This is a genomic window from Flavobacterium sp. WC2409 (assembly GCF_041200085.1).
GTDB lineage: Bacteria > Bacteroidota > Bacteroidia > Flavobacteriales > Flavobacteriaceae > Flavobacterium.
This window is the reverse complement of record NZ_CP165625.1, coordinates 173015-288357: the sequence shown is the minus strand read 5'-3', so window position 1 is coordinate 288357 and position 115343 is coordinate 173015. Positions and strand designations below refer to the sequence as shown.

At 32.3% G+C, this 115343-nt stretch carries 104 protein-coding genes (1 of these 104 cut by a window edge); 16 read left to right on the top strand and 88 right to left on the bottom strand.

What is annotated here, in order from left to right:
* Window positions 1-183 carry the 3' portion of a hypothetical protein gene (locus tag AB3G34_RS01260; RefSeq protein ID WP_367773764.1) on the top strand. 60 nt of this gene lie to the left of the window's left edge, so 183 of the gene's 243 nt are visible here — the last part of the coding sequence; its start codon lies off the left edge, out of view; it ends in the stop codon at window positions 181-183.
* A gap of 68 nt (window positions 184-251) precedes the next feature.
* Here the strand turns inward: AB3G34_RS01260 and AB3G34_RS01255 are convergent, their stop codons facing one another.
* Window positions 252-2447, bottom strand: a complete 2196-nt coding sequence (locus tag AB3G34_RS01255) for a RecQ family ATP-dependent DNA helicase (protein WP_369753213.1) — start codon at window positions 2445-2447, stop codon at window positions 252-254.
* A gap of 95 nt (window positions 2448-2542) precedes the next feature.
* Between AB3G34_RS01255 and AB3G34_RS01250 the strand changes: the two genes are divergently transcribed.
* From AB3G34_RS01250 to AB3G34_RS01230, 5 genes are all read left to right on the top strand, one after another.
* Window positions 2543-3508: an SIS domain-containing protein gene (locus tag AB3G34_RS01250; protein ID WP_367773759.1), complete on the top strand. Its 966-nt coding sequence runs from the start codon at window positions 2543-2545 to the stop codon at window positions 3506-3508.
* Complete coding sequence (tatC, locus tag AB3G34_RS01245) at window positions 3508-4314, top strand: twin-arginine translocase subunit TatC (RefSeq protein WP_367773757.1); 807 nt, start codon at window positions 3508-3510, stop codon at window positions 4312-4314. Before AB3G34_RS01250 ends, tatC begins: the two co-directional genes overlap by 1 nt.
* A gap of 1 nt (window position 4315) precedes the next feature.
* Window positions 4316-4666, top strand: a complete 351-nt coding sequence (locus AB3G34_RS01240; protein ID WP_367773754.1) for a carboxymuconolactone decarboxylase family protein — start codon at window positions 4316-4318, stop codon at window positions 4664-4666.
* 86 nt (window positions 4667-4752) lie between these two features.
* Window positions 4753-5493 (top strand): LPS export ABC transporter ATP-binding protein, encoded by a 741-nt coding sequence (gene lptB, locus AB3G34_RS01235; protein WP_367773752.1) that lies wholly within the window; start codon window positions 4753-4755, stop codon window positions 5491-5493.
* A 12-nt stretch (window positions 5494-5505) separates the two neighbouring features.
* Complete coding sequence (locus tag AB3G34_RS01230) at window positions 5506-5736, top strand: DUF5808 domain-containing protein (protein WP_369753212.1); 231 nt, start codon at window positions 5506-5508, stop codon at window positions 5734-5736.
* Between the two features lie 16 nt (window positions 5737-5752).
* Here AB3G34_RS01230 and AB3G34_RS01225 read toward each other — a convergent pair whose 3' ends face one another.
* Both AB3G34_RS01225 and AB3G34_RS01220 read right to left on the bottom strand, forming a co-directional pair.
* Complete coding sequence (locus AB3G34_RS01225; protein WP_369753211.1) at window positions 5753-6619, bottom strand: glycoside hydrolase family 25 protein; 867 nt, start codon at window positions 6617-6619, stop codon at window positions 5753-5755.
* A complete protein-coding gene (locus AB3G34_RS01220) occupies window positions 6600-7325 on the bottom strand; it encodes a phosphatidylcholine/phosphatidylserine synthase (protein ID WP_369753210.1) in 726 nt (241 codons plus the stop codon). The genes AB3G34_RS01225 and AB3G34_RS01220 overlap by 20 nt, the downstream gene beginning before the upstream one ends.
* Window positions 7326-7601: 276 nt before the next feature.
* On the opposite strand from AB3G34_RS01220, the gene AB3G34_RS01215 reads away from it, so the two are divergent.
* Entirely contained in the window at window positions 7602-8588 is a 987-nt protein-coding gene (locus AB3G34_RS01215) for a PorV/PorQ family protein (RefSeq protein ID WP_369754069.1), read from the top strand.
* Between the two features lie 26 nt (window positions 8589-8614).
* Window positions 8615-9757, top strand: coding sequence for a DUF4105 domain-containing protein (locus AB3G34_RS01210; protein ID WP_369753209.1), 1143 nt, complete (start codon window positions 8615-8617; stop codon window positions 9755-9757).
* A 171-nt stretch (window positions 9758-9928) separates the two neighbouring features.
* Here AB3G34_RS01210 and AB3G34_RS01205 read toward each other — a convergent pair whose 3' ends face one another.
* From AB3G34_RS01205 to AB3G34_RS01030, 36 genes are all read right to left on the bottom strand, one after another.
* Window positions 9929-11323, bottom strand: a complete 1395-nt coding sequence (locus AB3G34_RS01205) for a sugar transferase (RefSeq protein ID WP_369753208.1) — start codon at window positions 11321-11323, stop codon at window positions 9929-9931.
* 268 nt (window positions 11324-11591) lie between these two features.
* The gene (locus AB3G34_RS01200) at window positions 11592-12935 is read right to left on the bottom strand and encodes an O-antigen ligase family protein (protein WP_369753207.1); all 1344 of its coding nucleotides are present in this window, start codon (window positions 12933-12935) and stop codon (window positions 11592-11594) included.
* Window positions 12932-14014, bottom strand: a complete 1083-nt coding sequence (locus tag AB3G34_RS01195) for a glycosyltransferase (RefSeq protein WP_369753206.1) — start codon at window positions 14012-14014, stop codon at window positions 12932-12934. The genes AB3G34_RS01200 and AB3G34_RS01195 overlap by 4 nt, the downstream gene beginning before the upstream one ends.
* A gap of 145 nt (window positions 14015-14159) precedes the next feature.
* Entirely contained in the window at window positions 14160-15290 is a 1131-nt protein-coding gene (locus AB3G34_RS01190) for a glycosyltransferase family 4 protein (protein WP_369753205.1), read from the bottom strand.
* A gap of 41 nt (window positions 15291-15331) precedes the next feature.
* Window positions 15332-16285, bottom strand: a complete 954-nt coding sequence (locus AB3G34_RS01185; RefSeq protein WP_369753204.1) for a hypothetical protein — start codon at window positions 16283-16285, stop codon at window positions 15332-15334.
* Window positions 16286-16341: 56 nt separating this feature from the next.
* Entirely contained in the window at window positions 16342-17334 is a 993-nt protein-coding gene (locus AB3G34_RS01180; RefSeq protein WP_369753203.1) for a glycosyltransferase family 2 protein, read from the bottom strand.
* The gene (locus tag AB3G34_RS01175; protein ID WP_369753202.1) at window positions 17331-18872 is read right to left on the bottom strand and encodes a glycosyltransferase family 2 protein; all 1542 of its coding nucleotides are present in this window, start codon (window positions 18870-18872) and stop codon (window positions 17331-17333) included. Before AB3G34_RS01175 ends, AB3G34_RS01180 begins: the two co-directional genes overlap by 4 nt.
* A gap of 2 nt (window positions 18873-18874) precedes the next feature.
* The gene (locus tag AB3G34_RS01170) at window positions 18875-20014 is read right to left on the bottom strand and encodes a glycosyltransferase family 4 protein (RefSeq protein ID WP_369753201.1); all 1140 of its coding nucleotides are present in this window, start codon (window positions 20012-20014) and stop codon (window positions 18875-18877) included.
* Window positions 20015-20017: 3 nt separating this feature from the next.
* Window positions 20018-21370: an alpha-1,2-fucosyltransferase gene (locus AB3G34_RS01165; protein WP_369753200.1), complete on the bottom strand. Its 1353-nt coding sequence runs from the start codon at window positions 21368-21370 to the stop codon at window positions 20018-20020.
* A 162-nt stretch (window positions 21371-21532) separates the two neighbouring features.
* The gene (locus AB3G34_RS01160) at window positions 21533-22408 is read right to left on the bottom strand and encodes a hypothetical protein (protein ID WP_369753199.1); all 876 of its coding nucleotides are present in this window, start codon (window positions 22406-22408) and stop codon (window positions 21533-21535) included.
* 126 nt (window positions 22409-22534) lie between these two features.
* Entirely contained in the window at window positions 22535-23416 is an 882-nt protein-coding gene (locus tag AB3G34_RS01155) for a hypothetical protein (protein ID WP_369753198.1), read from the bottom strand.
* A gap of 327 nt (window positions 23417-23743) precedes the next feature.
* Window positions 23744-24076: a GIY-YIG nuclease family protein gene (locus tag AB3G34_RS01150; RefSeq protein ID WP_369753197.1), complete on the bottom strand. Its 333-nt coding sequence runs from the start codon at window positions 24074-24076 to the stop codon at window positions 23744-23746.
* Between the two features lie 355 nt (window positions 24077-24431).
* Complete coding sequence (locus AB3G34_RS01145) at window positions 24432-25865, bottom strand: MBOAT family protein (RefSeq protein ID WP_369753196.1); 1434 nt, start codon at window positions 25863-25865, stop codon at window positions 24432-24434.
* 17 nt (window positions 25866-25882) lie between these two features.
* Window positions 25883-27277, bottom strand: coding sequence for a UDP-glycosyltransferase (locus AB3G34_RS01140; RefSeq protein ID WP_369753195.1), 1395 nt, complete (start codon window positions 27275-27277; stop codon window positions 25883-25885).
* Between the two features lie 75 nt (window positions 27278-27352).
* A complete protein-coding gene (gene asnB / locus AB3G34_RS01135; RefSeq protein ID WP_369753194.1) occupies window positions 27353-29113 on the bottom strand; it encodes an asparagine synthase (glutamine-hydrolyzing) in 1761 nt (586 codons plus the stop codon).
* Window positions 29071-29769, bottom strand: coding sequence for a cytidylyltransferase domain-containing protein (locus tag AB3G34_RS01130; RefSeq protein WP_369753193.1), 699 nt, complete (start codon window positions 29767-29769; stop codon window positions 29071-29073). Before AB3G34_RS01130 ends, asnB begins: the two co-directional genes overlap by 43 nt.
* A gap of 1 nt (window position 29770) precedes the next feature.
* Window positions 29771-30928 carry a UDP-N-acetylglucosamine 2-epimerase gene (gene neuC / locus AB3G34_RS01125; protein WP_369753192.1) on the bottom strand — a complete coding sequence of 386 codons (1158 nt, stop codon included), beginning with the start codon at window positions 30926-30928 and terminating at the stop codon, window positions 29771-29773.
* A 316-nt stretch (window positions 30929-31244) separates the two neighbouring features.
* Window positions 31245-32264, bottom strand: a complete 1020-nt coding sequence (locus AB3G34_RS01120; RefSeq protein WP_369753191.1) for an N-acetylneuraminate synthase family protein — start codon at window positions 32262-32264, stop codon at window positions 31245-31247.
* A gap of 138 nt (window positions 32265-32402) precedes the next feature.
* A complete protein-coding gene (locus tag AB3G34_RS01115) occupies window positions 32403-33287 on the bottom strand; it encodes a glycosyltransferase family 2 protein (protein WP_369753190.1) in 885 nt (294 codons plus the stop codon).
* Window positions 33288-33293: 6 nt separating this feature from the next.
* Complete coding sequence (locus tag AB3G34_RS01110; RefSeq protein WP_369753189.1) at window positions 33294-34304, bottom strand: glycosyltransferase family 2 protein; 1011 nt, start codon at window positions 34302-34304, stop codon at window positions 33294-33296.
* A 37-nt stretch (window positions 34305-34341) separates the two neighbouring features.
* Window positions 34342-35583, bottom strand: a complete 1242-nt coding sequence (locus AB3G34_RS01105) for a UDP-glycosyltransferase (RefSeq protein WP_369753188.1) — start codon at window positions 35581-35583, stop codon at window positions 34342-34344.
* Complete coding sequence (locus tag AB3G34_RS01100; protein WP_369753187.1) at window positions 35580-36194, bottom strand: hypothetical protein; 615 nt, start codon at window positions 36192-36194, stop codon at window positions 35580-35582. Before AB3G34_RS01100 ends, AB3G34_RS01105 begins: the two co-directional genes overlap by 4 nt.
* The gene (gene wecB, locus AB3G34_RS01095) at window positions 36191-37300 is read right to left on the bottom strand and encodes a non-hydrolyzing UDP-N-acetylglucosamine 2-epimerase (RefSeq protein ID WP_369753186.1); all 1110 of its coding nucleotides are present in this window, start codon (window positions 37298-37300) and stop codon (window positions 36191-36193) included. The genes AB3G34_RS01100 and wecB overlap by 4 nt, the downstream gene beginning before the upstream one ends.
* Window positions 37301-37303: 3 nt before the next feature.
* Window positions 37304-38242, bottom strand: a complete 939-nt coding sequence (locus AB3G34_RS01090; protein ID WP_369753185.1) for a glycosyltransferase family 2 protein — start codon at window positions 38240-38242, stop codon at window positions 37304-37306.
* A complete protein-coding gene (locus AB3G34_RS01085; RefSeq protein WP_369753184.1) occupies window positions 38239-39078 on the bottom strand; it encodes a glycosyltransferase in 840 nt (279 codons plus the stop codon). Before AB3G34_RS01085 ends, AB3G34_RS01090 begins: the two co-directional genes overlap by 4 nt.
* 56 nt (window positions 39079-39134) lie before the next feature.
* Window positions 39135-40301 carry a glycosyltransferase gene (locus AB3G34_RS01080; protein WP_369753183.1) on the bottom strand — a complete coding sequence of 389 codons (1167 nt, stop codon included), beginning with the start codon at window positions 40299-40301 and terminating at the stop codon, window positions 39135-39137.
* A 312-nt stretch (window positions 40302-40613) separates the two neighbouring features.
* Window positions 40614-41558: a glycosyltransferase family 2 protein gene (locus AB3G34_RS01075; protein WP_369753182.1), complete on the bottom strand. Its 945-nt coding sequence runs from the start codon at window positions 41556-41558 to the stop codon at window positions 40614-40616.
* Complete coding sequence (locus AB3G34_RS01070) at window positions 41543-42442, bottom strand: alpha-1,2-fucosyltransferase (protein WP_369753181.1); 900 nt, start codon at window positions 42440-42442, stop codon at window positions 41543-41545. The genes AB3G34_RS01075 and AB3G34_RS01070 overlap by 16 nt, the downstream gene beginning before the upstream one ends.
* Window positions 42424-43143: an FkbM family methyltransferase gene (locus AB3G34_RS01065; protein ID WP_369753180.1), complete on the bottom strand. Its 720-nt coding sequence runs from the start codon at window positions 43141-43143 to the stop codon at window positions 42424-42426. Before AB3G34_RS01065 ends, AB3G34_RS01070 begins: the two co-directional genes overlap by 19 nt.
* 27 nt (window positions 43144-43170) lie before the next feature.
* Entirely contained in the window at window positions 43171-44451 is a 1281-nt protein-coding gene (locus AB3G34_RS01060; protein ID WP_369753179.1) for an ABC transporter ATP-binding protein, read from the bottom strand.
* A 41-nt stretch (window positions 44452-44492) separates the two neighbouring features.
* On the bottom strand, window positions 44493-45536 hold the full coding sequence (locus AB3G34_RS01055; protein WP_369753178.1) for a glycosyltransferase family 2 protein: 1044 nt from the start codon (window positions 45534-45536) through the stop codon (window positions 44493-44495).
* Window positions 45537-45920: 384 nt separating this feature from the next.
* The gene (locus tag AB3G34_RS01050; protein ID WP_369753177.1) at window positions 45921-46064 is read right to left on the bottom strand and encodes a hypothetical protein; all 144 of its coding nucleotides are present in this window, start codon (window positions 46062-46064) and stop codon (window positions 45921-45923) included.
* 194 nt (window positions 46065-46258) lie between these two features.
* Complete coding sequence (locus tag AB3G34_RS01045; protein ID WP_369753176.1) at window positions 46259-47224, bottom strand: glycosyltransferase family 2 protein; 966 nt, start codon at window positions 47222-47224, stop codon at window positions 46259-46261.
* Window positions 47217-47948: a class I SAM-dependent methyltransferase gene (locus tag AB3G34_RS01040; RefSeq protein ID WP_369753175.1), complete on the bottom strand. Its 732-nt coding sequence runs from the start codon at window positions 47946-47948 to the stop codon at window positions 47217-47219. Before AB3G34_RS01040 ends, AB3G34_RS01045 begins: the two co-directional genes overlap by 8 nt.
* Window positions 47945-48583: a CmcI family methyltransferase gene (locus tag AB3G34_RS01035; RefSeq protein ID WP_369753174.1), complete on the bottom strand. Its 639-nt coding sequence runs from the start codon at window positions 48581-48583 to the stop codon at window positions 47945-47947. Before AB3G34_RS01035 ends, AB3G34_RS01040 begins: the two co-directional genes overlap by 4 nt.
* 93 nt (window positions 48584-48676) lie before the next feature.
* Window positions 48677-49546, bottom strand: coding sequence for an ABC transporter permease (locus tag AB3G34_RS01030; protein WP_369753173.1), 870 nt, complete (start codon window positions 49544-49546; stop codon window positions 48677-48679).
* A 1208-nt stretch (window positions 49547-50754) separates the two neighbouring features.
* Here AB3G34_RS01030 and AB3G34_RS01025 point away from each other — a divergent pair.
* Window positions 50755-51917, top strand: a protein-coding gene (locus AB3G34_RS01025; RefSeq protein ID WP_369753172.1) for an IS3 family transposase whose coding sequence is annotated in 2 segments (ribosomal slippage) — window positions 50755-50995 and window positions 50995-51917 — 1164 coding nt in all. Because the reading frame shifts where the segments join, the coding sequence is not laid out codon by codon here.
* Between the two features lie 466 nt (window positions 51918-52383).
* Here the strand turns inward: AB3G34_RS01025 and AB3G34_RS01020 are convergent.
* The 3 genes from AB3G34_RS01020 to AB3G34_RS01010 form a co-directional block, all read right to left on the bottom strand.
* A complete protein-coding gene (locus AB3G34_RS01020) occupies window positions 52384-52887 on the bottom strand; it encodes a DUF6169 family protein (protein ID WP_369753171.1) in 504 nt (167 codons plus the stop codon).
* On the bottom strand, window positions 52871-53020 hold the full coding sequence (locus tag AB3G34_RS01015; protein ID WP_369753170.1) for a hypothetical protein: 150 nt from the start codon (window positions 53018-53020) through the stop codon (window positions 52871-52873). Before AB3G34_RS01015 ends, AB3G34_RS01020 begins: the two co-directional genes overlap by 17 nt.
* A gap of 393 nt (window positions 53021-53413) precedes the next feature.
* Entirely contained in the window at window positions 53414-53635 is a 222-nt protein-coding gene (locus AB3G34_RS01010) for a helix-turn-helix domain-containing protein (RefSeq protein ID WP_369753169.1), read from the bottom strand.
* A 700-nt stretch (window positions 53636-54335) separates the two neighbouring features.
* Here AB3G34_RS01010 and AB3G34_RS01005 point away from each other — a divergent pair.
* Genes AB3G34_RS01005 through AB3G34_RS00995 form a run of 3 tightly spaced genes read left to right on the top strand, consistent with a single transcriptional unit; the run spans window position 54336 to window position 61409 of the window.
* Entirely contained in the window at window positions 54336-57371 is a 3036-nt protein-coding gene (locus AB3G34_RS01005; protein ID WP_369753168.1) for a SusC/RagA family TonB-linked outer membrane protein, read from the top strand.
* A 20-nt stretch (window positions 57372-57391) separates the two neighbouring features.
* Window positions 57392-58783 (top strand): RagB/SusD family nutrient uptake outer membrane protein, encoded by a 1392-nt coding sequence (locus tag AB3G34_RS01000; RefSeq protein ID WP_369753167.1) that lies wholly within the window; start codon window positions 57392-57394, stop codon window positions 58781-58783.
* Between the two features lies 1 nt (window position 58784).
* On the top strand, window positions 58785-61409 hold the full coding sequence (locus AB3G34_RS00995) for a prolyl oligopeptidase family serine peptidase (RefSeq protein ID WP_369753166.1): 2625 nt from the start codon (window positions 58785-58787) through the stop codon (window positions 61407-61409).
* 295 nt (window positions 61410-61704) lie between these two features.
* Here AB3G34_RS00995 and AB3G34_RS00990 read toward each other — a convergent pair whose 3' ends face one another.
* Both AB3G34_RS00990 and AB3G34_RS00985 read right to left on the bottom strand, forming a co-directional pair.
* Window positions 61705-62625 (bottom strand): helix-turn-helix domain-containing protein, encoded by a 921-nt coding sequence (locus AB3G34_RS00990; protein WP_369753165.1) that lies wholly within the window; start codon window positions 62623-62625, stop codon window positions 61705-61707.
* Between the two features lie 53 nt (window positions 62626-62678).
* A complete protein-coding gene (locus tag AB3G34_RS00985) occupies window positions 62679-63062 on the bottom strand; it encodes a hypothetical protein (RefSeq protein WP_369753164.1) in 384 nt (127 codons plus the stop codon).
* A 151-nt stretch (window positions 63063-63213) separates the two neighbouring features.
* Between AB3G34_RS00985 and AB3G34_RS00980 the strand changes: the two genes are divergently transcribed.
* Together AB3G34_RS00980 and AB3G34_RS00975 are read left to right on the top strand one after the other, a co-directional pair.
* On the top strand, window positions 63214-63384 hold the full coding sequence (locus AB3G34_RS00980) for a hypothetical protein (RefSeq protein ID WP_369753163.1): 171 nt from the start codon (window positions 63214-63216) through the stop codon (window positions 63382-63384).
* A gap of 134 nt (window positions 63385-63518) precedes the next feature.
* Entirely contained in the window at window positions 63519-63914 is a 396-nt protein-coding gene (locus tag AB3G34_RS00975; protein ID WP_369753162.1) for a hypothetical protein, read from the top strand.
* Window positions 63915-64641: 727 nt separating this feature from the next.
* On the opposite strand, the gene AB3G34_RS00970 is transcribed toward AB3G34_RS00975, so the two are convergent.
* Genes AB3G34_RS00970 through AB3G34_RS00960 form a run of 3 tightly spaced genes read right to left on the bottom strand, consistent with a single transcriptional unit; the run spans window position 64642 to window position 66043 of the window.
* Window positions 64642-64881: a hypothetical protein gene (locus AB3G34_RS00970; RefSeq protein ID WP_369753161.1), complete on the bottom strand. Its 240-nt coding sequence runs from the start codon at window positions 64879-64881 to the stop codon at window positions 64642-64644.
* Between the two features lie 9 nt (window positions 64882-64890).
* Window positions 64891-65286: a DUF5675 family protein gene (locus AB3G34_RS00965; protein ID WP_369753160.1), complete on the bottom strand. Its 396-nt coding sequence runs from the start codon at window positions 65284-65286 to the stop codon at window positions 64891-64893.
* Between the two features lies 1 nt (window position 65287).
* Window positions 65288-66043, bottom strand: coding sequence for a hypothetical protein (locus tag AB3G34_RS00960; protein ID WP_369753159.1), 756 nt, complete (start codon window positions 66041-66043; stop codon window positions 65288-65290).
* Between the two features lie 711 nt (window positions 66044-66754).
* Here AB3G34_RS00960 and AB3G34_RS00955 point away from each other — a divergent pair.
* Entirely contained in the window at window positions 66755-67519 is a 765-nt protein-coding gene (locus tag AB3G34_RS00955; protein WP_369753158.1) for a hypothetical protein, read from the top strand.
* Between the two features lie 259 nt (window positions 67520-67778).
* Entirely contained in the window at window positions 67779-68519 is a 741-nt protein-coding gene (locus AB3G34_RS00950; RefSeq protein WP_369753157.1) for a tyrosine-protein phosphatase, read from the top strand.
* A 17-nt stretch (window positions 68520-68536) separates the two neighbouring features.
* On the opposite strand, the gene AB3G34_RS00945 is transcribed toward AB3G34_RS00950, so the two are convergent.
* From AB3G34_RS00945 to AB3G34_RS00745, 41 genes are all read right to left on the bottom strand, one after another.
* Window positions 68537-70471 carry an SDR family NAD(P)-dependent oxidoreductase gene (locus tag AB3G34_RS00945; protein WP_369754068.1) on the bottom strand — a complete coding sequence of 645 codons (1935 nt, stop codon included), beginning with the start codon at window positions 70469-70471 and terminating at the stop codon, window positions 68537-68539.
* A 192-nt stretch (window positions 70472-70663) separates the two neighbouring features.
* Complete coding sequence (locus AB3G34_RS00940; protein ID WP_369753156.1) at window positions 70664-71803, bottom strand: DegT/DnrJ/EryC1/StrS family aminotransferase; 1140 nt, start codon at window positions 71801-71803, stop codon at window positions 70664-70666.
* Between the two features lie 43 nt (window positions 71804-71846).
* Window positions 71847-72413: a sugar transferase gene (locus AB3G34_RS00935; RefSeq protein ID WP_367773655.1), complete on the bottom strand. Its 567-nt coding sequence runs from the start codon at window positions 72411-72413 to the stop codon at window positions 71847-71849.
* A 13-nt stretch (window positions 72414-72426) separates the two neighbouring features.
* Window positions 72427-73380, bottom strand: a complete 954-nt coding sequence (locus AB3G34_RS00930; RefSeq protein WP_369753155.1) for a glycosyltransferase family 4 protein — start codon at window positions 73378-73380, stop codon at window positions 72427-72429.
* 40 nt (window positions 73381-73420) lie between these two features.
* Complete coding sequence (rfbA, locus tag AB3G34_RS00925; protein WP_369753154.1) at window positions 73421-74290, bottom strand: glucose-1-phosphate thymidylyltransferase RfbA; 870 nt, start codon at window positions 74288-74290, stop codon at window positions 73421-73423.
* A gap of 49 nt (window positions 74291-74339) precedes the next feature.
* A complete protein-coding gene (locus AB3G34_RS00920; RefSeq protein WP_369753153.1) occupies window positions 74340-74690 on the bottom strand; it encodes a four helix bundle protein in 351 nt (116 codons plus the stop codon).
* Window positions 74691-74743: 53 nt separating this feature from the next.
* Complete coding sequence (rfbB, locus tag AB3G34_RS00915; RefSeq protein ID WP_369753152.1) at window positions 74744-75790, bottom strand: dTDP-glucose 4,6-dehydratase; 1047 nt, start codon at window positions 75788-75790, stop codon at window positions 74744-74746.
* Window positions 75791-75836: 46 nt separating this feature from the next.
* Window positions 75837-76691, bottom strand: coding sequence for a dTDP-4-dehydrorhamnose reductase (gene rfbD, locus AB3G34_RS00910; RefSeq protein WP_367773647.1), 855 nt, complete (start codon window positions 76689-76691; stop codon window positions 75837-75839).
* Between the two features lies 1 nt (window position 76692).
* The gene (gene rfbC, locus AB3G34_RS00905) at window positions 76693-77244 is read right to left on the bottom strand and encodes a dTDP-4-dehydrorhamnose 3,5-epimerase (protein ID WP_367773644.1); all 552 of its coding nucleotides are present in this window, start codon (window positions 77242-77244) and stop codon (window positions 76693-76695) included.
* 7 nt (window positions 77245-77251) lie between these two features.
* Window positions 77252-78145, bottom strand: a complete 894-nt coding sequence (locus AB3G34_RS00900; protein ID WP_367773642.1) for an NAD-dependent epimerase/dehydratase family protein — start codon at window positions 78143-78145, stop codon at window positions 77252-77254.
* Window positions 78146-78964 carry a glycosyltransferase gene (locus tag AB3G34_RS00895; RefSeq protein WP_369753151.1) on the bottom strand — a complete coding sequence of 273 codons (819 nt, stop codon included), beginning with the start codon at window positions 78962-78964 and terminating at the stop codon, window positions 78146-78148. It abuts the gene before it with no gap.
* Window positions 78965-79008: 44 nt separating this feature from the next.
* Complete coding sequence (locus AB3G34_RS00890) at window positions 79009-80082, bottom strand: acyltransferase family protein (RefSeq protein ID WP_369753150.1); 1074 nt, start codon at window positions 80080-80082, stop codon at window positions 79009-79011.
* A 7-nt stretch (window positions 80083-80089) separates the two neighbouring features.
* Window positions 80090-81199, bottom strand: a complete 1110-nt coding sequence (locus AB3G34_RS00885; RefSeq protein ID WP_369753149.1) for a glycosyltransferase — start codon at window positions 81197-81199, stop codon at window positions 80090-80092.
* Window positions 81200-81264: 65 nt separating this feature from the next.
* Window positions 81265-82344, bottom strand: a complete 1080-nt coding sequence (locus AB3G34_RS00880) for an EpsG family protein (protein WP_367773636.1) — start codon at window positions 82342-82344, stop codon at window positions 81265-81267.
* Between the two features lie 2 nt (window positions 82345-82346).
* Window positions 82347-83543, bottom strand: coding sequence for a hypothetical protein (locus AB3G34_RS00875; RefSeq protein WP_367773635.1), 1197 nt, complete (start codon window positions 83541-83543; stop codon window positions 82347-82349).
* A gap of 63 nt (window positions 83544-83606) precedes the next feature.
* Complete coding sequence (locus tag AB3G34_RS00870; RefSeq protein ID WP_369753148.1) at window positions 83607-84497, bottom strand: hypothetical protein; 891 nt, start codon at window positions 84495-84497, stop codon at window positions 83607-83609.
* Entirely contained in the window at window positions 84490-85725 is a 1236-nt protein-coding gene (locus tag AB3G34_RS00865) for a hypothetical protein (protein WP_367773632.1), read from the bottom strand. Before AB3G34_RS00865 ends, AB3G34_RS00870 begins: the two co-directional genes overlap by 8 nt.
* A gap of 1 nt (window position 85726) precedes the next feature.
* The gene (locus AB3G34_RS00860) at window positions 85727-86605 is read right to left on the bottom strand and encodes an alpha-1,2-fucosyltransferase (protein WP_367773630.1); all 879 of its coding nucleotides are present in this window, start codon (window positions 86603-86605) and stop codon (window positions 85727-85729) included.
* Between the two features lie 3 nt (window positions 86606-86608).
* Complete coding sequence (locus AB3G34_RS00855; protein WP_367773628.1) at window positions 86609-87223, bottom strand: DapH/DapD/GlmU-related protein; 615 nt, start codon at window positions 87221-87223, stop codon at window positions 86609-86611.
* Between the two features lie 133 nt (window positions 87224-87356).
* Window positions 87357-88727 carry a lipopolysaccharide biosynthesis protein gene (locus AB3G34_RS00850; protein ID WP_367773627.1) on the bottom strand — a complete coding sequence of 457 codons (1371 nt, stop codon included), beginning with the start codon at window positions 88725-88727 and terminating at the stop codon, window positions 87357-87359.
* Between the two features lie 45 nt (window positions 88728-88772).
* On the bottom strand, window positions 88773-89846 hold the full coding sequence (locus AB3G34_RS00845; protein ID WP_367773625.1) for a Wzz/FepE/Etk N-terminal domain-containing protein: 1074 nt from the start codon (window positions 89844-89846) through the stop codon (window positions 88773-88775).
* Between the two features lie 15 nt (window positions 89847-89861).
* Window positions 89862-92291 (bottom strand): SLBB domain-containing protein, encoded by a 2430-nt coding sequence (locus AB3G34_RS00840; protein ID WP_369753147.1) that lies wholly within the window; start codon window positions 92289-92291, stop codon window positions 89862-89864.
* 383 nt (window positions 92292-92674) lie between these two features.
* On the bottom strand, window positions 92675-95047 hold the full coding sequence (locus AB3G34_RS00835) for a GumC family protein (RefSeq protein ID WP_369753146.1): 2373 nt from the start codon (window positions 95045-95047) through the stop codon (window positions 92675-92677).
* Window positions 95048-95058: 11 nt separating this feature from the next.
* Entirely contained in the window at window positions 95059-95847 is a 789-nt protein-coding gene (locus tag AB3G34_RS00830) for a polysaccharide biosynthesis/export family protein (RefSeq protein ID WP_369753145.1), read from the bottom strand.
* Window positions 95848-96204: 357 nt separating this feature from the next.
* Window positions 96205-97623, bottom strand: a complete 1419-nt coding sequence (locus AB3G34_RS00825; RefSeq protein WP_369753144.1) for an undecaprenyl-phosphate glucose phosphotransferase — start codon at window positions 97621-97623, stop codon at window positions 96205-96207.
* 69 nt (window positions 97624-97692) lie between these two features.
* Complete coding sequence (locus tag AB3G34_RS00820; RefSeq protein ID WP_369753143.1) at window positions 97693-98439, bottom strand: glycosyltransferase family 2 protein; 747 nt, start codon at window positions 98437-98439, stop codon at window positions 97693-97695.
* 11 nt (window positions 98440-98450) lie between these two features.
* On the bottom strand, window positions 98451-98996 hold the full coding sequence (locus AB3G34_RS00815) for a WcaF family extracellular polysaccharide biosynthesis acetyltransferase (protein WP_369753142.1): 546 nt from the start codon (window positions 98994-98996) through the stop codon (window positions 98451-98453).
* A gap of 6 nt (window positions 98997-99002) precedes the next feature.
* Complete coding sequence (locus AB3G34_RS00810; protein ID WP_369753141.1) at window positions 99003-100937, bottom strand: right-handed parallel beta-helix repeat-containing protein; 1935 nt, start codon at window positions 100935-100937, stop codon at window positions 99003-99005.
* 43 nt (window positions 100938-100980) lie between these two features.
* Window positions 100981-101553, bottom strand: a complete 573-nt coding sequence (locus AB3G34_RS00805; protein ID WP_369753140.1) for a DapH/DapD/GlmU-related protein — start codon at window positions 101551-101553, stop codon at window positions 100981-100983.
* Between the two features lie 5 nt (window positions 101554-101558).
* On the bottom strand, window positions 101559-102719 hold the full coding sequence (locus AB3G34_RS00800; RefSeq protein WP_369753139.1) for a glycosyltransferase: 1161 nt from the start codon (window positions 102717-102719) through the stop codon (window positions 101559-101561).
* 5 nt (window positions 102720-102724) lie between these two features.
* The gene (locus AB3G34_RS00795; RefSeq protein WP_369753138.1) at window positions 102725-103762 is read right to left on the bottom strand and encodes an EpsG family protein; all 1038 of its coding nucleotides are present in this window, start codon (window positions 103760-103762) and stop codon (window positions 102725-102727) included.
* Window positions 103763-103802: 40 nt separating this feature from the next.
* Window positions 103803-104882, bottom strand: a complete 1080-nt coding sequence (locus tag AB3G34_RS00790) for a polysaccharide pyruvyl transferase family protein (RefSeq protein ID WP_369753137.1) — start codon at window positions 104880-104882, stop codon at window positions 103803-103805.
* A 19-nt stretch (window positions 104883-104901) separates the two neighbouring features.
* Window positions 104902-106110, bottom strand: coding sequence for a glycosyltransferase (locus tag AB3G34_RS00785; RefSeq protein ID WP_369753136.1), 1209 nt, complete (start codon window positions 106108-106110; stop codon window positions 104902-104904).
* A 22-nt stretch (window positions 106111-106132) separates the two neighbouring features.
* Window positions 106133-107104, bottom strand: coding sequence for a polysaccharide pyruvyl transferase family protein (locus AB3G34_RS00780; protein WP_369753135.1), 972 nt, complete (start codon window positions 107102-107104; stop codon window positions 106133-106135).
* 1 nt (window position 107105) lies between these two features.
* Window positions 107106-108518 (bottom strand): lipopolysaccharide biosynthesis protein, encoded by a 1413-nt coding sequence (locus tag AB3G34_RS00775; RefSeq protein WP_369753134.1) that lies wholly within the window; start codon window positions 108516-108518, stop codon window positions 107106-107108.
* Between the two features lie 121 nt (window positions 108519-108639).
* Entirely contained in the window at window positions 108640-109728 is a 1089-nt protein-coding gene (gene gmd / locus AB3G34_RS00770; protein ID WP_369753133.1) for a GDP-mannose 4,6-dehydratase, read from the bottom strand.
* A gap of 281 nt (window positions 109729-110009) precedes the next feature.
* Window positions 110010-110402, bottom strand: a complete 393-nt coding sequence (locus AB3G34_RS00765) for a four helix bundle protein (protein ID WP_367757258.1) — start codon at window positions 110400-110402, stop codon at window positions 110010-110012.
* A 276-nt stretch (window positions 110403-110678) separates the two neighbouring features.
* Window positions 110679-111629, bottom strand: coding sequence for a GDP-L-fucose synthase family protein (locus tag AB3G34_RS00760; RefSeq protein ID WP_369753132.1), 951 nt, complete (start codon window positions 111627-111629; stop codon window positions 110679-110681).
* 6 nt (window positions 111630-111635) lie between these two features.
* A complete protein-coding gene (locus AB3G34_RS00755) occupies window positions 111636-112643 on the bottom strand; it encodes a mannose-1-phosphate guanylyltransferase (RefSeq protein ID WP_367773596.1) in 1008 nt (335 codons plus the stop codon).
* A 384-nt stretch (window positions 112644-113027) separates the two neighbouring features.
* Window positions 113028-113375, bottom strand: coding sequence for a four helix bundle protein (locus tag AB3G34_RS00750; protein ID WP_369753131.1), 348 nt, complete (start codon window positions 113373-113375; stop codon window positions 113028-113030).
* Window positions 113376-113948: 573 nt separating this feature from the next.
* Window positions 113949-115232, bottom strand: coding sequence for a nucleotide sugar dehydrogenase (locus tag AB3G34_RS00745; protein WP_369753130.1), 1284 nt, complete (start codon window positions 115230-115232; stop codon window positions 113949-113951).
* Between the last annotated feature and the right edge of the window lie 111 nt (window positions 115233-115343).

Genomic DNA, 115343 nt, shown 5'->3' with positions numbered 1-115343 from the left:
GAACATCATGAAATACATCTTAAAGAATATATTGCAATTGAAAAATTACCTTTGAATATAACTGGCTTCGAAATCCGTAATGAAATGCACGCCATTGCTTTTATGGTAGTAACGGATGAACATATGACACAAGTTCGTGATGGTTTAAAACCGCATCGCGCTGAGATTTACGTCGAAAGTTAAAGTATTAGGTCTTAGGTCCTAAAGATAAAATTCAAACTTTAAGACCTTATAACTTTGAAACATTACTACTAATTAGCTACTTCGCTAATAAATTTGATGCGCATCAAGCGCAATTCATCAATATCATAGTCCCCTTCAAATTCTTTCAAGGCACCTTCTATATTGTCAGATTCTGATTCCATAAAATAATCATGAATTTCTTCTTGCTGCTCTTCATCAAGCATATCATCAACCCAATATTTAATATTTAGCTTCGTTCCTGAATAGACAATTTGTTCCATCTCCTTTATAAGCAGGTCCATTGTTAATCCTTTAGCCTTAGCAATATCATCTAGCGATAATTTTCTATCAATATTTTGAATGATATACAATTTATTAGCTGAATTTACTCCTGTAGATTTAACAACTAAATCATCAGGGCGAATAATTTCATTATCAGCCACATATCGATTGATTAGTTCGACAAAATCAGCACCGTATTTCTTAGCTTTACCTTCACCAACTCCATGAATATTAATCAATTCATTTAGAGAAATTGGATATTTCAAAGCCATATCTTCTAGCGAGGGATCTTGAAAAACTACAAATGGAGGAACCCCAATTTTCTTAGCTACTTTTTTTCTTAAGTCTTTCAACATTCCCATTAAAACTTCATCAACAGCACCAGTTGATTTTGAAGCTGTCACAATGGCTTCATCAGAGGTTTCATTATATTCATGATCTTCAGACATCATAAAAGAGCTTGGTTTTTTTATAAAACCCAAACCTTTGTCGGTTATTTTTACAATACCATACGTCTCAATATCTTTAGTCAAATATCCGGCAACAAGAACTTGCCTCAATAAAGCCATCCAATATTTTTCATCAAAAGCAATTCCAGTTCCAAAAAAAGGTTGAACATCAGTTCTATGGGCCTTAATCACAGCATTCACTCTTCCTATTAATGTAAAAACAATCTCTTTGGACTTGTATAAATGTTTGGTATCTCTTACTATTTCCAGTAGTTTCACTACTTGATTCTGGGCTTCAATTTTCACCTTCGGATTTCTGACATTGTCATCCATATCGGCTCCTTCTCCTGTTTCACTATCGAACTCTTCACCAAAATAATGAAGTAAAAATTTCCTTCTTGACATGGAAGTTTCAGCATAAGCCACTACTTCTTGCAATAAAGCGAATCCAATTTCTTGTTCAGCAACCGGCTTACCCGACATAAATTTTTCGAGTTTTTCTACATCCTTATAAGAATAGTAAGCTAGACAATGACCTTCACCTCCATCACGACCAGCACGTCCCGTTTCTTGATAATAACTCTCCAGTGACTTAGGAATATCGTGATGAATGACAAATCGAACATCGGGTTTATCAATTCCCATTCCAAAAGCGATTGTTGCAACCACTACATCAACATCTTCCATAAGGAACATATCTTGGTGTTTCGCACGGGTTTTCGCATCCAATCCAGCATGATAAGGAACAGCACTTATACCGTTTACTTGCAAAACTTCGGCAATAGCTTCTACTTTTTTACGGCTTAAGCAATAAATAATTCCCGATTTTCCTTTATGTTGTTTTATAAACCGAATAATATCAGATTCAATATTTTTTGTTTTTGTGCGTACTTCGTAGTATAAATTAGGTCTGTTGAAAGAAGCTTTAAAAGTTTTAGCATCGCACATGTCCAAGTTTTTAAGAATGTCTTCTTGGACTTTTGGAGTAGCAGTAGCGGTAAGTCCTATCACAGGAATATCACCCAACTGCTTTATAATATTTTTTAGATTTCTATATTCTGGTCTAAAGTCATGTCCCCACTCTGAGATACAATGGGCTTCATCAATAGCAACGAATGAAACAGTTACACTTTTAAGAAAATTTACATTTTCTTCTTTGGTCAAGGATTCTGGAGCTACATATAATAATTTAGTCAGTCCAGATGTAATATCTTTTTTAACTTGTGCTATCTCTGTTTTCGTAAGGGAAGAATTTAAAACATGGGCAATACCAACTTCCGAAGACAAACTTCTAATGGCATCCACTTGGTTTTTCATTAAAGCGATCAAAGGCGAAACAACAATTGCTGTTCCTTCTTGTGTTAAAGCGGGCAGTTGATAACAGAGTGATTTTCCGCCACCTGTTGGCATTATAACAAATGTATTTTGTTTGCTAAGCAAACTTTTTATCACCTGTTCTTGTAGTCCCTTAAATTGGCTGAAGCCAAAATATTTCTTTAATTCTTTATGGATGTCAATTTCGTTTGAATTCATTCTTTATTGTATGGTATTATGTGGTATTTTGTATAAATTTGCATTACATAAAGATACTAATTTCTTTTACACTTACAAATTTTAAACATTCTGTTTTGATATCTAAAGAAAATATATTGGCTACCGCCAAAAAAACCATATTAGCTGAGAGTAAAGCAATTACAAAATTAACTGATTATTTAGATGAAAATTTTTCAGACGCTACACAAGCAATCTACAATTCTAAAGGGCGATTGATCGTAACTGGAATAGGAAAAAGTGCTATCATAGCTCAAAAAATGGTAGCTACTTTCAATTCAACTGGTACCCCATCTATGTTCCTTCATGCTGCAGAAGCAATTCATGGAGACTTAGGAATGGTACAAAATGATGATATCATTATTTGTATCTCCAAAAGTGGAAATAGTCCCGAAATAAAAGTACTTGTTCCTTTATTAAAACGTTTTGGCAATACCTTAATCGCTATTACTGGTAATACAACCTCATTTCTTGCCAAAGGATCTGACTTTATTCTAAATACAACAGTAGAATCTGAAGCTTGTCCTATCAACTTGGCTCCTACTAGTAGTACAACTGCACAATTAGTGATGGGAGATGCTATGGCAGTATGCCTCATGGAAATACGTGACTTTAAAGCAGAAGATTTTGCTAAATACCATCCTGGTGGTGCATTAGGTAAAAAATTATTACTTAAAGTAAAAGACATGCTGGAACATACACTAAAACCGATGGTTAGTCCTGATACTCCAATAAAAAAAGTTATTTTTGAAATTTCAGAGAAGCGACTTGGAGTAACTGCCGTAGTAGAGAATGACAAAGTAATTGGAATAATCACTGACGGTGACATACGCAGAATGTTGAATGAAAGAGATACATTTGCTGATTTGACTGCAAAAGATATTATGACAAAAAACCCAAAATTAATACAATCCAATGATATGGTGGTAGACGCATTCAATATTTTAGAAGACTTCTCAATAACACAATTGGTTGTTGTTGATCAACAAGAATACAAGGGCGTTTTACATTTACACGACATTTTAAAAGAAGGAATAATATAATGGCAAAGAAAAACCAAAACGAAATGTCGTTTTTAGATCATCTTGAAGATTTAAGATGGTTATTAGTAAGAAGTACAGTCGCAATTATCATCATGGCATTTTTCACCTATTTCATAAGTGATTATTTGTTTGATGTAGTAATATTTGGACCAACAAGACCTTCTTTTTTTACCTATACTTTTTTCTGTGAATTATCGCATTCTATAGGTTTTGCAGATAGTATTTGCATCACCGAAATGCCATTTATCATTCAGAACACAGAAATGGAAGGGCAAGTTAATGTGTTCATATGGATTTGTATACTTGCGGGATTTATTTTAAGTTTCCCCTATATACTATGGGAAATATGGAAATTTATCAGTCCAGCACTTTATACAAATGAAAAGAAAAATGCTAAAATATTCATCTTCTTCTCTTCTTTACTTTTCTTTTTAGGAGTGCTATTTGGATATTTTGTTGTGATCCCTATGTCCGTGAATTTCGTTGCAACCTTTACCGTAAGTGATGTAGTAAAAAATCAATTTACACTAGATTCTTATATTGGAATGGTTAAAACATCCGTTTTAGCAAGTGGATTGTTTTTTGAATTACCTATAATCATCTATTTCTTGACTAAATTAGGACTTGTAACTCCTACTTTTTTAAGAACATATAGAAAATATGCAATTGTATTGGTACTAATCATTGCGGCCATTGTTACTCCTCCTGATGTGGTGAGTCAAACTATTGTTGCTATCCCGATGTTATTAATCTACGAAGCAAGTATCTGGATTTCAGTATTTGTTGTTAAAAATAAAAAAGACTAAAATGGCTGCTATAATAGAAGAATTCAATGAATACCGTTCTAAAATGAACGAAAAATTACTGGCTGACAATAATAAAATTGTAAAGCGAATATTCAACTTAGATACAAATGCTTATGCTGCTGGTGCGCTTGATGTAAAAACCAAAGAACTTTTAGGTCTTGTTGCTTCGGCTGTTTTACGTTGTGACGATTGCGTAAAATACCATTTAGAAACCAGTTATAAAGAAGGTGTGACCAAAGAAGAAATGATGGAAGCAATGGGAATTGCCACTTTAGTTGGTGGAACCATTGTTGTTCCACATTTGCGAAGAGCCTATGAATTTTGGGAAGCATTGGAAGAAGAGTCTAAATAACTGTTAACAGATTTATATATTGATTCGTTTATTCGTTTATTTGTACGATTAAACAAATCACCGATTAAACAAATAAACAAATCAATATGATTTTAAGAGCCGAAAATTTAATAAAAACGTACAAAGGAAGAAGTGTTGTAAAAGGCATTTCGGTTGAAGTAAATCAAGGAGAAATCGTAGGTTTACTAGGTCCCAATGGAGCTGGAAAAACGACCTCTTTTTACATGATTGTTGGCTTGGTTAAACCCAATTCAGGTAATATTTATTTGGATGACTTGAACATCACGGATTATCCCATGTACAAGAGAGCACAACAAGGAATTGGCTATTTGGCTCAAGAAGCATCTGTTTTTAGAAAACTAAGTATCGAAGACAATATCTTAAGTGTTTTACAACTGACTACGCTTTCAAAAGAAGAACAGGAAGCCAAAATGGAAAGCTTAATTTCTGAATTTAGCTTAGAGCACATTCGCACCAATCGGGGAGATTTACTGTCGGGAGGAGAACGTCGCCGTACTGAAATTGCGCGTTGTTTAGCAACCGACCCAAAATTCATTTTACTCGATGAACCTTTTGCTGGAGTTGACCCCGTTGCCGTAGAAGATATTCAGAGAATTGTAGCCCAGTTAAAAAATAAAAATATCGGAATTTTAATTACCGATCACAATGTTCAAGAAACATTAGCTATTACTGATAAAACCTATTTGATGTTCGAAGGAGGCATCTTAAAAGCGGGTATTCCAGAAGAATTAGTGGAAGACGAAATGGTACGTAGAGTATATCTAGGGCAGAATTTTGAATTACGTAAAAAGAAAATTGAGTTTTAATTCTTAAATAATATGAATCCAGAAGATAAACCAACTAAAGAAACGCTTAATAAATGGCACAAAGATCCTAAAAACTGGAAGTTAGGTGTGTTTTATTATAATAAGGAAGACAAAAGAATTTTACCACCAAAAAGAATGGCTTGGGTAGGATGGACAGTTAATTTTGCTAATAGCATTTCTGTAGCTCTTTTTGTAATTACCATTATTATTATAATCAGTCTGGCTTTATTTTCATCAAAATAACAACTTTAATTCAAAATTACTCAACAGTAATAAACCGAAGCTGCTGTAAATCACCATTATATATATTGACATCAATATTTCCTTTTATGCCAGTTATTGAAGCTTTCTCTGTAAATTGCCAAAATAACCAATCGGAATCAATTTCCTCTCTGTAAAAATTATAATTGGCTATCCAAAATAGATAATCACCAAACTCTTCTTTTAAAAAATCTTCATAATATTTCTCTCCAGTATAAATAATTGGTTTCACTTTATAATGTTGCTCAACTCTTTTCAACCAACGTTTCAAACCTATTTTAAGTCGGCTCAGTGATTGATTTTTAGGCAATTTTTCAATATCCAAAACTGGAGGTAAGTCTCCTTTTTTTAAAGAAACCGTTTTTATAAAAAGATCGGCTTGTTCAAGTGAATTTTCGTTTGGACGATAATAATGGTAAGCACCACGGATGAACTTATTTTTTTTGGCGCCAAGCCAATTCTCTTCAAAACCTTTATCCAATCTATCGCTACCAACAGTTGCTCGAATAAAAACAAAATGAATTGGATATTTATTTTCTAAAGAATCCATCTTTTCCCAATTGATATCACCCTGATATTCAGAAACATCCAACCCTACAACCTTACCCTCACTTTTCTCTAAAACTTGAAAATTTCGAACATCTGAAATTCGCTTTTCCTCTGCTTCTAATTGTGACGCATGATTCGATTTAAAGCTAAAATAATAGGCCAAACCATCTCGATAATGATAGGCAATTGTAAAAACAAAAAGAATAACAAATAGCCCTATAGAAAATCGTAAAAGGCGTCCAGAAAAAACGGAGGAACGCTTCTTGGACTTACGAATTACAGTTGTTTTTCTTTGTCTAACGATTTTTTTTCTCATCTAATTTAAAGATGTTACTCACTACAGATAATAGAACATACCCTATGATAATCAAAGGAATTCCTGAAAATTGAAAGAAGATCAACAACAAAAAAGAAAGAAACAAAAAGACAATTTGAAGTGCATTATCTTTAAGATTGAATTTTTTAATTTTTAAAGAAAATAAAGGAATCTCAGCATTCAAAATAGAAGCACTAAAAAGTGTAATGGCCAATAAAACCCATTGATTAGTCAAAAACTCAAGTACAAGTAGAGAATCTGAATATTTTAATACTAGAGGCAAACTCAAAATAAATAAGGCATTTGCAGGAGTTGGTAGACCAATAAAAGAATTCGTCTGACGGGTATCTAAATTAAATACCGCCAATCGATAACAGGATCCCAAGGTGATAATAAATCCCAAGAAAGGCATCCAAGGATTTGATGAAATTTCGTGCTGGCTATTAGTCAGTAAAAAATACATAATATACCCTGGCACAACACCACTAGTTACCATATCCGCTAATGAATCCAATTGCAAACCCAAAGGGCCGGACACTTTAAATAATCGAGCAAAAAAACCATCAAAAAAATCAAAAAAGATCCCAAGGCAAACCATATAAAAAGCCATTTCAAAATCCTTTTCAGACACAAAGACAATAGCAATACAGCCACAGAATAGGTTTAGCAAAGTAATACTGTTTGGAATGTGTTTCTTAATATTCATTGTAATTGTATTTTATAATCTAAGGGGACAAATTTACTATAATAAGTGAATGCAGCGTTAGTTTTTAAAAGAGATTGTTAACAGCCTTTTCGACTTTATCATTTATTTAAGCAATGAGAGAAATAAGCTCGCTAAAAAATTATATTTTTGATGAAATTTAAACAAGCATCCGTTTTGTTAAAAATAAAAAGATTCAAAAAATATCAATTTATTATTCTTCTTTTAGCTTGTTCCCTAAATTACGGACAAACTGTTAGAAAATATTCCAATGAGTTTATGAATATCGGCGTTGATGCTGCTGCCTTAGGCATGGCGAACACGGCTGTAGCATCAACCGATGACGTTAACGCAACCTATTGGAATCCTGCTGGACTAATCAGTTTAAGAGACAATCAAATTGGATTAATGCATGCCAATTATTTTGCCAATATTGCACAATATGATTATATAGCATATGCGAGTCCAATAGATGACCGCAGCGCTTGGGGTGTTTCCTTAATCCGTTTTGGGGTGGATGATATTTTAAATACAACTGAATTAATAGATAGCCAGGGTAATATTGACTACAATAGAATTAGTCTTTTTTCGACAGCCGACTATGGATTTACTTTTTCTTATGCTCGAAAACTTCCCGTTCAAGGATTTCAATATGGAGTAAATGCTAAAATTATTCGACGCATCATTGGCAAATTTGCTGACTCTTGGGGATTTGGTTTTGATATTGGGTTACAATATGAAAAAAATGACTGGAAATTGGGATTAATGGTACGTGACATTACAACAACCTATAACGTATGGAATATTGACGAGAAGGAATACCAAAAAATTGCAGATGCCGTTCCTGGTCAAAATCAAGACCTTCCTGAAAGTACAGAGATTACGGCACCAAAAGCACAATTAGGACTTTCAAAAAAATTTATCATTCGGTATGACTATAGTCTTTTGGCTGCAGCCAATTTAAATATGCGCTTTTCAAAGACAAACGATATATTTTCGAATGATTTTGTTAGTATTGATCCTGCCTTAGGTTTCGAATTTGGCTACTTAGACTTGGTTTTTTTGCGTGCTGGCGTAGGTAATTTTCAAAACATCCAACAATTGGATAATACTAAAAAAGTAGGATTTCAACCCAATATAGGACTCGGATTTAAGTATAAGGGAATTCAAGTAGATTATGCCTTAACCGATTTAGGAAATCAAAGTGCCGCTTTATATTCCAATATTTTTTCACTAAAAGTGGACTTATCTCTTTTTAGAAACTAATTTTCAACTCTTTACAATTTTCAAAAATGAAGACCTCTCTTTTAAAAAAAATAATTTTAACCTTCACTTTTCTAAGCACAATAAACGCTACTTTTAGTCAAACTGCTATTTTATCCGAAAATGCAAAAGTCAGTGTTTTGACCTGTGGGACGGGTAATGAATCCTACTCCCTTTTTGGACATACTGCTATCCGAATTACAGATGCTCCCAATTTTATTGATCTGGTATATAATTATGGCGCTTTTGATTTTAACACCCCTAATTTCGTACCCAAATTTATCAAAGGAGACTTACAGTATTTTGCAGTCACCCATTCTTTCAATGATTTCATGAATGAATACAGGTATGAAAAAAGATCTGTTTATGAGCAGGAATTAGATATTCCTTTACCATTAAAGCAAAAATTGTTTGATAATTTGAATACTTCATTAGCATCTGGCGAAAGTCATTATACTTATAAATTTATCGACAAAAACTGTACCTCGATGGTGGTGGACGTGATTAATAAAACACTAGACACTACTGCAGTTGTAAAAAACACAGATACTGATATTACATACAGAACAATTCTTTACCCCTATTTTGAATATCACTTTTATGAGAAACTAGGAACGAGCATCATTTTTGGAAAAAAAGTGGATGAGTTGGGTACACGTATCTTTTTACCTTTTGAACTACTCAAAAGCTTAAAAACAATTCGTTTTCAAAATCACCTTCTCGCTAATGAAAGCAAAATTCTTTTGGAATCAAATGAAATAGAGGAAAACTCATGGTGGAATAATACATATACGTACTTACTACTTCTTGGATTTATTATTTTAATCAATAAAAAAGGAATAAATCAATTCTATTTTTTAACCATGGGAATATTGGGATTATTCTTTATTTTTATCGGGTTTTACTCCTCTCATCATGAATTAGGATACAACTATAATGTACTCTTATTCAACCCCACCTTATTAGTTCTTGCCTATTTTTATTTTAAAAATAACCGAAAAGGGATTTTAAACTTGGCTTTTTTCAACCTATTTTCTTTAGCGATTTACCTCCTTATACTAATAAACAAAGCACACCTGATGATTGTTATGCCTTTGATAGTAACTTCTGGAATAATAGTAGTGCGATTGGTGATCCAAAACAAACGCATGTTGATTGTCGTCAACCGTTAACCGTTTTTCGTCCTTCGAAAATTCGCTAACGAGCATCGAATATCGAACATCGAACATCGGTCAACGAACATCAATTATTGTTAACCATTTTACGGCCATCGTGAAGCGAAAAGTGGTTTACGAATAACGTAAATCGAATATCGAACTTCGAACATCGGTCAACGAATAACATTATTGTCCTCTATAAAATAAAACAGTAGTTATTGTTTTGAGCGTAATATTTAGATCCAAATAAAAACTTCTGTGTTTTATATAGTAAAGGTCATACTGTAGTTTAATCAAACTATCGTCAATCGTTTCACCATAAGCATAATTCACCTGAGCCCAACCTGTAAGACCAGGCTTTATGATATGTCTAGTTTCATAAAAAGGCATGATTGCAGCGATTTCCTTTACAAAATGAGGACGCTCAGGACGGGGACCAATAACTGCCATCTCCCCTTTTAAGATATTGACAAACTGGGGCAGTTCATCTATTCTTGTTTTCCTTAAAAATTTTCCAAAACGAGTAATTCGAACATCATTAGTAGTCGCAAAAACGGCTCCGTTGGATTCCGCATTTTTCACCATCGTTCGAAATTTCAATATGGCAAATACTTGACCATCTTTACCTATTCTTTCTTGAGTATAAAATAATTTTCCTTGATTGGCTAAAGCATTTCCCACGAGTATAAATGGAATAAAAACAACACCAATTGCTAATCCAATTAAAGAAATTCCAATCTCAAACGCTCTTACAACAGACAGATATAATTTATTATGATTGCTCCTACTAAAAGGAAAAAAACGATAAAAATCTCTTGCCATATATTGTACTGGAATGCGATGCGTTTTGCTTTCATATACTTGTGTATACTCTCTAATAATTTTACCCGACTCCAAAAGTGCTAATAATTGAAGATACAACTCGGATGTTATTCCTTGGGTGTTTTTTGAGGCGATGACAATTTCCGAAATACCTTTCTCTCTAACAAATGCAGCCAAATCATTTCTTTTTATATGTTGTACGTAATGATGTCGTTCAAAGTCGTCATTCACTAAGGTATCGGCACTAACATACGCTACTATTTTATAATGGGGATCAATGTTTTCCAATCCTAGGATTAACTCTTCTACTTGATCTTTATCGCAAATAAGTACCGCATTTTGAAGAAATCGATTGGACGCCAAAAACTTAACGTAAAACAACCGCCAAAGAATTAAAGTAAGAAAAAAAACAATATAAAAAACTAAAATTTGTAATCGATTGGATGGCAATACTGGTGAAAAAAAAGGGGTAAGCAGGTAAACTAGAACGGTGGTAGAAACGGTAAGTAAGGTACTTTTTAATATTTGGTATTCATTACTGGAAACTTGTAGGTTATACATCTCAAAAATAGTCCCGAAAACATTGAGATAAATGATTAGGAATGAAGCCCAGTAAAAATTCCCAACCGAATATTTTAAATATTCTAAATCAAATAAATTGCCTACTAAATACAAAGCAGCTACTACAAAAACAATATCAAACAGATAAAGAATTGTTTTTCTTTCTGAGATTTCAAAATGAATTTTGTTTTTGGACATACAGTCGTTTGTGGTTATTGTTGCAATTTAGTGATTTTGTTCAAAAATAGTTACAAATACAATTAAATCTATCAACAACAACATGTTCAAAAATGCTTTACAAATATTTTTTCATCTTCTATTAAATAATGATCAGTACGAAATCGATAGACGCAATGTAGTAGAAGCACCAAGAGTAAGGAGTGAAAGCGGATTTAATCAGTAGAAAAAAAAGGAAAGCAAAATAAAATGAAGCGCACTAGTCTGACCAATAATAATAATAATAATACTAAATTTCATTTTCTTTTTTACCACCGCCAATTTGTACATTCAACAAAGACAACGAGTAAACAAAGGCAGGCACAGCCGTTCGCATAGCAGCATGATTAATAGTCAAAAACCAAAAAGCGACAAAGCACAATAAAAACATATTGAATTTATTTTCCAGATATAATACCAATGGGGTGAAAATTAGAATTAATAATCCCAAAATCCCTAAAGAACCATGCTCCGCAAGCATTCGGGTAATTTCATCATGAGACAATACAAATACGCCAGTCTGTACTTCTCGAACCTCTACTCCTTTCCCAACACCCACACCAAAAATGGGGTTATTAAAAAACATATTAATTTCAGTTTGAGCAATATCCTCTCTTCCTGTAAACTGACTTTTTTTTACTCTTCCCGCTGCATCTTGATTGGCATACCTTTTATTGATTAATCCTCCTGTCTGAAAAGAAGTATAGCCCCAAATACCTATCATGGCAATTCCAATAATGACTACAATATAATTAAGTTTTACCTTTCCTCTGTAATTGGATTTATAATATAGAAACAACAACAATAAAACGATCATTAAAAAACCAGTTACCATACCCCCTCTGGAAAAAGTAACCATACCACGATAACTTATGTTAAAAACAATAATTAAATTTAGTACCACCATAAATTTGGTCCGCGATTCCAAAATAATCCTAGAAAAGAAAACAAACATCCCCAAACCTAAAAAAGTAGCCACTTGATTGGGCCCAAAACCTCCAGAAGTTTCAAAATTGGATTGGGTTCCTGTCACTACATCTTGAATATTAGGTGTATAAAAAATAAGGTATATGGTACAGGAAATAATGGGCAAGCCTATACAAAGAAGGATATTATTTACTTGTTCTAATGATATTCGGCGTCTATAGGTATATAAAGAAGCAATGGCCAAACAAACGGGACCAGAAATATTAAATGCAATGGTATTCCTAAGATTGGTGTCGAAGTTAATAACAAAGGTCGACAGCACCACACTGGGAATCAATAATAACAAAAAAATCCAATAAGGGGTCGCTCCTCTTGAAAAACCACTATAATACATCCCTAATAATATAAAAATCATGACCCCATATTTAGAAAACTCATAGGTTATATTACCTCCGGTCATCCGCAACAGCACCTCAGAACCTACCACATAGGCAGCTATCAGTAAAGCTTCATGATTTTTATTTTGGGTTTTAATCATATAATAAAGACCTAATATAAAAATAGAGTAACCGTATAGTTTAGCTGTAAAAGGCACCAAATAAATAACGAACCCAATAAAAACATGGAATAAAATTAAATAGAGATAAGAGGATTCTTCTTTTTTCATTTCAAAATAGTGGTTTGCAACCAATTTAAATAGGGCGTAATGACGGCTTGTTCAGAATAGGTTTCTAAAATAGTTTGATAAAGAGAATTACCCAATTCCATTCTTAACCTTTCATTTTCAACGAGTTGAATTAAGGCAATATAAAACAATTCTGACTCTTGGCTTGGTACCATACATCCATTCACTCCATTTTGAATGACTGAATTGATTTCACCTACATCGATAACTACAACCGCTATTTTACACAACCCATATTCCAATAGCGCCACGGGTAACCCTTCCGATTTAGAGGTTAATATTCCAATTGTACTTTGTCCCAAAATAGCACTTATATCCGATTTTTCCCCATATATAAAAACGGTCTCTTTTAATTCTAATTCAACAATGCTGCTTTTTAATTCATTTGCATACCCGTCCTTACTGTCTTTTCCTACTAAATGAAAAGTCCAATCTGGATGAGAAATTTTCAACTTTCTTGCCACCTCTACTAATAAAAAATGATTTTTTTGTTCCCTCAAATTAGCTAGACATACAATCCGCTTCCCTGCTATTCCTTTCAAAATAGTATTCCCTTGAGTTGTATTTTCATCAGATGTAAAATTAGGCAAATACACCGTGTTATTAAAATGCATGTACACTTTTGCCCAATCCTTTAATTTGTGGTTTACTGCTATAATTCCAGAAAAAAAAGGAAGTACCGCTTTTAATATCTTATTAGGCCTTTTGTGTAAAAACTCACTGTCCCCATAGTGATCATGCCATATTAATTGAATTGAAGGACAAATCAACTTTAAAAGGAAACCAGTAAAAAAAGAGGTACTATGCGCCTGTATAATGGTAATTTTATGCAGTTTTACAAAGGCTTTCAATCGAAACACCGCTTTCAAATCGAAACTTCCTTTTTTATTTAAAAAATGATAAGTCACATTAGTATTAAGTTGCTGTAAAAGCGGTCCCTCAAGTCTCGTAGCTATTAATCCTGAGAACTCCACTTTTTTAGTTAAAGCATTTGCATAATTAACGGCCATACGTTCAGCGCCTCCTGCAGCTAAAGAATCTATGATTTGAAGTATGCGCATGTATTTACTATTTCTATTTTCAAATATATCTCTTTTAAATTTAGTTCGATAATTAATATCGAATTTAACAATTCGAAACTGGCAAACTATATTAATTTAGAAAAAATCTTATAAATAATTTGTCGTATTTTCGGCTTTTAGCAACTTAATGTAAATTAGAAGTGTTGAGTAACTTTTTAATTTCGCTTTCAAATATATCTAGAGTATAATGTCTAGACCAAGCCACTGCGTTCGTTTGCATCGCATCATAGATATTTTGATTTACAATTATACCCTCTAATTGATCATGGTCTTTTTCTAAATCCATTTCTAATAAAACACCTCTATTTCCGTAATCTAACATATAAGGAACACAAGAAACAGAAGTAGCGACGGCAACGCAACCCCAAAACATGCCTTCTGCAATCGCTTTGGGCCAACCCTCACTTTCAGATGCTAAAAGTACAAAATGACTTTCTTGATAGGCTTTTTGAATCCTTTCTTTTGATTGATTTCCTTCAAAATGAATTAGAGACTCTAAATTCTTATCTAGCACATAACCTTCCAATTTCTTTCGTTCAATTCCTTCTCCATACAATCGCAAAGAAACTGCAATCCCTTTTTTATATAAGTTTTCCACCAATTGAATCGCATACAAAGAGTTCTTTCCTTTTACCAAAGTACCCACAAAAATAAATTTAATTGTAGTATTTAACTCTTTTTGAACTATTGGCTTTTTTTCGGTCTCTTTATAAGTTGCCGTAAAAAAAGGTTTTATATTTTCCGTCATGCCTTTCCAGTCCCCATAGACCAAAACCTGCATGTTTCGAGTCAAAAAAGTATTACTCAATACCCATTTTTGCAATTGATAGGTCCATGGTTGCTTAGATTGTGGATCCCAATTACCAGCATATTTGGCTGTTTTAATTTTGTTTGGAAATAAAATTTGAACAAAACAAGCTACTAAACCAACATTACCGGGGCAGCGAAGGTGAATGTGATCAGCATTTTTCATAGCTTTAAAAATAGTCCAAATAATCTTGGGTAATTTAAAAAGAGTAGCTAACACTGATCTTAAAGATAAAACATCGAATTTTGAAATAGCTATCAATTGTATATTTTGATGTATATAAGAACTATCAATCTCCGACTTTTTACAATCTGTTACTGGGGCAACAACAACCAATTCATCCACATTCTCCCCCCAAACATTCATTTCTCGAACATAGGGAGCATACCCATAATACTGATTACCCTCTTTGGAATGTAGAACATGAGTAAAAATTACGAACTTCATATTTTAAAGCTTAGACTTTTCTGATCAATATTAAAATTTCTTTAACTATTCAATAACAACTCAACTACATATTTTGCTTGTGCCATCGGCGTACAATAGGTATCAAAATAAAGTTTACCATTTTCAGCTATTGACTCGTGATAGTCAGAATTATCTATTACTTTATCTAACACATATTTATATTCTGTAGTTTCTTCAATAAAACACAGTTCATAGCCCTGCATGAAATTTTGAGGTAACTCAATTTTAAAAGGGAATGATATTACAAATAAACCTTGATTCAAATATTCAGCAAGTCTCCAACTTACCGCTCCACGAACTGCGGGATTGTTTAAAGCAATTTTAGATTTAGCACTTAACTTTGAAAATATTTTAGGAGAATATATCTCATTATTAAGTTCTTTGCAAAACCCATAATTATCCCCATTAGAGCGAGGGATAAACCCCCCTCTAAATGTTATTCTAGTATCTGTTTTACAAAAACGAATAAACTCAGCCCGAATTTGATTAGTTTCAGATTCTTTTTTCCAAATATTAGAAGAGAAGAAAATAAAATTATCTTTTTTAAAACTTTTTTTATATTGACTATATAGCGGCCTTCTTAAAAGAATATAAATTTGTTGCACCATATCTTTTATTTTAAAATAGCGAAATAATCCTAAACCAAAAATGCGACAATAAAGCAAAACTATATTAACGGGATAATGGGGATACAATGGCTTCACTTTGTTTTGACTATAAGAATCATGATCGATAAGCTTATTAGTTACAAAATAAATACTGGCTAGTTCATACAATTCTTGATTTACACCCGAAGGATCATCATTATCAATTACCGCGATAGTATCATTAACCTTAAAAATCAGTATCGGTTTGTTATTGAACTTAATAAAATTCTTATCCATTTTGAATTTAACGGTATACGTTTGACTCAATCCTAACAAATAGTAAGAAGAATAAAAATTAGGTATATTCAATAATTGTATTGTTGTCATAATATTGTCATTAATTATTTGAAGCACAACATTAGATACGTTCTATTTACCATAAATTATTTGGGTTTACTAAAATACAGATTACCCCAACCTACCGTCCTTCCGAAAGCTTCCATCAGTGCTTCTTTCTTATTGCTTTTATTAAGCACATTACTGTATCGTATTGCTATTAAAAGTAAGGTAATGCTATGCCATTTCAATTGATGCAGTAGAGCTGGCTTAGGATTCTTAGTTCGCCACACATACCACCCATTTGTCACTACCATTTTACCGTATCTATATTGGTTTGGTCTTCCAGATAAATGATGATAATGATTTAATTGCACCTTGGTATTGATCACATTTTTTCCAAATTGCAAAGCCCTGATACTGAAATCTGCATCTTCATATAGACCATACCCTTCAAAATAAGAGGAAAATCGTAAAGAATCAAACACTTTTTTTCGAAACGCAAATGACATGCCCACCAATAGATCCACCTCGTAGGTTTTCCCATTTAAAGGAAACCCACAAGTTTTGCCATGCGAATAATCAGGCATTCTTCCTGGCCCAAGATTGGAGTGCAGTCCGAAGTAATTGCGTACTACATTGCGATGCCCTTCCTTGTACACAAATCCCTCAAATTGAAAATAGTGATTAGAATCATATTTTTTATTGGGCTCTGCCAAGCTCCATCTATTTTCATTAATCGCAACCCCTCCAACACCCGAGATTTCTTGATTAACTGTAAAAGTTTTGATTAATTCCTCAAAATAATTTGGGATCAATTCTGTATCGTCATCCAAAAATGCAACAACATCACTTGTCTCAGCTACTTTATCTATTCCAAAATTTCTTTGTTTGGTCAACCCCCTAAAGTTTTCCTGCACTAAAAAATAATGAAGATTCCTAAACTCATTTTCAGCAATAACAGCTTCCGTTTCTTTGTTAGTTGAACCATCAATTATTAAAATTTCATCAGGATATAAAGTTTGCAGTTGAACGGATCGCAACAATTGCAATAAAGATTTGGGACGCATGTACGTACAGATGATTAAAGAAAACTTCATGATTTATTTTTTAATTCGTTTGCCCAGAATACGCTCTGATTCCATTGTTTTCTATAATTTATTAGATATTTCATCGGGTTTTTATTTTTTTGATGCTTATAATATTTAAAAAACAAAGACGTTTTATAACATAAAACTTGTTCGTCAGTTTCATTTACTATTTTATGCAGCATTACGGTTGGTGCTGGTTTAGGCTGTATTGCATCTTCTTTCCATAACAAATCAGGTTTAGTTCTGAATCCTCCTACTGGCGCTCTTAAATGTAACATTTGTGGCTTCGGTAAGTACAATATATCCACCCCATTATTACGCAATTGCATTCCAAAATCGCTGTCTTCACCATAGCCAAATTCAAATCCCAAATTGAATTCACATTCTTTTAAACTTTCAGAAAAGACAATACTACATCCAGAACCAAAACTTCCCCATTGGAAAATTTTTGTAAAAGCCTGTCTTTCTTGACTATGAGAACAATTTATTGAAACTGATTTAACTCCGTATTTTTCGATATGTTCTAGTGTTTCCTGAACAAAGAAATTATTAAATCTAACATCATCGTCTGCTAAAAAAACCAATTCACTTTCTATCTTACTCAATGCAATATTTCTGGCATTACAAGCGCCCGGCTGATGCGTAAAAGTATGATCTATTGCAAAAGGCCACTCTTCATTATGTAAATAATCCAATTCCGATTTGCTTTCTGCTACTGGATTTTGTTCCACTATAATAACCGTCACTGGTAGATGCGTCTGTTGCGCTAAATCTTTCAATACATCATGCAGGTAGTCACTTCTACCAATTGTAGGTATGATAACATCTATTGTTCTTTTATCTATGACTTTTAAGTAAGATTGGACCGTAATGGTATCAAGATGAATTCCATTTTTATTTCTATTTTTAAAAAAAACAGAAATAAAAAAAGCGACAAAAGGAAACTTCCCTTCGTAAATCAATAGATTTAATAACAACAATAAAACCCATCTAAATCTATAATGCTGCTTTACAAATTTAAAAAGAGTATAAATAGAAGCACTTTGTTGCTTAAAGGCACCCACTTCTCTCAAAAGTTTGGGTTCCGAATAACAGAGTAGTCCCAAAGGCATGCAAACTTTGGCAACTGAATTAAGATAATATTCAAAATCCGAATCTAATTTTATCTTTTCTTTTATAGCGATTAGTACCGAACCATGAACAATACCAACCAAACTGCTCATTTGCCAGGTAGGATAGGATACTTTTTTATTGATGTTTATAAATGGGGATTCTTCGACGTAGCCGATTTTACTGCCTAAATAATTAGTACTATTGGGTGCATAAGAAAGCATCATCTTATTGTGATGAAATAAAACTTGTATTTCTTCTAGATTCAGTTGCTCTTTAACACTTGAACTACACCAGATTATCTTTTTATCTGGAAATTGTTGGGCTAAAACATGTAAACCTGCTGCAATAGTCAGCTTATAATCAAACTTAATTTTTTGATCATCCATAGACACAACGTCTATTATTTTTTCATTTTGATGATATACTATTATCAAAACTAATTTATTAAAGATTTATAAAACAATAAACTCTGTTCAGCTAATATTGACATACTAAATTTTTGCTCTATCTTTTTTCTTGCTTTTATTCCTAATTCTTTTTGCATTCCTTCATTTTGAAGTAATTGAATAATTTTATTGGCAAATTCTGAATGTTGACTAGGATGCACTAAAAAACCATCAATCCCATCATCAATGACTTCTTTTGCCCAACCAACATTAGAGGCCACAACTGGTTTTCCCATAGCCATAGCCTCGATCCAAGACACTGGTAGTGCTTCGGCGTAAGAAGGGAAAACACAAAGTGTAGCGCTTTCAATATGTTGCTTGATCTCCTGATAAGGTACACTTCCTAAGAACTTCACATTTAATACTGCATCTTCAGAAAATAATTGTTGCATCATTTGAAAAGTAGATGCGTTTCCTGTTAATTTATCAGACATATCCTGTCCTATTAAAATCAATTGGGCATCAGGAATTTTTTTAATCACTTGATTAAAAAAATGAGGAATTTCTAGCACTCCTTTTTTCCTGATAATCCCTCCAAAATACAGAATGGTTTTAGCATCATTACAAGTGTAATCAATATTAAATAAATTAGTGTTAATGCCGTTAGGAATTATTGTGAAATTTTTATTAATATGGAAAAGCTGATTCGTTACATCTGCAGTATACTTACTAACGGACAGATGTCCATTGGCTTTTATTAAAGCCTTTTTTTCATGAAATTTATTGATCCATTTTACGGGACGATTATCCAAATAACAGAAATAAGTATCCGAACCATGCAATCGCATGACAACGGGACAGTGCAAATTGATGAAAGAAGAGATTCCGTCCCAATCAGGGGTTTCAACAATATCAATTTTAGAAATTTTATGCTCTTTAAGAATAGTATTTTGAATTTTTTTTCTTGTCAAAAACCAGGAAAATCCTTTGATCTTAATGTTCTTAATGGTAACTAAAGTAATACCTCCTTCAATAAACTTATCATCTTTCTCTTGTCCGTATACAAAAACACTAACTTCATGGCCTAAAGCAACTAATTCATCACTTAAATTTTTGATACTGGTACCAATACCTCCAACGCTTTTAGCATCATCAAAAGGAAAATGTGATGTTATGAAACCAATGTGCATTTTTTAATTCTTTTTAGGCCTGATTATATTTTTGACCCTTGTCTTTATAAAAACAATAAGGCTTCTTTTTTTGACAGCAAGGTAATATTTACTCTCGAAAAAACCTTTAATTTTACCCGCAAAAGAAAAGTAAAGAGTATACCCTGGCGTTTCAAATACTTTGCTGTTATGAAGATTATTCAAAAAGGAAATCTCTTTTTCGGTTGGATTGTTTGGAAAGAAAACAAATAATAGCTCTTTTGGGTTATGTTTACCCTTTTTTTGATTCAGGATTTTAGTAAACAATCCATAATCAAACTGTTTCTTAAAAAGATCATAATCTAAATATTTTGAAATATTCAAATAACTTCCTTTTAAAAACCCGACTGAATTTTCTTCTTTTTGCATGGCATTATAAATACAAAATGGCGGAATGATACAATCATTTATCAGCAAGAGCGAATTCTCCTTAAGTGTATTAACTTCTTTAAAACTGGACCAATAAAACATTTGATTTTCGTTTGCAAAATGAAAACAATGAGACAAATATTCTTCCGTTATTGGATTCACACTTTTCAAAGCCATTATTGTATTTTCTAAATCAAGTTTCAGATTCAAATGATTGAATGTTTTCCATCTATCCGGAAAATAGTCTTTATCATTATCACTTTTGTTTTTTTCTGCTGTGAAATAATGCAAAGGTCGAACAACTGTACTGTTCTCATTTTCTCCTAACCAAGCACACCACCATGAAAACGTTGAATTACTAATAATAAAATCATCACACAAACTACCCAATGCTAACTGCTCTATCCCTGAAAGACAATCACCAAAAAAGGCATTGTCTAGAAATGAAAAATGAAATTTGCAATAATCAATGTCATCACTTAATACGATAAGATTTCTTTCTTTCCAATCTGGAAAATTATGTATTAATGCCAGAAGAAAATAATTAATTGGCAACTGAAAATAATCAGGGTGATCTACAAAATCACCTCTTCGAATAGATAACAATATAGTTTTTTTAGAAAACGCCTCTTCATATACATTTTCTAATTTATCTATTAAATCGGCCTTAAATTCAAAATAATACTTGGTAAGTTCTTTATCAAAATATTTTTCGGACTGAAACCAACCTTCCAAATCATAATTTCCTGCATCGATTTTTTTTGATTCATAATGAAACTGTTCTTCTTTATAAACTATAAATTCTTGTTTTGATAAAACAGCCAATTCATTTTCAAAAAAACAATTAGGACTCCATTTAGGAAAACAAAAATCATGATTATTCTCAACAGCAAGACCTATAGTAGAAGCTATTTGAAATAATTGATTGCCCAGATGTCCCTTTTTTTCGAGTTTTGAAAAAGTAATCATTATAAAATTTAAATTTTGTTAAAGGTACATATCTTTTAAAATAATAGTCAATTCATTTTTCACCAAAGATAGCGTACTACTAATTTTTACTTCTTTTTATTAAACCACTATTCTGAATATATTTCTTTTATAATCCACTTGATACTTCAGGCAAAATGAAATTTATTTTTTAAAAAAATCTCTTATAATTATATTAGTAAACAGTCGTGACCCGGTATCATTCATGTGCCCGCAGGAGGAAAAATACTGGTCGCCTTGTACAGCATTCTCATAATTGTGAATTTCGGGATAGATAGCATTTACCTTCTGAAAATAATCCAATCCTTTCGTATTATCACACATGGGAGTCATAACAGCAATTAAATTAATCTTATTTACGTGACACATTGTCTTAATTTCTTCGTAGTATTTATTATGTATTGGCTTTAAATTCCTTAAATCATATTCCATATTTCCCATTTCATTGCTTAAAGCAATATAACCACCATTGCAAAGGTGAATTGTCTTTTTATGTATTGCGTTTAATAGCATTTCTCGAAAACCAATTTGAACATCGTAAGCAACATATCTATAAAAGGGAATGTAATACAATTCCTTAAAATCATTTTCATTTGAAAAATGTAGTTTTATTAATTTTGAATCATGAATATATGGTAAAAATTTTGAAGCAATTCCATATGATTCTGTTTCATTTAAAAGATTTAAATCAGTTTCAACAATAACGTTTTTAATAATAAATTTTCTTTCGAGCATCAATTTAAGCATTAAAGAAGTTTCGAATAAACTAGAGCCGCTCATTCCATAATTAAAAGCCTTTAATCCCTTGTCGTTGAATATTTTAGATACAAAATGATTATTAGCTCGGGAAGACCCTAAAATTATCACATCATAATCTTTGGCTTTTGAATTATAAACGGAGTCAATTTTTCCTCGATTAGAAGATTGAATGTAAACTGTTGTATAAATTAGATCTAAGATGATAAGCAACAAAAATATTACCACCAAAATTTGAAAAATAAACTTTATGAATTTTTTCATCTGCACTGAAAACATATAAATATTTATCATTAAAAAACTAAAAAAGTGAAGAGATAAAATATATAATCACCTTAGATTCATTGTAACTTATAATAGGAAATCAAAAAAAATAGAGTCTAAATTTTATCAATAATTTTTAAAAAAATCATTGATAATTAAAGTCGTAAACTTGTGAGCTCCGGTATCGTTCATATGACCGCATGAGGAAAAATATTGATCTCCCTCCACAGCATTTTCATAGTTGTGAATTTCGGGATAGACTTTACTTACTTTCTGAAAATAATCCAACCCTTTAGTATTAGAACACATGGGTGTCATAACAGAAATTAATTTAATGTTATTAGCTAAACAAATTTGCTTTATCTCTTCGTAATATTTATTGTGCAAGAGTTTTAAATTTGTTAAATCATTTTTCATATTCGCATTTGGTTTTTTACCCAGCGGATTGTATCCTAAGTGATTCAAGATTTTTGTGGGTTTTTGTCGAGCGACATCAAACATTTCCCTAAAACCAATTTGCGGTGCAAAAACAATATACCTATAAAATGGGATGTAATATAATGCCCAAAAATTAGGCTGCTGGGCAAAATGGCTTTCAATTACTTTAGAATTGTGAATATAAGGCATAAATTTAGGTGCAACACTCTCCGACTCCTGCTCATTCGACAAATTTAAATCGGCTTCCAGTATCACATTTTTAATTTCATATTTCCTTTCTATCATTAATTTCAGGAGTAAAGAAGTCTCAAATAAATGTCCGCCACTCATTCCATAATTAAAAGTCTTTAACCCTTTTTTTTCAAACATTGAAGCTACAAAATGATTATTAGCTCTAGAAGACCCTAAAATTACTACATCGTAAGATCTAGCCTTTGAGTTATAAACATAGTCTATTTTTCCTCTAGTAGAAGACTGTAAATATACTTTTGTATAGGCTATATCTAATACAACTAACACAAAAAAGATGAGTAGAAGTATTTTGATAGTAAAAATTAAAAACCGTTTCATCTTAAATTATAATATTATATTTTATTATAAGCACTCGATTTAACACAAACAGTGCGCTTGTCAGGTCGAGCGCAGTCGAGACGCTTTATATTGCACTGCCCTCGATTTTACAGGTCAACTAAATTTGTCAGGTCGAGCGCAGTCGAGACCCTATTTTAATAAACTATAAATCTCGACTGCGCTCGATTTGACAGTTCCATTATGCTTATGCTCGATTTGACAGCTCGACTGTAGCAAGTCCTGAGCGAAGCCGAAGGGCTCGATTTGACAAACAAACATAATAAAATACGACTGTCAAGTCGAGGGTAGTCGAGACACATAGTCAAACTATTCTTCTATATCTTCAATATCTGGTTTGAATTGATGATGCGTTGCATTTCTGCATTCAGATAAATCTTGTAATCTGTCAAAATTTCCATCAATTAACGCTTGCTTCTTAACCCTACTCCATTTTTTCAATTTCTTTTCAAACTCAATAGCCTGATTAGGATCTATAAAATCTTGGTGAAAAACTAATGCAACTGGTCTTCTATTATGCGTATAGGCGTCGGGATATTTGCCTGCATTATGTTCCATAACCCTCCTTTCAATATCAGAAGTTACTCCAACATAGAGCGAATCATCCTTACAAAGAAGAATATATACATAATAGAATTTCATATACTGTTTTTAAAATTAACGAATCTCGACTTTAGCAAGTCCTGAGCGAAGCCGAAGGACTCAATTTGACAACTCAACTAATTTTGTCAGGTCGAGCGTAGCCGAGACCCTTTTTTACCTCAACCAATCTCGACTTTAGCTCGTCCTGAGCGAAGCCGAAGGACTCGATTTGACAACTCAACTAATTTTGTCAGGTCGAGCGCAGTCGAGACCCTTTTTTACCTCAACCAATCTCGACATTAGCTCGTCCTGAGCGAAGCCGAAGGACTCGATTTGACAGCTCAACTGTAGCCGTCCTGAGCGAAGCTGAAGGATTCGATTTGACAGCTCGAGTGCATTCGATTCTAAACACATATCAAAACTGAAAATAAATAAACTCTTTGTAATCAGAATACGTTCCTAATGCTATAAGAGCCGCTAGACAAAGCGTAATTTTCACCCAACTGTATTTTCCAGAAATAGGTTCAACTTTAGTTTTGGAATTCCATTCTACTAGAACAAAAAGTAATATCATCCCTAGTATTTCATAACTGTATCTTTCGTTTTCTAAATATTGTGGTATAAAAGTACGATCAGTAAAAATCCGACCAATGTAATCGAAAGCGATTTCAATAGATTTTGCTCTAAAAAATATCCAAGCCAAACAACTTAACCCGAAAGTAACTAAAATATTCCAAAGTACTTTTATGGAACTTAAATTCCATTCTAAGTTAACCGTTTCTATATTAGAGCGGTTTTTATTTAATAATAATAAGGGTAAAAAATACAATGCATTGATTAATCCCCAAGCTATAAACGTCCAATTGGCTCCATGCCAAAAACCACTTAGTAAGAAAATAACAAATACATTTCTAACTTGTTTGATTTTACTCCCTTTACTTCCTCCCAGCGGGATATAGACATAATCCCGAAACCAGGAGGACAAGGAAATGTGCCAACGACGCCAAAACTCAGCGATATCTCTGGAGAAATAGGGATAATTAAAGTTTCGTAATAAATCCAATCCAAATAACTTAGACATCCCCAATGCCATGTCTGAATAACCCGAGAAGTCACCATAAATTTGAAATGCAAAATAAATAGCACCTAAAATTAATGATAGCGAATTCATGGAAGTATAATGATCAAAAACAGCATTGGCATAAGTGGCACAAGTATCGGCAATAACTACTTTTTTGACCAAACCCCAAATAAACTGAAATACACCTTCTTTGGCTTTTTCATAATCAAAGGTTCTCTTTACTTTTACTTGCGGTAATAAATGGGTGGCTCTTTCAATAGGACCAGCCACCAGAAGTGGAAAATAACTAACAAACAAGGAATAATCAACAAAATTATATTCGGCTTTTATCCTTTTTAAATAGATATCGATAACGTACGATAATCCATGAAAAGTATAAAAAGAAATTCCCACTGGCAAAACTACATTTAGCAACAAAGGACTGGAATGCAACCCAAACCCATTTAATAACTCAGAAAAGGAACTTGCAAAAAAATTATAATATTTAAAAATACCCAAAAAACCAAGATTGATGCAGATACTCAACCAAAACCAAAATTTTCGAAAACCAGTTGCTTTTGCTTTTTCAATTTGAATACCGGTATAATAATCCAAAAAAGTTGAGAAAACTAGTAAAAACAAAAAACGCCAATCCCAACAAGAATAAAAATAATAACTCGCTATAATGAGAACTGCATTTTGAGCACTTTTAGTTTTATTAAAAACAAACCAATACAACACAAATACAATAGGAAGAAACAGAGCAAAAGATAATGAGTTGAAAAACATACTAGTGTAAGTGAAATTTATGAAATTATTGCTTTAATGCTGTCCCAGATCCTTTTGGATGCATATTGTGGCGGATGTTGATTAATTACTTTAAACCAATTTTTAACATGATCAACATTTGTACTAGAATCCTTGAGAGTCTTTTCAATTTTCGATACAATTTCATTGGGACTATTTAACCAAACTATAGCTTCTTCATTCGGCATTGAACGAAAATGGACAAACCGATAACATTTAAAAATATCCCATTTTTTGTTTAGTTGAATTTTTTGATTATATCTAAAATAGCAACAGGGTTTATTATGAGATATAAAATCAAAAACCATTGAAGAACCTACATTTAGTACCATTTCACAATGTTCAGCTAAATTGGAGAGTAATTGATTATCAGCTTTTGTTGGCAGAACCGTATTCCATGATGATGTTAATGGCTGCCAAAGTGGATCAATTAATGCTATTACCTCTGAATATTCTTTTATAATACTATCGTAGCGATTGGAAAAATCAACAGGACATCTCCTAAAAATAATTCCTAGATTATTTCCCTTTTTATTTAAAATCGAAACAGCATTTGCAAGATCTTCAAGATATTGAGGATCATCAGGGCTAGTTACACTGTCATCACCTGAAAAACAAATATACTTTTTGTTTACATCCAGGTTATTTTGCTTGCAAAATAGCTCTCGAGAAAGTATTGTACTCTTATCAAAATGCATTTCAAATTGGGGCGTTCCCGTTATAAAAATAGCTTCACTTTTAATGTTTGGATAATAAAACAATAATTCTTCTTTCATATGAGTACTCCAAACAAAATAATAGTCGGTTTCTACCACCATTGTAGCTTTAGGTAAATTGTCCCATGAAAAAATAAAAGTGGCTGTAGGAATTCCTAAATCTTGGGCTGCAAGAAGAGGAGCGATTGCAATTAGTGGTCTTTGATTTGTACAAAAAACCAAACTAGGCTTTTCCTTTTGTAAAGTTTCTAAACTTTGCTTGTAAAACAGTGTTTTTCGTTCATAACGATTCATTTTTTCACGAATCTTGCCTAACCCTTTATCTGTATCATAGAAGCCAGTTAGAACCTGAATAAGAATACTTTTTATTGCTATTTTTAAAGTTGAGTAAGAAAACGGAAAACGGTAAGTATTATATACCTTGTCTTTAGTCTTCTTTATATTTAAATTAAGTTCCGCTTGAATTTTTATATTCTTATAGATATCTGTTAATGGATTTGGTTTTGCATTTTCAATCTTGATTTCCTGAAACCCCAGATCCGTTAATGGAAAAGGTGTATTATTCCAAAAAGCGACATCAAAACCTTGCTTTTTCCCAATTTCATAAAAACTGGAATAGGCAAAATTGCGCAAACCAATTCCATCTGGAAGTAATATAAATATTTTGTTATTGAACATTAAATCTATTTAATTTATTTTTTAATCTCCAAATATCGTTTTTTATTATGAATATGGAAACAAATATGAATTTCACTAACCATTAGTAGTCTGCGTCATCTCACACAAACTGATACACTGCCAGATATGAAAACTGGATTGTTTGTCCCCTTTAAAATATGCTACCAATTCTTTATGTAATTCTTCTTGATTGAACCATTTTGAATAATCGGAGTTTTCAATAATTAAAAAACATTTCTCAACCCACTTTTTCAAATCTTCCCCTAACCACTCCCGTTGTGGGGTCTGTAAGGCTCTTTTGGGTGCAAAGACCAAATCATTTACTAAATATTCTGAGGCTATTTCACGTAACATAAATTTAGTTAAATCGTTTTTTATTTTAAAATCCAATGGTAACGAAAAAGCAAACTCTACTAATCTATAATCCAAAAAAGGTTCTCGCAATTCCGTGGAAAACAGCATCGAGATTCGATCATTGAAACGCAATGCACGAGGGATTTTGGTATAAAACAAATCACGGTATTGCTTATTTAAAATTACTTCCATAAAAGGTTCTGCATAAATCGGCTTTACGGCTTTTGCTAGAAAAGCATCCGAAAGCATATTCCTTTTGAAGGGTGAATCCGTAACCCCTTGAATGGTGGCATCATTTTCTTTGGTATAATAATCATAACCCGCCCATTGTTCGTCCATACCTTGACCATCTAACAATACTAAAACCTTATCTTTCCTGGCTTGCTCAAATAATTTGGCATAAGCCAAAGTTGGAATTCCACCGTAAGGTTCGTCTTGTTGCGCTTCCATCTTTTGTGCAAAATCAGGAACTTCATCTGCTTGTAACAACACTTTCGTTAAGGGATTTTTGGTTTTGGCAACCATCATTTCTACCCAAGGTAATTCATCATACTCTAGTTTATCCGTGTAAAAAGTATAGGCATTAATTTTATTATTATTATTATTTCCCGAACTATTAACCATCGCTAATAAAACAGAACTATCTAAACCTCCACTAATATTGAAACCAACTGGAACGTCTGATCGAAATCGTAATTTAATACTATCTTTTAAAAGCATTAAATAATGATTCTTAGCTTGCTCATAAGTTAAATTCGTAGATTGTTTTGCTACTTCATCTTCAAAAAAATACCATTTTTTCAGTATTAATCGCTCGTTTTGAAATTCCAAAAAATGCCCCCCAGGCAATTGTGCAATTCCTTCCCAAAAAGTTTCGTCAATATTTCCATACGAGCCATAGACAAAATAGGAGGCCCAAACCTTCTCGTTTGGAGTTTTTGAAATCCCTGCAGCATGAATCGCTTTTATTTCAGATGAAAAATAAAAGGAGTTATTTTGCCTGCTATAAAAAAAAGGTTTGACCCCAAATCGATCTCTTGCAGCAAATAACTTTTTGTCTTGAATATCCCAAATTGCAAACGAAAACATACCATTCAACTTTTGTAGGCATTGCTTACCATAGATTAAAAATGCCGCCAATAAAACTTCGGTATCTGAATCTGTTTTAAAAACATAGTGTTCTTTCAACTCGGCTTTAAGTTCTATATAATTATAGATTTCACCATTAAAGACGAGAACATAGCGACCAACTGGATCCAAAAAAGGTTGGTTGGATTGTGGAGATAAATCTATAATAGCTAGCCGATTATGCCCTAAAGAAGCAAAACCTCCATCAATATAGGTGCCAGTTGCATCTGGACCCCGATGCTGCTGACTTAACAACATCGTGTCCAACTGGTAATTGTTGAAATCACCAACTATTCCTGCAATTCCACACATTATTTTTGATTGTTTTTTATCATTAACTCGGCCTTTTCCCAATCGGCTAACGTATCAATATTTAAATACAATTCTGGAGTAGATTCAATGAATGAAGTACTTCTTCCATACAAAGAATGCTGTTTCAATAAGACTTCGGTTTTCATTATATAAATACTTCCGTCTCTATGATAGGCCTCTGGGAGGTCTTGTCTTCTGCTGATAATTTTTTCTTCGCCAGTGGCAATTTTTAAGTTCCCTTCGGGGTTAACTTCAAAAGTCCAATGTGGATTGTATTCATGAGGTACTTTTTGTACCGAAACCAAAGAATCGCAACCGCTTGTAATAAATTTATCGATGGCTTTATCTAAAAATACAAGAGTTCTAAAAGGACTGGTTACTTGTAGTAGACAAACACCATCAAAAAAAATGCCCTGATTCTCATACCATTCTAAAGCGTGAATAATGACATCTATTGTGGGTGTTTGGTCTTCAGCTAATGCTGTAGGTCTTATAAATGGCGCTTGAATACCCAAACTTTTGGCAACTCTAATTATCTGGTTATCATCACTAGACAAAATTACGTCTGTCAAATACTGTGATTTCAAAGCAATTTCAGAAGTATATTGCAACAATGGTTTCCCGTTTAACAATTTAATATTTTTCCTTGGAACTCCTTTCGATCCACCTCGAGCTGGTATAACACCTAAAATTCGCATATTAGTACATAATGGTTTTATGAAACTGCAAAGGCAATTGCATTAATAATTCAGCTATTTGTGTACCTGCATTTCCGTCTCCATAAATAGTTGAAGAGAATGATTTTCCTCTTTTTATGGACTCTAAAACAGCATCCTCAATTCGATCCTGATAATAATCAACATCGATACTATTCCCTCCTCGATCTCTCCTATTTTGACGAGAACCGATGTTAACTACAGGAACGCCTAAGAACGCGCATTCCCTAATTCCTACACTTGAATTTCCAATTAAACAATCGCTGTGTTGCAACAATTCCAAAAAATCTTTACCTTCCATATTCTTAAAAAAATGAACATTGGGTAGCTGATGTTGCTCTCTAAAAGCACGAATTCCTGTTGAAGTTCCATCTGCTCCAGCATCTACGTTAGGCCAAAACCAAAGAGTCGGTCTGTTTAATTTATGAATCGCTTCAAGAGTAGCTACTATATGTTTTCTAGAATCTTGATATTCTGTAGTTACAGGATGTTGCATAACGACTAAATAACCATTCGACAGCTCAGGCTTTGCTCCAACTCCTCCATATTTATCATACGGATCAAAAGGAAGTACTTTACTCAGTAGTACTTCGTCTGCCAAATCAATAGAGGGACATCCTGTATTGAAAACCATATTAGGGTCTTCTCCCAATTTGATGACTCTTTCTTTAGCATTTTCAGAGGCTACAAAATGATAATCTGCTAATTTCGTGATGGCATGTCGTACTTTCTCATCAATATTACCTGTTACTTCCCCCCCTTGTATATGAGCCAAAGGGATATTCATATAGGAAGCCGCAATGGCAGTAGCCATAGTTTCAAATCGATCCGCTACTGTTACGACAATATCTGGTTTCAGATTATCAAAAACGGTAGATAGTTCCAAAATTCCAATTCCAGTGGTTTTAGCAGCGGCCGTCAAATTCTCCCCTTCCAATACATTAAATACTTTTGCAGCAATGATAAAACCATCTTTTTCAATATAATTCACAGCAGAACCGTAGCGATCTAACAAGGCTGATGCGGCAACCACTAATTGTAATTCCAAATCAGGATGATTTTGAATCGCCGACAAAACTGTTTTTACGCGACTATAAGAAGGACGCGCCGTTATTACTACAACTATTTTTCTTTTTGGCATTTTAATTTTATTATTCTTGGGTTTAAAAGTAGGTAAAAAAGCGGACAAGGGGAAAGGTTATTTTTAGCCCTCACGTCAGTTCGAGTGATTTTTTTAAGCATAGAATACTTCTCTTTTTAAAACAAAACATCCAAGTTTAAAAATCGTATTGAAAACGGTTGCATATTCAATACTTCTCGATACATTTTTAATTTAATTCATTTTTGTTTTTAAATCCTATTCCGTCAAGCCAATAACACTCGAAGTGACTAACCAACTATTCAACTAACAAACATTAGTTAGAGTGACCGCATTTTTGCGGCGGAATCGAGCACCATTATGTAAACAAATCCCTCTCATTCAAAAAATCCCATTGATTTAAATCTCGATTCAAAACCGTCCCGATAACCTCCTGAAATCGCAGGGCGTCAATCCCAAACCCTTTTGGTTTCTTCGCTTCTAAGTCACCAAAAGTAATAACATGATTTTTAGGCAATGATTTATTGACTGCCAATGATTTTTCAAAAATTTGTTTGAGTTCATAAAAATGAGAATTGTTATTTTTATCAATAGGGTTTGACAAGGCGGTTGCAACATTTTGCACAGCTAAAACTAATGCTGCAGTTTCTGGAATGGTTAAAGATGCTTTGGCATCCGGACCAAATAGTTGGCGGTCAAAAACAACATGAAACTCCAGAATACTAGCACCCAAAGCGGTTGCGGCAATACACGTTTCCATGCTGGCAGAATGATCTGAAAAACCTACAGCTACCTTGTATCTTTCTTTTAGTTCTTGAATTACATTCAAACCATACTGTTCTGGCATAGTAGGATAGGCAGTCGTGCATTGCAAAATAGAAAAATCAACTTTCCTATCTTTAAGGAAATCGACTGTTTGATCTAATTCGGCATAGGAACTCATACCCGAAGATATAATCACCCGTTTTCCTGTTTGAGCAATTTTTTCCAAAATCAAGAAGTTAGTCACTTCACCTGACCCTATTTTGTATTGTTTAACTCCAATTTCCTCCAGCCAGTCTACCGCTAAATTACTAAAAGGAGAACATATAAAGTCAAGCCCCACGCTATCACAATGACCTTTGATACCTTTCCATTGCTCCAAAGAAAAACCCATTCGTTTCCAATAGTCAAAACGAGTTTCATCCTCCATCGAGAATTTTACCCGAAAAGGCTCGTGTTCACTGCTTTCCGCCTTAGCGATGTGCATTTGAAACTTCACTGCATTCACCCCAGTTGGAGCAAGGGCATCAATGTAAGAATACAAGATTCCGAGACTGCCTTCGTGTGCCTGTCCGATTTCGGCTATAATATAGGGCGATGATTTTTTTAAAAACATTTTAAATATTTATAATTTGTTTATTTACTAACAAAAATACTTTTTTTATGGGTATTAAAGTTCGTTAATAAGTGTTTTAAAACAGTACAAGTAATCGATTGATAAACATAGTAGAAACTATGATTGGCATGTAACTTTTTAAAACTTTGGACTGGACAGTTTTTTCATCTTTTTTAACACTTTAGTATTTACAGGATTTCTAAATTTGATTAGTTGCGGTAAATAAAGCAGTACAATTCCGATAGTTTGGAAATATATTTTAAAATAGCTCCAATCTTTAGTTGCGTATTTTTTAAAATTATGCCAAAATAATCTTGTGATTTTTATGAAAGGAAAAGGATAGTACACCAAATAATAATAAGTGACATTTTTCAATTGTTTTCCAAATCTAAAATAATTTGCACCTGATTTTTTTCGCAATTCCATGTTGACACGATGATTAACAGCTATTCTATTGGTATAAAGAATATCAAATCCTTTCGCTATGACTTCAATAGAAACACAAGATTCTTCTCCGTAAATATCTACCCAAACAGGAAAGCCATTGGTAGCCTTATACACTTCATTTTTAATAGCAAAACCACAGCCAATAAAGTCATTACAATAATACTCATCTACTGTTAATTTTTTATGAAATAGGGCTTCGGTATCGGAATTAAAAATACCTTTAATTTCTTGAAAAGCGAGAACGCCAACAGTGGGATATTTTTCGAAAATAGTTTTGGTAAGTGCTATAAAATTACTTTGCAAAGGATGTGCATCATCATCCAAACCGATTAAATATGTTCCTTTTGCTTTTGGATAAAGTGCATTTCTAGCACCTGAAGCACCAATTGATTTTTCAGATTTTTCCCATATCACCCATTTAAATTGGGTTATTAAAAGTTCAGATGCGTCACTACAACCATCAAGAAAAACCAATACTTCATGGATTGAAAAATTAATTAATTTTTCAAGTATCAGCAGTGTTTTTTCTAATTCTTCTTTTCTGTCTTTAGAAACTATTACAATGGAAGCCTGCATAAATTATTATCGTATTATACTTTTGACCAACTTAATTTTATTCATGAACTTTACTTCGGTAACTATCATTATCCATGGTAAAGGATTATATCTACTGACCTTAGAACGCTTCCAATAATTCAAAATTTTTCTGGCTAACAAATAACTAAATTCATTTCTGTCTTTTATAGAAAAATCATCTTTTGTTTTATGATAGATACCATTAAAAGCATGGATTAATTTTCGAATTTTAGAATTAAATTCCTTTTTTGAAACAGCATTTCTACTAAAATATAATTTATAAATCTCTTCCTCCAAAAATGGAATGCCAAAATAGCTCCAATAATTGGATATAATGGCAGATCGCTCTTCAAGATGTTTATTTATTTTCTCTAAAGACCTATGGTTGCTATTTTCCAAAATACGATACTTCATCAGGTAATCAGGTAAATTAGCCATTGTTCCTATTTTAGAAATTCGAACCCATAGTTCCCAATCTTCACAAGTAGTTATTGTCTCATCGTATCTTAAATTATGGTTTGCGATAGTCTGGCTTCTAAAAATAACTGAGGAGTGGCCAAAAGTAGCTGCAAAGAGCAAATAATATTTAATATATTCACAATCTGTTGGATATTTCCATCCTGCACTAGGATTTTGATTGATATCTTTCAACCAATATCCTTGCGTACCACAAAGCACTATTTCTTTATTTTTATTTAAAAAATCCAATTGTTTTTCAAACCGTTGAGGGTACGCCCAATCATCGGCATCCATGCGGGCTATAAATTCATAATAAGGAAGCAATTCGTCTAATCCTCTGTTTAACGTTTTAGCGATACCTAAATTTGCCGCATTCTTGCGATAAAAAATACGGGGATTATTATATGAGGAAATAATTTCTGCAGTGTTATCACTTGAACAATCGTCATAAAAATACAAATCAAAATCATGGAATGTTTGATTCAAAATAGAATCAATACTTGCTTTGATATAAGGGGCAGCATTAAAAGCGGGTAGTAAAACAGCTAATTTTTTCATTCAATGATCTTTCATAAAAGCAATTAATAATCAAAAATTATTTTTTAAGATTAATAATGGTTTGTTTTAAATAATCAACCGACAAATACTCTTGCAGATCGATTCTATTTAAAAGTAAATTCTCAGGATTTTCCTTCCATCGAGTATACATCTGTTCTATCAATTTGGCTATTTTGGCAACATCATCCACATCTGACCAATATTCGTAGTCAACCCCCAATAGTCTTTTGACTTCACTAAGGTATGGCGCTAAAGAAAGAATCGTTTTATTGGCTGCTACACAATGTGGAAACTTAGCTGGCAGAAAAGGGCTAATTTCGGATTTCGCCTCCAATATAATATTTACAATAGTGTTTTGTTGAATATTAAATACTTCATCAAAGGGGACAATACCATCATGGACATAAAGTTCAGGTATGTTTTTTTTATATTCACCTAACATTTCAGAAAAACCCATGCAAGAACCTATCAAAAGTAGGCGCACTTCTTTTTTTGCCTCTGGACATCTCTCAAAAAACAACTTTAATCCTTCTATCAATCCTTTTGGGGAACGGGCATTTAATAGATTTCCAGCATGGAGCAAATTAAATTTTGAACTATCAAAATAGGATGGAAAAACAGTATTTTGGATTTTATATTTTGAATTTTGATGCGGAATAACAACCCCTGTTCCCATAAAACCAGGAAAATAACCACCCATCCACTCCAGCAATAATTGGCTTGGGAAGGCACTGTGTTTTGCTTTTTCAGCAACTTCTTTAAAGAAGGCTTCTTTAAATTTATAACTGGGTTCAACCCATTGGTAGGGCTGTGGATAGAAATGAAATGGATACGGATCATGAACATAAGCCATCCACTTATCATGCAATTGGGGTAATTTCAAAACAGCATAATGAGGTCTAAAACTACCCCCTTTACTAAGTGTTATTACTAAATCTGGATTGAAAGATTGCTTTTTTAAAGCTTTCACAATACTTCTTGTGTCATTAAAAAAGGTGAACGAAAAACCGAATAATCGCTCAAAAAATGGAGCTAAATTAATAGTGGAATTGCGCTGTATAAGCCTCTGAATTCGACTCATAAAATATAGAGGAGTATATTTCATTTCTGGAATAGCATAACAAGAAGCACCCTTTAACTTTATATCTCTTAGAGTATAATGATACACAAAAACTTCAAAACCAGCTTCAGCCAGATTGTTTATTAAAGCCACATTGGCTTTAGAACCACTACTGTCTTCAATATTTATGGAGTCAACTATAACAATTATTTTTTTCATAATTTACATCCCCAATTAGATCTCCAATCTATATTATTTTTTACAACTTTAGCTGAATTCCCTGCAATAATAGTAAGACTTTCCTTAAAAATTCCTGAGACTACACTTCCTAATCCAACTAAATTTACAGATTCAATAACCACACCAGGTGCAAATAATGAGGATGAACCGATATACACGTGATCTTTAATTATTATTGACAAGTCTTTTTCATTATCCTTAGTATGAACCGACCCATGTGTCCAAAATTCGCTGTTTTTGCCCGCTATCCACGTATTGTTTCCAATATGTATGTTATTCCATAAATCAAAATAGTGATTATTTATAATTCTTGAATTACTGCCAAGATAAAAATTTGCACTTCCTTGAATTACATTTCCTGAATGAATCGATGTATTTGCTCCTATGTATAATTCATTACACGATATAGTAGTTCTATCGGCTATTAAAACATTGTCTCCTATCACCACTTTATTACAATTAATCACAGCCCTTCCTATTTTAACATTTTTACCAATCGAATAACCGAAAATTTGCTTAAGAAGAAACACTTTAAACTCATAATTAGGAATAAATTTAATAATCCTTAAAATTATAGATTTAATTTTCATTCCGTTTTATTTAATAAATGAACGACTATTCTTTTTGAGGCAAGTCCCATACCATATGGGTTTATTTGGTTTTTAAAACCTGAAAAACAATTTAATATTAAATCTATATTATCCTTTATTATTTGTTGCTCCGTCCCCACTAAAACAGAGAACCCTGCCGCCACTCCTTCAGGTCTTTCTGAAACAGTTCGGGTCACAAGTACTGGCTTTCCTAATGTTGGCGCCTCTTCTTGAATACCTCCCGAATCGGTTACTATCAAAAAAGACTGTTGCATCAACCAAACAAAGGCAGGATAGGAAACCGGAGGAATTAGGTAAATATTAGTTTTACTTGCTAATTTTTCATAAACAATATCTTTGACATTCGGATTCAGATGCACCGGATAAACAATAGCCACATCATCTCTTTTTGAAACTGTTAAAAGCGCTTCGCACAGGTTTACGAAACCTTCTCCAAAATTCTCTCTACGATGTCCCGTTACCAACACCATTTTTTTATGGACTGGCAGTATCTTTTTTAAATTTTCAATTTCCAAATGTGAATAGTGCTCATCTTCAATTTTATCAATCGTCCACAATAAGGCATCAATAACAGTGTTACCTGTTTCAACTATAGCTTCTTGATGAATTCCTTCTTTCAATAAATTTTGGGTCGCTGCTGCAGTAGGCGTAAAATGAATATCGGCAATTATACTCGTAAACTGCCTATTGATTTCTTCTGGAAAAGGAGCCAGTTTATTATACGTTCGTAATCCAGCCTCCACATGGCCTACTTTTATACCCAAGTGAAAAGCTGATAAAGCCACCATAGCAGAAGTAGTAGTATCCCCATGAACCAAAACCAAATCTGGTTTTACGGCAGTAAGAACTTCATCCATTTTGAATAATATGCTAGCACTTAACCTATTCAGGGTTTGATCAGGCTGCATCAAGTCTAAATCGTAATCTGGCACTATTTTAAAAAACTCCAATACCTGATCAAGCATCTCACGATGTTGAGCCGTAACACAGACTTTTACATCAAAATTATTTTTTTGCAATTCGTGATAAAGTGGAGCCATTTTTATCGCTTCAGGTCGCGTGCCAAAACACATTAGAATTTGCATGGATTATTTTTTTATAATTCTTTTCTTTAATTTGGTAATTCTAAACCTTAGGGGTAAAACAAAATAAAATGATCGCCATTTAAAATAATCAAATCCCGTATATTCTAATTGTTTCATTAATTGACCAAATAAATCATATTCACTATATCCATATGACATCGCGACAAAATAACGAATTATTGAATAATTTAGCTGTTGTTTTTCCTTAAGATTTTTTATAACTAATAAAATGGCATCAATATTTGATTGCGTCCTGATAGGATCTAATCTGAAATACTGTCCAGTCATAGAATTACTATGTTTGCGTGCAAAAAATAAGGTTTTTTCAATGGATATTCCTGTTATATCCGTGGATAAAATTCTGGAATACAACTCCCATTCTTCGGCATGCAATAAATATTCTGTGTACCGGTTTTCAACAAAGCACTCTTTTTTCCAAAGAACGGCACAAGAATTAAAAGGGAGATCCTGATTTAACAAGCTAAAAACATCTCTTTTATCAATAAAAAAGGAATTATAATCTTTTGAATAATCAAATTTATAATCAAATGTGTCATAAAAAACAGCTCTGATATACCTGCAAAAAGAAACGGCATTACGGGATAATTCTAAAACAGACAATTCTAAATTTTGAGGATGCACGATATCATCATCGTCAAAAAAAATAATATAATCCCCTTTAGCCAAATCCAATCCGTAATTGCGACAACCTGGCAATCCTTTTAAATAATTATCTGGTCGTTTAAAAAACTGAAATCGTTTGTCTTGTTCTAGAACTGGGGCTATAACTTCGGCGGTCTTATCCGTTCCTCCATCATCAATTATTAAACATTCCCAATTTGTAAAAACTTGATTTTTTATGGACTCTAAGCTTTCCCTAATAAAAGAAACTCTATTGTAGGTTGCCATAATGATGGTCACTTGTGGTGGAAACTTGTTCATTTAAATATTGCTTTAATCCATCGTATAGGCTTTAAAACAGCCTTGCCAATTCTAAATTCTATTCTCTCTGTGTTTTTAATTTTTTCTTTTTCTTCTCTATCAATTTTAGATAACAAATGCTTAATCAATAGATCAAAATGAGTAATATATAGCTCACGATGTTTAATGTAAATATATTCTAATAATTCCCATTTAATTTTGTTGGCTTTTGTTGTTGTTGAATTTTCTTTCAAACGGTAATTAAATAATAATTCTGGAATTACATATGCGGTTTTTCCTTTTTTTACCAATCGAATATAAAACTCCCAATCTTCAAAGCCTTTTCTCATATTTTCATCATAACGGCTAGCGGCCTGCCAATCTGATTTTTTAAACATTGCACTTCCCATGGCACAATTAGTAAGTAAAAAATTATTTATTAAACCTCCATCAGGATAAAAAATATCAATAGGACCACTTTTATTAAACCTGTTTACGTTACAAGTCACAATGGCTATTTCTTCATCCTCCTCAAATTTATGAATTGCCTTTTCACAAAAGGTAATTTCAAAAAAATCATCTGAGTCAAGATTTAAAATATATTCACCTTTGGCATAACTAATGCCGTTATTTCGTGCTGTACTTTGTCCTTGATTTTCCTGTGTAATCAACTTCGTGATTTTAGGCTGTAGCTTTTTTAAAATTGTTTTAGTTTCAGCATTAGAACCATCATCAACAACAATCACCTCTTTACAAGGATAAGTTTGATTCAATGCTGAAAGTACTGATTGTTCAATATATTGCGCATCGTTATAACAGGGAATTACTATTGATAGTAAAGGGAAACTCTTATTCATGATTATTAATAATATTCTAATTCACAAAGCAAAAAATAACGATAGTATTTATAAATTTACAAGGTTTTATTCATTATAATTTCCAATTTTTTCATGTACGAAGCCATATCATAGGCTTTAATTTTTTCGGTATTAATATCGCCTTCTATTTTTCTTAACGATTCCGAAATAATTAACTGATTTAGTGAATCATACAACTGTTGCTCATCATTTTCTATTAAAAAAACTGAGTCTTTGAGTAATTCTATACAACCAGGATGATTAGTAGTTACAACTGGCAATCCATATAACATATATTCCATCACCACATTAGGCATCCCTTCTATTTCAGAAACTAGAACACCAATATCTAAAATATTCAAAACATCTTGAACTTTAACTTCTGAAAGAATAGAAATTTTAAAACGCAATCCTTTTTCTTTCACCTTTTCCTTTAAATAATTGAATTTACTTTGAGTTACAATCGTACTATTTTTATTTCCCAAAAAAATTAAATATATATTATTGTGTTTTTCAGTCAATTTCTCGAATACATCTAACAATAGTTCATATTTTTTTTCGGGACGATAGTGGGCAACCATCCCTATTACAGTAGCATTTTGAGGGATTTCATATTGAGATCTAAGTGTTTTTTTATCGTCTTTTATATATTCCAGAGATACATACTGAGGTAAAACATTTAGTTTTTTAGGATTTATTTTATAAATAGTTTTAAACATATTCAAACAATTAGTAGCATTACCAATTACACAAGGAATATTATTTACTGCAATACTTTCAAATATATCAAGACTATTACTATCTAGTCCCAACTGATGCCAAAATGTAAATTTAGCGGATGGCAATAATTTATATAAATAATAGGATACTTTGGAAGGGAAATTTAAAAAAGGAATAATTATATCTGGTTGATAAGGAAATAACCCCTTTCTAAGCTTTAAAAGATATTTTATGGACCAAATGAAACGTTTTAGATTTTTATAAGTAAACTCTCTCTTAAATATTAAATACGGACTTCCAAAATGCAGAATGTTTTGAACACCACATTCCTTTGCATAATTCTCGAACTCACTTGACATTTCTTCAGAAAAGGTTAGTAATAGATTTACGGTACAATTGTAATCTCCAGTTAAAACTTTTGAAATCCCTAAACCTTGCCTCTCTGCACCGCCTAAACAACCGGTATGAATCACAAGTAAAATTTTTTTATTATAAAAATCCATAGTTTTAAAATATTATCAGCCCTGTTTTCTACTATGTTTTAATTGCTATAAATTTTTCAATTCTTTCATTGAGAATAAAACAACCTCTACTTAAAATGAAACAGAAACTATCTTGATAGACAAACCCCAAATTTTGATAAATGATATATTCAAAGTAAAAAAAATCCAAACCATTCATTGACTATTTTTTTTGTAACATCTCTACTTCGATCAAAATAAACAGCCAGCCTGAATAATATTTCACTAATACCATTTGAAACGATTTTTCCCATAAAATAGAACTGGGTAGTAACAAAGAACCATTATGGAGTTTTAGGCATTTATAAAGTGATTTAAAAATTTCTTCGTCATTTTTATTCCAATAAAAAAGTTCATAGCTTTAAAAAGAGGAGCATAATACGGCTTATCCAAATAACGACAATTTTCATCTATGATCACATTAAACTCCGATTTCATATAAAATCTTCGGGCATAACGTTTTCGTAATTGTTTTTTTAAGGCATTTAAAAAAAAATGTTTTTCGTCAGAGTTATTTTGCAGCAAATCAAAAAACACTTCTGGCAATTGCTTACTAGCTAATTTATCGTGACTTGTAGAGGATTCACTATGATCTCTATATGATGCTAAAGTTTTTTCAGAACCATAAAAAACAAAGCCACTAATTAACATCTTCAACCATAAATGATAATCTTCGGCATTTTGTATAGCCGGTTTCTCTGAAAAACCATCAACTAATAGGATTTTTTCTTTTTTGGCAAGTACTGTAAGAATGGGAATTCTATTGATTTCAAGAAAAAGGCTTAATGCTTCTTCTCCTTTAAAGACTTGGTTAAGGATATTAATCTTCCTACTTCTGTCAGAAATATTATCATTATTGAAAACATAAGAATTCGCAAAAACTAAATCTACATTTTTTGCTTTTATTTCCTCTAATTGAATATCTAACTTTTCTGCCAGCCATAAATCATCAGCATCCAAAAATGCTATATACTTTCCACGGCTATGAAGTAATCCTAAATTTCTGGCCTTACCTTGTTTACCGTTTTCTTGGTGAAAATATTTTATTCGAAGATCTTGGCTGCAATTATTAATTATTATTTCCGAAGTTCTATCTGTAGAGCCATCATCAATAATAATCAATTCCCAATTAGTATATTTTTGTGCAATTACAGAATTAATTGATTCCTGAATATATGCCGAAGCATTGTATGCAGGCATAATAACTGAGACTACTGGTTTATTTACATCTTTATCCATTCTTCAGGTATTAATGTCGTGGTATCTAAATCTTTTGTGCGAAACCAATTCTTTGGCGCTATTACCGTTTTGTCAGGATTAGTATTCAACCATGCTGCCCACCAACTAAAGGAACTATTGGCAATAATATTATGTTTGCAAAAACTCATTAATAGCATATCCTTCCAACTATTCTCGTCCTTATTGTGGTCAACAACTATTTTTGAATAGGGCAAATCATTAAATTGCTCTTTGACCCAATCACTATCATCCGAAAAGAAAACCAAAGTTAAGTCCATATTTTTGGATGGGAATAGTTTTATGGCCTCTAGATAATAGTCCAAACTACAACTACCATGATATTGTGCTGTTTTTTCGTCATTTACATAATCCCCTCTTCTAATATGGACAGAAATTGAGTTTGAATTCTTTATTTTAATTAATAATCCGTTGTTAATATCGTCTAATTTATCGACAGGAAAAGAAAACAGTTGCCTTATAAAACCCTCATATCCAACAAGGTATTTGTAACTCTGAAAATAACCTTGTAGATATACTGGAGATTGTATTGACAAAGCATCCGTTTGAAAACCAAAAGTAGATTCAACGTATATTTTAGGATAACAAAACCCCAGTTTTTTTTTAACCTTATTTATTTTAGACAAATAATGAAAAGAAAGGATATCTGCATTTGAAGCCACAGTGTACTCATTATTAAAAATGACAAGCTCAAATTTTCTTGGTGTAAACCCAAGCCTTTTTTCTGTCCTTTCAAAGAAACTAGCATCTATGAACACACTTGTATTATTCTTTTTGGCAAGTATACTTGCAAATGAATATTGAAACATTTGATTGCCTAGACCGCCTTGTAATTTAATCAATAGCATTATATTTCTTTTTGCCATACACTTTTCCTAACAAAAATTGTATTGATGTTAGTGTCTGCATATAATATATATCCCTTGTTTTCAATATATTCAATTAACTTAGTGTTTTTAATTCCATTTCCACTTGTTGAAAATGAAATTGTTTCAATACATATCACAATTGGATAATTATTTTTAAAATCAATCTCTTTAATAATTATTTCATCTACACCTTCAGCATCAATACTTAAATATTGCGGAAAAACTCCTTTAGAATATTCATCTATAACATTTTTCAATGTTTTAACCTTTATATTTTCAACCCTTTTTATTTTATAATTACCTTCTTGTGTATACTTATTTGCTTCTTCTTTCGAAAATGTATTCAATGTAGGAGTAGAAATAATATAAAAATCCAATTCACAATTAGTATCACTAATTCCAATATTTAGATTTGTATCTTCTTTTCTATACTTCAAAAATTCCTTGAAAAGAGTAGGGTCAGGTTCTATATTAAAACCTCTACAACCATTTTTATAAAACAAAGCTGTATTGCTAATATAATAAGGGTGATGTGCTCCAATATCAATATAAGTTGGATGATTTATTCCCAAATAATCAAAAATGAATTTAACAATCAAGTCTTCTCCGCATTGAGAAAACGATATTTTTATATACTTGTCATCAACTGAACTAAGTAATTTAGTAATCAATTTATTTTTTATTTTTTTTAAAGTCATTTTAATTAAACCTAATTATAAACGATTCTATTTAAAATCAAACTTTTGTTCAACTTTAATTTTCATTTGATTGTTAATGTACCCACTTTTATTATTAATAATAGATTCATCTTGTTTATGAACAATGTCTGATATAGTCAAAATAATATCTTTATCGATATAATCAATACTTTGAAGACCTCTAGAAATCCCGACAACTAATTTATATTGACCTGAATTAAAATGCACAATTTCTTCAACGAAACTAGCTATATAATCTCCAGGCCCTACATTTAGAGGAGCAGACCAAGTGGTCCTAATTGAAGTATCATTTAGATCTGAAATACCTAATGCAACTATTAAATTTTTTATATTTTCTTTCACCTTAAAATGTATTTTTACCGTCCAAGGTTTTCCAATTGGTACTTCATTCATTAAATTTCCTTCAACATCCTCAATACTTAGCTTAGTAGCGTAAGCAATTTTAGCTTCTGATAATTTATGGCTAAATATATATTCTGAATCATTCAATTCCGTTTGGTTTAAATAGAATTTTATGACTTCCTCTGTTTTACCTTTCATTACAAATTTTCCATTATGTAATAAAATACATTTAGTACATAACTTTTGAATTGCCGCCATATTATGACTCACAAACAACACCGTTCTGCCTCCTTTTTTAGAAATATTCTGCATTTTACCAATAGCTTTTTTCTGAAACTCAGCATCGCCTACAGCAAGAACCTCATCCACTATCAAAATTTCCGGTTCGAGAAAAGCTGCGACGGCAAAAGCCAAACGTACATACATTCCACTACTGTAGCGTTTTACAGGGGTATCGATATAACGTTCGCAACCCGAGAAATCAATAATTTCATCCAACTTCGAGGCAATTTCTTTTTTGGTCATTCCCAAAATAGCACCGTTAAGGTAAATATTCTCTTTTCCCGTCAGTTCCGGGTTAAATCCCGTTCCCACTTCAAGCAATGACGCGATACGACCTCGTGATTTTATACTACCTGTAGTAGGAGACGTCACCATTGATAATATTTTTAATAGAGTCGATTTTCCTGCTCCGTTTTTGCCAATGATGCCCAAAAGTTCACCCCGTTCTACCTCAAAATTAATATCTTGCAACGCCCAAACATAGTCACTTTCCCCTTTGGAACTGCGGTCGTTGGTATCGCCTATCTTAAGGTACGGATCTTCCTTGCCGCGAATTTGATGCCACCATCGATTCAGGTCGTGACTGAGAGTACCCGTTCCTACCTGCCCGAGACGGTATTGTTTAGAAATGTTTTCAGCTTTTAAAATAATATCCTTACTCATTTTTGTTCTTTGGGGTAAAAGTAACGGTCGCTCATTACTATTTATTTTTTGGTTTGAAAAAAAATAAACGATTTAGCAATTAATTTGATTTCTTCAAAAATTGTTAATTTGAAATTCAGGCCGGGTTTAACTTTTAAATAATTGAAATAAGTTTTAGGTTGATAATTGGGTTTAGTTATGAAACACCGCTTGACTACCAATTTTTCCAAATCTACTATTTCTTTTTTAAACCCCACAGGCTCAAATAAATTTTTTATATTAGAGTCTAATAATTTTATTTGCAATTTTCTAAAAATTGCAATATCATTATAATGAATACCTAATCCATTATTAATCACTTTATCTAACACCAATTTTTCCTGTGGCAACAAATTTAGTTCTAAACTATTAAAAACAGTATGCTTGATCTCTAAGACACTGTCCATTTGCTTCAAATTTTGTCGGCTCGATATTTGAGAATTGTGCATGCGATACTGGAATAAAACTTCTTGCAAATTATGTAACAAACTTCCTTGCAAGGCTAATCGAACCCATAAATCAAAATCTTCTACTGTTTCCTTTGATGAATCATACACAATAGGTAACGCATCCTTTGATTGATTTCGCATCATTATAGATGAATGTGCCATACAATTTCCCTTTAAAAAGGCTAATTTAATGGCATCATGATGCTCCGGAAGTTGTATAATTGTATCTGTCCCTATGACAGTATACCATGACCCACAAACTGTTATATCTTGATTCGCATCTAAAAAAGCAACTTGCTTAGCAAAACGATTTGGAAGACTGATGTCATCGCCGTCCATTCGGGCAATATAGATGCCTTTTGCCATTTGCAATCCTAAATTTAAACTATTTATCAAACCAGTATTTAATGGTTTTTCAATTAATTTAATTCTGGAATCAATATAACTTTTTATTATTGAAACAGTCCCGTCTGCAGATGCATCATCAATGATTAAAAACTCAAAATCAGAAAATGTTTGACTCAGTATGCTATCTATCGCTTCTTTAATGTACAATTCGCAATTGTAGACTGGCATTAATACGGTTACAGTAGGTACTGCGCTCACAATCAAATTCATTGGTTTGAAATTAAATCTTTAGTGGATTTTAGCACGTTCAAATATATTTGAGTCAATTTATAATTGTGAGTTATTAATGAATTGACGATTACAAATGCGTATTTAATCATTTGATTACCTGAAGCGCCGTGAAGTTTAACAATTATCATTTATTTTTTCCAAAAACTTTTTATTACAAAAATTAAAAGTTTATCATATCAATAATAACTCATTAAAAACATATCATATAAGATCATGTTTTACAAGAAATTCAAATTTTTTATTGTTATTTCTGATATATTCTATTAACTCTTCAAATATAGGATAATACCGGGCTCAAATGAACTGCCTTTCAAAATCAATTAATAAAATGTAGTTAAATCGTTAACTAATAAAAATTGAATCCTACTCTTCAAATATAGTATACACTTTTTGTCCTTTTGCTTTTTTAACATCCGAATAATCCCATCCAACCTGAATATTGCTGTCTTTTTTATATTTTCTAATATTTTTTTGATTTTTCAAATAATTTAACAGATAAAATTTCATTAATTTTTGTCTACTGCCTCTACCATTGCCCAAAAGTACGTTCCTGTTTAAACTAAAGTCGAATAGCCATATTTTCTTCGATATTTTGTTTTAATATATGATAAGGTTGGGTAGGACGACCATTTTTTTCCCAATATTCTATTATTTCTATAAGTTGCTTTAGAATAATTAATTTCTTCGATTCTCCAAATAATTTAGGGTACAAATGGTTTAAGTGTTATTTTAATCAAGTTCTTTATTTTATCTAACAACAACATTATCCTACTTTTTTTATTTTTCCTATTTAATTTGAAAACATTTTCTATATCAGATGGCAAAATATCTTTATAACCAAAAGCTCTTATGTCTTCAATTTTTTTACAATTAAATTTTGAACATATATTTAATGCTGTGTTTAGAATATTTTTATTGGATTCAAGAATATTAATATTCCATTTATTTAAAAAATAAAAAAACTCAAATATGTTTACAAATCCATTATTTTCACATTCCCTAGAAATTTGAAGTTCCCCAACACCTATACTTATAGCATCTAAACTATTTAATGCAATTTTATTATTATTATTATTATTATTATTATTATTATTATTTAGAAGATTTGAATAAAATTCAACATCAACAAACCATTTCAGATTTTTATCATAATGAAAACCCAAAGTTTTTTTATATATAACAGCACTTGGCGAACCGATAAAATTTCCACAAATTAATTCTACTGGCTCTTTTTCTATTTGTCTAATCCAGCTTTCGGTAGGTGTATTGATATTAATTGTTGAATTATCTATTAGATTTACATTTCTTGAACTTACAACACCAATTGTTACATCGCTATTGTTTTCCATCAAATCCACAAAAATTCCCAAACTATTGGAATACGTAAACCAATCATCATGATGCATTATTTTAATATATTCCCCTTTAGCTTTTCTAATTGCCTCATTCCAATTTTCAGGACTTCCTAATGGAACTTCATTTTTGTAATACTGGATTTTCCCTTCCAATTGATATTCTTGCACTAAATCAAAAACAATACTTGTAGGGGAATCATCTGTAATGATTATTTCATAATCAGTATAGGTTTGATTTAAAACGGAATCTATTGTTCTTTTTAAATACTTAACTTGATTATATGTCGGAATGCAAATAGATACTTTAACCATCGGTGATTTTTCGTGCTACGCAGATAATAAAATCTTTTTTTTCTAAATCATTTTGTATGTTATGCGTATCATAGTTTTGATATTTAATACTTTCTGTTTTGAATCCTGCTTCATTTAACCATTCATTAATTTTATTTTCATCAATATAAAATGTTAAATGAAAACCAAGTTTAATCGCCCCTTCACTTCTTTCTTGTTTATATGGTGTTGAAAAAATTAACTGTCCATTCTCTTTCAAGAATTTAGCAAATATTTTTAACAGCAATTTAATATCCTCTTCAGTAAAATGTTCAATAGTTTCAAAAGATATAATTGTATCTAATAATTCATCAAACTTAAGATTCAATAAATTTTCATTTAAAAAAGTAATATTAGTTTTTTCCTTATACCGTTCTTTTATAGCCGTAATTACTTCTTCATCTATGTCGGCTCCAATAACTTTACTTGCTTTATCTGAGATTAAAACTGAGCCATATCCCGTTCCACAAGCAAAATCACCACAAATACTATCCTCAGTAATTATTTTCTTAGCAAATTCATACCGCTTAAAATGGCTCTTTTGATACATGTCCAATTTCTGAAATTCGAAAATTTTTTGCAATTGTATATCAACTCTCTCTCCATTTCCTCCGAGAGGATTAGACTTATTAAAATCATAAACCTCTTTTTTTTTACGAAAAATAGATTTAATTCTTCTTAGTACTCCTTTTGTAATTCTTTTCATTTTATCTTTTTCAAATAACCATTGACATTGAATGTTGCGTTTTTTCCAAACATGTCGCACCAATTCCTATCTACAATGTATTCTGGATGGTTAGGCAAAAACTCTCGAATAGCTTTAAGTGGACCACCATCATATTTTTTTTCTAACCCTAATTTATTAATAATACCGTCTTCAACAATGAAATAGGAATCTTTAGAAACAATTTGATGAAATTTATTTAAGATTCCAATGGAGTCTTTATAAATATGTGAAGCATCTTCGATAATTAGTATTGTTTCGAATTCTTGTGTCAGTTCGATATTATAATTTTCCCAACCTTCTGTAAAAAATTTTATCCTTTTATGTTCTTTAACTATCGAATCTGATTGGTCTAAAATATCGATAGTATGTACTACTCCGTTACCTAAACTATCTAACAAATCTGCTATGTATAGTGATCCACCTCCTATATTTGTGCCAATTTCTATAACCAAGTCAGGTTTCACTTCGTAGATTATCATTTGATAGATAAGATAATCAAAAGGGCATCTTATAGCTTTTATTCCTTTATATGTAACTTTATGATGTCCTTCATAGATAGACTGAACATCAACTTTTACTTCTTCGTCTGTAGGCACTCGTTTTATATTAAACATATGTTTTTTATTTAATTTTTTGTTTGAAGTACATTGTGTAGAAGAATATTGAAAATACAAATAAAAACTACTCTATTACTCTAAAATTTTTTATTAAACCGTATCAATAAAACTCTTCTCGGTCTTATTAAAAATTAAAACACCCACTAAAAAAACAACTACAGTTACCACAAACGTATAGCCTAATCCTAAAATAGAAATATGTCCAACATTCAATAACATATAACGGGTTGTTTCAATGATATAAGCCAATGGATTATATTGAACGAGCCAAGCATACTCTGGCATTTTTGCTGCAACCAACGCCATAGGATAAACTACCGCTGATACATACATCAGTAATTGTACCCCAAAACCAATTAGGTAACTAAAGTCTCTGTATTTGGTTACCAAAGAAGAAATAAACATGCCTAAGCCTAAACCCAAGATACCCATTACTACAATTAAGAATGGAAACAAAAGACTTAACCCATTTAAACTAATGGCCGCTCCTTGGAAATAATAGTATAAATAAAAAGCGATAAATATTAAAAATTGAATCCCAAATTTCAATAAATTAGAAATTACAATGGACATAGGAACAATAATTCGAGGGAAATACACTTTCCCAAAAATTCCTGCATTAGCACCAAAAGTGTTCGAAGTCCCCGTAAGACAGGCAGTGAAATAATTCCAAACCGTAATACCTGCTAAATTGAACAGAAAAGGAGGTACGGTACCCGTATCAATCCCCGCCAAATTGTTAAAAATAATGGTAAACGTAATAGAGGTAAACAATGGTTGTATTAAATACCAAAGTGGCCCTAAAACGGTTTGTTTGTACACCGTAACCACATCTCTTTTTACAAAAAGTAGCAGCAAATCACGATACTGCCATACTTCCTTAAGATTGAGCGTGAAGAATTTGTTTTTAGGTGTAATTTCAAATAACCAGGTGGTATTCGTCTGTTCAGATTGATTCATTGGTTTATGCTAAATCGTAGTTTTGGTTGTGTATTTTAAAAACAGCTATCCTTAGGGACAGTTGACTGAGAAGAATGACTTTTATTTATTAGCCACAAACTACATCATTTCGGAACAAATATAAATATTTTGTACGTGTTATTTCCTTAAAAACAGCATTCTATACTTATTTATTTTCGAATAGCATTTGCATCATAATGACTGTGAAAAATTATAATAAATGCAAAAAACGAAACTTCCAGACGCGCTCCGCGGCTCTAACTGACAGTATGAGTCAAAGCCCATTTAGCAGTAAGAGTGGTTTTTTTACGAATATACTATTCCTTTATAAATAATAGCAATAATTAACAAATTAAAGAAAACTTTCGTAAATCAGAAATGGTTTTTTCTTTTTTCAACCTGATCTTTCATAACTGACAATTGAAAACTCCTAAACCCGCCCTTAAATAAAAAACGTAAGAAAACAACGATGAAGTAAAGTGGTAACAGTCCGCGAGTTGAGCCTAGAAGGCGAACGGCTCGAGCTGCGGAACATAGTTTTAGAGGTAGTTTTTAAGTTTTTAATTTTCAGGCTTGATCTTTTGTTTCTTTTACATCAAGGCAAAAGAAAAGATTATTTAATATAAAAAACACCAATAAGAAAAGTATACGTACAATTAAAACCTTCTCAAAACGCCCTTAAAGAAAAAGCGTAAGAAAACAACGATGAAGTGAAGTGGCAACAGTCCGCGAGTTGAGGACGAAGGACGAACGGCTCGGGCTGTGTAACGGAACTTCGAGCTAGTTTTCAAGCTTTTTATTTTCAGGCTTGATCTTTTGTTTCTTTTGCATCAAGGCAAAAGAAAAGATTTACTTAAAAATAAAAAAAACTGCATGCAACCAATAAACGTTCAATTACAACCTCCTCACACCGCCCTTAAATAAAAAGTGTAAGAAAACAACGATGAAGTAAAGTGGTAACAGTCCGCGAGTTGAGGACGAAGGACGAACGGATCGGGCTGTGGAACGGCGCTTCAAGGTAGTTTTTAAGCTTTTTATTTTCAGGCTTGATCTTTTGTTTCTTTTGCATCAAGGCAAAAGAAAAGAACACCCTTCAAAGTAAAAAAACAGCTATCAACCAATAAACGCTCAATTACAACCTCCTCACACTGGAGTGTCTATCTTTGTTGTGACTAAATAATTAAGCCCATAAATAGTATATTTGAATTATGGGAAAAGTTTATGCAAACGACTTTAAAATTATGATTGTAGAATTATTAAAGTCTGGTAAATCGCTAAAAGAGATTAGTGAAGAATATGGTTTAAATGACAGTATGCTACGAAGGTGGCGAAGAGAGTTTGATTCGAAATCAGGAGATTTTTCTAAGAAAATTGAACTATCTGCTGTAGAAGTCGAATTAAAGAAACTAAAGAAAGAGCTTCAAGATGTTAAATTAGAACGAGATATTCTAAAAAAGGCGGTGAGCATCTTTTCCAAGAACGACAGATAAGGTATAAATTCATTTCTGAAAATAAGAATCAATATCCTGTTGAGAAGATGTGTTACTGTATGAAAGTCAGTAAAAATGCTTATTATCATTGGTTAAAAAGCTCTTTATTAGATTATAAAAAATCTGACACATTAGTTTTAATGGAAAAAATTGAGCAGGTATTTTATGAAAACAAAGAGATTTATGGTAGTTATAGAATACAAAAGAAGTTAGAACAAAGTCATTTATATTATTCTCGTTCTTACATTGCGTTTTTGATGAAAAAACTAGGATTGAGAAGTGTTTTAAAAAGAAAATTTATTATTACAACAGATTCTAATCATACTTATCCAATTGCAAAAAATATACTAAATAGGGATTTTACAAGTAATCAATTAGGACAAAAATGGGTGTCAGATATTACTTATGTTAGAGTTAATGACCAGTGGAATTACCTAACAACAATAATGGATCTCGCAGATAGAAAAATTATTGGATGGACATTAAGCGAAGATATGACAGTTGAAAACACCATCTATAAAGCTTGGTTATTAGCTAAGAATACTAGAAAAACAACTCCAGATCATATCTTTCATTCTGATAGAGGTGTACAATATGCTTCTAAAAAAATGAATCAAATATTAGATAAAAATACTAAAACTACTCAAAGCATGAGTAGAAAAGGAAATTGTTGGGATAATGCTGTAGCTGAAAGTTTTTTTAAAACAATAAAATATGAATGTTTATATAGGTATAAATTTAATACATATCAGCAATTATATGATTGTACATCTGATTATATACAGTGGTACAATACACAAAGATTACATTCTAGTTTAGGTTATAAAACACCCTTGCAAAAAGAAATAGAGTTGAGAGGTTTATTTAAAATAGCGGCTTGAGTAAATTAGTCACAAATTTTGTAGTTATTTCACACCGCCCTTAAAGAAAAAGCGTAAGAAAACAACGATGAAGTGAAGTGGCAACAGTCCGCGAGTTGAGGACGAAGGACGAACGGCTCGGGCTGTGGAACGGCGCTTCAAGGTAGTTTTCAAGCTTTTTATTTTCAGGCTTGAAATCGAAGATTCATGAATACAAAAAAAACAATATAAACCCGTGAATAATTTTTGTTTCTTTTGCATCAAGGCAAATCGAAGATTCAGCGAACACCACTAACAAAAAAAGTACAGTGAGCTAAAAGAAAAGAACACCCTTCAAAGTAAAAATCACTCCTTACCAGAATCATCTGTTCCTACTTGTGTGATCTCTCCTTCGTCGAGATGACAAACCAAACCACCATTAAATAAAAAGCATTAGAAAACAAAGAAAAAGTAAAAGGGAAACTGTTTCGTAAGTTCAAGTTATATTTTATTTATCAGAATTTAACACTTTTTCAATGTTATTGTAAGTAGTTACTATATAATCAATATTTGGATTATCATTATGATATAAAAATGAAGTATACAGATTATAATTTATTCCTTCAGAATCAAAAGATATAATAGTATCAATTTTAGTAACAAATTGATTAAATGAGCTATTTCTATACCACCTGTCAAAAACACTAAAACGAATTTTTCCCTTTTCTTGATCGTCTGAACAAATATAAATTAGTGAATTGTTTACATTAGAAAAAAAAGCACAAATTATATTTTCAATAGTTTTGGACACTAAGTTGTCGAATGGCTCGAGTGCATCGCTAACCTTCTCTATAACAATTTGGTAAACATTTTCAATTAACACTTCACTGGTTGAAATCGAATTTAGAGTTTCATCCACTAAAAAAGCAATCCTATATTGAATATTATTTCTGGTGGTAAAACTATAAGTGCTAGTAATTTCGTCGAAGGTGTAATTATAAAGGTTTTGCAAACTTAATTCCTTTTTCTGTTAACGTATTAAGAGGAGTTTTTCCTTTCAAATAGGAACGTACAATTTCTTTATCTGAAACCATTTTGGCTACAGACTTTATTATAGTTTCTTTATTTAATATTCTTGTTTTCATAATTACTCAGCAAATATATGAAAATTATTTTATTCGATTACTGCAATTTTATCAAAATTACTTCTATCAGTAGGTTATCCGAAATTTTAAAACACTTAACTTCAAGTAAATACAGGCGATTAAAATTCTTTACCTCCAACTATCATTTTTATCATAATCCCTCCTAAACTCATATATCTTCCCTCTTATATAGGCTCCCAGTAGGATAATCACAATCACTATTAGTATCTCATACCATTCCATACCTCAAATATAGAAGGTATAGGATTTTCATTTTTAGCAGGAAATTAAAAACTCCTTTTTTGACAACTAATAATCCCGAATTGACAAGTTTTCAGTTTAGGTTTAAAACAGAAAAAAATGCATAAGCATCTTTTTCTTTCTATTTTAAATTTACAAATCCAATAACTTAAAAAACTCTGAAAGCTTTATATTTCTAGCCTCGCAAATTTTATTTAAAGTAAATAAGGTTATTGTATAATTTTTATCATTATAAATTCTGCGGGCTGTTTTTTCATCAATATTGTGATTTAATGCAAACTCAGTTTTTGCCTGAGTCTCACCAATCCACTCAGTGGCAACATAGTCGCATATTTTCCTGTTTAAATCACCCATAAAAACAAAATAAGCCGTTAAAAATTAAATTTAATCGGACAGTTGTCCGAATATGAAAAACATTTCCTATATTTGTTTTAGAATTAATATATTTGCGATTCTTCATATAAAATATTTGAAGCATTCGCTTTGAATCTCGTACTAGAAAATTGGCCTTTTCAAATTACCACGAGATGATAAGTACGATGCTCACGTCCCATGGCGTGGACTCACTTATTTGTGGTAAGGTATGGCCAATACCTCTAGTGCAGTAAGCTGAGTTCCATGCCATTTTTTATGCCAATTATTTAGGCAAAACTCAACTTCCATTCTTAGCACTGCCTCTTCTTATTAGTCTCGCAATACCAATAATTATTGAATTAGTTGGGAAAGGCACTGCCTGCGTTTGGCTGCAACAGGCAACGGCAGTAAGCTTTTCTTATTTAAAAAATTTTAAATGAAATGCCTATGCAATAAAAGAAAATCAAATCCACTCTTTTAGTCATCCGTCTAACTCTCGACTTTAAGACTTTAGTCTTTCGACTAATAAAAAAGGCCCTCTAACACGCCGGCAAGCTATACTAGAGGACCACCGCTAACAAAACTAACGTTTCAATTAACTAAACCAATATTATGAAATGAGCTAACGCTAATACGATGCAAGCATCAATAGCTATTTGCGAATTACATAAGACCGATAAAAAACAATAAATATAAACTTATGAAAAATTTTTCATTTTACAAGGGTGGATTGGCTTTTTGGCACCTGATTATTATCGGGTTCTCATTATCCTGTACCCCTGCTCTAGCCAACAAGCTACTGAGGCAAAACCACTCCTTACCGCAACAAATACAAATAAACGGTACCATTACGGATGGAACCAACCCCTTAACTGGTGTTACTATTTCCATAAAAGGAAAAGCAAAATCAACCGTTATTTCTGACTTTGATGGAAAATACACCATAAAAGCGAACCCAATTGATACGCTAGTGGTCACTTTCATAGGATTCAAAACGGCAACAATTTTCATAAACGGTCGTACAACTATCAACATACAATTACTGGAGGACATCACCTCCTTGCAAGAAGTCCGTGTCAACGCAGGCTACTACTCCGTTAAAGAAAGTGAACGCACAGGAAGTATTGCGAAAATCACTGCAAAGGATATAGAAAAACAACCTATAAATAATCCGTTAGCAGCAATGCAAGGAAGAATGTCTGGCGTAACAATAACACAAGCCACTGGAACTCCTGGTGGAGGTTTTGACATACAGATCAGAGGGATAAACAGTATTCGCACTGATGGTAATGCGCCGCTATATATTGTGGATGGAGTACCATACAGTTCGCAATCATTAGGCTCAGTGATGACATCAGGCAATATTTTGGCAGGATCAGCAAGTCCTCTCAACAATATTAACCCCTCAGATATTGAGAGTATGGAAGTACTAAAAGATGCTGATGCTACCGCAATCTACGGTTCAAGAGGATCCAACGGTGTCGTGCTCATAACGACCAAAAAAGGAAAACAAGGAAAAACCAAATTCGATATGAATACGTATTCCAGTTTTGGAAAACTAACTCGTACCATGAATTTACTAAATACAGCACAATATTTATCCATGCGTAGGGAAGCCTTTGCCAATGACGGAATTACAGACTATCCAGGGTACGCCTATGATGTAAATGGCACTTGGGATCAAAACCGCTACACCAATTGGCAAAAAGAATTACTGGGAGGTACTGCAAATACGAACAATATTCAAACTATGGTCTCTGGTGGAAATGCCGAAACTCAATTTTTATTAAGTGGCACCTACCGTAACGAAACCACCATTTTCCCTGGGGATGCAAAATATGAAAAATTGGCGTTTCACAACAGCCTCACGCACCGCTCTATTGACAATCGTTTTAAAATAAGCTTTACTGCAGATTATGCTACTGATGAGAATAGCCTACCCGCAAACGATCTAATGTACCAAGCTACAATTCTGGCGCCAAATGCCCCAGCTCTATACGATGCCCTAGGAAACTTAAATTGGGAAAATGGCACCTGGAACAATCCGTTAAGCTATTTGGAAGGCAAATATGCAGCCAACACAACCAACCTAATTGCTAATACTGTTCTTTCGTACAACATACTAGAAAACTTGGAAATAAAAACAAATCTAGGATATACAGACTATCATATCTCCGAAAATCGGACATTTCCTTCTACCATGTACAATCCAGCGTATGGACTGGGTAGTGAAGTTTCCACGCTTATTATAAACAATGCCAAACGTAGCTCATGGATTATTGAACCTCAGATCAATTGGAAGAAAACGGTAGGCAATTCAGAATTAATGCTATTGGCAGGCACAACTTTTCAAAAGCAAACCGGGCAACAATTGGCACAAATCGGATCAGGTTTTGCAAGTAACAGTTTACTGCACAATATAGCTGCAGCTTCCTATTTAACAATTACTGACGATCAGTTAACCATTTACAAATACCAAGCATTCTTTGGTAGAATGAATTACAACTGGAAAAGTAAATACATCATCAACTTAACAGGAAGAAGAGATGGTTCCAGTCGTTTTGGCCCTGGCAATCGCTTTGCTAATTTCGGAGCTATAGGTGCAGCCTGGATATTCTCAAAGGAGGCGTTCATAAATAATAATAGTTTCTTAAGTTTCGGAAAATTACGAATCAGTTATGGTACCAGTGGAAATGACCAGATTGGTGATTACCAATTCTTAGACACTTATGAGATTACTAGCAACAATTACAATGGTACTATTGGGATAAAACCTACTCGTCTTTTCAATCCTTCCTTTGGTTGGGAAACCAATAAAAAAAAGGAAGTCGCAATCGACCTTGGTTTTCTCAACGATCGTATTTTCTTAACTACAGCCTATTTTTGCAACCGTTCTTCTAGTCAACTTGTGGGTGTGCCACAACCAGGAACTACAGGTTTTTCTTCTTTACAAGCTAATTTAAATGCAACAGTTCAAAATACAGGTTTAGAACTGGAATTGCGAACAGTCAATTTTAGAAAGATGGCGTTCAATTGGACGACTACATTAAACCTGACACTACCTCAAAATAAACTCTTAGAATTTCCTGATTTAGAAGGATCTACTTACGCCAATTCGCTGGTAATAGGTAAATCATTGAGTATCCAAAAAACATACCACTACACAGGAATTGATCCAGTTACAGGTGTTTATCAATTTGAGGACTACAATGGTGACGGAAAAATTACGGGACCAGAAGACCGCCAATGGATTGAAGATACAGCACCTCAATTATTTGGAGGATTTGGTAACCAACTCAGCTATAAAAATTGGGCACTGGATTTTCTATTTCAGGGCGTAAAACAAAAAGGGCGTAATTACTTATACACGGCTTCTTGGATAGGAGATTTCTCTAATCAGTCACAAGCGGTTTTGAATCACTGGCCACAAAATGGTACCGATGCCGAAATTCAGCAATATACAACAGGAGCTAATGCACCAGCATTAGATGCCTATTTCTTATACAGCAACAGTAACGCAACCATAAGTGACGCTTCCTACATCCGATTGAAAAGCATCAGTATTTCATATACGATTCCAAAAGAAGTTACAAAAGGGGGGACAGCAAAAATCTATTTACAAGGACAAAACCTCCTCACATGGACCAAGTACAAAGGTGCCGATCCTGAAAATCAATCCGCTTTCTACTCCCCTCCTTTACGTCAATTTACTTTTGGACTAAACCTTAGCTTTTAAAAAACTATAAATACCTCGATATGAAATACTATAAATTAATACAGTCAATGCTAATAATAGCATTAATAGTACTCCTTTGCTTGTGGCTGAATGGCTGCGAAAGTTTTACGGAGGTAGATTTGCCACAATCACAGCTTACTGGTACTGCAGTGTTCGAAGATGTTACAACAGCAAATGCAGCACTTTCAAATTGCTATTCACAACTAAGAGAAAACGGCATACTTTCTGGAAACCAAGATGGACTTTCAAATGGACTGGGAAACTATTCGGATGAATTAACCTATTATGGAAGTCCCAGTGCGCCTTTAGAAGATTTTTACAATCATACCGTGCTCCCTTCAAATCCTATGGTTAGTTCTTTATGGAATAGCAGTTACAGTCAAATTTATGCAGTAAACGCGCTTTTGGAAGGTCTTGAAAAATCAACCGCAATTCCTTCAGAGCAACGTAATATCTTAAAAGGAGAAGGCTTGTTTCTTAGAGCATTTATTCACTTTTATCTACTAAATCTATTTGGAGACATTCCATATATCGAAACAACAGATTATAAAAAAAATAGTACCGTTTCGAGAATGTCCGAAGACGAAGTATATGATAAAATTACAACCGACTTAATGCTATCCAAAAGCATATTAACCGATAATTATGGTACTGCAGAGCGCATTCGACCAAATAAAGGGACGGCAACAGCATTACTAGCACGAGTCTACCTGTACAGAGGAGCTTGGCAACTAGCCGAAGAGGAAGCCTCCCAAGTAATTAATACGAATACATACCAGTTGGAAGCGGATTTAGATAAGGTGTTTCAAAAGGAAAATCTCTCAACAATTTGGCAATTGCACCCAGGTATTTCGGGGCTGAACACGCATGATGCGCATACTTTTATTTTTAGCAGCGGTCCTCCTCCAATTACTGCTATAAGTACCCATTTACTAAACGCATTCGAAACTGGAGATCAAAGAAAGCAACATTGGTTGGGGAATGTGACAGACGGTACTCAAACATGGTACTACCCATACAAATACAAACAAATCGCCAATACAGGAAGCTCTCAGGAATTTGCAATTATATTGCGATTAGAAGAACAATACCTCATCCGTGCAGAAGCTAGGGCTCATCAAAATAATTGGATTGGTGCTTTAGCTGATTTAAACCTAATTCGAAACCGCGCAGGATTAGCAGATACGAGTGCCGACACTCCCCAAAACGTGTTGCTGGCTATTCAACAAGAACGCAGGGTTGAATTATTCATTGAATTAGGGCAACGCTGGTTTGACTTAAAAAGAACAGAACAAGCAGATGGGATTTTAAGTCCTTTAAAGCCCGGATGGAAAAGTACCGATAAATGGTTACCCATTCCTCAAACAGAATTACTACTGAACAAAAACCTACATCAAAATCCAGGATATTAAAATGAAAAAGAGGATGGAATTAAAAGGGAATACGAACTGGATTTTTCTCCTTTTGATACTTGGGATTGGCTCTTCTTGGAGCCAATCCTTTTCAAAAAGGCAACTTAAACCCGCAGACTATCCATTATGGAGTACCCTCTCAGATGAAAAAATTTCAGAAGATGGAAATTGGATAAGTTACAAGCTGAATTATCAGTCATCGAAGGACACATTATTTGTACAAAACACGCAAACTGCGAAGAAAAAGTATTTTCCAACTGCAGAAAATGGTCTTTTTAGTCCAGACAGTAAATGGTGGATTGCGCAAGATTCAAAGAAAGGAATGGCATTACTAAACTTAAAAACGGCTGTACTGCAATGGATTCAAAACGTTTCTAAATATGAGTTTGTAGCTGGAGGAAAGTATATAGTTCTAACAAAACAGGAATCACAGAAGGAAGAGTCTCTCCAAATACTCCATTTACAAACGGGTAAAGAACAGACGATCAATGGAGTTTCAGAATATCGTTTTAATGGGGATGGTACTCTTTTAGCCTACGTAACACCAAAAGAAAATACAGTGAAGTTGATTCGAATGAGTTGCAATTTTAATAGCGAGACATTAGTTCAAGAAAAAGAAGGGGATTTTAAATCCCTTACGTGGAATAATAAAGGCGATGTACTCTCCTTTTTACAAGAATCTAATAACGAAACTGCGAAACTAAAAAACCACAAGCTATACTACATAACCCAATTAGAACAAAAACCAAAAATAGTAGTTTTAGACCCATTATTGTCGACAGATCTCTTTAAAGACAAACATATTGTAATTCCCTTTGCTCGCGTGCCGCTTGAAATTTCAGAAGATGGCAAACGAATATTCTTTAACCTAGCTGCTGCAGTTCCTCAAAAGGAAGAAAACGAAACAGTACAAATATGGAGTAGTGTAACAACAGTCGTACATCATGGACAACAGTTAGACCCTTCCCATATTCCTAAATTGGCAGTATGGTGGCCAGAGGAAAATAAAATAGTCCAAATAGGAACAGATGATTTGCCAAACGTATTGTTAACTGGCAATCAAAACTATGCATTGACCTTTAATAACGGGGCCTATGAACCTCAGTATGAATTTGAGGCAATACCCGACTTCTACCTGACCGATTTAAATACAGGAAAAAGCAGTTTAGTAGTAAAGAAACAGCTCCATTCCATTGGAAATATAGGAGCAGCACCACAGGGCAGGTATATCAATTATTTTAAAGATAAAAAATGGTGGATATACGATCCAATATTGGAAAAACAGACCAATGTTACAACACTAATTCCCTCAGCCGTTTATAACTTGGAATTCGATCAGCCTGGAGCAACGCCGCCTTATGGTAGTCCGGGTTGGACACAGGACGGTAAGCTTATTGTGTACGACCAGTATGATATTTGGACAGTAACTCCAGATGGAAAAAACGCCAAAAGACTAACACAAGGTCGGGAGCAAAAAATTCGTTTCAGAATCTACCAAAATGAAAATGACATCATCAATACCTCATCTAATTTACCTACCCGCACTTTTAACTTTACTAATGGAACGGTACTTGAGGCCATGGGTGATAATAAAGCCTCAGGATATTATTACTTGGAAAGCAATGGTCAGTGCAATGTGATGGTATATAAAAAGGCAAGAATCAGCATGCTTAAAAAGGCAATGCAAACTAAAAAATATCTATATAAAGAAGAGTCGTTTGAGAGTTCACCAAAATTACAGCTTTGGAGCAAAACCATGAAAAAAGAGCAGCTGGTATTGAAAACCAATCCGCAGCAGGATAAATTCTTCTGTGGACATGCTGAACTGATTTCTTATACAAACCAAAAAGGCCAACCCTTGAAAGGGGTCTTATTTTATCCCGCAGGTTTTCAATCTACTAAAAAATATCCAATGATTGTTCACCTATACGAAAGACAATCCGGGATGATGCATCATTATATTAATCCTACACAATACAATTCGGATGGGTTTAATCCAACTAATTATACATTCGATGACTATTTAGTATTCTATCCAGACATTGCCTATGAAGTAGGAACACCAGGACAATCTGCCGTTTCATGCGTACAAGAAGCTATTGATACTGTTCTAGCGAAGGGCATCGTAGAATCCAATCACATTGGTTTGATAGGCGGTTCCTTTGGTGGTTATGAAACTGCCTATATTATTTCACAAACTAATCGGTTTGCAACAGCAGTCGTGGGTGCCGCCTGTACAGATCTAGTCAGCAATTACCTGAGTATGGAATCCAGTGGCGAGCGCTCCAATATGTGGCGCTATGAATCCGCACAATTGCGAATGGGTGCCTCTTTGTTTGACAATTACAAAGGATATATTGAAAACTCACCTATAGCACACGCTTCCTCCATAAATACACCAGTGTTGATTTGGACAGGCCAGCAAGACCCTAACGTGAATTGGACGCAAAGCATCGAACTACATTTAGCCTTACAAAGACTGCAAAAACCACATACGTTTCTGGTATATCCAGGCCAAGGCCATGCCATTGGCAAACCCGAATCACAAATAGACCTTGATACAAGAGTAAAAGAATGGTTTGATTATTATCTTAAAGGAATCCCTTTTTCCACAAAAAAAATCTAAACTACGGATTGCTTGTACTAATTTCATCTTTTTTAGAATGAAAAACTCCAAATTTTCGATTCCCTTTAGGGACGGGGCAAAACGAAAATGAGATATGCACTTCCTCACCCCTACTATTGAAAGGTCGGGGAGAGAACGAAACAATGCCGAACCTGAAATTTTCAAGTTCGGCATTGCGATTTTATAAATGACTAAAATTACGACATAAGCTCGGGGAATATTGCGTCAAAGGTATCCGATTAGATCATTATTTGAATAAAAAACAGCCAATTCCGATTAAGCAAATTACTTAAATTCAATCTTCCGGTTGAAATGTAAAATCGGTTTTATTCCGCTTCAATTCATAAGGCGAAAAACCAAATTGTTTTTTAAACGATTTAGAGAAATTGGGATAATTATTAAAACCATTCATCTTTGATATATTTTTCAAAGGTATTGCAGTATGTTCGATCATGAAATAAGCTCTTTTCAATCGTTCATCATTATAAAACTGATAAATGCTGGTCTTAAAAAAATGACGAAAACCGTCTTTTAACATATGTTCATTAGTGCCAAATTTACTTGATAACACTTTTAAGGATGGTAAAGGTTCTTCAAGATGTGCTAATATATAATCATAGAGTTTCTGAATTAAATGCGCATTTACTTTCCGGCTTTTCATTTGTCTATCGCAATCATTTTGACTACCAATAGAATTATAAAAATCTTTACGAACAGGAGTAACTAGATTTATTATAATTTCCGACCGATTGATTAATTTTCCAATACTACAACAAACAGAAACTGGCAAATGCTCTTTTGGTATAAAATCTAATGTAATAGTAGCTGATATTGAATTACTCTCATCTAGTACTTTTTGAAGTTCACCCATAGCTGATGATGCTAAAATACCAGCAATAGATTGGCCTAGCAACTCAGATTCTGAATAACCTAAAAAGGAAGTAACTTCTGAAGTAAAACTTTGGATTACAAAAGAGGGGTCTATAACAAAAGTGGTTTGGGCTACAAATTGATTGGTCTTATGAGTATTAACATAACCAACATGAAAAACAGACTCTTTCATTTCTTCGGCAACCATATTAATTAAGACGACGAGAGTTTCTAATTCGTCATCATAAGTACTTAAAGGAATACGGCTATTAAAATTGCCACGAGCCATTTCAAATAACATCTGATGCATGGTAACAATACGTTTTTGGTCATGTGGTCTTTCCATTTAATTTCTACCTTTCCCCCATACTATTTCTTCTTTAATCTAAAAAGGATATCCTATATAAAACCGTTCAAATAAATCAAAGCGTCTTCTTCTTTAGTAAATATTTGGGTTGGTACAGAGGGCTTACTAATCTGCAAGTAAAAATTGCTAATTGTCAACAATACTTTCTCGTGCACAATAAGACCAACGGCTTGTGCCAATACGGAACCTGATTGAGCCAAATAATCCCTTCCTGCTTTCTCCGTCCCTACAACACCTCGAACATCACACAAAATAGGATAAGACTTTTCGTTTTGAAAATAAATTCGATCAGTCACAACACTTTGAGCTACTTTGATATTAATAGTAGTATTAGGCTTATACTTAAAATAGAGAATGCCATCGATAATCCAAAATCGAGCATAGTTATTCTCATAAAGATCATGGGCTGCAATCATGTTCTATAAATTTATTAGAATAGTATTTTAACAAAAATAGAAACATTTACAATTACATCAGTTATTATTTTAGTATTATTTATCTTTTTTTGATGTATTTGTTGTCAATTCGGGAATATAACTTGTCATATTGGGAGTATTATAGAATAACATGAAAAAACTTTCATTTTTTATGGTGAATTTTAGAAATCTATATTTAAAACAACTAACGAATGGCAAAATCAAACACATTAACTTCATCGAAACAGTGGATGAGGTATTATCAGTAACTAAAAAAGAAGGAGATTCACATTTATTTAGAAGTGAAAGTATTAATAGCTAAAACCATGTGAATCATGGGACAGGATATGTTCATTTCGGTACGACAATTTTTTGATATCGAACTACTAGGAAATTGATTGAATGAAGAACCAATAGATAACTAAAACACATATAAAATGATTAATAAAGTTCCATTTGCACGACATCAAAGAAAGAGAAAGAGTTTTAACCGAACAAAGCATTCTTTTTCATTACCACCCATTTATTTCTAACATGAATTACATAAAACACCTCACTGGTTTTTTTGATCGTACCATACAAGACCAGAACCTCAACCCAACTCATATAAGCCTTTATATTGCATTATTCCAATACTGGAATGTAAACCATTTTCAAAATCCTATAAGCATATCCAGAGAGGAAGTGATGCTAATAAGTAAGATTTACTCAAAAGCAACCTATCACAAATGCATGAAAGAGCTAAACGAAAAAGGATATATTAAATACGAACCCTCATTCAATCCATTCAAAGGCAGCATGGTAATTCTATTTAATTTTTCAGAAGACCAGAACCAGTTCAAAAAAGAGTAAACCAAAAAAAATCTTTAATAAAAAACACCAATAAGAAAAGTATACGTTCAATTAAAACCTTCTCAAAACGCCCTTAAAGAAAAAGCGTAAGAAAACAACGATGAAGTAAAGTGGCAACAGTCCGCGAGTTGAGGACGAAGGACGAACGGCTCGGGCTGTGGAACGGCGCTTCAAGGTAGTTTTCAAGCTTTTTATTTTCAGGCTTGATCTTTTGTTTCTTTTGCATCAAGGCAAAAGAAAAGAACACCCTTCAAAGTAAAAATCACGTTAAATAAAAACATTTCTGCTTTACCAGAATTACCTGCTCCTACTTGTGTGATCTCTCCTTTGTCGAGATGACAAATTACTTAATAAAACATTTTTCACTCCTCCTCCTTTATCTTTTTAAACAAGAAAAAAATTAACAGTAGTACACCCGTAATTCTTTCATAACAATAAAAATCAAGCAACGAACAACGAGCAACGATTTTCGATTCTCGATTCTCGATAAACAAAAAAAGCCCATTCCTTTCGGTTTGGGCTTTCGTTCAGTTTTAACTTTCAGTTATAAAAACCAAATTAAAACTATTTCTGGTACTTCTTTATTATAAATTTAAGTACCATCGATATTCCAAAACTGACTATCGCTCCAACAGCAGCCAATAAAACAGTTTTCAAAACATCCTCCGAATGCAAATTCGGAACAACACTCAAGAAGGTGCCTCCTGCCGTACCCATCAGCGTACGATTACTCGTTATCATCTTCATCAGGATAAGGAACATCTCCATAAAAGGTAGTAAGTTGACTTACTGCTGACAGCACACCTCCGGCTACAGCCAGGTACCCTCCAATCGAACCAATAACAACAGGCAAGGCAACAGGCGCGCTAATGATAACACTCCCTAAAGCAGCCAAAACCAATCCTATAGTACGAAGGTCTTTAAAAAATTTTGGCGTTGGAGCTTTTGCTCTATTTACTATATTCATAATATAAATTTAAGATTGAACAATTAACGAAACGATTGCGGACTGATCCAAAGCTTCATATACTAAATTTTTAACTTTAGCAAAAGCCATTCGGGATTCCAAACCTGAACCAGCCCCCGAAAGATGCGTTACTGGACCAATACAACCCTTCAATTCACGAATAGCATGATTAGCAGGATGCAACAAAATTGAACTTCTATTTTTTACAGCAACAACTTCAATATGCCATTGAAATTTCTGGTTATATCGCTTCCGCAATAAATAATACCCTTCTGGAATACAGGAAACTCTTTTCTCATTTGCTCTCCATGGCAATTCAATTGTAAAACAAATAAATTGGCCATCACAAACTAGTTTTCCATTAGTTCCCTCTGGGAAATAAGTTCTGGACAATACCAAAACCATCTTACAATCCACTTACTTGAACCAATGCCAATGGATTATAAGCCCCATTTTTCAAAGGATACATCCTTCCATTAACCTCTTGGTAATATTCCACTCCAAGAGCCAAAAATAAGGGACTCACACTATTGGGTGTTACTGAATTCAAATGATTGATGACAGCAGTTGGAGTCATATCCCACGGTAAAATAGCTGTTTCCGCAGTCGAACTAACAAATGTATCAGCCTCAAAATTGATTTCAGCTCCTGCTGAAATAATTTTGAAATGGGTAGTGCCTCCAGGAGCAGCAATCATAGTAGCGGGTATAAAAGAAGCTAAATTAACAGTTATTTCCCCTGTAAGTCGATCAATTGACCCTAAAAACGGAGCAAATAAACTAGTACCTAATTTTCCGCCTACATTAAATTCAAATCCCACTAACAATTCAGCTTCGCCATCAATAACATTGCGTAAGCCACGTTCATTAACCAAATCTGCCTGGATCACTTTGATCATGGATTGGGTAAGCCGGCTCACCATTCGGCTGTCGGCAGAATTCAATAGCAATGTTCGTAATGCCGTTCGCAAAGTTTTACCTGCCTTACCGGCTCGTCCAAATTCAGCACCATTTTCACGCGTGCGCTGAAAAGCGGGATCATTAGCAATTCTACTTGCCTCAACCCCTCCTTTTTCACGTGCCATATGACCGTCTTTGGTTTTGTAAAAAGTAATATCGCCAATAGTACCTTTTAATTTAATTATTCCTTTTTGTCTTGCCATAATCTTTAAAATTTAAGTTAAAAAAAATTTACTACTTGTTCATCCTGAATATTCGTTGCAACTAAATCGGGAATGATTTCAGTAAAGTTTCAATTAATTAAATCATATTTCAAAAAGCAGATGTCAATAATGGTACTAAAAGGCCTACAATTACCCTTTTTAATCAATCCATAAGTGATTAATTTTCATAACTTTACATAAGTTTTCAAATTAAAAGAAGTCAATGGACTTTAATTAGGGATTAAAATAAAAAAATGTGATTGCAAGTAACATCAGGGTATGTATTTATCCAAAAGATGTACAACGTATTACTGGTAAAACATACAGACAAGCACGGTTATATCTGCACAAGATAAAAACCACCTTGAAAAAAGAGCCACATCAACTACTCTCCATTCAAGAGTTTTGTGACTATTCAGGGCTTCAACTGGAACATGTTTTGCGTTGTATAATTGGATAACAATTGAAGTCATAAAAAACGGCTGATGTACTTTTCTAAGAAAACAATACCTGTTCAATAAGCAGTTCAAATAATAATAATAATAATAATAATAATAATAAACGGTCATCGAACAACGAATAACGATTAACGGTCATCGATTCACGAACAACGAAAATCGTCCATCGTTTATCGTCCATCGAGCAATGCTAAACGAACATCGGTCAACGAAAAACGGATAACGAAAAACGATCAACGAACAACGAATAAACATGGCAAAAATACTAGCACCCTTCTTAATCAAAGGAACCATAGACGACATTAACTTTGTAGTAACTGCAGACGGAAATAACTATGCAAGGGCGAAAGGAAAAACGGGCATCACAGCCAAAGAATTTAAAAACAACCCCATTTTTGATAGGATACGAAATCAGGGACAAGAGTTTGGAGGCTGTGCAAAAAAATCGGTTGTATTTCGTCAATTAGCATCCCGTTTCAATGAACGGGCAAAAGAGGGAAGCTTTGCTGGTAGGGCAAACAAACTACTGTTCGAAATTTTACAAGAAGACACAACCCAACCACAGGGAAAAAGAACGCTGGCGGAAGGATTAAAAACAACAAATGGGAAGGATTTTTTATTACTTTTTGAAAGCAACAGTCTGAGACCACTGCAGAAAGTCCTAAAAACAAAAGAACAATCGGATCTAAGCAATCAAACAATTACGCTGTCTAAATTCAAGGCGAAGAAACATTTAGACTGGCCTGAAGAGGCTACACACGTACATCTGGCTATGGCTACAGCCAATTGGGATTTTGAGAACGACACACACGACACCTGTTACAGCGAAGAATGGATTCTGGATAAAGAATCCGTAAAACAAAACATAATAATATCAACTAATAAACCAAAAGGAAATGATGTACACCTAACGTTTCTATTCATCGGATTTTCGAAAATAGAACGAAAAAAACACAAAATGCTGCACCGAAAAAACAACACCTCCACAATAATAGCACACTATAATCCCACAGCCTGATGACAATTGGGCTACAACTCATTACGCAAGGAACAGAGTGTACTGCTAACTGAATACTAATTACTGATCACTGTTTACTAATCACTGTTTACTGAATACTGAACACTGAATACTGAGCACTGAACACTGAATACTGATCACTATTTACTGAGCACTGAACACTGAACACTGAACACTGAATACTGAACACTGAATACTGAACACTGAATACTGATCACTGCCCCCTTGAACACTGATTAATTTTTTCTACATTTGCAGAATGCTTACAATTTTCAAATCAAAACCCGCACTTAAGGACTTAATTCCGGACAATCATGTCGATATCCACTCCCATCTTTTACCTGGTATTGATGACGGGGCTCGAACATTTGAGGACAGCTTACGATTAACGAAAGCACTTCAAGGGTTTGGCGTTACAGAGTTCATAACTACACCACATATCATCCAACATGTTTGGGACAATACCCATGACCAGATTATTGCAAATAAAAAGGAGACGGTGGCCGAACTGAAAAAAAATAATATTCATTTGCCTTTTAAAGCGGCAGCAGAATATTTAATGGACGACCAGTTTGTGCGTCTTTTTCAATCCCATGAACTATTGACATTGAAAGATAATTATGTATTAGTAGAGATGTCCTACATTAATGCACCCATCCAATTGTACGCGATCCTTTTTGATTTACAGGTGGCGGGATACATTCCTGTACTAGCACATCCTGAACGCTATTTATTTTATCATAATAATTTCAACGAATACCTAAAACTAAAAAGAGCAGGCTGTTTGTTTCAGCTCAATTTATTATCGACAGTAGGATATTATGGTAACGAAATCGCTAAAATCAGTGATCAATTACTCCAAAAAGGAATGTATTCCTATGTGGGTTCTGATGTACATCATAACAATCACATTGCTTCTTTTGACTTAAAAGTAAAAATAAAAGATACCACTCCGCTAAAAGAAATAATAGCCAACAATCAGTTTTTTAAAATACAATAAACAGTATTGTCCACGTTCTAATGCACATCTAAGACTTCATAACTAGAATTCATGCTCTTAAACTCGGGTACAATTTCTTTCATTTTTGAAACCATCGCCTCATTGTCAAAAAAATTGGCAATTTGAATTAGTTCTTCAATATCAGTATGCAACGTTTCATATTCATCTTGAATCTCTTCTGCAATCATAATTTTATTATGGTAAGTAGGAATCGTTTTTGAAGTATCGTTTAATAATTCCTCATATAATTTTTCCCCAGGCCGTAGCCCTACTACTTTTATCATGATGTCTTTGTCAGGAATAAAACCTGCCAACTTGATCATTTTTTTTGCCAAATCAATAATCTTGACGGGTTTCCCCATATCAAAAATATAAATTTCCCCTCCATTCCCCATAGCCCCCGCTTCAAGTACAAGTTGACATGCCTCAGGAATAGTCATAAAATATCGAATAATATCAGGATGCGTTATCGTTACAGGACCACCACTAGCAATTTGCTTAGTAAACAAAGGAACTACTGACCCATTCGAACCTAAAACATTTCCAAAACGAGTCGTTATAAATTTTGTTGCTTTTGGTTTATTTTCCTTTTGACTTTTTAACTGAAGGGATTGCACGTATTTTTCAGCAATTCTTTTACTTGCTCCCATTACATTACTTGGGTTTACTGCTTTATCAGTAGACACCATAACGAATTTTTTGACTTGATATTCACAAGATAAATCGGCCAAGATTTTTGTACCAACTATATTAGTGAGAATAGCTTGAGATGGATTTTCTTCCATCAATGGAACATGTTTATAAGCTGCAGCATGAAAGACGACTTGAGGTCCATACTGCTTAAAAACATTGTTCATAGATTCTTTATTTCTAACGTCAGCTACTATGGTAATTATTTTAGACTTAAATACATTTTCATTCATCTCTAGAAACAAATGATGTAAAGGTGTTTCTGCTTGATCTAAAACAAGTACGGTTCTTGGATTAAAGAGTAATACTTGCCTAACAATTTCACTACCAATGGATCCTGCTGCTCCAGTAATTAATATGGTCTTATCTTTGAGTTGCTTGGATATGGATTTACTATCTAAGACAATAGGTTTTCTTTCCAATAAATCTTCAATTTGTAAATTCTTTACTTTTTGAGAAATTTCTTTTTGATTCTCCCAATCGGTAATTAAAGGAACCATATATACCCTATAATTAAATTCCAGGCACTGATCTACAATTACCAATCGCTCTTCTTTTGACAAACTTTTATCTGCTATTACAACCCCTTCGGCGCCAATGGAACGCATTAAAATAGGCAACTTTTTCTTTTGAATAAATATGGGTAAATCCAACATTCTTTTGGATGAATTCTGATTATTCTTATCTACAAATCCGACTATTTTAAAACGGGCTGGCGTTTCTAATTTTAATGCTTTGGCTACTGATATCGCATTAGCATCTGTACCGTAAATAATAGTTCTTGATAAGTTAACATCACTAGTCTCCGAAAAATAACGCTCAAAAGTTTGTTTTACAATAACACGATATAAAAATAGTCCACAAAAGGAAAGTACCATATTGATAAAGAGCGCCGTATTTAAAAAAGCTTTTTGTCCAAATAGTACCTCAAAAGCAAAATTCAAAACAAGAAACACGATCAGCACAGCTATTTGTGAAAACAGCAATTTTACAGCATCAATATAAGAAGAATGCCTAATTATTCCCGAATAGGTTCTAAACAACCAAAAAAAGAAAATATTAACCCCAAATAAAGATGATATAAAAACAACACTATGAGGCGTTATGATGTAATCCAATCCTGTGCCCCTAAAAATCAAATAGGTAAAGAAAAAAGAGATCATAAGAACTACAAAATCCATCATTACAATGATCCACCTTGGCAAATAACTTAAATTATGAATATTAAATCGCAGATTTTCTCGAGAGAAAAAATGAGATATAAATGATGTTGAACCTGATTTTGTATTATTACTCAAAATAAAAATATTTTTTTTTTAGACTAATGCTATATAATATATCAAAAATAAGACATAATGAATCGAAAAAAAAATGATACAATTCATTATAATTACGTATATATAAATGACCAAAAGTGAATTATAATAAATAATTCAACCTTTCATTTTACTAACTTACCTATTAAATAAATTAATTAGTACTGATTTAATCCTAGAACGATCCTCTTCAGAAAGTGCGCTGCCAGAAGGCAGGCAAAGTCCATTATAAAAAAGTGTTTCGGAAACGTTTTTTCCATAATATGAAAAGTTAGAAAAAACAGGTTGTAAATGCATCGGTTTCCACAAAAGTCGGGATTCTATATTTTCTACTTCAAGACTTACTCTAATATTTTCATTGGTGATTCCATTGGTTTTTTCGGAATCAACTAGTATTGTACTCAACCAATAATTAGAATAATAATCCGTATTTGGAACTGTATAAACGGTAACACCTTTTATATTCTTGAATAGAGCTACATAAAATTCATGCATTTTTCTTCGCGACTCTAAATGGCTTTCCAGTACTTCCATTTGTCCCCTGCCAATTCCTGCCAGAACATTACTCATTCTATAATTATATCCTACTTCGCAATGTTGATAATATGGCGTATTCTCTTTGGCTTGAGTAGCCAAAAAAAGGGCTCTATCTTTAAGTTCTTTTGTTTTTGTAACCACTGCACCACCTCCAGAAGTGGTAATAATTTTACTCCCGTTAAATGACAATACACTTACATCTCCAAAAGTGCCACAACGTTTTCCTTTATAACTGCTTCCTAAAGCTTCCGCACTATCTTCAAGAATTGGTATTCCGTACTTAGTTGCTACTGCTCTAATTTCATCTGTTTTATAAGGTACACCATAAAGTGTAACGGCTATAATTGCTTTAGGAGTTTTCCCTTTAGCGATTCGGTCAATAATAGCTTCTTCCAGAGCAATCGGGCATAAATTCCAAGTATCCTCCTCACTATCGATAAAAACAGGTATTGCTCCTTGGTATAAAATAGGATTTGCCGAAGCTGTAAATGTAAAACTTTGACAAAGGACTTCATCTCCCGCTTTAACTCCTAATAAAATTAATCCCAAATGAATAGCCGCAGTTCCTGAAGTTAATGTGGTCACATATCCTGAGCCTAAATAATTTTCCAAATTAGCTTCGAAAACATCAATATTAGCGCCCATAGGAGCGATCCAATTCGTAGCGAAAGCTTCCTGAATGTATTTTTGTTCGCTTCCTCCCATATGTGGTGGAGAAAGCCAAATTTTGTTTTTAATCATTTTATGATTAATAAGATTCACACAAAAACTATAGTAATTCCTCTTAAAATAAAGTAACCCTAATAGTTTCAAAAATTATTCTAATATCTCCCCAAATACTGTGGTTATAATAATAGTCAAGATTCAACTTTACTTTATCCGGAAAAATAAAAGTGTCATTAAAAAGCAAAGAGTTCTCTTGTTTATTTAAAATAGCATCTTCATTCGAATATTTTATAGCTGCAATACTGGTTAATCCTGGTTTCAATTCCAATAGTTTCCGACGCTCTCCTTCTAATACATCATAATATCCTGAAACATCTGGTCTAGGGCCAACAATACTCATATCCCCTTTTAAAACATTTAATAATTGAGGCAACTCATCAATTTTATACTTTCGAAAGAATTGTCCTGTTTTTGAAATAGAAATAGCACCAATAGCCGATGATTCTCTAATAGTTCGGATTTTATAAATGTTAAATTTATTTCCAAATTGACCTATTCGTTCTTGAATAAATATTCCATTTGTATGAGTATCTATAGTGGCAATTATAACAGAAATGATAATTAACCAAAATAAGAAAGCCAATAAAAACAGAGCGAAAACAATATCAAAAACACGCTTTGCCATTCGAATAAAGTTTTTACAGGTCTATTTTATTCATTTTTCTAACAATTAAAGCTCTCAATAATAAATAAGCAAGAGTCAACGTAAGTAGTAACTCTAGAATGAAAAGCCCTGATAAATTGCCTTGATTATCCATATAAATAATCAAACCATTAATACCCAATTGTAATCCAGCATAAATAACAGCAACTAAAACATGGGAAAAACCCATCTCATTTGCTAAATATTGATACAAATGAGAACGATGGGGTTCAAAAATATTTTCTCTTTTTTTAATTCGGTTCAAAATCGTTACAACAGCATCGATACCATATACCGAGAAAAAAAGTATATATCCGAATTGGTTGGTAACTATAATGGTTTTAATCATGAAATACCCTAAGAACAAAGCCATACTTATGCTTCCTACATCTCCTGCAAAGGTTTTGGCTTTTTTTCTAACATTAAATATTCCAAAAACAAAACAAGACAATCCCATGGTGATCAACAAAGGCAAACTGGAAACTTGTGTAGGTAAAACCGAAAAACTAATAATGGCAGTAAGCGCATACAAAACAGTAATTCCATTAATTCCATCCATAAAATTAAAGGCATTAACCCAACCTATTAGCAATACAAATACAATGGGGAGTATCCATAAAGATTCCGTAAATAAATTTAAATCATAAAACACCAATGCCACAGCAATAACATGTGACGCAAAACGAGGTAATTGAGATAACGGTTTAATATCATCTATAAAACTAACGACCGCAACGATTACAACTGCCAATGCTATTTCCCAAGACACATAGCCTAGAATAAATGCAATACAAATAGCAATTGGAAAAATAATCCCACCTCCTCGTAAAGTTATAGTAGTATGGGAAGATCTGGAATTGGGTTTATCAATAATATTATATTTATTGGCAATTTTGAAATAAAGAAGCTCAATTCCAACCAATACAACTAGTAATGCAATATATATCATATTTTAAAATATAGGTAATCAAAACCTAAACAGGGATTCCTTACAATTTATGTTTTAATAATTCTAACAGATACTCGCCATAACCAGATTTCTTCAAAGGTGCAGCAAGTTCTTTTAATTGTTCTTCTGAAATAAAACCTTGTCTCCAAGCAATTTCCTCAATACAACCCACTTTCAACCCCTGACGTTCTTCAATTACTTGAACAAATTGTCCTGCTTGCATCAAACTATTAAATGTTCCCGTATCTAGCCAAGCCGTACCTCTACTTAGGATACCCACTTTCAACGCTCCTTTTTCAAGATATACTTTATTTACATCCGTAATTTCGTATTCCCCACGAGCACTTGGTTTAATGTTTTTGGCAATTTCAACTACTGAATTATCATAAAAATACAACCCTGGAACTGCATAATTTGATTTTGGAACTAATGGTTTTTCTTCAATAGAAAGTGCATTTAAATTTTTATCAAATTCCACTACTCCATATCGCTCTGGATCCGAAACATGATAGGCAAAAACAACGCCTCCTTCAGGATTCGTATTGGATTGCAATAACTCATCCATATTAGAACCAAAGAAAATATTATCTCCTAATACTAGTGCGACACTATCGTTCCCAATGAATTCTTCCCCTATTACAAAAGCTTGTGCCAATCCATTGGGAATTGCTTGTTCAGCATAACTAAATTGACAACCAATAGCCGATCCGTCACCCAAAATTTTTTTGAAATTAGGTAAGTCATGTGGTGTGGAAATAATTAAAATCTCATTTATTCCAGCAGTCATCAAAGTAGATAATGGATAATAAATCATCGGTTTATCATACACTGGCATCATTTGTTTACTCATTGCTAATGTAAGTGGATGCAAACGCGTTCCAGAACCCCCTGCTAATATAATTCCTTTCATATTTTTTTTTGTTATTAGTGATTCGAAAAGCGTAATTCGAATTACATTCTTATTTATTATTTACATATCTGATAAGACCAAAAAGCATTTTTTTAATCTTTTCAATTTGACTTAGATAAATTTCAATCGAATTTATAAACTGTAATCGATTGGCTAAAATTAATTGCGTTTCTAGTTCAGATAATGAACCCATAGCGATATACAAGAACTGTATAAATTCTTTGTCACCTTTTCTACCAGCACCTTCAGCAATATTACTGGGAATAGAAACTACTGCTCTCTTAATTTGGCTTGACAATCCGTATTTTTCATCTGCTGGGAAATTTTTTGTTAACGCATAAATATCTTCTGCAAGCACCATCGACTGTTTCCATACATCTAAGTCTTTATGATCTTTCATTTGCACTAATACTGTCTATTTGGAGCTTCGAATTACGGATCACGATTAACGAATTACTTGTACTGGTTTTCATAATAAGTTGCATATTCTCCCGAAGTAATATTATTCAACCAAGTCTGGTTTTCTAAATACCAATTTACAGTTCTTTCCAACCCTTGCTCAAAAGTTACTGAAGGTTTCCATCCTAACTCTTTATTGATTTTACTGGCATCAATCGCGTAACGCAAATCATGACCCGGACGGTCTTTTACATAGGAAATCAATTGCTCTGATGTTCCAGCAATTCTTCCTAATTTCTCGTCCATAATTTTGCAGAGCAATTTCACCAAATCGATATTTTGCCATTCATTAAATCCACCTATATTATACGTATCATGATTTACACCTTCATGAAAAACCAAATCAATTGCAACCGCATGATCTTCTACAAACAACCAATCACGAGTGTATTTCCCATCGCCATAGACCGGCAAAGGCTTGTTTTGAATAATATTATTGATAAACAAAGGAATCAATTTTTCTGGAAAATGAAAAGGCCCATAATTATTCGAACAATTGGTCAACACATAGGGCAAACCATAGGTTTCTCCATAAGCACGAACAAAATGATCCGAACTGGCTTTAGAAGCTGAATAAGGAGAGTTAGGATCATAAGCAGTAGTTTCCGTAAACAACCCTTCGGAACCTAAACTACCATAAACCTCATCAGTACTAATGTGGTAAAAACGTTTTCCTACATAGTTACCATTCCAAATCGTTTTGGCAGCATTTAACAAATTCATTGTTCCTATAACATTTGTTTTCACAAAGGATAACGGATCGGTAATAGAACGATCTACATGTGATTCGGCAGCCAAATGCAAAACTCCATCAAATTGATGTTCCGCAAATAAAGCATCAATAAATGGTGCGTCTACAATATCTCCTTTTATAAACGTATAATTGGGCTCCTTTTCAATATCAACTATATTCTCCAAATTTCCGGCATAAGTCAAGGCATCCAAATTGAATATTTGGTATTGCGGGTATTTTTTCACAAAAAGACGTACTACGTGGGATCCAATAAATCCCGCTCCACCTGTAATTAATATATTTTTCATACTATTTTATATTTTGATATTTGTCCAATTTACTAATTGAACAACTTTAAACTTTAATTTCTAAACATTTCTTCAAACTATCCTTATAATCAGGAACTACAACATTATAAACCCTTTTAATTTTTGTTTTATCTAATAAAGAAAAGGCAGGACGTTTTGCAGGGGTAGGATAAGATGATGATGGTATTCCCTTCACATCACATTCATAACCCCCAATTTCTTGAATAGCTAATACAAATTCGTACCAACTGATTTCGCCTTCATTTGAGTAATTATAAATACCTGGAATCCATTCAGGAGCTTCAACAATTGTCATCATAGCCTGCGCTAAATCGGCCGCATAAGTTGGTGAACCTACTTGATCATTTACCACACTAATACTATCTCGTTCTTGCAACAAACGTTGCATGGTTTTTACAAAATTATTCCCAAACCTACTGTAAACCCAAGAAGTTCTAATAATAATAACATCCGGATTAACTGCGATCGCCGCTAATTCCCCAGCTCTTTTGGTGGCACCATATACATTAATAGGCTGCGTTAAAGCTTCTTCTGTTAATGCAATAGCAGAAGACCCATCAAAAACATAATCCGTCGAAATATGAATTAGTTTTACTTTATTCTCATTCGCATATTGCGCAAGTACTTTAACTGATTGATGATTAACAATATCTGCTAGATTTTGTTCCGTTTCTGCTTTATCCACTGCAGTATAAGCGCCGCAATTTAATATGAAATTTGGACGAATTAACTCCAATTGAATTTTCAACTTAGACAAATGATCCAATGAAATTTGAGTTCTATCCGCGAAAACCCATTCATATTGCCAATAGTTTTCTGACAACACTTTCAACTCTGAGCCCAACTGTCCAGTGGCTCCTGTTACTAAAATTTTTTGCATATTATTCAAATGTCCAATCGATTTGATCAAAAGAGGGTAAAATTACATCCTTTTCTGAAACGATTACTTCATCAGTACTTACCTGCCAATCAATAGCCAAAGTGGGATCATCATAACGAATCCCTCTTTCACTTTCTTTATGGTACAACCGATCTACTTTATACATGACAGAAGCCGTTTCGCTTAAAACCGAAAAACCATGTGCAAATCCATGAGGTACCATCAATTGCTTTTTATTTTCGGCACTTAAAACAACACTGAAATGTTTTCCATATGTAAGTGAGTTTTTACGTAAGTCTACCGCTACATCTAAAATTTCCCCTTCTAACACACGTACCAGTTTTGCTTGTGCAAATGGGTTAATTTGTAAATGCAAGCCACGTATTACACCTCTTTTAGAAAAAGATTGATTATCTTGAATAAAATCATACATAATTCCATTTTCGTGAAATTTAGCTTGATTATAGGCTTCAAAGAAATACCCACGGGAATCTTCAAAAACGGTTGGATTTACGATTACTAAATCTTGTATAAATGTTTTTTCGATGGTCATATTGTAATTATTTTTTAAATGATTGAAATGTTTTTAACATACCCTCTTTTGATTCAATTGGCAAAGTTTTATTCATAGCTATTACTATTTTAGAATTACTAACAACATAATTCTCCGTTAATTTTTGCAGCCTTTCTGAATTGAGTGGTAAATGCAAATAATCACCAATTTGAGCAATTTTTTTAATCCAAGAGGATGGTATATTTAAAACCCTGTTTTTTTTTCCTAAACTTATCCCTAACAACTCAATCAACTCATTGGTTGATAAAGACTCATTATCCGCAATTTGATAAACACCCGATGCAATATTTTTATTTTCTAAAATTTCTTTGATTACAAAACAAAGATTTTCGACACTCAAAAAAGAACGTTCATTTTTAAAATCTCCTAGTGGCCAAGGCAATCCCTTAGCTACCAATTGATATAACAAATTCAAATTCCCTTTATTTCCTGGGCCATGAATCATGCAAGGCCTTAAAATATAAACTTTTTTTCCTTGAGGTAATTTATGAGATAAAATATACTGCTCTGCTTGAAATTTCGCAATTCCATAATGCGTTTTGGGATTCGGAAAAGTTTCTTCAGTCAATATTCCGTTTACCTCATCGGCTGCCGCTTTTACGGTACTCATAAAAATAAAAACAGAAGCTTCAGAAACTAAGAAAGCATCAAACAGTTGCTTGGTTAATTCAAAATTGGCTTCATAATAATCCGAAGGATTGGAAACTTTTTTTAAATTGTGGGCTTTCCCTGCTAAATGAATGATGGCATCCCCTCTTAAATCAAAGTGCTGATTAGGGACATAACGAACGCTGATAGGACACACATGGTGTGATATTTTCAAATAGTCTTTAAGATTGGTTCCTACAAAACCTGAGGTCCCAGTGATGGTGATTTTCATTTAATTAAATTGGGACAATGCCTTTTTATTTAGTCTTTTTCGTTCGCTATCAAAAAACCATCCCCATTTATTAAAATAAGTAATAGCTGAATTGATAAATATCTTAAACAATTTACTGCTTTTATTCGCTCCAGAATCATATCCATGATAAATAGAAACTTTCGGAAAATAAATGGTTTTATATCTTGTATTCATCCTTCTTGACAAATCCCAATCTTCAAAATACATAAAATAGTTATCGTCATACATACCCACTTCTTTGATTGCTTCTAAATTCAATAAAGTAAAGCATCCTGAAAGCACAGGAACATTATAAATAACGTCTTGATCAATCGACCTCAATTCATATTGATTAATAAACTTATTATATATACCAGAGGGTTTTTTTAATTTTCGCATTAAAATGCTGTAAGGAGAAGGAAGTAATTTTGGTAAATATTGAATAGATCCGTCTTCATTTAAAACTTTAGGCATCATCATACCAATATCTTTATTTTGATTCATAAAGTCAACCATAGTAATAATAATGTCTTCTTCAAAATAAGCATCGGGATTTATTACGAAATGATATTTTGAACCTGCTTCTATTGATTTAATAATCGCAATATTATGTGCTGCACCAAAACCTGGGTTGGAAGGATTGTAGAAATAATCAATTCTACTATCAACTGCTAGAACTTTCAAATCATCTGTTGGTGAATTATCAACTAAAAACAGTTTGTCTATAGCATTTGAGTTCAATAACGATTGGATTGCTCTTTCTAACATTTGGAAATCATTACGATATAAAACAATACATGACGTTACTTTATTTTTCATTTTATTTTAATTTATTTAAAAGATATTTTTTCTTTTCATAAAAATCAGATCACTTTAACTGAGTTAAGATATTTTTCATTAATAAAATTCAAGAAAGCTTTCCCAAAATTCATAAAAGGTTTTTCTATAAATATAAATGTGATTACAGCTAGCACAACTGAAAAGAGGATCGCTAATAAACAATGAATAATTATATTAATATGGCCAAATAAACTAAATAAAGTCTGTTGAATTAAGAACCCCCATAAATAAACGCCATAAGATATATCATATTTGGGCTTCATTTTTAAAATATATTTCAGAGAAGATAAAAATAGTACAAGATTACAAGACGCTAACGTAAATAAGATCTCAGCATAAATCGTGCTTTTCAAGAAAAAAAAGACTAAAAATGAAACTAATACCACGTAAATATTAATAAAAATCTTAGTAGAAAAAATAGCAAAAAAAACTCCATAGGCAAATGCCATGGGTAATAAATATTTTTCAGGATTATTATCTATAAAACCTAAAAAAAACCTATTAGGCAACAAAGTATCAATAAAAACTAATAAAATAGGAAATATAAAATATTTTTTATTTCTATTACCCAAAAATAAAAACAAAATAGGTAATATAATATAACATCCAATCTCATATCTCAAAGTCCATAAAGATCCATTTACTATATTAGGATAAAGGTTTTCTACAAAAACACCCGGAAGTAAATAATCCGAATAAAACACAATATTATGCCTTATGTAGGCAAAATAATTTAACTGCGATAAATATTCTTTAAACTCTAAATTAGTTACTATCGGACCAAAGATGAAAACAGTAACTAAAAGTACAAATAACAAACCCGGTAAAATTCTAAATAATCTAGATATTACAAAATAAACGACACTCTTTTTAGACAAATAACTATTTGTGACGACTAGTCCACTAATAAATAAAAACACTTTTACTGCAAATGCTCCTGCATAAGTAAATTTTAAAAAATGATGAAAAGGATCAATCCAATAAATACCTGATCCGTTAATTGCTTCACTATGTCCAACTATAACTAAGCAAGCCAATATGATGCGAGCCAAATCTAGATTATTATTATCTTTGTTTAGGAATTCAGAAATTTTCATTGATATATTATTTAGTCAAAGAAACAAGTAAATCTTTAATTTTATTTTCTTGATAAGATTTTTCAAAAGTTTTTTGGATATCTCTTTTAGTATCTATTGAAATTGGTTCTAATTTATTTAGTACTGATATAAAATCTTTTGCTTCATTACATAATAAAAATGACCCCTCGTAAAAATTATCTATTCCTTCAAAAGCTACCTCTGTTCCTAGTACTGGTGTCCCGACAGCAAGCGATTCAATAACTTTAACTTTTACGCCAGCTCCCTGAAAAATTGGCGCAATTAACGCTTGACTTTCAGCAATTTTTACATAAGGATCTTCTAAAAAACCTAAATACTTAATGTTTTTGTTATCCTTAATTTTAGAAATAAGCGCTCCATCTAAACCTGGCCCAATTATTTCAAATTTAAGCTCATGTTTAAGATGCGGCAATACATGGTCTACAAACCAATTTAATCCTTTAGCATTTTCAGGTCTGTTCCAAGCTCCAAAAAAGCAAAACTTAAAACTTAACGTAATTTTACTATAATCAATAAATTTAATTTTATCACTGATAAAAAAATTAATTGTACTTGAATTTAAACCATAATTATCCTTGAGTAAGAGTTGATCTTTTTTACTGAAAGTAAGGAGAAGATCAGCAGACTTTAAAATATATCTCTCTGTAAATAATAACAAGGAGTTGAATGGGTTAAAATAAAAAAAACGGTTTCTTTTAAATTTTTGATAAATCACATCATGACACATTAAAATCTTAACTGATTTCGTCAAAAAAGGAGAATAAATAAATACTTGAGAAAAATCAAAATATAAAAACTTGTAATTTTTGGCATTCTTGATTAAAAAAAACAACAATCTAAATCTAAATCGTAATAAAAAGAAAGGATGTAAGAAGGGAAAATGAATCCAACTATAAATTTTTGAAACTGTTGAAACATTAACTTTTTTTAAAACATTAACTTTTGAATTAACTTCAATTTCGTGGTTAGGATATGAAAAAAAAATTAAATCTACATTATAATCTTCTGACAATAAACTAAGGAGTTCTTTAGAGTAATTTTGACCTGCGGTAAGTTTATTTGGAGGAAAAGCTGTGATAAATAAAATTCGATTCATTTATTTTAAAATAAGTTATTGGCTTTTAATTTAAAAAACTTAAAAACACAAGATAATTAGTATGACTAGCCAAATATTGTTTTAAATGGCACAAATAATTCAATATAATTTCCTGTTAGCGCCGTATAAAATCGAGCTAACAAATAAAAAACAAAAGTGCTATACAATAAAAATCTTCCGTAAGTATTCTTAGTATATTTTAAGACAAATGGGATTAGTATGATTAAAACCATGTCGTACACAAGAGATAAGCGGACTAATGCTATTGATAAAGAAACTGTGCTAAAATATAAAACAACTCCCGCCCAATACAAGTTAAAATAACCTTGAAACTCGGGTTCATTTTCCGTTATTTTTTTTAACATGCTTGTGACTATTGCAAAAATAAAAATCTTGTTTGCAAATCCTTTCATAATTATTTCTGCAACTGGTGTTTTTCCACCAAAAGTATTATCACTATCACTCAAATAATAATCAATTTTTTGCTGAACTATACCCCCTGCAAGTTCCCCCAAACTTTCAAATAGTTTACCCAACACTATCGAAAGACAAAAACTTGCCGCCACATAAAGAATTAGGGTTAATGGCCTTAATTTTAATTTATAAATCCACCATGCAAAAATAAAAATAATAGATGTCCTATGAAACAACATAGCTAAGCCAATCATTGACAAAAAAATCCAGAATTTCTTTTCTTGAATATATTTTATTGAAAAAAAAAGTATGGCTGTTGCAACTGTTTGTCGAACAAAAAACACATTCGCAAAAGTTGTACTCCAAAGAATTAGAAGAGAGGTTATAGGATAAGGGCTAAAATTTAAAATAGCTTTACTTTGAAAACTAAAAAGAATAACCGCTAAAACAAATAATAAAAAGGTATAATTATTAAAAAAAATCTTTACAAACTCGTTAATTCTGGAATATCCCCATTCAAATTCACCAATAGTAAACCATTCAGAGCTGCCATTAAAAAAATCAAGATAAGCATCCCAATCGGTACCTGTCTCCCATCTAAGGAACGAAAGAGAAAATAAAAAAAAAGACATCAAACTAAATAAAACGATACCCTCCAGCTTTTTTAATCCAAAAATTTCCAGAAACGAAAACAAGGCCAATACGCCAAATATTAAAAAGTAAAATATCATTATCAGGAATTTAAGTAGCCAATACGTCGCAATTCACTTAATAATTGCAAACTTATTACCTGAGGAGAGAACTTTTCCTGAAGAGTATCAAATTCTACATTAATATTTTCTTTTGTATCTATTAATTGATACAAAAGATTTTCCATTTCAGCTATACTATTTACCAGATACCCGAATTTTCCGAATTTATCAAAAACATATTCAAAATAATCATTATGTAAAGCTAATATTGTTTTTCTTTGAAATATAGCATCCATGATTGCTCCACTAGCTGTAATTTTATAACTATCTTTTGGATAAAAGAAAAGTAAAATATCTAAATCTTCGATTCTCTTATTATATTCATTCCTTGAAATAATTTGATCTTGTGGCGCGATGTCAATCCCTAGTGAGGATAACAATTGCGCATTCTTCTCAATCTTACCCGTTACGGAAATATTAAGTTTTTGTTTATATAATGGATTTATTTTATTTACAAACTCAATAAAACCCATCATACCTTTAGTTTCATTTAGAAGACCTACAGTACCAATACGTAATAATTTATCTTTTTCTTTAAGGTTTACCTCTTCAGTACTTTTAAATATATAAGAATGATCAATACTCACAAATTTTGAAATTTTATCTCTCGAAAGTATTTCAGCTAAATTTTTATGTATGCGCTCACCCATAATTGAAAAATGAATTCCATCCGAAATGGTAACATTAGGATTAAGAAAGAAATCCTGACTCAACCTAATTAACATTCGATGAAGAAACCCTCCCACCTTTAAGTCAGTAACAATTCCTTCCATTTCTCCATGACAAAAAATTAATATCTTTTTTTTGAAAATCTTATTGAAAAAATTTAAAACTCTAAGACTAAAAAGATTATTATAGGGGAAAATTAAGACAGAATCTTTAGGTACTGCTATTAAATAGCGCATATTTTGAAAAGTGCTAAACAAATATCGAAAAAGTAAATCATAACGTCCCTGCCCCTTAATTACAAAAACATCTTGGTAATTTATATTATGCGGAACAGCTTCGCCTATCAAATTTTTAAATGCTTCAAAGGAACTTTTACTCAACCTACACTCAACTTTATCAAAAATCAAAGAACACATTAAAATTAATGACGAATTGAACATTTCATGGTATGATCCTTGAGCATAGGTATCAATATAAAAGGCATTTTTACCTTGTAATTTATTTGTCATAATAAAATTCTAAAAAACACCATTTTAAATAAAAAAACATAAACTGAACTTTAAAAAATAATTCTATCTATTTTTTTTACCGCGCAAACTATAAATAAAGTTGAAAAATTTGGGGTGAAGAAAAAGTTTTAAAATTAGACCAAACTTGTGTGTCCCGTATTCAAGAAAGAAATCTCTGGAAATATAATTTTTATATCCTGCATCAATAATACCCATATTAAATGGAATATGTTCACAAATTCCTTCATTATCATTAAACATATTTTTTATCGCTTTATACCGGAGTGATTTAATAGCAGGATATTTATAAATACCAATTCCTCCAAATGCAGAAATAACATTATGGTATTTATATTTCTTAGTGTTTTTATTAATTGTTCTAAATGTTCTTTCCAATGACTCATCGGTATATGAAAAAAAATCTTTTTGCGGATATTCATAAACAGCAAAAACATCGTAATATATTTTAGATTTAAATCCTAAATAGCTACTTATTGTTACTCCATTAGAAAATATCCCCCCCCAATTATTATTTGCCTGATCTATCGAATTGACAAGTTCATCAACAGAAAATGTTTTAACATCAATATCTATAACTATCAAATAATCAATATCATGACCTAATGTATCGATATAATCTAAATACATATTTCTATAAAATGACATTTTTTCAATTCTATAAAAACTTGTAGTTGGTGAGGCCATTGCTACAGTTTGATCAGGAATAGTCTTAATCCCAAAATCTTGGGAAATGATTTTGACACCCTCACTTTTCTTTTCCCAATTAAATAAAATTTCTTTAGTATTATCTTTACTATCATTTTCTACTACCACGACCTGAGACCATGAAAATTTACTTCTTAAGTGATCAATAAGTGGAATATTATTGATTAATGAATCCTCACAATCTCTAGCTAGAGCTGCTATAACAACATTTTTATTAAATTTAATCATTTTTTTTCATTAGGAAAATTTGTTTATCCAGTCGTGTGATATCATTAACAAATGTTAATAAAGAAGAATAATAGCGGATACCAATCAAAAATTTAACAAATTTAAATGCCTTAATAACTAGATTGCCTAACGTTCCTCTTCGTAATTTTTCAGTCTCCTTAAATGTAGAAAATGCATTAGATTTAACACCAGTCAAAAGTCTATTTTCATCTAGGGCTTTAAAAAAATTATTCCCTTCTTCAAATGGATTTTCTACAGGAAAATCAGATTCTAAAGCTCTAAAAAGTCTTCTATATAAAGGAATAATATTCTCTCCATTTTTAAATGAATTAAATGAATACGACATTTTTGAGTAAGTATCATATCCATTTTCATAAACATCATCAATATAACTTTTAAAAAGAGGGATATAGGAAGGATAAACATCAGTATTATATTTAGGATGTCTACGATTAATCAATTTGGGTTTAAATGGATCAAATCCGGAAAAATGAAAAAACAATAATGCAAACAATTCTTGTGTTTCTATATTTTTTATCTGATACTCTCCATTTTTATCAATAACTAATTCTCTTTCATGAAGGTTCCATATAGCTGGATTAATTCCCATATGATGTGTAATTAATACATCATTGGGAAAAAAAGCAGGTATAAAATCCATCCATTTCTGATCAACATGTAAAGCGTCAAATTTATCTGCATAACATTTATTTGCTAATCGATTCATCCACCACTTCACAATTTTACTACCAGTTGAATTATTTCTTATTGCTGTAAAACCTAAATTATAAATCCCAACAAATAATATTTCCTCTTCAGTAATAGATCCTGTATACTCCGTTTGAATATTACAATAATGAGGTGTTAATACTATAGATTTTTCATCTAAATATTCATAAATTTCATCTAATGGATTTGTAACGTAAATATCTGGATCTAAATAAAGAACCTTTTCGAAACCTTCATCAAACATTTTTTCAAAACAAAATGGTTTTATCGAAGTGGAAAACTCAATCACATTATACTTAAATGCCATTTTTTTCCAACCCGGCAACCAACTATCATTCAGTAATGTAAAATGTTTTAGGTCATCTCCTAATTCATCAGGATCATCTGATAAAAAAATAAAAAAATCACAATTTGGATTTAATTTTTGAAATGACTTTTTTAAAGTAAAAGCCTGTGCCAGATAATTTTTTGCACAAATAGTAAATGCTGCATTTTTCATTTTAATTATCATAAATTTTAATCCACCGATTTGGATAAATATCACTAGTTTTATCGCTATTTAAAAATTTAGCTGGAGAAACTACTTTATTAATCTCATTTTTGTTAAGCCAAGCTCCCCACCAACTAAAGCTACTATTAGCTATAATATTATGTTTACAATTCGCCATTAAAAAAATATCTCTCCATGAATTTTTACCACTGTTATGGGTAATATAAGTCACTCGTTCAAGATTTAAATTTTCCTTTACCCAAGCTATATCATTAGAAAAAATATAATAATGAGGCAAATCAATTTGGTCATTCATTATATTAATTGCTTTTTCAAAATAAGATTTAGTACATACTCGACCAAATATATTAATATTTTCCTCATTTAAATAGTCTCCTCTACGAACATGTATAGCTACAGACTCATTCTCTGACATCTCTTTAGCCAAAGCTAAACTTAGCGCATCAATTTCTTTACTAAAACTAAAACTCTTCAATACATCGTTTTTAATATTTACAAAATATTTCTCATTATGCCATCCACCGATATAAAAAGTGATCCCTTTGGAAGGTTTAAGATATTGGGGATTAAAATCATAATTAAAATTTTCCTCGATTACTTTAACCCCACCTAATTTTAGCAAGTATTTAAGCGGATTAGTAATGATTTTTAATCGTCGTGTCATCAATAACCTAAACAAGATTTTTAAACCCTTATTGATAAAACGTTCATTCCAAGAAATATTAAAAACAGAATTAATTTCCAATCCATTATGTTCATGACAAGAAGAAATTAAATAAGTCGAGGAATTAATTTTCTTCTTCTGCAAATAGAATGCATATTGTGACATTTGATTGCCAATCCCATTAAATACAACAACTACATCCATATTCTAAATCAAATTATTTTGTCTAATAAACTTTGCAGGATTACCACCCCAAATTTGGTTAAAAGGAATATCTCTAGAAACGACAGATCCAGCAGCGATTACTGAATTTGAGCCAATCGTTACTCCTTTTAAAATTATAGAATCCATTCCAATAAAAACATTATCGTGGATCGTAACAGTCTCACTCTTCATATTCGCTTCATCTTTACTACTGTGCCAATGTTCAGGATTTAAAGAATGAAAATCCGAATCTACAATTGTTACTCCCCCACCAATCATAATATTATTACCTAGGGTTATCGCTTTTGTTGCAACAATTGTTGCATTGCTCATAGCCACTTTATCACCTACTATCAATTGTGCATTTTCAGCAACTACAAACTTACATCGATTGTTTTTTCCTAGAGTAGCAAATTTATCCTTATTTACCAGTACTAAATCAACACCAAATTGAACAACACTTGATTTTTTTATATCCAATAAAGGAACACCGATAGAAGTGAAATTTTTCCAGATTATTCCATTATTTCTAAAATAAAAAGCAGTCAAATGATGTGAAAGATGAAAAAATATTTTTTTATATATTCTTTCATACATTCTATAAATAAATCTTATCATTACAAATTATTTAATCTTTTAATTTTCAAACTCTAGCGATAGAGGTTATGTTTCTAATTTATCTTTTATTAACCCAATAAATCTGTATTACTGTAATTTGAGGTAAAAAGTCAATTCTTTTTTAAAATTTTTATTACTTATTCCAAATACCTTTTGCTTCACCATTGACTATCAATTTTGCTTGAAAACACAAAACACTTCCCATAAATAGTACAACAATAATATTAGATACTGTTACTCCAATAAGTCCAAAATACCTTCCTAAAGTAATACACAAAGGAATATTGATTACTGTCGCAATTATGTACAAATAAAATTGCAGTTTCAATTTTCCTACTCCATTGATAAAAATATTATGAATCATCATCCAACAAATTGAAATAGTATAAACAAACATTGCAAATGATAACGATAATGAAATATGGACCTTATCACCAATCCAAAATTTAAAAATATAAGGGGATAAAACAAAAAGAAGTAGACATAGAATAATTAATAACACCCAATATTTATAAAGTTTTCTAAATATATTTTTAATCCAAATAATATCACCTTTAACATACGCATCCGTAAAAGCAGACCAAAATGGATTCATAACAATAGTAAAAATCATTACAATAACTGAAAATAATTTGTAACAAAGGTTAAATACCGTTACTTCTTCAGGACCAAACAATTGAGTTATTACAATATTATCCGTTTGAAATAATAAAAGGGACCCTAACTGAATAAAAAAGAATAACCCTCCAATTTTTAGTAGATTTTTTGCAAAACTAAAATCAACCATTTTAAATTTTGGAACAAAAGATTTATAAGAACTAGTATAATAATAAATTGAGGCTAAGAATTGAATCAGTATTGGAGTAACTGTAAGAATTATTACTAAATAAAGAAATGAAGAGCTTATTGTATTTTTTAAAATTAAAATAGCTACTAAGGTGCACACTTGGCCTATACAAGAAATCAACGCTACCTTTGCAAGAGCATGAAAAGCGGTTAATACACTATTTAATATTTGCAAAACTAATTGAATACAAAATGACCCAAAAACAATAAGTGCTACGAGATTTAAGTTGATATCAATATCTTTTTCAACATTCAAAATAAAATTCCAATTTAAAAAAAAATTGCATATAAAAAAAACCACCAATAATGCAACAGATATAAGACCAATTATTGCATAAGTAGTACTTATATAAATGCTAGATAATTTATTATATCCATTGGCATTTGCCTCCGCCAACTTATTTTTCAAACCATTACTTAAACCTATATCAAAGAAATTAAATAATCCAACTACTGAACTTAAAGTAAGCCATATACCATATTCCTTAGGATTTATATATGAAATAGTCAATGGTATTTGAATTAATGAGATCACAATGGATATTCCTTTCAAAAAAAGAGAAAATAGTATGTTTTTTTTAGCAAGCAAAGTTCTTTCATGCCCATGAGTAAAATAACTAGTAAATTTATTAACTAAAACACCAATTTTTAATTGCATAAAACCCTTCATTACAAGAAATTAAATAAATAAAACCAAATATTTTTAACTAATTAATAGTGTTTTAAAAACCCTCTTCAATAGCAAAAAAATAACAACTAAAATACTCGCCAAAAATCCTCCGAAAACTATACCTTTAGCTTTACCAAAACGTTCTTTTGGCAAAGGTAAAATAGGCTTATCTATAATCTGAATCAAAGGCGTTTCTTTACGCAAAGTGACTTTTGCTAATTCTGATTGTTTTACTAACTCTGTCAAAATCGCTGTATTGGCTTGAACATCTACCTGTCTTCGGGCAGAAGGAACACGACGTACATTCATAGCTGGATTCAATCCAAAAGTATTATCATTAGCAACTGCAACTCCAGCAATAGCACCATTCAATTCACGACGAATGGAATCCGTTTGTCGTTCTAAAATAAGCATATTATCACGGGATTTCTTACTTTTTGTTTCTATATAAAAATCAGAAACATTTTTAGCCAAGGCTTCACAAAAATATTTAGAAAACAGTTCGCTTGTAGAAGCGACATCTATATTAATTATAGCCACTTTTTTATCTCTTTGACCAACAGATAAAGCAGTCTTGGACAAATCAGTATAAATTACCCCTAAAATACTATCGTGCACTCGAGTAAAATAGTTCCTTTTTGCATCCGGCAAAAAATGAATATCCTTAAATTTGGAATTATCATTCCACTTATCTCTCCATTCGTTATTCTGAATATACATTTCAGCCAAAGAAATAATCTTCCCGTTTACAGTAATTGGGCTTAATAATGTCTGCTCCACCATAGATCTTGACTTAAACAATTCAGTCAAGTTAGTTCCAGTAAAAATACTTCCCCCGCTACCACCTAAATCAAGTCCAAAAGAACTTGCCAAACCAAGGGCGCCACCCAGCCCACCCCCAGAATTTTCATCTTCCAATGCAAAAGACAATGTAGCAGTATAAATCGGCTTTTTTATAAAAGAATAGGTTAATCCCAAAGTAGCTCCTATAATTCCAGCTACTACAATTATTCTCCATTGTGAAAGTAAATAATCAAACCATTCTTTGGCTTTTTCAAATAATTCTTTCAAAGAAATTTCCTCGCTGGCTGTTTTCTTATTATCCATATGCATATCCAGTTATTATTTAAAAGCGGTAACAATTAATAAAGCAAGACTCGTAATAACACTACCGATACTCACCCATTCTCCAGTACTCATCTTTTTGACATCTGGTTGTTCAGGAACAATGATTTGAGAACCTGGAGTTACTTTAGGATAGGATTTCACAAAAAAGAAAGACTTCGTAACAGCTGCTTTTCCATTAGGATAAATAATATACGCTTTTTTCTTCCAACCTTTAGCATCCACCCCTCCTACAGAATTTAAATAATAACCAAAACCCTTACCTTTGTCATAAGGAATCTCCGAAGTCAACAATACATTCCCAGTCACTTTCACGCCTTCGTTAAAAGTGGCAACCTCAATTTCATCACCTGGAAACAGCGTAACATTAGTATTGCTGTTTTTATTTTTAACGATCGATTTCCAATCTACAGGGATGATAGCAAACTTCAAATCTTCTTTTAATTTTTTCTCTAATTTATTTTGAATACTGTCTTTCTTTCCCAAATTCAAATTGATACTTTCCACTTCTTCAATTTGTTTCGCTTTTATGGGTCTTTTTATTTTTACACCATCACTATTAGCTATAGTGGTTAAACCTCCTGCTCGTTCAACAATATCATAGACTTTGGTTTTTTTATTGGCCAATACATATTTCCCAGCATAATTGACAGCACCACTTATAGTAACCATTTCTGGTTTATCATACACTGCCATTCTACGTATATTCACTACATCAAAAGGGGACAAAGCAAAATTTTTGGCTTGCTCGTTGTTCTCAGGTGTAATTTCAATATTAAACAATTCGGCTTTATTAGGATTCGAATTATCAATCTCCTCGGAGACAATCATTCTTGCCACTTCCACTCGCTTTGAAGCGGAGCCGGTCAATCCGCCAGCTTGTACCAATAAGTCATTCAAGGTCAATCCTTCATAATAATCATAAACTCCTGGTTTTTTTATTTCACCATCGATAGTTATTTTATATTCATCTACAAAATCCAAGATAGAATAAACTGTTACCACATCTTCCTTTTTTAAAGTGATGTCTGCTTCTAAATTTCCTTTTAAAGCTTGTTCTAAATCTACATTTACAATCTCAGTAGTTAAATCGGATTGCAATCGAATAATCCTAGCTCTTTTACTATAGGCGTCATCTTTAAGCCCATCGGCTTTTAGAACCAAGTCAGAAATTCGCATGCCTTCATAAAAAGAATAGGTGTCTGGTCTAAAGACGGCGCCTTCAATTTTAATACGGTTTTCAAATCGGTTTAAAATTTTTGTTACTCTAAAAACATCGCCAGAGGAAGGGCTGTAAGTAGTAAATTCAGAAGCATTAATATCTTTTACTTTAAATTCTTTTCCCGTTTTTTGAAGTACATTAACAGATGCTGTATAGGCAAACTCATTAAATCCAGAAGCAAAAGTCAATAAGTCGGAGAAATGTTCTCCTTTTTTCATCTCAAAAATACCAGGACGTTTTACCTGCCCTTCTACCGTTACTCGCTGATTATAAGCTGGAATCCGAATGACATCATTATCTTTTAAACCTACATTATCCGATTGGTCTCCACCTACTAAAAACTGATAAATATCAACTGTTCTATAAACTTTATTATCTCTCAATAATTCAATGTTTCTATAGCTTCCGTTCTTTCCAGGTCCACCTCCCAAAAACAATGCATTATAAACAGTTGCTAAAGAGGAAATAGAATAATTCCCAGGCTGCTTACTACCAATTATAGTTACTCGAATGGTTCTAATACGACCCAAACTTATTCCTACCTGAGACTGTCCTGAGCCAATAGTAGTATAGACCTTGGCCATAGCGCCTTTAATTTTTTGGGTAGCCGCTTCAATAGTCAATCCTGAAACTGATAGTTCTCCTACATATTGAATCGCAACTTTCCCCTCTACTGATACGGGAATACTAGCATTATATTCCTGTACTCCATATACGCTTACTTGCAATTCATCACCAGGCCCCAAAATATAATTCATGGGGGTCGCTAATTTTAAATTAGGTTCAAAATTAAGCGTAGGATTATCAAACAGTTCAGAACCAAAAACAAGTGAATTGAGACTATCCTTTAGTTTAGTATTGACAATCTTTTCTTGTTTTCTTGCATACTCACTATCACCTTCTTTTTGCAAATCCTTATCTATTTTAACTACCTCTTTATTTAGTGGAGTTAATGCAGCTATTCTCTTCTTTAGTTTAGCAAATTCATTCGCTGGCATTCCCTTAGACAAAGCCATTGGCTCTGCTTGCTCGATGGACACATTATTGGATTGCAATTGCCCTTTTATTTTAGCAACATCAGCATCTGATAAATAGTCTACTTTTATCGTACTCAAATCATTCGTTTTAAACAAATCTTGAGCCAGTACAGTCGAAGACTGGAAAAGTGCCAATAGCAATACAATCGCAATAAATATTTTTTTCATGTTTAAATAAAATTAGTATTAGTCAAATTTCAAATATCACTCCCTTAAATTAAAAGCACAATACCTATTACAGCCCTTTTAACCTCTAAAAAGGATACACGGCTTCGCCCTAGTAAATCACATTTTTTGTGAATACCTTTCTCAAATTTCCACAAATTTATACTAAAAAAATAGGAATAGCTATGATTGTTAAGGGAAATAGACAAACAAAAAAATAGAGATTATAAAAACAAAATAGAAGAGAAAATAAAGGCAGGGTAGCTAAATATCTTAAAAAAAAAGGCAAAACCTTCATTTTCAAAAACATGCATTATAACAAAAAAAAACTCACGAAATACAGTCATTTCGTGAGCTTTTGATAAAATTTAAATACCCTGGCCTAATTACATCTTAAATATTTTTTTATACCAAGAATCTTTCTCCATTTTTATTCCATAACCATAGCCATAGCCATAACCTTTCGTAGAATCAGTATCATTTAAGAGCAGACACATGTTTGGCAATTTATTTTCTTTGTATAACGTATTGGCAATATTCAACATGCGTTTCTCCAAAAAGTTAGCACGTGCCACATAAATGAAAGTATCAGCATGTTTAGCAATTAATAAAGTATCCGTTACCAAACTAACTGGTGCGGTATCAACGATAATATAATCGTATTTTGTTTTTAATTCCTTAAAAAGCACATCAACATTTTTACCCATTAACAATTCAGCGGGATTAGGAGGTATAATCCCCGCTGGAAGAATATGAAAATTTTCATATCCAGCATATTTCACAATTAAATCTTCTAATTTCAAATCTTTAGAAGACAAATAATTGGTAACTCCTCTTTCTGGTAATGTCAAATATTCATCTAATCTAGGATTTCTAATATCCATACCTATTAACAATACTCTTTTACCGGATAGAGCGAAGGTAGCGGCTAAATTTACAGACACAAATGTTTTTCCTTCGCTAGGAAAAGTAGATGTCAAAAACACAGTTTTCGCCTCACCATCCGGAACTTTGGTAAACATAAACTCCAGATTAGTTCTTATAATTCGCAACGCCTCGGCCGAGCTTGTTCTACTTCCAGATTGTATAATTTCAGAAGGAGAATCGGATGTAGGTACATCCCCAATAAAAGGAATCAGCGTTTTTCCCTCTAGATCCAAACGACTTTTTATCTTGGTATCCAATAAATCGTCTGTATAGATAACCCCAAAAGGGACCAACAAGCCCAATATCAGCCCTGCTAAATAAATAATTTTTTTATTGGGTGAAACTGGCTTTTTATTGGCTTTGGCCACATCAATCACGCGAGCATTTGGTTCTGTTGCCGACATCGAAATAGCAGTTTCTTCCCTTTTTTGTAATAAATACAAGTACAACTCTTCTTTTACCTTTTGTTGCCTTGCGATTACCCTAAACTGACGTTCTTGAACTGGTATTTTACCAATTTTAGCATTCAGCAATCCTTCCTCCTTATTTAGATCTCGTTTTTGTATGGTTAAACTCGATTGCATGCGCAATAAACTGGTTTGTACATTATTTTTTAAGGAAGCTATTTGTTGATCCATTTTTACTACAGAAGGATTTTCAGTGGTAGCTGATTTTAAAATCCGATTGCGATCCAAAACCAATTGATTGTAAGAACCAATTAATCCTGACGTACTGTTATCATTGGAAATAATATTTGTAGGTAATAAATCGGAATTATCACTCTTCTTAATAAAGTTCAACATGGAAGACACCACATTCAGTTGAATCTCCGTTTCAATTCCTTTTTTGTCATATTCATTAGACCCCTCAATAAACAACTTCGCTTCCGACTCAATATCTGTCAGTTGGTTTGTTTTTTTAAATGTTTGTACATCTTGCTCTACACCATCTAATTCTTGCGTAATTAGTTTCAGTCTATTTGCAATAAAGATGGAGGTATTCTCCGAAATAAAATTTTTGTCTTCGGCAGCATCATCATTATATATTTGAATCATAGTATCAAGAAAATCCTCTGCTTTTTTAATGACAGGATCCTTAATTGATATTCCAACCACACTACTGGTTTTACTAACCGTTGAAATTTCAAGATTTTGTCTAAACTCATCTACTACTTCGTCAAATGGAATAATCAAAATCTTCAATATGTGTAACCCTTCTTTAAAAAATACACGATTTGATGCTGATTTACTTATTACAATAGAACCATAAGCTGTAGGAATGGGGGTATTGTATTTAAAATTCCTTTTCGAGCCTAAAAGAAATTTAGCACTACCGTTTGTTTCTTCGACCGCTAATTCAAAAAAATCGCCTTTCCCATCTATAAAAGTAAAAGCAACTGGGTCTTTATAAAACTTCCCTTTATCATTTATAACCTGAACTTGAATTGGACTAGTATCATAAATTTCTTTATCAACAATATTCCCTTTTACAAAAAAACGAATATTTAAATTGAGTTTTCTAACCGTACTTTCCAATAAGCTTCTTGACTTTAGAATCTCAATTTCATTGTCCACATTATTGACCATACCACCACCCAATCCCATATCCGCAAAAGCAGAAAGCTCCGAAAGCATCCCTCCTTTTTTCTCATCTTTTACTAAGACAGAAGTTGTAGCCTTATATTGTGGTACAGTGTATCTTAAATAAGCAAAGGCTCCTGCTAAACAAATAATAACTGCTAATACAAACCATTTCCAATGCAAGAGGTATTTATCTAAGAACCCTTTTAAATCAAAATCATTTTCGTACTCCTCCTCGAAATTATTTTCCATGTAAAAATTAGTTATAAACGTATTATTAATGTTATTAAAGCAATCAGTAAAGAAGTCGCTGAAATTATAACGCCTGTATTAGGACCAATCGCCGCGCCATTAATCTTATTTTTATTCGGTTCCACGTACACTACATCATTTTGAGCCAAATAATAAAAAGGAGAATTAATAAAATCAGCTTGGGTAATATCTACCCTATTATAGGATTTCACCCCATTGACCTCTCTGATAATTAATATGTTATTTCTTTTTCCATAAATAGTCAAATCCCTAGCTTTAGAAATAGCCTCTATCAATGTAATGCGCTCTGAATCTACAGAATAAATGCCTGGTGAAGAAACTTCTCCTTGTACTGAAAACTTGAAATTCATAATGCGCAGATTAATAATCGGGTTTTTAATATAAATCCCAATTTTTTGCTGTAGCATTAATAAAACATCAGTCCGACTTAATCCGCCTACTTTTAATTTGCCTAAAACAGGAAATTCGATAAATCCACTGGCATCTACTAAATACAACTGCTGTGTTTGTTGTCCGGTAACCGCATCTTGTTTTCCTGAATATTGAATTGCAACTGATTTTAAATTGAAAGGGGCTGCAATTTCAGGATCCTCGGCAGAAACAATAATCATCAACAAATCATCAGGTTGAATCTTGACTTCGTAAGAAGTCAACTCCGCCTGGCTTTTTAGATTTTCGATATTCTGATAATAAACAATATCCTTTTTTGGAGTACAAGAGAATAGCAATATCAGTAATAGAAATGGAGTTATTTTCTTTAATAAAGAAAGGTATATCATATGTGATTTATTTTTAAAGGCCACAAATATAGGCATTATTTTTTTTATTAGCGATTAAAAAGAATTGCCAAGCTACGGTTCAATCTTCATTGTAAAATGGACAACAATTACTGCCTATTGGCTAGCCACTCTTAGTCTACGAGCACAATAGTTTTAAAAAAACGTCAACCGATTAGCATGATAAACAATGAGTGAAATTTTGCTCCTAATTACGGCCTAGCATTCACAAAACAGGATTACTGAATACTGTAGATTATTATTTTTCACTTCTCACTAAATACGCTTCTCAATAGCTTGAACACTTATTACTGCAAACTGAACACTGATTACTGAACACTGCAAACTGATTACTGAACCCTAATAAGCCTTCTCCTCTCCTTTAAACACATTAAAAACAGTAAGATAAATAATTTTCAGGTCTAACAGCAAGCTCCAGTTTTCAATATACCAAATATCATGATCCACACGGTCTTTCATATCAATTAACTCCTTAGTTTCCCCACGATACCCATTCACCTGTGCCCAACCCGTTATGCCTGGTTTGGCATAATGACGCACCAGATAATTATTAATTAATTCCGAATACTGTTGGGTATGCTTTAGCATATGGGGGCGTGGACCCACCACAGACATGGTACCCCAAAACACATTAAAAAACTGAGGCAATTCATCAATATTAGTTTTACGCATAAATGCCCCTATTTTAGTCACCCTACTATCTCCTTTTGTAGCTTGTTGGTGATCTGAACTAGCATTTACCTTCATGGTTCTAAATTTCCAACAAAGAAAAGATTCATTTTCCCTACCGGATCGTTCCTGTTTAAAGAATGCAGGTCCAGGAGAATCTAATTTTATTAAGAACACTATAATAGGAAACAACCAAGGAAAGATTAATACGATGACCAAAAAAGAAAAAACAAGATCGAAGCCTTTCTTAAGCAATAAATTAAAAGTGAGTTCTAAAGGTTCTTTACGGAGCATCAATACAGGTGTATTTTCATAAAAACTAATCTCCACCTTTCTAGATTTGGTATACAGTTGAAAATCAGGCAAAAACTTGATCCGAACCATATGGCGTTCACAAAGAGCCGTCAATTCGTTAATTATTTTTATATTATCTATATGAAGAGCTATATACATCTCATCTACTTTTTCCTTTAGTAGATACTCTTTGATTGCATTAAAATCACCCAAAATAGGAGCCGATATAAAGGCAAAAGGATCCACCCTATCATCAAAAAAACCCAAAACGCGATACCCATAAGTCAGGTCTTTTGATAAAATTCTACGAATGCGTTCCCCAGTATCATTCGCTCCAATAATAATCACATTTTTAAAATTATATCCTTCTGCCCGAATATACTTTAACAACTTCATGAAAATGACACGAGATACAAAAAGTAACATAAAAAAAACAACATAAAAATAAAAAATGCGCAAACGAGAAACTTCAGAATATTTTAAAACCAATACAAACCCAGCAATCAGGGCCGAATGAATAACAACCATTTTAATCATTCGAATCAATATGTTCTCAATCCGTTCGACACGAACAATCCGATAGGAGTCATTATAGAGTAATAATCCAATCCAAAACAGATTGGACAATAAAGAAATGGTTCGTACCTCTTTGATATCAATTCTATCAAGACTATCATATCGTAATAAAAAAGAAAGTACAATAGCTAGATTCATTAATAACACATCCCAAATTAAAAAACCAAGTTTAAAATAGCGAGAAAAACGGTAAACAGCTAAATTTTGTAAAATTGACATAAAAAATGTAAGAATTAAATAAATTTAAAAAAGGAATTCAAGTTAAATTGAAAGTTGTAATTAAACAAATTATTTTTTTAAATATTGTAGTAAAGCTTGCAATTTCTTTTGAAAAACGGCACGAATCGGACTAATATTATGATACTTATAAATCCTAAAATCTTCTAGTAGCACCTCAAAGGCTCTTGAATAACTGGTACTTAAACCTCCCATTCTCATTTTAACGATATACTCATCCAAATAACTCAGTTTAATTTTATACTTAAATAAATAACGCAATAGAAACTCAGTATCTGAGGCAATGTTAAAATTCAAATCATATCCTCCGTATTTTTCAATAAGAGATCTCTTTAAATAAACCGTAGGATGCAAAGGCAACCAACCCGATTTTAAATTATCAAAATTATAGGCTCCTCCTATTCTGTTGCGAACCAACTTTTCGTCAGCATCATTCGTAACGTAAATTCCATTCCCGTAAATCCCTTCAGTTTCCAATTCATTCTCAAATTTGGCTACAATTTTAGAAACGACAGTGGAATCATAAAACACATCATCCGAATGCATCAAACCAACAATATCACCTGTCGCCAGATATAAACCCTTATTGATAGCATCGTACATTCCTTTATCGGGTTCTGATCTATATGTAGCGATTTTCCCAGAATAAGACTCAATAATTTCTTTTGTCCCATCAGTTGAATTTCCATCGATAATGATGTATTCTATATTTGGATAATCTTGCCCTAAAACACTCTTTATTGATTGCTCAATTGTAGCTTTACGATTATAACAAATAGTAATGATAGAGATGCGCATAATTTTATTTTTTACCAACGATTTTTAATTAATTGTGCGGGGTTTCCTCTGAAAACTCCATTTTCTTCTAGCGATTGCGTAACCACTGAACCTGCTGAAACAACTGAATCAATACCAATCGTTACATTAGGACCTACAAAGACACTAGCACCTACCCAACACCCATCTTGAAGAGTAATTGGCCCATTGCGATACGGCATCGACGGTATTTTATAATCATGATTCCCTCCACAAAGGAAAGCCCGCTGGCTAATACACACACTATTACCAATGGACAGCAACTCAAAATTTAATAAAAAAGCTTCTTCTCCAATCCACACATGATTACCTACTACTAACTTCCATGGAAAATGGATATTAACTCTAGGTTTTATTACAACACCTTCACCTATAATTGCACCAAAAAAACGCAAAACTATTATCTTAAATGTAGATGGAAAAGGAATTGCCGAAAGAAAGAAAACTACCTTCACCATATACCAAATTATTTCTTTTAATTTACTTGACCCACGATCTATACCTTTAGAATTAAATTTGTCTAATCTAACTTTTGACATAAATATTTATTTATGATTTTTTATGAATAATACTTCGGACTGGAAAGCATCTAATTTTATTTCTTTCGAAAACACATCTCCATTTATAGAAGTATATTTGCCATTACCAATTTTTACTAGTTTAATTGTATCTGATGGATTTGAAATTAATATTGAATTATTTGTATTAACAAAAAAATTATTATCAGAACTACTCGAATGGTTTAATGAAGTAATCCATTCAGCCATTGTAAAAATATTTTTGTTTTTGTCTTTTGAAAAAAAACTTATGTTTATTTGATTTGCAGTAGAGCTACTTACGAAATAGTTATGTTTAAAAACCCCAATATCAGATGCCGTATATTTCTTAGTATATTCAGAATTAAACATTTTATGAGAAGAACTTGCGTTTTTTGATGAAATAAACACATTTGAATCAATAGTTAATTTTGGAGAAGAAGAGGGGTGCCCCGCTATATAGAATTCACTTAGTCCACAATTAGAAACTATGTTTTTATATATTAAATTATTCCCTGCAGTATAATTGATAAATAAACCTGATCCATTAATATCAAAAATAGTATTATTCTTAACAATCACATTATGAGAGCCTACATCTATATAGATTCCATTAGCTAAATTTCTACTTGATGGCGCCCCTTGCAACTCACCTATAGTGTTTGAAATAAAATTACTTTCTATTATAGTACCCCCAACATCGTTTATATTATTATTCAAATAAATACCGCCACTATCATTAAGAGAGATACAAGTACTATCAATAATATTATATCTTATCAAATTATTTATCCCTGCAGAAATAATTCCTGAATATCCTGTATTCTTTATTGTATTATTTTCAATTTTGGAAAAAGATGCATTACAATCAATACCTATAAAAACTTTACTTTTAGCATATGACTCATCTCCAATGTCATAAATATTATTATTAGAAATTTGAAGGTTATTATTTGTTTTATCAGCAAATATTCCAGTCCACGCTATATTATAAAGTTTACAATTATTAATTTTAGAATTTACGACATTATATAAACTTATTCCATTTCCTACTATATTAGAAACCTCAATATTCTCTACCAATATATTATTTGAATTTGAAATATTTACTGCACTTTTAGCAGTATGCTTCAACTCCAAATTTTTTAAAATTATACCGCTGCACCCTGAGATTTCAATATTATAGTAATTCTTAATATATTTAATTCTATTTACATTTGGGTTATTTTTATCTTTCAGTAATAGGATACCTTTAGATGAATTATAACACCATTCACCTTGTTTATCAATTGCATCCTTAGTATTTACTATAAAAAAACCAAATCCTTTATTTAATTTTTTAATAGATTGTGTACCGTTTATTGTAATTATATTCCCCCTACTATTCAAAATTTTTGTTCTCACCATTCTAAATCGTTCAGCACGAATAACAACTTCAAATCCAGACAAATCTCCCAAACCTTGCAATTGTTTTGAACTAAAACTAGAATTCCCACCTACACTATCCATAAAAAAATAACCACTGCCAGTTTCTTTATTGGGCATTCTACTAATTGGCAACAATTTATCATCACGTACCAATCCGTTAATATTTTGTGGCTTCTCAGTAATAAAAGTATATTGCCAGATATCATTAGACAATTTAACCCATTTATTATTTAAAATTTCCTCTCCAGAAAATATGGGTTTATTACCCTCACCGTAACTATCAATTGAAATATTATTACTCTGCAATTTTAAGGTACCAAAAAAAACATCCCCTCTATGAAAAAGTATTCTATCACCTTCTGAAAATTTAAAACTATTTATTTTAAGAATACTATTCCATGATGCCAACTGACTTATTCCAGAATTCACATCTGAGCCACTATTTGAAACATAATATGCTTTACTCCATATATTATAGTGAATAAAAAATAAAAAAAATAAAAAAAATTTTCCCATATTTTTTAGTATTAACCCAAATTAGTTAAATATTTCAAACTAATTATTTAATTTTTAAAGGTTTATTCCTAACGTTTTTCAAAACTTTCCCATTAAGCATTTTAGTATGTTCTTGTTCACTTTCCAATGAATCAAATCTATTTCTTAAAAATTTTGCCGGGACTCCTCCAAAAATCACAAATGAACCAACATCTTTGGTCACAACAGATCCTGCAGCTATAATACTCCCATCTCCTATGGTCACCCCAACCATAATTATTGCATTTGCACCGATCCAAACATCGCGACCTATTTCAGTTCTTTTAAGCTGTGGCCTACCTGAAAATGTCGAAGGCATACCTGGTATATTAAAGTTATGGTCATCACCAATTATCTGAACATTTTGAGCTAACATACTATATCTGCCAATACTAACTCCAGGATAAATTAATGAATTTTTACCTATAAAAGCATATTCTCCAGCAATTAAATCAGGACTTATTTTACATTTACCCCCGATATTGAATGTAGGATGTACAAATTTTAATCCATATAAAAAACGAATCTTAATCCTTTTATATAACCTGTATAGCGATGCCAATGAATCACTATTTTTTAAGGCACTTATCACTCCCATTATAATTATTTTAGCACCGAATTAAGTACGCTGGCCTGATAATGCGGATTATAATGTAAATCTACAACATCAAAACACCTTTGCATTACCGTTTCATTTTTTGAAGGATTATTTAATAACCATTTCTCAATGGTTTCGGCCAGACTTTGCAAATCATCAAACCTATATAAATCACCAGTAGAACCTGGAACTAAAGCCTCTATTTCAGGCATTTGTACATTGAGATTATCATGAGATATTACTGGAGTTCCATAGGATAGAGAGTGTATCGCAGTTAGACCAACTTCTCCCGGCGTGACACATAAGTCCGCATTCATAAGACAATAACTATTAATTTTCTCGTCATAAATAGCTCCTAAAAAGCATACATTAGTTTCCAACCCCAAATTCTTACTAATTGACATTAAATTATCTTTCTCTACCCCATCACCTATAACCAATAAATTAAAAAAATTTCTGTTAAATTTCTTCTTTAACATACTTTGTGCTTCTATAAGCATATCAATTCTCTTAGTATAATTTAATCTTCCTATAAAGACAACCACAGGTAATTTAGTGTTATTAAAATAATTAAACCTATATTCATCTATTTGTTCTATCTTAAAATCCGCCCTATATTTAAGGCTTTTAGCGTAATCTAAGGAATTATAAATAACATGTATATTATCAGGACTTTTAATCTTAAAATTATTCAGAATATTTGCAGATCTATTACCATATAAGAAAAATCCGTTTGATATTTTATAAAAAATAAAAAGTTTTATATAGTCAACAAATCCAATTTTATCAGTATAGACACCATGCATCCAAAAATAAACTTTCTTTCTTTGCAACCTAACTATACTTGCACCTATCCAAGTTGAAATATGGTATGGCGATCCTAAAAAAATATATGAGTCATATTTATTTTTAAGAATTTCACTAATTAAACCAGATTGCCAAAGAAATTTCTTTTTAAACAACCATTTGTTATCTAAAAATTTCCATCGTAATCCTCCTTCTTTAATACTTAATTTAGCAATGGATTCATTAACAGTTTTTATGTCAATCTCACTATCTTTTCCTGAATAAATTGTAAACTCAACCAATTCACTTTTCATTAATTCTTGAAAAATAGGTAAGCGATACAAAGCAATATAATGATAGATGATAACTGTTTTATTCATGTTTTTTACCATTGAAAATATAACTTATACGGTATAACACCACCCCTATTTGTTATTAAATTATAAATAAAATAGACTAGTGCATATATTATTACTGCAAACAACAAATTAGTCCTTTTCTTACCGTTATAAAGAAATATTAAATTTGTAAGTAATATTATTTCAAACGAAAAAAAATACAACACAAATCGAGAAACTAAAGAAATTGAAATAAATAAATTTGCGATAATCAATCCGAAAAAAAATAGATTTTTATAAATTTTTTTTGCTTCTGGCAAATAATAAAAAATGATGCAACACATAATGTTTTTAGGTACTAAAAAAAGATATACATTTAATCTATTAACATCCACATCCACTTTATAATCTGCATAGTGTGCATATTTTTCAAAAGGCAACAACATAATCAAAGATCTAGCTTCATCTGTAATACCCAATATCCCAATACAAAAGGTAACTAATAAAGAAATCAGCATTTTCTTATTGCTTACTTTTATATAATGAGCCAAAATAGCAAAAGGTATCAATGCTATTGACGAATAATGAAGCACCGCAAACAAAAGTGCACTAAATATAGATTTTACCTTTTTGTTTTCAGAAAAGAAATATACTGACAATAAAAAGAATGAAGTCGCTAAACCTTGCTTTATTAAACTAAATGATAAACTATAATAGAAAAGTAAAACATATAATAAAATTGCAAAAATGGGAGATTTCGTTTCTTTTCTTAGAACATAAAAAAAAGAGAATATTGTAAAAAAAGAGACTATTGCAATTAAAAATTCAAAACTACCGCTAAAACTTTGCATAAAAATATTCAAAAATAACCATCCGATTTCAAATTTGTACAGTAAATAGGAGAGAGGTACATTTGAAGATATCTCATACAAATAAGCTGTTTTATATGCTACATAGTCTATTCCTACAGTTTGAGCTCTAAAAACACTAACTATAAAAAGCAAAATAAAAGGCAGAAACAAATTAGTCTTCCTGTCAAATGCTAAAACCCCAAGAAATACTGCAATAAATATATAAATACCCATTTAATTCAATAATCTGAAATACGTGTTTATAACAATAATACTATTTAAAAATAGATTCTAATTGATTTTTAAAAATCACTTTTTGCGCTTGATTTACATCAATAATTCGACTTTTTAGATTCACTTTTGATGAATAAATAAATTTAATTTGATTAGACGATAGATCGCTATAAATAAAATCTTCTAATCCAATACTTTCGTAAATATCTTTTATTTTTATAGTTTTAGCATTATCATCTATTAATGCCATCGGTATTGAATTGTAACTTTGAGCTAATAATAACACATGCAATCTATTACTTAAAACAGCATCAACATCTTTATAAAAGTCTCGCTGTTCCCATGTTAATGCTCCCTTTCTAAAACTAACATTAGGCATCTCTTTGAATAAATTATATAAATTTTCATTATATAAACAATCTCTCTCTACCTGATAAAAAAACTCTATTTGATAACTTTTATTGGAATAAAAAACTATCATTTCTTTAATCGATTTTACAATTTTTTCATGTAAAACACCATTTTCTAAATCTCTGAATGAAACTCCTACTTTATTTTTTTCACTAGATTTATCTTCACTATTCATTAAAAAGCATAAATCTGGCACATAACCAACATTTGAAATTTGTAATTCTTTAAAAATTTCAACATTTTTTTTACTTCTCACGAACATCCTTTCTAGAACAAAAGAGAATTTTCTAAAAACCCAAGCATCAAATTTAGACTTTACAATCAAATCATTTCCTATAAGATATGATTCAGCCCCTTTTCGTTTCATAATAAAAAATAAATAATAAAAGATTAAATATCTTATTTTATCATTTACAGTTTTCGCTCCTCCAAACGGACCAGGGCTTTTAAAAAGATGAGAATATTTATTATGTTTTATAAAAGGAACTAAAAGAAGGCCTTTTCCTTTGAAGCTAAAATTACTAATTGCGCTTAATTCAAAAGTATTCGGATGTTCAAGTAATATTTTTTTGAAATCAGCAGGAACTTTTTTAGTATCTAAATAGACATTTCCATAATTAGCTAATTCATCTATTAGGCATTTATTAATCAATAAATCACCCATATTATCATATTGGGTAGCTATGATGTAAAGAATTTTTTTTTTCATATATTCGAATCCAAATTTATTATCTTAATAATAATAAAGACTTTGTAAAATCGCTATAATTTCTCTCAGCATTGAAATTCACATTCCAATCCGTTTTTATAATATTTTGAGTGAAATTAGAATTTATAATCTTGTCTATTCCTTCAACTACGTCTTTAATTGTAGGGTCTGACACCAATAACACACCATTATTGTCATTTACAATCTCTCCACTTCCACCTACATTTGTCGCTATAACTGGAATACCAAATGACTGTGCTTCCATAATAGACACAGGGATACCTTCTGAAGAACTTAAGTTAATAAACACATCTACAGTACTTGTTTTGTAATAATGATAAATTTGACTGTTTTCTACATTCCCCATTAGCTGTACATCTAGATTAGGGTGTTTAATCAACGTTACTTCACTTTCAATTTTGCTTAATACTGACCCATCCCCAAAGTGAACCCACTTAACGTGCAAATCATTATGAAATTGCGCAAAATCACAAATTGATTTAAAAATCAAATCAACTCTTTTCAGAGGCTCTACCCTTGAAACTGATACTATAGAGAAGCTTCCCTTTTCTGAACGAATCGATATTCCACCTAGATCAATAACCCCTAATTTTGCTACAGCAATTTTTGAACTAAAATATTTGCCTTCTAGATAGTTCTTGCCATCATTTGAAATACTGTATACAGTATCAATTTTTTTTAAAACAAAATCTCTGTAAGGCCAAAAGCTTATTGTAGAATCCAAACCTTCATAAATATCAAATCTATGAGCTCTTGAAACTATTTTGAAATCGAAATCATGATCGCTTCTCAAATTAATAAATGCATGAGGAGCTTCGTTAAGCCAATATGTATAAACGATTGAACTATCAAGAGTATTCCTTTGATTCAAAAAAAATTTGCTATAAGATACAAAACTTGAAGAATACTTGAAAAGTAAAAAAACATCCTTAATCGATTTAATTCTATCTTTATAATCTAGAATTGATTTCCAAAAAAAACTCGAGAAAATTGTTTGAAAAAATCTTTTCACTTTGTTTTGAAAGTGAAAAGAAAAGTCATCAATAACATTTACATTTTTTGGAACTTCTCTTTTAAGAACACCAATTTGTGAGGGATATATGCTAATTTCATCAAAATGCTGAGCAAGAAACTTTATCTCCGTTTCTAAAAAAGCTTCCGTGGTATAATATGGAAATCTACGTGTTATTAAAACAAGTTTTTTCATAATTGTATTCTTTAAAAAAAAATTAAGAAGCTACAAAATCATCACATTTTTTTGCTAATTCTTCAGAAAAAGATTTATAAAGCTCTTTATTAACTGGCAGATTATCTAGACTTATCTTCCCTTTTAAATCAAAATTTCTTGTGACATTTCTTTTGGTATCAATGTCAATTCTATTAAAAAAGTCAATTAAACCTTCAAACCTACTTGTAAATTGATTATTATACCCTTCGAAACCACCATTTAAAAAGACTACAGGTGTCCCCATAGCGATACAAGGAAGTGCACAATGTATTCTTGATGTAATAACTAGTTTAGCATTGCAAAGCTTTTTCAAATATTCATCAGCAATAATAAAACTATCGTCAACAGAAGTTAGTGGCATCATTTGATTTATCATTTGAGCACGATCTAGAATTTCTTTACTAAAATTATTTTTTAAAATATTTCTCTTCAAAATAAATTCCGTAAACCTCCCTTTAGTTAATCTACTTAATAACTTTCTAGGATTCTTCAACATAGATTTCAAAGACCAATAATGAAATAAAGGATCAACAATATAAATATCATCAGTGACTTTTTCTCTTTTATATGTTTTTCCTAATGTTAGAGTCAAACAGCCAGAAAAATAAGCATCTACTCCTTTAGATTTCAATAATCTTTCAGTTGTTTTATCTCTACAGCCAATAGGCTGGTGTTTAATAAAATGCGCTATACTTTTTTCTGTTGTCATCCCTTCAGCCACAGAAGCATTTATATGCATAGAAACATACAATGGATCAATATTAACGGAAGGCGGCCAATTTTTAGCATTATGCATATACCAACCATTCATAATCATTTTTAAATCGTCCCCAGAATATGAATTTAGCTCCTCACGATCAATATATTTATCTACATGTGGCAGAAATTGTTTTGCAGCAATTGCTTGCACAAAATCTCCAATATTTGTTAATGGTCTAGAACAGGCCATCAAACCATACTTATTGTTTTTCATTTTAACGATTTTTTATTAATTTTAATTTTAATTTTTTTAAATACGAAACATTTAGATAAATAAATATTCCAATTGACGTAATACAACTCAAGATAAACAGATAATTATTCTCATAGAAATTAATACAACTTATTATAAAAAATACGAAGGATAAAATCACAATCAGTTTCAATGGAAATGTCACAGGGAAAAATTTTTTAGTTTGTTCAATACGAATTACTAACATTACAAGATAACCCAATAAAATTGCTAAAGAGACGCCATACAACCCCATAGGCTTTACAAGTATAAATGAAATAATTAACGTAACTATTCCTCCCAACATTGATGAAACAAAAGCTCCTTTTGTCCGTCTACTTCGCAAATAACCTACGCCGTAAAAAGCTGATAATGCCTGCATAAAAACAGCATAGAGCAAAATTGGCATATATTTCCAAGACTCAAAAAAATCTGGACTTACCAAATGGGTCATAAGAAATTTAGATAAACACGATAAAATTATTATTATACCAAGTAAAAGTTTAACATATTGATCTAATATAGTACCTGACTCTTTACTAATATCCCCTGAACCATTAGACAAAATAGCCTTTTCTTGCCATGCCAAGTTAAAGACATTTGACAACATCATTATAATTGTTGGGTACTTATATGAAATGGCAAATATTCCATTTTGCTCAACACCCAAATAAAGCAAAATAATATACCGTGTAGAAGACCCAACAATCCACCAACTTATACTATTAGGCAGCAGCGGTAATGAATAATTTATTAACTCTTTCAAAACACTTAAATCAGGTTTTTTGAATTTGAAAAACTTGAACCATTTATTTTTATATAATAATAATATTAAAACAATAAACACTGCAATAATATTACCTAATAATACCCCCTCAACTCCAAACTTAAAAACATATAAAAATAAAATTGTAGTAAAAACATACAATAGAGAATAAATAACTCCAGTTGCGGCATAAAGTTTATTATTCCCAATCCCTCTTGTTCCTTGCTGTAATGTTGGAAGAATAATCTGGAAAACAGATAAAACATATAAATAAGCACCATACTCAATTGTAAATATTATATTGAGTATGAAAAATATTATCGAAAAAACAATTATGTTGAAAAATAATAGGAAAAATACATTTTCGAAAATAGCTTTCGATTGTTCTTTACCAGGCGAATCTAAAAGCCATCTCAATAAAGATGCATCAATTTGGAAACTAACAAACGGAACAATAAAAAAAATGGTAGTCATAATTAAATCATACTCTCCTATTTCTTTTTTAGAAAGTGTATAAGTCATAACAAAAACTAAAAGAAAAGATAGGATTTTCGATGAGAAATTACCAACCATGTATACTGCAGTAAGTTTTGTTAAACTTGAACCTTTATTTGTTTCTATTTTTTTCAATATTTAATATTATTTTTACCTACTACAAGATCAATTTATTGCACTATTTTTAATATAATTAATATGACGTTCATTATATTTTAAAGCAGTATAGCCATCTACTTTTACGTAGTAATCTTTACTAATACAATTTCAAATCACTCGCTACCATCTCTTTAACCAAGGCAGCTAAATCATATTGTGGTTTCCAACCCAACTGCGTCTTCGATTTGGTAGGATCCCCTATTAATAGATCTACTTCAGTAGGACGGTAATATTCAGGGTCTACACGAACCACCACAGTACCTATTTCTAACTGATACAAAGGATTGTTGCATGCAGCTACTTTAGCAGTTTCACTTTCTTGCTCTCCTTCAAAAGTCAATTCAATACCTACTTCAGCAAAAGCCATTATAATAAAATCTCTAATGTAGGTAGTCACACCTGTTGCAATAACGTAGTCTTCTGGAACCTCTTGCTGTAAAATACGCCACATTGCTTCTACATAGTCCTTGGCATGACCCCAATCCCTTTGTGAATTAAGATTCCCTAGGTAAAGACAATCCTGCTTGCCTTTAGCAATTGCTGCCGTTGCCATCGTGATTTTACGGGTTACAAAAGTTTCCCCACGTCTTGGCGATTCATGATTAAAAAGAATTCCGTTACAAGCAAACATATTATAGGCCTCACGGTAGTTTTTAGTAATCCAAAAACCATAAATCTTAGCCGCTCCATAAGGAGAACGGGGATAAAATGGGGAATTTTCATCATAAAACCCTTTTGCATTTTTATTCTCTGCTAACCCTCCATACAATTCAGAAGTAGAAGCTTGATACACTCTTGTTTTTTTTCCTAAACCTAAAATTCGAACCGCCTCTAAGATTCTCAACGTTCCCAATCCATCTACATTGGCAACATATTCAGGTGAATCAAAAGATACCTTTACATGAGACATCGCTCCTAAGTTATAGATTTCATCGGGTTGTACTTCCTGTATGATTCGTATAATATTAGTTGAGTCCGTCAAATCTCCATAATGCAATTTAAAATTAACATGGGCTTCATGTTGATCTTGATAGATATGATCAATACGCTGGGTATTAAAAGAAGACGCGCGGCGTTTCACACCATGAACCATATATCCTTTTTCCAATAATAATTCTGCTAAATAAGATCCATCTTGACCCGTGATTCCTGTAACTAATGCTACTTTTTGTGGTGTACTATCCATGATTTTATTGCTTGTTGTTCGTGTATTTTTTATACGATGGTGAATCGTTTATTTGGTTAATTGTTTAATCGTGTGTTGTGATTGAAATTTTGTTATACGATGGTGAATCGTTTATTTGGTTAATTGTTTAATTGGTTAATTGTTTAATTGGTTAATTGGTTAATCGTTTATTTGGTGAACTGGTTATTTGGTTAATCGTTTAATCGTGTGGAAATATTTAAACCTTTCCTAACCGATTAAACTTTTCCTAACCGATTAACCTTTTTAAACAATTAAACTTTTTAAACTTTCTTCTTCAACGTCTCTTTATTATTGATTTGATATTTATAAAGTGAATTCAATTTATTTAGAATAGCATCCAGTTTTATTCTAAGTTCCGTATATCTATCTTCATTAATATATTTCATATCCAAGGCTGTATTCAAATGATCTATCGTTTCTAGCGCCGTTGAATAGGACATATTAGTAAAATGTGCCTGATCAAAATTAGAAGATCTTCCAGAACCCTCCGCTAAATTAGCAGAGATACTCGCTGATGACCTATTAATTTGACTGATTAAATCAAATCTTTCTTCTTTTGGAAACCCTTGACTCATCAACTTTATATCAATTTTGAACTTTCTGGCCAGTTGATATACTTCTAATTTTTCGAAAGAATAGATGTGGTAGCTCAAATCGGTTATTTGGTTAATTGGTTATTTGTTTAATCGAACTAATGGTTAATTGCTGAATCGAACAAAAGTTTAATTGGTGAACTGATTATTTGTTTATTTGGTGAACTGGTTAATCGTTTAATCGAATGTAAATATTTAAACTTTTCCTAACCAATTAACCTTTTCCTAACCAATTAACCTTTTTTAACCAGTTAACCTTTTCCTAAACGATTAAACCTTTACTAACTGCTTAACCTTTTTCCTAACCGATTAAACGATTAACCAGTTAATCCTTCCCTACATCTTCACTTCCTTAAATTTATCGATATTCTCTAAAAACCAAGTATACGTCTTCTGTATCCCTTCTTCTAATTGCACTTGATGTTTCCATCCCAAAGCATGCATTTTAGAAATATCCATTAATTTTCTTGGTGTACCATCTGGTTTAGTACGATCCCAAATAATTTCTCCTTGATGTCCAATTATCTTTTGAATCGTTTCTGCCAATTGCTTGATCGTTAAATCCTCTCCAGTCCCTACATTATATAAATAATCAGGTAGTTTGTTTTCTAATGCAAAAACAACTGACTGTGCCATATCATCTACAAAAAGGAATTCGCGCATAGGTGTTCCGCTACCCCAAAGAGTAACTGGCGCATTATTATTCATTTTTGCTTCATGAAATTTACGCATCATCGCAGGTAAAACATGCGAAGAAGTTAAATCAAAATTATCGTGAGTCCCATACAAATTAGTAGGCATTAGGCTTACATAATCTTTATTGAATTGTTTTCGGATGGCCTGACAGGCTTTTACCCCAGTTATTTTTGCAATCGCGTACCATTCATTGGTGGGTTCTAAAGTATCCGTCAATAAATATTCTTCTTTTAAAGGTTGTGGAGCTAGTTTAGGATAGATACAAGAACTTCCCAAAAAGATAAATTTCTCTACATCAGACTTCATTGCTGAGTCGATTAGATTATTCTGGATTTGCATGTTTTCCATAAGGAACTGATACGGAAAATCATTGTTGGCCAATATCCCTCCTACTTTTGCAGCAGCATCAATAATCACTTCAGGTTTTTCTTTAGCCATAAAAGCAGCCACTTCTTGTTGGTTTCTTAGATCCAACTCCTTACTGGAAGATCCAATAAGATGGGTATACCCTTTTTCAATAAGAGTCCGCCAAATAGCGCTCCCTACCATCCCGTTATGTCCGGCAATGTATATTTTAGTGTCTTTATTCATAATTTTTTAATTCAATAAATCAGAGTTAGCTCTTTCGAGTGCACTATAAACACTCTTAACATCTTGAGAAAATTCTTTTTTCAAAATTAAATTAGCTGTTGGCGTATAAACAAATATGGTATCTTTAACTCCAATGAAAGCAGTATAGTTGTTAGTACCAATCACCATATTTCCGTTTTCATCTACTTTATGCCCAATAGTCAATAAATAATCGTAAACCGATTCAAATGAGCCCAAATCAGACCACGCAAATTGGGATCCAACTACTTTAATTTTTTTACTTCTCTCCATTACTGCATAATCAATACTAATAGAAGGAATATCCATGGATAAATCCAAATCTAAATTCCCTGCTTTATTATTTTCCCAAGCAATTTTCGACTTTTCATATACTTCAGGGTGGAAAGATTTTAGTTCTTCTAATAATACACTGGCTTTAAAACAAAACATTCCACTATTCCACAAAAAGTTCCCTTTAGAAATAAAGGCGGCAGCGGTAACTTGGTTTGGTTTTTCTCTAAAAGAAATGACATCATCTCCTTTGCGCTCTATATACCCATATCCAATTTCTGGTTTTGTTGGTACAATTCCAAAAGTAACAATATACCCATTTAATGCCTTATCAACAGCTTCATTAATAGCATCTTCATACATTTCCATCTCATCAATGATATGATCTGATGGTGTTACAATCAATATATCATCTGGTTCAGATGCAAAGGCTGCAAAAGCAATAGCTGCTGCTGTATTTCGTGGAGTAGATTCAATTATATCTACATATGCAGTATTCGATTTTTCTAAAACATTCCTACTCAAATGACAATTATCAATATTACCTACCACCATCACCTTATCAGCAATATTTCGGTTGCGGTCCACAGTCATCTCAAATAAAGACTTACCGTCAAAAATATCCAAGTATTGCTTAGGCTGACTTTTACGTGATAAAGGCCATAATCGGCTACCTACTCCTCCAGTAAGAATTACGTGCGTAATTGATTTTTTGTTTTCCATGTTTTATTCTTTATTAGTTGACCGATGTTCGATGACCGATGACCGATGAATCGATATTCGTTGTTCGTTGTTCGTTGTTTGCTTTTCGATGGACGATTTCCGTTTTTTGATTAACGTTTTTCGATTAACGTTTTGCGATGGACGATGGACGGAAAACGATGGACGATGTTCGTTTTTCGAGTACCGTTTTTCGATTACCGTTTTTCGATGGACGATGGACGATGGACGGAAAACGATGGACGATGGACCGTCGTTCGATGACCGTTTTTCGATGGACGAAGGACGATGGACGATGGACGGAAAACGATGGACGATGTTCGTTATTCGAGTACCGTTTTTCTATTACCGTTTTTCGATGGACGATGGACGGAAAACGATGGATGATTACGCAGCTAACGATTTAATTAATTTATACAACATCATTTTTACTCTTTTACACAATTCAAATAAAACATCATATTCACTTTCCGAGAGATATCCTAATTCTTTAGCTAAAAAAAGATGATAATTGGTTTCTTCTAATGACCCTTTTGAAATGTACAAGAACTGAATGAATTCTTTTTTATATTGTCTTGCTTGTCCTTCAATTATATTTGTTGGTACACTACTAGCACTTCTCCTTACTTGACTAGTTAAAGCAAATTGTTCCGATTTAGGAAAATTTCGAGAAGTTCTATATACCGCCAAAGTTAATTGATGCGCTATTTTCCATACTTCTAAATTAGATTCCATGATTTATTGTTATTCGTTGTTCGATTTTCGTTGTTCGATTTTCGCTATCCGTTATTCGATAACCGCTATTTGACTTTAGACGACTGTTCTTCGATGACCGTTTTTCGATAGACGATGGACGGAAAACGATGGACGAGAAACGATTTTCGCTATCCGTTATTCGACAACCGCTATTTGACTTTAGATGACTGTTCTTCGATGACCGTTTTTCGATAGACGATGGACGGAAAACGATGGACGAGAAACGATTTTCGCTATCCGCTATTTGACTTTAGATGACTGTTCTTCGATGACCGTTTTTCGATAGACGATGGACGGAAAACGATGGACGAGAAACGATTTTCGCTATCCGCTATTTGACTTTAGACGACTGTTCTTCGATGACCGTTTTTCGATAGACGATGGACGGAAAACGATGGACGTTGTTCGATTTTCGCTATCCGTTATTCGATAACCGCTATTTGACTTTAGATGACTGTTCTTCGATGACCGTTTTTCGATAGATGATGAACGGAAAACGATGGACAATATTCGATGTTCGATGTACGGAAAACGTTGAACGGAAAACGATTTTTACAATCTTCCATCAACACGATCACCCAAAACTCCTTTTACATCATACAAAATACTATTGGACTTTTGCAATCTTGAAAAATCCAAACTTAAAAATTCAGTATGGGCTACACCTAAAACAATAGCGTCAAACTTCATATTAGGAGTCTCATTTAAAGTAAACAAGTTATATTCTTTAGCAACAGACTTAGGATCAGCCAATGGATCATATATAGTGACAGTAATTCCATAATCTGTTAAGGCAGTAATCACATCCACAATCTTTGTATTGCGAACATCTGGACAATTTTCCTTGAAAGTAATCCCTAGCATTAAGAGCATTGCCCCATTGACCGTAATTCCTTTCTTTATCATTAGTTTTACTATTTGAGAGGCTACGTATTCTCCCATACTATCATTTAAGCGTCTACCTGATAATATAATTTCAGGATGATATCCCATTTCTTGTGCTTTTTGAGCTAAATAATAAGGATCAACTCCTATACAATGCCCACCAACTAAACCAGGTTTAAAAGGAAGAAAATTCCATTTGGTTCCTGCCGCTTCCAAAACGGCCTGGGTATCAATATTTAATAAATTGAAAATTTTAGCCAATTCATTTACAAAAGCAATATTAATATCTCGTTGCGAATTTTCAATTACTTTGGCAGCTTCGGCCACTTTTATGGATGGAGCCAAATGCGTTCCAGCTGTAATCACAGACTGGTATAAACGATTCACTTTTTGCGCCGTTTCTGGTGTAGAACCAGAGGTCACTTTAAGTATTTTATCAACAGTATGCTCTTTATCTCCAGGATTAATTCTTTCAGGAGAATACCCCACAAAGAAATCAACATTAAATTGTAAACCTGAAATTCTTTCTAAAACAGGTACACATTCTTCTTCTGTTACTCCAGGATAAACCGTAGATTCATAAATGACAGTATCTCCACTTTTTAGTAGTTTACCTACTGTTTCACTGGATTTATATAAAGGAGTCAAATCTGGCCTGTTATTTTTATCAACGGGTGTAGGAACGGTTACAATATAATAATTACAATTAGTCACCTCTTTTAAAATAGATGTGCAGTATAGTCCAATGGCGTTAGTAGTATCATTTAAAAGTACCTTAGTTAATGTTGTAGCATCAATTTCAAGGGTGGCATCATAACCTGCTTTTAATTCTTTTACTCTGGATTCATTTATATCAAACCCAATTACAGGATGTTTAGTAGCAAATAATCGTGCTAGAGGCAAACCAACATAACCCAAACCGATAACTGCTATTTTCAAATTTGATTCCATAATTCAACTAATAGATATTAGCTTTTAGTACTATTAATACAACGCTTCGCGATCCATACTCCCAAAAAAGGAGACGGAAAGTGAAATAATTTTAAGTTTGCAAATATAGCT

What these genes read in the sequence shown, in the direction of transcription:
- AB3G34_RS00780 (WP_369753135.1), bottom strand. Translation starts at nt 107,104, where the DNA reads ATGAAAAACAATAAGTATGGTTTGATGGCCTGTTCTAGACCATTAACA.
- AB3G34_RS01185 (WP_369753204.1), bottom strand. Translation starts at nt 16,285, where the DNA reads ATGACAACAATACAATTATTGAATATACCTAATTTTTATTCTTCTTAC.
- AB3G34_RS00885 (WP_369753149.1), bottom strand. Translation starts at nt 81,199, where the DNA reads ATGAATCGAATTTTATTTATCACAGCTTTTCCTCCAAATAAACTTACC.
- AB3G34_RS00875 (WP_367773635.1), bottom strand. Translation starts at nt 83,543, where the DNA reads ATGACAAATAAATTACAAGGTAAAAATGCCTTTTATATTGATACCTAT.
- AB3G34_RS01070 (WP_369753181.1), bottom strand. Translation starts at nt 42,442, where the DNA reads ATGGCAAAAAGAAATATAATGCTATTGATTAAATTACAAGGCGGTCTA.
- AB3G34_RS00845 (WP_367773625.1), bottom strand. Translation starts at nt 89,846, where the DNA reads ATGGATAATAAGAAAACAGCCAGCGAGGAAATTTCTTTGAAAGAATTA.
- AB3G34_RS00820 (WP_369753143.1), bottom strand. Translation starts at nt 98,439, where the DNA reads ATGCGCATCTCTATCATTACTATTTGTTATAATCGTAAAGCTACAATT.
- AB3G34_RS01190 (WP_369753205.1), bottom strand. Translation starts at nt 15,290, where the DNA reads ATGAAGTTCGTAATTTTTACTCATGTTCTACATTCCAAAGAGGGTAAT.
- AB3G34_RS01120 (WP_369753191.1), bottom strand. Translation starts at nt 32,264, where the DNA reads ATGTTTTTAAAAAAATCATCGCCCTATATTATAGCCGAAATCGGACAG.
- AB3G34_RS00750 (WP_369753131.1), bottom strand. Translation starts at nt 113,375, where the DNA reads ATGGAATCTAATTTAGAAGTATGGAAAATAGCGCATCAATTAACTTTG.
- AB3G34_RS01100 (WP_369753187.1), bottom strand. Translation starts at nt 36,194, where the DNA reads ATGAAAATTAAATCTATAATTTTAAGGATTATTAAATTTATTCCTAAT.
- AB3G34_RS01085 (WP_369753184.1), bottom strand. Translation starts at nt 39,078, where the DNA reads ATGAATAAGAGTTTCCCTTTACTATCAATAGTAATTCCCTGTTATAAC.
- AB3G34_RS01010 (WP_369753169.1), bottom strand. Translation starts at nt 53,635, where the DNA reads ATGGGTGATTTAAACAGGAAAATATGCGACTATGTTGCCACTGAGTGG.
- AB3G34_RS01000 (WP_369753167.1), top strand. Translation starts at nt 57,392, where the DNA reads ATGAAATACTATAAATTAATACAGTCAATGCTAATAATAGCATTAATA.
- AB3G34_RS01165 (WP_369753200.1), bottom strand. Translation starts at nt 21,370, where the DNA reads ATGATTACTTTTTCAAAACTCGAAAAAAAGGGACATCTGGGCAATCAA.
- AB3G34_RS01090 (WP_369753185.1), bottom strand. Translation starts at nt 38,242, where the DNA reads ATGAACAAGTTTCCACCACAAGTGACCATCATTATGGCAACCTACAAT.
- AB3G34_RS00790 (WP_369753137.1), bottom strand. Translation starts at nt 104,882, where the DNA reads ATGAAAAAAAAAATTCTTTACATCATAGCTACCCAATATGATAATATG.
- AB3G34_RS00965 (WP_369753160.1), bottom strand. Translation starts at nt 65,286, where the DNA reads ATGGTTTTGGTATTGTCCAGAACTTATTTCCCAGAGGGAACTAATGGA.
- AB3G34_RS01240 (WP_367773754.1), top strand. Translation starts at nt 4,316, where the DNA reads ATGGCTGCTATAATAGAAGAATTCAATGAATACCGTTCTAAAATGAAC.
- AB3G34_RS01150 (WP_369753197.1), bottom strand. Translation starts at nt 24,076, where the DNA reads ATGAAATTCTATTATGTATATATTCTTCTTTGTAAGGATGATTCGCTC.
- AB3G34_RS01045 (WP_369753176.1), bottom strand. Translation starts at nt 47,224, where the DNA reads ATGGTTAAAGTATCTATTTGCATTCCGACATATAATCAAGTTAAGTAT.
- rfbC (WP_367773644.1), bottom strand. Translation starts at nt 77,244, where the DNA reads ATGACCATCGAAAAAACATTTATACAAGATTTAGTAATCGTAAATCCA.
- AB3G34_RS00970 (WP_369753161.1), bottom strand. Translation starts at nt 64,881, where the DNA reads ATGAATATAGTAAATAGAGCAAAAGCTCCAACGCCAAAATTTTTTAAA.
- AB3G34_RS00960 (WP_369753159.1), bottom strand. Translation starts at nt 66,043, where the DNA reads ATGGCAAGACAAAAAGGAATAATTAAATTAAAAGGTACTATTGGCGAT.
- AB3G34_RS00890 (WP_369753150.1), bottom strand. Translation starts at nt 80,082, where the DNA reads ATGAAAATTTCTGAATTCCTAAACAAAGATAATAATAATCTAGATTTG.
- AB3G34_RS00830 (WP_369753145.1), bottom strand. Translation starts at nt 95,847, where the DNA reads ATGATATACCTTTCTTTATTAAAGAAAATAACTCCATTTCTATTACTG.
- AB3G34_RS01215 (WP_369754069.1), top strand. Translation starts at nt 7,602, where the DNA reads ATGAATATCGGCGTTGATGCTGCTGCCTTAGGCATGGCGAACACGGCT.
- AB3G34_RS01065 (WP_369753180.1), bottom strand. Translation starts at nt 43,143, where the DNA reads ATGACTTTAAAAAAAATAAAAAATAAATTGATTACTAAATTACTTAGT.
- AB3G34_RS01180 (WP_369753203.1), bottom strand. Translation starts at nt 17,334, where the DNA reads ATGAAGTTTTCTTTAATCATCTGTACGTACATGCGTCCCAAATCTTTA.
- AB3G34_RS01255 (WP_369753213.1), bottom strand. Translation starts at nt 2,447, where the DNA reads ATGAATTCAAACGAAATTGACATCCATAAAGAATTAAAGAAATATTTT.
- AB3G34_RS01205 (WP_369753208.1), bottom strand. Translation starts at nt 11,323, where the DNA reads ATGTCCAAAAACAAAATTCATTTTGAAATCTCAGAAAGAAAAACAATT.
- AB3G34_RS01115 (WP_369753190.1), bottom strand. Translation starts at nt 33,287, where the DNA reads ATGCAGGCTTCCATTGTAATAGTTTCTAAAGACAGAAAAGAAGAATTA.
- tatC (WP_367773757.1), top strand. Translation starts at nt 3,508, where the DNA reads ATGGCAAAGAAAAACCAAAACGAAATGTCGTTTTTAGATCATCTTGAA.
- AB3G34_RS01160 (WP_369753199.1), bottom strand. Translation starts at nt 22,408, where the DNA reads ATGAAAAAATTCATAAAGTTTATTTTTCAAATTTTGGTGGTAATATTT.
- AB3G34_RS01230 (WP_369753212.1), top strand. Translation starts at nt 5,506, where the DNA reads ATGAATCCAGAAGATAAACCAACTAAAGAAACGCTTAATAAATGGCAC.
- AB3G34_RS01225 (WP_369753211.1), bottom strand. Translation starts at nt 6,619, where the DNA reads ATGAGAAAAAAAATCGTTAGACAAAGAAAAACAACTGTAATTCGTAAG.
- AB3G34_RS00880 (WP_367773636.1), bottom strand. Translation starts at nt 82,344, where the DNA reads ATGATATTTTACTTTTTAATATTTGGCGTATTGGCCTTGTTTTCGTTT.
- AB3G34_RS00785 (WP_369753136.1), bottom strand. Translation starts at nt 106,110, where the DNA reads ATGAAAAAACTTGTTTTAATAACACGTAGATTTCCATATTATACCACG.
- AB3G34_RS00850 (WP_367773627.1), bottom strand. Translation starts at nt 88,727, where the DNA reads ATGCAATTAAAAATTGGTGTTTTAGTTAATAAATTTACTAGTTATTTT.
- AB3G34_RS01155 (WP_369753198.1), bottom strand. Translation starts at nt 23,416, where the DNA reads ATGAAACGGTTTTTAATTTTTACTATCAAAATACTTCTACTCATCTTT.
- AB3G34_RS00840 (WP_369753147.1), bottom strand. Translation starts at nt 92,291, where the DNA reads ATGAAAAAAATATTTATTGCGATTGTATTGCTATTGGCACTTTTCCAG.
- AB3G34_RS01055 (WP_369753178.1), bottom strand. Translation starts at nt 45,536, where the DNA reads ATGAATTTGATTGTGAGCGCAGTACCTACTGTAACCGTATTAATGCCA.
- AB3G34_RS01110 (WP_369753189.1), bottom strand. Translation starts at nt 34,304, where the DNA reads ATGAAAAAATTAGCTGTTTTACTACCCGCTTTTAATGCTGCCCCTTAT.
- AB3G34_RS00855 (WP_367773628.1), bottom strand. Translation starts at nt 87,223, where the DNA reads ATGATAAGATTTATTTATAGAATGTATGAAAGAATATATAAAAAAATA.
- AB3G34_RS00755 (WP_367773596.1), bottom strand. Translation starts at nt 112,643, where the DNA reads ATGGAAAACAAAAAATCAATTACGCACGTAATTCTTACTGGAGGAGTA.
- lptB (WP_367773752.1), top strand. Translation starts at nt 4,753, where the DNA reads ATGATTTTAAGAGCCGAAAATTTAATAAAAACGTACAAAGGAAGAAGT.
- AB3G34_RS00900 (WP_367773642.1), bottom strand. Translation starts at nt 78,145, where the DNA reads ATGAAAATCACCATCACTGGGACCTCAGGTTTTGTAGGAACCAATCTT.
- AB3G34_RS01170 (WP_369753201.1), bottom strand. Translation starts at nt 20,014, where the DNA reads ATGCACATTGGTTTCATAACATCACATTTTCCTTTTGATGATGCTAAA.
- rfbB (WP_369753152.1), bottom strand. Translation starts at nt 75,790, where the DNA reads ATGAAAAATATATTAATTACAGGTGGAGCGGGATTTATTGGATCCCAC.
- AB3G34_RS00810 (WP_369753141.1), bottom strand. Translation starts at nt 100,937, where the DNA reads ATGGGAAAATTTTTTTTATTTTTTTTATTTTTTATTCACTATAATATA.
- gmd (WP_369753133.1), bottom strand. Translation starts at nt 109,728, where the DNA reads ATGGATAGTACACCACAAAAAGTAGCATTAGTTACAGGAATCACGGGT.
- AB3G34_RS00795 (WP_369753138.1), bottom strand. Translation starts at nt 103,762, where the DNA reads ATGGGTATTTATATATTTATTGCAGTATTTCTTGGGGTTTTAGCATTT.
- AB3G34_RS00980 (WP_369753163.1), top strand. Translation starts at nt 63,214, where the DNA reads ATGAAAAAACTTTCATTTTTTATGGTGAATTTTAGAAATCTATATTTA.
- AB3G34_RS01060 (WP_369753179.1), bottom strand. Translation starts at nt 44,451, where the DNA reads ATGAGTAAGGATATTATTTTAAAAGCTGAAAACATTTCTAAACAATAC.
- AB3G34_RS00865 (WP_367773632.1), bottom strand. Translation starts at nt 85,725, where the DNA reads ATGAAAAATGCAGCATTTACTATTTGTGCAAAAAATTATCTGGCACAG.
- AB3G34_RS01050 (WP_369753177.1), bottom strand. Translation starts at nt 46,064, where the DNA reads ATGAAATTTTATCTGTTAAATTATTTGAAAAATCAAAAAAATATTAGA.
- AB3G34_RS00870 (WP_369753148.1), bottom strand. Translation starts at nt 84,497, where the DNA reads ATGATTAAATTTAATAAAAATGTTGTTATAGCAGCTCTAGCTAGAGAT.
- AB3G34_RS01040 (WP_369753175.1), bottom strand. Translation starts at nt 47,948, where the DNA reads ATGAAAAGAATTACAAAAGGAGTACTAAGAAGAATTAAATCTATTTTT.
- AB3G34_RS00930 (WP_369753155.1), bottom strand. Translation starts at nt 73,380, where the DNA reads ATGATATATATTGCATTACTAGTTGTATTGGTTGGAATTGAGCTTCTT.
- AB3G34_RS01080 (WP_369753183.1), bottom strand. Translation starts at nt 40,301, where the DNA reads ATGGATTTTTATAATAAAAAAATTTTACTTGTGATTCATACCGGTTGT.
- AB3G34_RS01220 (WP_369753210.1), bottom strand. Translation starts at nt 7,325, where the DNA reads ATGAATATTAAGAAACACATTCCAAACAGTATTACTTTGCTAAACCTA.
- AB3G34_RS01075 (WP_369753182.1), bottom strand. Translation starts at nt 41,558, where the DNA reads ATGGATAAAGATGTAAATAAACCAGTAGTCTCAGTTATTATGCCTGCA.
- AB3G34_RS00940 (WP_369753156.1), bottom strand. Translation starts at nt 71,803, where the DNA reads ATGATTAAAAACAAAATTTGGCTTTCTCCACCACATATGGGAGGAAGC.
- AB3G34_RS00995 (WP_369753166.1), top strand. Translation starts at nt 58,785, where the DNA reads ATGAAAAAGAGGATGGAATTAAAAGGGAATACGAACTGGATTTTTCTC.
- AB3G34_RS00835 (WP_369753146.1), bottom strand. Translation starts at nt 95,047, where the DNA reads ATGGAAAATAATTTCGAGGAGGAGTACGAAAATGATTTTGATTTAAAA.
- AB3G34_RS01200 (WP_369753207.1), bottom strand. Translation starts at nt 12,935, where the DNA reads ATGAAAAAAGAAGAATCCTCTTATCTCTATTTAATTTTATTCCATGTT.
- AB3G34_RS01030 (WP_369753173.1), bottom strand. Translation starts at nt 49,546, where the DNA reads ATGAATCAATCTGAACAGACGAATACCACCTGGTTATTTGAAATTACA.
- AB3G34_RS01005 (WP_369753168.1), top strand. Translation starts at nt 54,336, where the DNA reads ATGAAAAATTTTTCATTTTACAAGGGTGGATTGGCTTTTTGGCACCTG.
- AB3G34_RS00825 (WP_369753144.1), bottom strand. Translation starts at nt 97,623, where the DNA reads ATGTCAATTTTACAAAATTTAGCTGTTTACCGTTTTTCTCGCTATTTT.
- AB3G34_RS01015 (WP_369753170.1), bottom strand. Translation starts at nt 53,020, where the DNA reads ATGAAAACAAGAATATTAAATAAAGAAACTATAATAAAGTCTGTAGCC.
- neuC (WP_369753192.1), bottom strand. Translation starts at nt 30,928, where the DNA reads ATGCCAAAAAGAAAAATAGTTGTAGTAATAACGGCGCGTCCTTCTTAT.
- AB3G34_RS00955 (WP_369753158.1), top strand. Translation starts at nt 66,755, where the DNA reads ATGGCAAAAATACTAGCACCCTTCTTAATCAAAGGAACCATAGACGAC.
- AB3G34_RS00760 (WP_369753132.1), bottom strand. Translation starts at nt 111,629, where the DNA reads ATGAATAAAGACACTAAAATATACATTGCCGGACATAACGGGATGGTA.
- AB3G34_RS00745 (WP_369753130.1), bottom strand. Translation starts at nt 115,232, where the DNA reads ATGGAATCAAATTTGAAAATAGCAGTTATCGGTTTGGGTTATGTTGGT.
- AB3G34_RS00815 (WP_369753142.1), bottom strand. Translation starts at nt 98,996, where the DNA reads ATGTCAAAAGTTAGATTAGACAAATTTAATTCTAAAGGTATAGATCGT.
- AB3G34_RS00805 (WP_369753140.1), bottom strand. Translation starts at nt 101,553, where the DNA reads ATGGGAGTGATAAGTGCCTTAAAAAATAGTGATTCATTGGCATCGCTA.
- wecB (WP_369753186.1), bottom strand. Translation starts at nt 37,300, where the DNA reads ATGCAAATTCTAATGTGTTTTGGCACGCGACCTGAAGCGATAAAAATG.
- AB3G34_RS01105 (WP_369753188.1), bottom strand. Translation starts at nt 35,583, where the DNA reads ATGAAAAAAATAATTGTTATAGTTGACTCCATAAATATTGAAGACAGT.
- AB3G34_RS00990 (WP_369753165.1), bottom strand. Translation starts at nt 62,625, where the DNA reads ATGGAAAGACCACATGACCAAAAACGTATTGTTACCATGCATCAGATG.
- AB3G34_RS00920 (WP_369753153.1), bottom strand. Translation starts at nt 74,690, where the DNA reads ATGAAAGATCATAAAGACTTAGATGTATGGAAACAGTCGATGGTGCTT.
- AB3G34_RS01035 (WP_369753174.1), bottom strand. Translation starts at nt 48,583, where the DNA reads ATGTTTAATATAAAACGAGTGCCTACAGACGAAGAAGTAAAAGTTGAT.
- AB3G34_RS01140 (WP_369753195.1), bottom strand. Translation starts at nt 27,277, where the DNA reads ATGTTCAATAACAAAATATTTATATTACTTCCAGATGGAATTGGTTTG.
- AB3G34_RS00800 (WP_369753139.1), bottom strand. Translation starts at nt 102,719, where the DNA reads ATGAATAAAACAGTTATCATCTATCATTATATTGCTTTGTATCGCTTA.
- AB3G34_RS00985 (WP_369753164.1), bottom strand. Translation starts at nt 63,062, where the DNA reads ATGATTGCAGCCCATGATCTTTATGAGAATAACTATGCTCGATTTTGG.
- AB3G34_RS01195 (WP_369753206.1), bottom strand. Translation starts at nt 14,014, where the DNA reads ATGCGCATACTTCAAATCATAGATTCTTTAGCTGCAGGAGGCGCTGAA.
- AB3G34_RS00860 (WP_367773630.1), bottom strand. Translation starts at nt 86,605, where the DNA reads ATGGATGTAGTTGTTGTATTTAATGGGATTGGCAATCAAATGTCACAA.
- rfbD (WP_367773647.1), bottom strand. Translation starts at nt 76,691, where the DNA reads ATGCAAAAAATTTTAGTAACAGGAGCCACTGGACAGTTGGGCTCAGAG.
- AB3G34_RS00935 (WP_367773655.1), bottom strand. Translation starts at nt 72,413, where the DNA reads ATGGCAAAGCGTGTTTTTGATATTGTTTTCGCTCTGTTTTTATTGGCT.
- rfbA (WP_369753154.1), bottom strand. Translation starts at nt 74,290, where the DNA reads ATGAAAGGAATTATATTAGCAGGGGGTTCTGGAACGCGTTTGCATCCA.
- AB3G34_RS01130 (WP_369753193.1), bottom strand. Translation starts at nt 29,769, where the DNA reads ATGCGAATTTTAGGTGTTATACCAGCTCGAGGTGGATCGAAAGGAGTT.
- AB3G34_RS00895 (WP_369753151.1), bottom strand. Translation starts at nt 78,964, where the DNA reads ATGAAAAATAAAGTAACGTCATGTATTGTTTTATATCGTAATGATTTC.
- AB3G34_RS01145 (WP_369753196.1), bottom strand. Translation starts at nt 25,865, where the DNA reads ATGTTTTTCAACTCATTATCTTTTGCTCTGTTTCTTCCTATTGTATTT.
- AB3G34_RS01210 (WP_369753209.1), top strand. Translation starts at nt 8,615, where the DNA reads ATGAAGACCTCTCTTTTAAAAAAAATAATTTTAACCTTCACTTTTCTA.
- AB3G34_RS00950 (WP_369753157.1), top strand. Translation starts at nt 67,779, where the DNA reads ATGCTTACAATTTTCAAATCAAAACCCGCACTTAAGGACTTAATTCCG.